Origin of the sequence: Streptomyces lunaelactis (genome assembly GCF_003054555.1) — a bacterium.
Taxonomy (GTDB): domain Bacteria; phylum Actinomycetota; class Actinomycetes; order Streptomycetales; family Streptomycetaceae; genus Streptomyces; species Streptomyces lunaelactis.
The window spans coordinates 4,837,243-4,949,992 of sequence record NZ_CP026304.1 but is presented as its reverse complement, the minus strand read 5'-3'; the positions used below and the strand labels follow the sequence as shown (position 1 = coordinate 4,949,992).

Genomic DNA, 112,750 nt, shown 5'->3' with positions numbered 1-112,750 from the left:
CGCCCGCGTTTGAGGCGCGGGGCCTGGGGCGGAGCCCCGCTTACGGGAAGGGGCGGGGTGGGGGAAACCCCCAACCCCGCCCCTTCCGAAACCCGCGCCCTACGTCGTCCGCCGCCGCCGTCCGCCAGGACGCCGCTCCGAAGGCCGCGTCACATGCTCGCCCGCCTCCACCGCCGCCTCGCGGCGCCTCGCGCCGAACTCCGCCAGCGCCTCCGCCAGCTTGTGCACCGACGGCTCCGGTGACAGCACGTCCACCCGCAGCCCGTGCTCCTCCGCGGTCTTCGCCGTAGCAGGGCCGATGCACGCGATCACGGTCACGTTGTGCGGCTTGCCGGCGATCCCCACCAGATTCCGCACCGTCGAGGACGACGTGAACAGCACGGCATCGAACCCGCCGCCCTTGATCGCCTCCCGCGTGTCCGCCGGCGGCGGCGACGCGCGCACCGTCCGGTACGCGGTCACGTCGTCGACCTCCCACCCGAGCTCGATCAGGCCCGCCACCAGCGTCTCGGTGGCGATGTCCGCCCGCGGCAGGAAAACCCGGTCGATCGGATCGAAGACCGGATCGTACGGCGGCCAGTCCTCCAGCAGACCCGCGGCCGACTGCTCACCGCTCGGCACGAGGTCCGGCTTCACACCGAAGTCCACCAGCGCGGCAGCGGTCTGCTCCCCCACCGCCGCGACCTTGATCCCCGCGAACGCACGGGCATCGAGCCCGTACTCCTCGAACTTCTCCCGCACCGCCTTCACCGCGTTGACCGACGTGAAGGCGATCCACTCATAGCGACCGGTCACGAGCCCCTTGACCGCCCGCTCCATCTGCTGCGGCGTACGCGGCGGCTCGACGGCGATCGTCGGCACCTCGTGCGGCACAGCACCGTAGCTGCGCAGCTGGTCGGAGAGCGAAGCCGCCTGCTCCTTGGTCCGCGGTACGAGCACCTTCCAGCCGAAGAGCGGCTTGGACTCGAACCACGAGAGCTGGTCGCGCTGGGCGGCGGAACTGCGCTCACCGACCACGGCTATGACGGGCCGGTGGCCCTCGGGCGAGGGAAGTACCTTCGCCTGCTTGAGGACCTGTGCGATCGTCCCGAGGGTCGCGGACCACGTCCGCTGCCTGGTCGTCGTACCGGCGACGGTGACGGTCAGCGGGGTGTCCGGCTTGCGGCCCGCGGCCACCAGCTCGCCCGCCGCCGCGGCGACCGTCTCCAGCGTCGCCGAGACGACGGCCGTGCCGTCGCTCGCGCCGACTTCGGTCCAGCACCGCTCACTCGCGCTGCGGGCGTCGATGAAACGTACGTCCGTGCCCTGCGCGTCGCGCAGCGGTACACCGGCGTACGCGGGTACGCCGACCGACGTGGCGACACCCGGCACGACCTCGAAGGGAATCCCCTCGGCGGCGCAGGCGAGCATCTCCTGACCTGCGTTTCCGTCGAGGCCCGGGTCACCGGTGACCGCACGGACGACCCGCTTGCCACCCCTCGCGGCCTCCATGACAAGATTGGCCGCATCCCTGAGGACGGGGATCCCGGCGGCTGTTGACGCGTCGTCAACAACCGTCAGTTCAGGCGTGCTTACGTTCGCCCGCGCATGGCTGCGTACAACGTCGAGCACTTCCGGCTCGGCGATCAGTACGTCGGCTCCCGCGAGCGCCTCGACAGCGCGCAGAGTCAGCAGTCCGGGGTCGCCGGGACCGGCGCCGAGGAAGGTGACGTGCCCGTGTGCCGAGAACACCGAGGATGCGTTGGCGGTGGGACGGGTGGGGCTCAAAGTGCTCGCTCCCCCATAAGACCGGCCGCACCCTTGGCAAGCATCTCGGACGCGAGTTCGCGACCGAGCGCGACAGCGTCGTCGTGCGACGTGGGTACGGGACCGGTGGTGGACAGCTGCACCAGCGTCGAGCCGTCGGTTGTGCCGACGACGCCGCGCAGGCGCATTTCAGTGACAACCTGTCCGTCGGCCAGCAGGTCGGCCAGCGCACCCACAGGTGCGGTGCAGCCGGCCTCCAGGGCGGCGAGCAGGGAACGCTCGGCGGTCACGGCGGCCCGGGTGAACGGGTCGTCGAGCTCGGCGAGTGCGGCGGTGAGGTCCGCGTTGACCGCGGCGCACTCTATCGCCAGTGCCCCCTGGCCGGGGGCGGGCAGGACGAAGTCGACCGACAGGAAGTCGGTGACCTCGTCGATCCTGCCCAGGCGGATGAGCCCGGCGGCGGCGAGAACCACCGCGTCCAGCTCCCCGCTGCGTACAAATCCGATCCGCGTATCGACATTGCCGCGGATCGGCACGGTCTCGACCGCCATGCCGTGGCTGCGCGCGTGCGCGTTGAGCTGCGCCATCCTGCGCGGCGAACCGGTCCCGATCCGGGCGCCGTTCGGCAGCCGGTCGAAGGTCAGCCCGTCGCGCGCCACCAGCACGTCCCGCGGGTCCTCGCGCAGCGGCACGGCCGCCAGTGCGAGGTCGTCGGGCTGCGCAGTGGGCAGGTCCTTCAGCGAGTGGACGGCGAAGTCCACCTCGCCGGCGACGACAGCTTCGCGCAGCGCGGTGACGAAGACCCCCGTACCGCCGATCTGTGCGAGATGCTCACGGGAGGTGTCCCCGTACGTGGTGATCTCGACGAGCTCCACGGCACGGCCGGTCAACTGGCGCACCGCCTGAGCCACGCGCCCGGACTGAGCCATGGCCAGCTTGCTACGCCTGGTCCCGAGCCTCAGTGCCCTCTCGGTCATACTCGCCCTCGATTCGGGTCATTCATGTCGGCCCGGCTGACGGAGGCGACCGTCTCCGGGTCGAGGTCGAAGAGTGTCCGCAGCGCGTCCGCGTACCCGGCACCGCCGGGCTCGCCGGCCAGCTGCTTGACCCGCACGGTGGGCGCGTGCAGGAGCTTGTCGACGACGCGGCGCACGGTCTGGCCGATCTCGGCGCGCTGCTTCTCGTCGAGGCCGGGGAGCCGGCCCTCGAGCCGCGCGACCTCACCGGCCACCACATCGGCGGCCATGGCGCGCAGGGCGACGACGGTCGGGGTGATGTGCGCGGCGCGCTGGGCGGCGCCGAAGGCGGCGACCTCGTCGGAGACTATGCCGCGCACCTGGTCCACGTCGGCGGCCATCGGCGCGTCGGCGGAGGCCTCGGCGAGGGACTCGATGTCGACGAGCCGTACGCCGGCGAGGCGGTGAACGGCGCCGTCGATGTCCCGGGGCATGGCGAGATCGAGCAGCGCGAGCCGTACGGGCCCGTTGGCCCGCGCCCGGGCACCGGAACCGGTCCGAACGCTCCGCGCCGCGCTGTCGACCCAGGCCCCGTGCTGCGCGAGGTCCTCGGCAGGCGGCGGCTCCAGCCCCACAGGACAGCCATCCGCCCCCGCGGGCACATCAAGCCCATCCAGCCCCGTCGGCGTTTGAGGCGCGGGGCTCGGGGCGGAGCCCCGACCTGCGCCCGCATCGTCATCGGAGAGCCCAGCCGCGGCCGAGCGATCGTGCACACGGCCGTCCCGCGCCGCCGTCGCCGCGAGCCGCGCCACCAGGCTGCCGTCCGGCGCCCGCAGATCCACAGCGGACACCGGCCCCGGAACCACGTGCTCCGCAAGCGCCGCCGCGACCGACTCCGCGGTCAGGACAAGACCCGTCGCACCGGTGCACGAGACAGCCACATCGGCACGTGTCAGCTCTTCGCCGACAGAAGCCATCGGTACCGCGTGCGCGGCCACTCCGTCCGGCTCCGCCAGCACCGCGGCCAGTCGCTCCGCGCGCTCCAGCGTCCGGTTGGCGATGACAAGTTCACGTACGCCCAGGCGCGCGAGCGTCGTCGCGGCGAGCGAGGACATCGAGCCGGCACCGATGACCAGCACCCGCTTGTCCGCCGCCCACTCCTCGACGTCGGCGCCGTCGGCCAGCTGCTGCAGACCGAAGGTGACGAGCGACTGCCCGGCCCGGTCGATCCCGGTCTCGCTGTGCGCGCGCTTGCCGACCCGGAGGGCCTGCTGGAACAGGTCGTTGATCAGCCGGCCGGCGGTGTGCAGCTCCTGCCCCAGCGCGAGGGCGTCCTTGATCTGCCCGAGGATCTGCCCCTCGCCGACGACCATGGAGTCCAGTCCGCAGGCCACCGAGAAGAGGTGGTGTACGGCCCGGTCCTCGTAGTGCACATAGAGATACGGAGTGAGCTCCTCGAGCCCCACCCCGCTGTGCTGCGCGAGCAGCATCGACAGCTCGGCGACACCGGCGTGGAACTTGTCCACGTCCGCGTACAGCTCGATGCGGTTGCACGTGGCCAGCACGGCCGCCTCGGTGGCGGGCTCCGCGGCCAGGGTGTCCTGGAGCAGCTTGATCTGAGAGTCGGAGGCGAGGGAGGCCCGCTCCAGCACGCTCACCGGCGCGCTGCGATGGCTGAGACCGACGACCAGGAGGCTCATGCCGGCATCACGGCGGGCATATCCCCGTCGGGTCCCTTCCGGCCTGCGGCCTCGGCCTCCTCGCCGGCCTTCCGCTGCTCGTGGAAGGCGAGGATCTGCAGCTCGATCGAGAGATCGACCTTGCGCACATCGACGCCGTCGGGCACGGAGAGGACGGTGGGGGCGAAGTTGAGGATGGAGGTGACACCGGCCGCGATCAGGCGCTCGCACACTTGCTGTGCGGCGCCGGCGGGCGTCGAGATGACGCCGATCGAGACACCGTTGTCGCTGATGATCTTCTCGAGTTCATCGGTGTGCTGGACGGGGATCCCGGCGACCGGCTTCCCCGCCATGGCCGGGTCGGCGTCGATCAGCGCGGCGACCCGGAAGCCGCGGGAGGCGAATCCGCCGTAGTTGGCGAGCGCGGCGCCGAGGTTGCCGATACCGACGATGACCACGGGCCAGTCCTGCGTCAGACCGAGCTCGCGCGAGATCTGGTAGACGAGGTACTCGACGTCGTAGCCCACTCCGCGCGTCCCGTAGGAGCCGAGGTAGGAGAAGTCCTTGCGCAGCTTCGCGGAGTTGACTCCGGCGGCGGCCGCGAGTTCCTCGGAGGAGACCGTGGGAACAGAACGCTCCGACAGCGCGGTCAGAGCGCGCAGGTACAGCGGAAGTCGGGCGACGGTGGCCTCGGGGATTCCTCGGCTACGGGTCGCCGGTCGGTGATTTCGGCCAGTTGCCACGGTGCTCCTGCGGGATGAGCGAGGCTGCAGGCGGCCGTAGGTCCCAGGACCGCCCCGTCGAATGCAGGCTATGTCTTTGTGAACGCGTGCACAAAGATGGTGTCCGTTTTGTCCACCCAAAGTGACCGGGGTCACGCAATCCGTACGCATGTTCCTGGAACCTCGGACCGCGTCGGCCCGTTTAAGACCCGAACGGGGCAAAACCGTACACACTCCTCACGAACGCGCCCCCGAGACCGCCTACTGTGCCGTGTCCGCATCGCGTCCCGATAGAGCCGGGCCCATATGCGGACCCGAGCAGAACGTCCCCGACGGTAGCGGCGCTTCCCTTTACGCCCCCAGTCCTTAGGCCCCGAGTTCGCGACGCAGCCGTCCGGCATCCACCCGCCAGAACGTGTGCTGCTCCCCGTCGACCAGGACGACCGGAATCTGCTCCCAGTACGCACGGTGCAGCGCCTCGTCCTGGGTGATGTCCTTCTCCTCCCAGGACGCACCCGTCTCGGTACACACCTCCTCGATCACGGCCCGCGCATCGTCACAGAGGTGACACCCCGGCTTCCCGATCAGCGTCACCACCCGCTCGGCGGCCTTCTTCTTCGCACGTCGCAACACAGGACTCATGTGCCCATTCTCCGCCCGCCCCGGGCGAATGCGGCCCGCATCCCCTACGTCCGGATCGCCCGTTTAACGAACCGGTCGCGGAGAGTTCACGCCATGGCATCCCGGCGTGTCGGGAAGTACCGAACAGACTGGCTATGCTCACGACATGGCCGCACTGGGATGGCTCACCCCCCGTAGGCGCTCCGCCACCGCGCGGAGCGTGCTCGCAGGCGAGGCAGCAGCCGAGGCAGCGCGCAAGTCGTCGCAGGAACTCGAGGCTCTCGAAGCACTGCACGGCACTGCCCCGGCCGCCGAACCGGACTTCCCCGTCGCCGGGGACGACCGGGCCGCAGCCTTCTTCGACCTCGACAACACCGTGATGCAGGGCGCCGCGATCTTCCACTTCGGCCGCGGCCTGTACAAGCGGAAGTTCTTCCAGCGCCGGGAACTGGCCCGGTTCGCCTGGCAGCAGGCGTGGTTCCGGCTGGCCGGCGTCGAGGATCCGGAGCATATGCAGGACGCCCGCGACAGCGCCCTGTCCATCGTCAAGGGCCATCGCGTGGCCGAGCTGATGAGCATCGGCGAGGAGATCTACGACGAGTACATGGCCGAGCGCATCTGGCCCGGCACCCGAGCCCTCGCCCAGGCGCACCTCGACGCCGGGCAGAAGGTCTGGCTGGTCACCGCCGCTCCCGTGGAGACCGCGACGATCATCGCCCGCCGCCTCGGCCTGACCGGCGCGCTGGGCACCGTCGCCGAGTCCGTCGACGGCGTGTACACGGGCAAACTCGTGGGCGAGCCGCTGCACGGACCCGCCAAGGCCGAGGCGGTACGCGCCCTGGCGCACGCCGAGGGCCTGGACCTGACCCGCTGCGCGGCGTACAGCGACTCGCACAACGACATCCCGATGCTGTCGCTGGTGGGGCATCCGTACGCCATCAACCCGGACGCCAAGCTGCGCAAGCACGCCCGCGCTCGCGAGTGGCGGCTGCGCGACTACCGGACGGGCCGCAAGGCCGCGAAGGTCGGCATCCCGGCAGCGGCCGGCGTGGGCGCCATCGCGGGCGGCACCGCGGCCGCGGTCGCCCTGCACCGCCGCCGCCGCTGACGCCGCCCGCTGACGACGGCACTGCGAACACAGCGACGAGGACGGGACGGTCCCGCGGGCAATCCCGTACCCTTGCCCGCCCGAGCCCCCTGCCAGGCCTGTTGCCGCGTGTCGGGCACAACCCACCGCACGACACGACAGATCACGAAGCAATTCGATCAACAAGTGCTCACGATCTGCGACTTGAAGCGTCGCAAAGTCGCAACAGAAGCGACGGAAACGACGATTTGAGCAACTGGGTGTAGCACTGCCTGTACGAAGCGTTATTCTCCTCAGACGCATGACGGACCCCACCAGTCCCCACGACGGGTGAACGGTCCCGCACTGCACGTGATGGAAGCTCTGCCTCTGGGAGTCCCGTGTACCCACACGTCGGGGTTGACGCCTCGGGCCTGGCTACGCTGCGCGCAACGGTCCTCGACCACTTGCGCGGCTTCGTCCCCACCGCGTACGCCGTCCCCGCATTCGCCATGCCCCGCCTTGCCGTCAGCGGCCCGGCCGGCCCCTGCTACGCCCTGGCCGACGGCCGCGCAGCCGTCGGCAGACGGGGCGGCCGGGGCACCACCGGCGCCTCGACCACCGCCCGCCGCCCCAGTGCCGACAGCGACAGTGCCCGCATGATGGATCTGGTCGAACGTGCCCAGGCGGGCGAGGCCGACGCTTTCGGCCGTCTCTACGACCAGTACAGCGACACCGTGTACCGCTACATCTACTACCGCGTGGGCGGAAAGGCGACGGCGGAGGACCTCACCAGCGAGACCTTCCTGCGCGCCCTGCGCCGCATCTCCACCTTCACCTGGCAGGGCCGCGACTTCGGCGCCTGGCTGGTCACGATCGCCCGCAATCTGGTCGCCGACCACTTCAAGTCCAGCCGCTTCCGGCTGGAAGTGACCACCGGCGAGATGCTCGACGCCAATGAGGTCGAGCGCAGCCCGGAGGACTCCGTCCTCGAGTCCCTCTCGAACGCCGCACTGCTGGAAGCGGTCCGCAAGCTCAACCCTCAGCAGCAGGAATGCGTGACCCTGCGCTTCCTGCAGGGCCTCTCGGTCGCCGAGACGGCCAGGGTCATGGGCAAGAACGAGGGCGCGATCAAGACCCTCCAGTACCGGGCGGTGCGCACACTGGCCCGGCTCCTCCCCGACGACGCCCGCTGACCGCCCCCAACTCACAATCGGTGACGCCTCGATGACGCACTGGTCCGATCATCCTTCGCGCGTAACCCAAGTGCCACGACGCTCGTTGTGCGGGATGCAGGCTCCCTGTGGTCACGCCATGCCCGCACCCACTCACTCGATCGAGTGGATGCACTCAAGGCGTGCAACCCTCCAGACCCCCAGGGGAGTCGATCGTCATGACGAGAGGAGGTGCCGCCAGTGATCGGACACGTTTCGGCGCACCGGGCGAACGCCTTCGCCCAGGCCTTGGAAGATCAGGCGGCCAAGCAGCCCGAAGAATCGGTCGAACCGACCGGGCACGGACGGCTGTTGGCTCTGGCGAACGGTCTCGGCGAATTGCCGAAACCGGAGATGGATCCCGAGGTCAAAGTGGTGCAGCGAGCACAGCTCGTGGCTGCCATGGAAGAGATGTTCGCTTCGGGAGGTGCGTCCGCGGGCCCTACGGTGCCCGAGCAGCGGACGCCCGGCCGCGGCGCCCATCGGGCCTCCCCGCTCCGGAAATTGCGACCGCGTTCCCGCTGGTCGAAGGGCATCGCGGTCGGCGGTCTCACCGTCGGTGTGGCCGCGGGAGCCTTCAGCGGAGTGGCCGCTGCCAGCTCCGACGCCCTGCCCGGTGATTCGCTGTACGGGCTGAAGCGTGGCATGGAGGATCTGAAGCTCGGCCTGGCGGACGACGACTCCGACCGCGGCGGGCTCTACCTCGACCACGCATCGACCCGGCTCAGCGAGGCTCGCCGCCTCATGGAGCGCGGCCGCGCGGGCGACATGGATCACGAATCGCTCGGCGAGGTCCGCCGCGCGCTCAACGGCATGAGACACGACGCCACCGAAGGCCACCGCCTGCTCCACGAGGCGTACGAGAGGGACGGCTCCCTCGGCCCGATGGCCAGGCTCAATTCGTTCTCCCGGTCCCATCGCGACGCCTGGAACGGGCTGCGCGACCGGCTGCCGGCCCAGCTGACCGACGTCGGCAATGAGGTGAACTCGGTCTTCGACGCCATAGACGAAGAAGTCGGCCCCCTGGAGTCGATGCTGCCACGGCCCCCGGAGAAGGGCCGCGGCTCCCAGGGCCCCGGCTCCACCCAGGACGCCACGAGCACTTCGGGCCCGGGACGTACGACACCCTCCTCACCGGCGTCCGGCGACGGTCGTACGGGAGACAGCGGCAAGCCGCGGCCGTCCGGTTCGGGCAGCACGGCGGACGACGGCCTGCTCGGCGGAAACACGGGCGGTCTGTTCGAGCCCCCGGTGAACGGCGTCTCGCCGTCACCGTCAGGCAAGAACACCACCCTGCCGGAGCCGGACGTCACGATCCCGCCGCTGCTGCCTGGGCTCCTGCCGGGGCTGGGCATCGACGGCGAGGACGCGCCGTAGGCCGTAGCAGTACGGGTGAGGGCGGGAGCTCCTGAGAAGGAGCGCCCGCCCTCACGCGTATGCCCTCGCACATATGCCCCGGCAGGACGTGTCAGAAGAAGACCGACCGCCGCTGCACCAACAGCTTGTAGAGCGTGTGCTGGATCTGCTCCCGTACCTGGTCCGTCAGGTTGAACATCAGCATCGGGTCCTCCGCCGCCTCCGGCGGGTACCCGTTGGTCTGGATCGGCTCGCCGAACTGGATCGTCCACTTCGTCGGCAGCGGCACCGCACCCAGCGGCCCCAGCCACGGGAACGTCGGCGTGATCGGGAAGTACGGGAACCCGAGCAGCCGCGCCAGCGTCTTCGCGTTGCCGATCATGGGGTATATCTCCTCGGCCCCGACGATCGAGCACGGCACGATCGGCGCCCCCGCCCGAAGCGCCGTCGAGACGAACCCGCCACGCCCGAAGCGCTGGAGCTTGTAGCGGTCGCTGAACGGCTTGCCGATGCCCTTGAAGCCCTCCGGCATCACACCGACGACCTCGCCGCGCTGCAGCAGCCGTTCCGCGTCCTCCGCGCACGCCAGGGTGTGACCGGCCTTGCGGGCCAGCTCGTTGACCACCGGCAGCATGAAGACCAGATCCGCGGCGAGCAGCCGCAGATGACGGTTGGCAGGGTGGTTGTCATGGACGGCGACCTGCATCATCAGCCCGTCCAGCGGCAGCGTCCCCGAGTGGTTGGCCACCACCAGCGCCCCGCCCTCGGACGGGATGTTCTCGATGCCCTTCACCTCGACCCGGAAGTACTTCTCGTACAACGGGCGGACCATGGACATCAGGACCTGGTCGGTGAGCTCCTTGTCGTAACCGAACTCGTCGACCTCGTAATCACCGGTGACCCGCCGCCGCAGAAACGCCAGACCGCCCGCGATCCGCCGCTCCCAGCCGCCCGTGCCCGCCGTCTCCTGAGCCGCCAGGGGCTCTCGGCCCGCGTCCGCCGCCCGTACCGCTCCCCGGCGCTCGCCGTCCTTGCTCTGCGCCGGCAGCGGGCTGACCGGAGCCTCGCGCACCACCGCGGGCTCGGCCTTCCGCCGGCCGCCCACCGCGGGGCGCCGCCGCGCCGGGCGCTGCGCGCTGCCGCGCGAACGGTCGTCGTCGAAGGGAATGACCTTGGCGTCCGCCATCGTTGGCTGCGCTCCTTATTCGGCGTCGCTCTGAGTCGTCTGCATGATCGTCCTACTCAGTCCTGCTCAGTCCTGCTCAGTCCTACTCAGTCCTGCTCAGTCCTGCTCGATGGTCCTGCTCGCGCCGGCCGCGCTGCCGGCACTGCCCGCGGCGCCCGTACCGCCCGTGAAGGGCAGCGCCGCCGCCAGCTGGTCCACCGCCCTGGCCATGGTCTCCGGCGGCAGCAGCCCCGGCCCGCGGCTGCGCGCGAAGTCCGCGAAGGTCTCCGCGGTCGTGTACTTCGGGGCGAAGCCCAGTGTCTCGCGCATCTGAGTGGTGCTCACCACCCGGCCGTGCGTGAGCAGCCGGATCTGCTCGGGCGAGAAGTCGGTGATGCCGACCGTACGCAGCGCGGAACCGACCCAGGTGACCGCCGGCAGCAGCACCGGCATCGTCGGCCGTCCCAGCCGCCGCGAGCACTGCGACAGCAGCAGCACACCGGCTCCCGCGACATTGAACGTGCCGCTGTTGAGCGTGCCCCGCCGCGGCTCGTGCAGAGCGATCCGCAGCACATCGATCACATCGTCCTCGTGGACGAACTGCAGCCGCGGATCGTAGCCGAAGACGGTCGGCATGACGGGCAGTGAGAAGAACTCGGCGAGCGGGGAGTCCGCGCACGGCCCGAGGATGTTCGCGAAGCGCAGCACGCACACGGCCACATCGGGCCGCCGCCGGGCGAATCCCCGTACGTACCCCTCGACCTCGACCGCGTCCTTCGCGAAGCCGCCGCTCGGCAGGGACTTGGGCGGGGTGGTCTCGGTGAAGACCGCCGGATCGCGGGGCGCGGAGCCGTACACACTCGTACTGGACTTGATCACCAGCCGCTTGACGGTCGGCGACTTCTGGCACGCCCCGAGCAGCTGCATGGTGCCGATGACGTTGGTTTCCTTGACCGTCGTACGGCCGCCGGCGCCCAGCGGCGTACCGGTGACATCCATGTGCACGACGGTGTCGACGCCATGCTCGGCCAGCACGCGCGCAATGGCCGGCTGGCGGATATCGGCACGGACGAATTCGGCTCCCCCGAGATGATGCCCGGGCCCCACCGCATCGACCCCGATCACCCGGTCCACCTCGGGATCCCGCTGGATACGCCGTACGAGACGGCCTCCGAGCTGCCGGGCCACTCCGGTGACGAGCACGACCTTCCCCAAGATCAGCGCCTTCCCTCACGTCCGCTTGGTCCGCCTGGATCCACCCTTGTGCGTCACCGTAGCGGCTACGTGTTGCCATGTGATGACCGCGGGGCGCACTTTCGCCGCTACCGCAACGCACTGCGACCCTCCCACCTGCTGGTGGGAGGGTCGCGGCGACACGTACAGCTGTCGCTTACTTCTTGTTACGACGCTGAACGCGGGTGCGCTTGAGCAGCTTGCGGTGCTTCTTCTTGGCCATCCGCTTACGCCGCTTCTTGATAACAGAGCCCACGACTACCCTCGCTCACTTCTCTTCACTCGGTGCGGGGCGTCTGGGCCCACACGACCTACGTCGGCCTAGCCTACCTGCCGCCGAGTGAGGGACGTAATCCGAGGGGAATCGTCCGGCTCCGGCTATGCGGATTCCACCCCCACGAAAGATTCGCGGAGGTACTCGTGAACCGCTTGCTCCGGAACCCGGAAGGACCTGCCCACCCGGATCGCCGGCAGATGACCACTGTGCACCAAGCGGTACACGGTCATCTTCGACACTCGCATCACCGAGGCGACTTCCGCCACGGTAAGAAACTTGACCTCATTGAGAGGCCTCTCGCTGCCAGCAGTCATGACCCACCTGTACCTTCCGCACACGACGCACACCGGCTTCCCCTCCGGTGACTCTTCGTCGCGGTGCGCTCACTCCCAGACTAGGGGCGGGTGATGCGAGTGGGGAAGAGGAGCAGCGATCGGGCGCCTACTGTGACAGACACGCTCGATTGAGTACATAGCGTGTAAGCGGTCGGTAGTAATCGGACCGCACAGCGTCATCAAGCGGAACGACTACGGACACCCGCCCCTCGGCCTCACCGACGAACAGGGCGGGGTCGTCCGTATCCGCCAGCCCGATGGCCTCAATCCCCAGCTGACCTGCCCCGCAGACCCAGCCGTGGTCCCCGACGATCAGTTCGGGAAGGGGACCGCCGCCCTGCGCGACACCCTCCAGCGCGGCCCTAACCGGCAGGGGTGAGTGGGTATGTGCGCCGGTCCCACTCCCGGCACCCTGCGCGCCGGGTTCCCGCACCAGCGCGACTCCTCGTACGTACTCAAGGTTGTACGTGCGTACGCCGAACCGGGTCGGTATGTCGACACATCGCCCCTGCGCGGGGGTGAGGACTTCGCACCCCGCTGCCGACAAAGCGTCTGCCAGCCCGGCGTAGAACCCGAGAAGCCGATGCGGATGCCCGGTCCCGAACAGCACGGGCGCCCGCCGCGCGGCCACCTCCCCGAGCCGCTCGGCAAACGCGGCGAGCGCGCTCAACGTCCGCTCCGGATCGATGACATCGGGCCCGGCGACGTGCCGGGGATCGTCGGAAACCCCGCATCTCTCGGCCATCAGCGCAATCACATCGCGCTCGCCCCAGGCCCATTCGGGATCGAGCCCCAGGGTCACGCGCGGATCTCTGACGGCGAAGAGCCGATAGCTGCGCAGGCTCTCCTCCCGCGACGTGGCCACGGTCCCGGCCAGCCGAGCGGCCAACAGATGTGCACGCAGCGCTCCGGTGCTCAACACCCTGCCGATGCTGCCGCACAGCTGCGGGTTCCGGGCCAAAAGCCTGGATAGCACCCACAGTTGGCGTAATGGCTGCGTAGCGACGGAGGCGCGGTGCTACGGGGTCGGAAGCCAAACCTCCTTCACGCCAGCAGTCCCCGCAACGGAAACACCGCCCGCCGCGTGGCCACCACCGCCTGGTCCAGCCGATCCGCCGGGTCGTAGCCCTCTTCCCACCCCCGCCATTCCGGCGTCCGCCCGTCCGTCATCCGCCCCGGTGCCAACTGCCGCGTCCGCGCGTACACCTCATCCCGCCACGACGACGGAATCACCGACTCCGGATCCACCGGCGCGTGCGCCGCAATCCCCACCAGGTGCGTCCACGACCGCGGTACGACGTCCACCACCGCGTAGCCTCCGCCCCCCAGGGCCACCCACCGGGCGCCCTCCACGTATTCGTGCGCCAACGAATGACACGCCTCCTGCACCGCCCGCTGCGCATCCAGCGACACCGCCAGATGCGCCAGGGGATCCTCGAAGTGCGTATCCGCCCCGTGCTGCGTCACCAGCACCTGCGGCCTGAAGTCCGCCAACAGCTCCGGCACCACCGCGTGGAACGCCCGCAGCCACCCCGCGTCCCCCGTCCCCGCCGGCAGCGCCACATTCACCGCACTGCCCTCACCCGCCCCGGCCGCGCCCGTCTCCTCCGGCCACCCGGTCTGCGGAAACAGCGTCCGCGGATGCTCGTGCAGCGAAACCGTCAGCACCCGCGGGTCCTCCCAGAACGCCGCCTGGACGCCGTCCCCGTGGTGAACGTCGACATCCACATACGCGACCCGCTCCGCCCCCAGCTCCAACAGCCGGGCGATCGCCAGCGACGCGTCGTTGTAGATGCAGAACCCCGAAGCGCTGCCCGGCATCGCATGATGCAGCCCACCCGCGAAGTTCACCGCGTGCTCGGCCTCACCCCGCCACACCGCCTCGGCCGCCCCCACCGACTGCCCGGCGATCAGCGCCGACGCCTCATGCATCCCGACGAAGGCCGGATCGTCCATCGTCCCGAGCCCGAAGGACTGATCCGCGGCCCGCGGATCGACGGACGCCGCCCGCACCGCCGCCACATAGTCCTCGTGATGTACGAGTCTGAGCGTCGAGTCCCCGGCCGGCTTCGCGGCGACCACATCCACCACACGATCCAGCCCGTACGCCCGCACCAACCCCATGGTCAGCGCAAGCCGCACCGGATCCATCGGATGGCCGGCACCGAAGTCATACTTCGTTACCGCCTCGTCCCACATCAACAACCCGCGGCCGCTCATGCCCGCCACCGTATCTGGCGGTTTCCGTCCCGAACGACAGGGCATACACCAACGTCACAAGCACCAACACCATCGGAACGATCATCGCGCCCCGATAGCTCCACACATCCCCGAGCGCCCCGACCAACGGCGACCCGATCAAGAACCCCACGTAATTGAAGACATTCAGGCGCGCCACCGCACCGTCGCTCGCCCCGGGGAACATCCGCCCCGCCGCCGCGAACGTCTGCGGCACGATCACACACAGCCCGAGCCCCAGCATGGTGAACCCCAGCATCCCCACCCGCGGCCCCGGCGCCACGGCCACCACCCCGAACCCGGCCGCCGCGAGAACCGACCCGCACCGCACGACCGCCACCGCCCCGAACCGCCGCACCCCAGATCCCCGACGGCCCGCCCCAGCAGCGTCGTGACCATATAGGCGTTGTACGGAAGGGTCGCGAGCTCCTCCGAGCTCCCCAGTACGTCCTGGAGATACTTCGCGCTCCAATTCGAGACCGTCGAGTCCCCGATGTACGCGAAGGTCATCACCAGACAGAGCGGCAGCAGCAGCTTGAACGCACCCGACTGCCGTTCCCCCGCCGCCCGTTCGGCTGCTTCCTCGCCCCGCTCGCCGTCCGCGTACCACCGGCTCGCGACGAGCGCCACCGGCAACAGCACCGCCACCACCGGCAGATACGACACCAGAAGCGACAGGTCCCAGTGCGCCCCGACCCAGGCGAGCGAGGCACCGGCGATCCCACCGAGGCTGTACGCGGCGTGGAAGCCGAGCATGATGCTGCGCCCGTACGCCCGTTGCAGGCTGACCCCGAGCATGTTCATGGACGCGTCCAGCGCGCCCACCGCCAGCCCGAACGCCCCCAGCGCGACAGCCACCTGCCACAGCCGGCTACCGGCCCCGACCCCGAGCAGCCCCAGGAGCACCACCGGCTGCGACCACCTGAGCACCACGCTCGGCGCGACCCGTTTCACGAGCCGCTCGGTGACGACGCTCCCCACACCGGCGAGGATCGGCACCGCCGCCAGAAAGGCGGGCAGCAGCCCGTCGGATATCCCGTACCGGTCCTGGATGGCCGGGATACGCGTCACGAGCAGAGCGAAGGCCACCCCCTGCGCGAAGAAGCTCAACGCCAAGGAGGCTCGCCCGTGCCGCAGCCGCGCATCTGTCATGGCCGCACAGCGTAGGCCGCGCGTCTACCCATGGGTAGATGGATCACGCGAGCAATGCGGGCAACTCCGCCATCGCTCCGAAGTACCCCTTGGCGCCTGTCAGCTTCACGGCAGCCGTCATCGCCGTGAATGCGTACACATCCATCCTCGCCGCCCTGGCGGCCGCCACCCCGAGGGGGCTGTCCTCCACGACGACGCACCGCTCCGGAGCCACCCCCATCCGCTCCGCGGCGTGGAGAAAGAGATCCGGCGCCGGCTTCCCCCGTCCCACATCCTCCGCGCTGAAGACCGCACGGTCCTCGAACCACCGGTCCAGCCCGGTCTTGCGGTGCCCGACCCTGATCCGCTCATGGCTCCCGGACGACGCCACGCAGTACGGCACCCCGTCCGCCACCAGCTTCTCCAGCACCTCGGTCACGCCATCGACAGCGGCCAACTCCCGCTCAAAGGCGGCAAAGACGCGAGCGTGCAGGGTGTCGTCGAAGTCCGCGGGCAACGCCTGCCCGGTCCGCTCCCGCACAAGATCGTGTACACGGTGCACAGCGGCCCCCATGTAGTCACGGAGAGACTCCTCGTACGAGGTGGGATGACCGAGCTCGGTGAGGTAGCCGGCCAGAATGGTGTTGGAGATCGGCTCGCTGTCGACGAGCACACCGTCGTTGTCAAAGATGACGAGGTCATAGCGCATACCTCGACCCTAAACGCCGAAAAGCCCCGCACCATAAGGTGCGGGGCTTTCCCACAATGATTGTTCGGCGGTGTCCTACTCTCCCACAGGGTCCCCCCTGCAGTACCATCGGCGCTGAAAGGCTTAGCTTCCGGGTTCGGAATGTAACCGGGCGTTTCCCTAACGCTATGACCACCGAAACTCTATGAAAATATCGATCCGGAACCCGGCCTCATGTGACCTATGAGGCGGTTCGACAGTTCGTTACTTCAGAACTGACACAGTGGACGCGAGCAACTGAGGACAAGCCCTCGGCCTATTAGTACCGGTCAACTCCACACCTTGCGGTGCTTCCATATCCGGCCTATCAACCCAGTCGTCTACTGGGAGCCTTACCCTCTCTAGGAGGTGGGAGTCCTCATCTCGAAGCAGGCTTCCCGCTTAGATGCTTTCAGCGGTTATCCTTTCCGAACGTAGCCAACCAGCCATGCCCTTGGCAGGACAACTGGCACACCAGAGGTTCGTCCGTCCCGGTCCTCTCGTACTAGGGACAGCCCTTCTCAAGACTCCTGCGCGCGCAGCGGATAGGGACCGAACTGTCTCACGACGTTCTAAACCCAGCTCGCGTACCGCTTTAATGGGCGAACAGCCCAACCCTTGGGACCGACTCCAGCCCCAGGATGCGACGAGCCGACATCGAGGTGCCAAACCATCCCGTCGATATGGACTCTTGGGGAAGATCAGCCTGTTATCCCGGGTACCTTTATCCGTTGAGCGACGGCGCTTCCACAAGCCACCGCCGGATCACTAGTCCCGACTTTCGTCCCTGCTCGACCCGTCGGTCTCACAGTCAAGCTCCCTTGTGCACTTACACTCAACACCTGATTGCCAACCAGGCTGAGGGAACCTTTGGGCGCCTCCGTTACTCTTTAGGAGGCAACCGCCCCAGTTAAACTACCCATCAGACACTGTCCCTGATCCGGATCACGGACCCAGGTTAGACATCCAGCACGACCAGAGTGGTATTTCAACGGCGACTCCACAACCACTGGCGTGGCCGCTTCAAAGTCTCCCACCTATCCTACACAAGCCGAACCGAACACCAATATCAAACTGTAGTAAAGGTCCCGGGGTCTTTCCGTCCTGCTGCGCGAAACGAGCATCTTTACTCGTAGTGCAATTTCACCGGGCCTATGGTTGAGACAGTCGAGAAGTCGTTACGCCATTCGTGCAGGTCGGAACTTACCCGACAAGGAATTTCGCTACCTTAGGATGGTTATAGTTACCACCGCCGTTTACTGGCGCTTAAGTTCTCAGCTTCGCACGCCCGAAAGCGCACTAACCGGTCCCCTTAACGTTCCAGCACCGGGCAGGCGTCAGTCCGTATACATCGCCTTACGGCTTCGCACGGACCTGTGTTTTTAGTAAACAGTCGCTTCTCGCTGGTCTCTGCGGCCACCCCCAGCTCAAGGAGCAAGTCCTCTCACCAGTGATGGCCCCCCTTCTCCCGAAGTTACGGGGGCATTTTGCCGAGTTCCTTAACCATAGTTCACCCGAACGCCTCGGTATTCTCTACCTGACCACCTGAGTCGGTTTAGGGTACGGGCCGCCATGAAACTCGCTAGAGGCTTTTCTCGACAGCATAGGATCATCCACTTCACCACAATCGGCTCGGCATCAGGTCTCAGCCTTAATGTGTGACGGATTTACCTGCCACACGGCCTACACCCTTACCCCGGGACAACCACCGCCCGGGCTGGACTACCTTCCTGCGTCACCCCATCGCTTACCTACTACCACCTTGGGCCGGCGGCTCCACCCTCAACTCCGAAGAGATCAGGGCGGCTTCACGGCCTTAGCATTAGAGGATTCAGTATTGGGCGTTTCAAAGCGGGTACCGGAATATCAACCGGTTGTCCATCGACTACGCCTGTCGGCCTCGCCTTAGGTCCCGACTTACCCTGGGCAGATCAGCTTGACCCAGGAACCCTTAGTCAATCGGCGCACACGTTTCTCACGTGTGTATCGCTACTCATGCCTGCATTCTCACTCGTGTACCGTCCACCACTGCCTTCCGGCGCGGCTTCACCCGGCACACGACGCTCCCCTACCCATCCCAGCGGGCGTTGGCCCTATATGCTGAAATGACACGACTTCGGCGGTACGCTTGAGCCCCGCTACATTGTCGGCGCGGAATCACTTGACCAGTGAGCTATTACGCACTCTTTCAAGGGTGGCTGCTTCTAAGCCAACCTCCTGGTTGTCTCTGCGACTCCACATCCTTTCCCACTTAGCGTACGCTTAGGGGCCTTAGTCGATGCTCTGGGCTGTTTCCCTCTCGACCATGGAGCTTATCCCCCACAGTCTCACTGCCGTGCTCTCACTTACCGGCATTCGGAGTTTGGCTAAGGTCAGTAACCCGGTAGGGCCCATCGCCTATCCAGTGCTCTACCTCCGGCAAGAAACACACGACGCTGCACCTAAATGCATTTCGGGGAGAACCAGCTATCACGGAGTTTGATTGGCCTTTCACCCCTAACCACAGGTCATCCCCCAGGTTTTCAACCCTGGTGGGTTCGGTCCTCCACGAAGTCTTACCTCCGCTTCAACCTGCCCATGGCTAGATCCTCGCTTCGGGTCTAGAGCGTGCAACTCAATCGCCCTGTTCGGACTCGCTTTCGCTACGGCTTCCCCACACGGGTTAACCTCGCTACACCGCTAACTCGCAGGCTCATTCTTCAAAAGGCACGCAGTCACGACCCATTGAGTAAACTCAATGAGCGACGCTCCCACGGCTTGTAGGCACACGGTTTCAGGTACTATTTCACTCCGCTCCCGCGGTACTTTTCACCATTCCCTCACGGTACTATCCGCTATCGGTCACCAGGGAATATTTAGGCTTAACGGGTGGTCCCGCCAGATTCACACGGGATTTCTCGGGCCCCGTGCTACTTGGGTGTCGCACAAGCAAGCCGTTGATGTTTCAGCTACGGGGGTCTTACCTCTACGCCGGACCTTTCGCATGTCCTTCGCCTACATCAACGGTTTCTGACTTGCCCAACAGCCGGCAGACTGTTGAAGTGCAATCCACAACCCGTATGCGCAACCCCTGCCGGGTATCACACGCATACGGTTTGGCCTCATCCGGTTTCGCTCGCCACTACTCCCGGAATCACGGTTGTTTCTCTTCCTGAGGGTACTGAGATGTTTCACTTCCCTCGTTCCTCCACACTGCCTATGTGTTCAGCAGCGGGTGACAGCCCATGACGACTGCCGGTTTCCCATTCGAAACCCCGGATCAAAGCCTGGTTGACGGCTCCCGGGACTATCGTGGCCTCCCACGTCCTTCATCGGTTCCTGGTGCCAAGGCATCCACCGTGCGCCCTTAAAAACTTGGCCACAGATGCTCGCGTCCACTGTGCAGTTCTCAAGCAACGACCAGCCACCCATCACCCCGCCCTCACAGGCGAGTTCACTGGGGCCGGCATCGCGAAGGTTCAGACTTTTCAGTCCGCACCCTCAGATACCCAACAGCGCGCCCGGCACGTCCAATCCAGATCCTGTGTTCCACGCCGAAGCAGTACTGACAGTCCCAAACCAAACGTGCCGAATAGTCAACGTTCCACCCATGAGCAACCAGCACCGGACATTCGCCGGTGTTCTGGCCTCTGACCGAGCAGGCTCGGTAAGAAGTGCTCCTTAGAAAGGAGGTGATCCAGCCGCACCTTCCGGTACGGCTACCTTGTTACGACTTCGTCCCAATCGCCAGTCCCACCTTCGACAGCTCCCTCCCACAAGGGGTTGGGCCACCGGCTTCGGGTGTTACCGACTTTCGTGACGTGACGGGCGGTGTGTACAAGGCCCGGGAACGTATTCACCGCAGCAATGCTGATCTGCGATTACTAGCAACTCCGACTTCATGGGGTCGAGTTGCAGACCCCAATCCGAACTGAGACCGGCTTTTTGAGATTCGCTCCGCCTCACGGCATCGCAGCTCATTGTACCGGCCATTGTAGCACGTGTGCAGCCCAAGACATAAGGGGCATGATGACTTGACGTCGTCCCCACCTTCCTCCGAGTTGACCCCGGCAGTCTCCTGTGAGTCCCCATCACCCCGAAGGGCATGCTGGCAACACAGAACAAGGGTTGCGCTCGTTGCGGGACTTAACCCAACATCTCACGACACGAGCTGACGACAGCCATGCACCACCTGTATACCGACCACAAGGGGGGCACCATCTCTGATGCTTTCCGGTATATGTCAAGCCTTGGTAAGGTTCTTCGCGTTGCGTCGAATTAAGCCACATGCTCCGCTGCTTGTGCGGGCCCCCGTCAATTCCTTTGAGTTTTAGCCTTGCGGCCGTACTCCCCAGGCGGGGAACTTAATGCGTTAGCTGCGGCACCGACGACGTGGAATGTCGCCAACACCTAGTTCCCAACGTTTACGGCGTGGACTACCAGGGTATCTAATCCTGTTCGCTCCCCACGCTTTCGCTCCTCAGCGTCAGTAATGGCCCAGAGATCCGCCTTCGCCACCGGTGTTCCTCCTGATATCTGCGCATTTCACCGCTACACCAGGAATTCCGATCTCCCCTACCACACTCTAGCTAGCCCGTATCGAATGCAGACCCGGGGTTAAGCCCCGGGCTTTCACATCCGACGTGACAAGCCGCCTACGAGCTCTTTACGCCCAATAATTCCGGACAACGCTTGCGCCCTACGTATTACCGCGGCTGCTGGCACGTAGTTAGCCGGCGCTTCTTCTGCAGGTACCGTCACTTTCGCTTCTTCCCTGCTGAAAGAGGTTTACAACCCGAAGGCCGTCATCCCTCACGCGGCGTCGCTGCATCAGGCTTTCGCCCATTGTGCAATATTCCCCACTGCTGCCTCCCGTAGGAGTCTGGGCCGTGTCTCAGTCCCAGTGTGGCCGGTCGCCCTCTCAGGCCGGCTACCGTCGTCGCCTTGGTGGGCCATCACCCCACCAACAAGCTGATAGGCCGCGGGCTCATCCTTCACCGCCGGAGCTTTCAACCTCTTCCCATGCGGGAAGAAGTATTATCCGGTATTAGACCCCGTTTCCAGGGCTTGTCCCAGAGTGAAGGGCAGATTGCCCACGTGTTACTCACCCGTTCGCCACTAATCCACCCCGAAGGGCTTCATCGTTCGACTTGCATGTGTTAAGCACGCCGCCAGCGTTCGTCCTGAGCCAGGATCAAACTCTCCATGAATTTTTCCCCGTAATCGGGATAAACCCCACTTAGAGCGAAACAGTCGACTCGAAAAAAGAGCGACTGTCCACAGCGCCCTCGTTGTGTCATTCCCTCCCCGCCACAAGGGCCAGTAGGACTTTCAAAGGAACCTCAACCCACCGAAGTGGGCCGGGGTTGTCAATCTGGCGTTGACTTTTGGCACGCTGTTGAGTTCTCAAGGAACGGACGCTTCCTTCGTACTCACCCTCTCGGGCTTTCCTCCGGGCGCTTCCCTTCGGTCTTGCGTTTCCGACTCTATCAGACTCTTTCGTGTCCGATTCCCCGTCGGAGCGGGGCTGCTTTCCGGCCTTTCGGCTTTCCGGCGATTCCGACTCTATCAGATCCTTTCGGGCCTGATTCCCGGTCGAACTCGGGTTGTCTTTCCGGCCGTTGAGCCGTTCCGACGAGTGAGACTTTAGCGGAATCCTGGCCCCCGACGCTAATCGGGGTTGCGCTCCTTCGAACGCGGATTCCTCATTTCGCAAAAGCGCACGATAAGCAGGGCGACAGAGTGTCGCTCGCTTGTAGTGGGTCTTGCGGAATGGCTGTCCGGGGACCGGCCGAAGTCGGTGCTCACGTCGGACAACTCGGAGAACACTACGGTCGCCCGAATCTGCTGTCAACCTGGGGCCGGGTGTCGTAGTCTCGGACGCGTGACAACGCGTACGTGCCCCCTCCAGTGGTGGGCCGCCTGACGGCGGCCGGCACCTACGTATGCACGCAACGGCCGCCGCTACGGCGGCCGTTCTCGTTTCTCCCTCCGGGAGTCCGGTCGCTGAAGGCGGCGGCTCCGATCAGGAGACGGAGAGCGGGATGACACGGATCTTCAGCGGGATCAAGCCGACGGGGCATCTGACCCTGGGCAACTACCTCGGGGCCCTGCGCAGGTGGGTCGAGGTCGATCAGTACCAGGCGGACGCGCTGTTCAGCGTCGTGGATCTGCATGCGCTGACCATGGAGCACGAACCGGCGCGGGTGCTCAGACTCAGTCGGCAGGCCGCGACGCTGATGATGGCGGCCGGACTGGATCCGGAGCAGTGCACCGTATTCGTACAGAGTCATGTGGACGAGCACGCGCGGCTGTCGTATCTGCTGGAGTGCACGGCCACGGACGGCGAACTGCGGCGCATGATCCAGTACAAGGAGAAGGGTGCGCGGGCGCAGGCCGCGGGGGCGAGCGTGCGGGTCTCACTGCTGACGTATCCGGTGCTGATGGCGGCGGACATCCTGGCGTACGGGACCGATGAGGTGCCGGTGGGTGATGACCAGACCCAGCATGTGGAGCTGACCCGGGATCTGGCCGTGCGGTTCAACCAGAGGTACGGGCATACCTTCACGGTGCCGAAGGCGACGCATCCGCCCGTGGCGGCGCGGGTCATGGATCTGCAGGACCCGACCTCGAAGATGGGGAAGTCCCAGGAGTCCGGTGCCGGGATCGTCTATCTGCTCGATGACGCGGACGTGGTCCGCAAGAAGATCATGCGGGCGGTCACGGACAGTGGGCGCGAGGTGGAGTACGACCGGGAGAGCAGACCGGGCATCGCGAATCTGCTCGACATGCTGGCGGCCTGTACGAGTGGGAACCCGAACGAGCTGGCCGGTGCATATGACTCGTACGGAGCGTTGAAGAAGGACACGGCCGAGGCGGTGGTGGAGCTGCTCAAGCCGGTCAGGGAGCGGCACGCCGGGCTGGCGGCGGATCCGGGTTACGTCGACGACGTACTGAGGAAAGGAGCCGAGCGGGCCAGGGGGTTGGCCCGGCCGCGCGTCGATGCCGCCTATCGGGCGATCGGGCTGCTGCCGGCGTAGCTCCCGCGACCTCGCATGCACCTCTATATAGGGGGCGGCTTCTCCCGTGCCGTGGCGCCGCGGCAACGGGAGGGGACGTCGTCAGCCGTTGCCGGAGGCGAGCTCGCGGCTGCGGTCGCGGGCCGCTTCGAGGGCGTTGATGAGGGCGGCGCGTACGCCGTGGTTCTCGAGTTCGCGGATGGCGCTGATCGTGGTGCCTGCGGGGGAGGTGACGGCTTCACGGAGCTTGACGGGGTGTTCGCCGCTGTCGCGGAGCATCACGGCGGCGCCGATGGCGGCCTGGACGATCAGGTCGTGGGCCTGGGCGCGGGGGAGGCCGAGGAGGATGCCTGCGTCGGTCATGGCCTCGACGAGGAAGTAGAAGTACGCCGGACCTGAGCCGGACAGGGCGGTGGCCGCGTCCTGCTGGGACTCGGGGACGCGGAGGGTCTTGCCGACGCCGCCGAAGATCTCCTCGGTGTGGGCGAGGTGTGCGGCGGTGGCGTGGCTGCCGGCCGAGATCACGGACATGCCTTCGTCGACGAGGACGGGGGTGTTGGGCATGACGCGGACGACGGGGGTGCCTGCGGCCAGGCGCTCCTCGATGAAGGAGGTGGGAATACCGGCCGCGGCGCTGATGACGAGACGGTCCGCGGTGATGTGGGGGGTGAGTTCGTCGAGGAGCTTGCCCATGTCCTGGGGCTTGACGGCCAGGATGAGGGTGTCGGCGCGCTTGGCGGCTTCGGCGTTGGTGACCGGCTCGACGCCGTAGCGGGTGCGGAGCTCTTCGGCGCGGTCGGCGCGGCGAGTGGTGACCAGCAGGTCTGCGGGGCGCCAGCCGGCGCGGATCATGCCGCTGAGCAGGGCTTCGCCGATCTTGCCCGTGCCGAGGACTGCGACTGTCTGGGTCATGGCTCTGTCACCTCGCCGGTGGGGATATGTGCGGCCATCCTCGCACCGCGGGCGTGGCTGCGCCGGGGCGTCCGAGGGGCGGTACGGGTGAGTTCCGGCCTGGGGCAGTGAGGTCCGGCGGCGCGGCGAGGCGCGGGGCCGCTGACAGTCACCAAGGCCGGGGTCGGGGACACGATCGTCCCGGATGTGGCCCGGTCCGGCCTGACCTAGGTCGTACGGCGGCGCAGTGTTGCCGCGCCCAGGGTCAGGACCAGGATCGCGCAGGCCCCGACGATCAGGACGTCGCGGGTGAAGTCGGCGGTGGCTTCGGGGTGGCCGAGGACCTGGGTCATGGCGTCGACGGCGTACGACATGGGCAGGACGTTCGAGATCGCCTCGAGCACGGGCTGCATCTTGTCGCGCGCGATGAACAGGCCGCAGAGCAGCAGCTGCGGGAAGATCACGGCCGGCATGAACTGGACCGCCTGGAACTCGGAGGCGGCGAAGGCGGAGACGAAGAGGCCCAGGGCCGTGCCGAGCAGGGCGTCAAGGAGTGCGACGAGCAGCAGCAGCCAGGGCGAGCCGACGACATCGAGGCCCAGCACCCACAGCGCGAGGCCGGTGGCGAGCAGGGACTGGACGACGGCGACGAGGCCGAAGGCCAGGGCATAGCCGGCGATCAGATCGCCCTTGCCGAGCGGCATGGCGAGCAGTCGTTCCAGGGTGCCCGAGGTGCGTTCGCGCAGGGTGGCGATGGATGTCACCAGGAACATCGTGATCAGCGGGAAGATGCCGAGCAGCGAGGCGCCGATGGAGTCGAAGGTGCGCGGGCTGCCGTCGAAGACGTAGCGCAGCAGGAAGAGCATCACGCACGGCACGAGGACCATCAGCGCGATGGAGCGCGGGTCGTGGCGCAGCTGGCGCAGGACGCGGGCGGCGGTGGCGAGGGTGCGGGCTGTGCTCATCGGGCGTTCTCCTGAAGGGCGTTGGCCTGACCGGGGCCGGCTTCGCCCGCGTCGGTTCCACGGGCGTGGGCTTCACGGGCGTTGGCCTCGTCGACCAGGTGGAGGAAGGCCTGTTCGACCGTCGCGGAGTGGGTGCGGGAGCGCAGGAAGTCCGGGCTGTCCTCGGCGAGGATCTCGCCCTCCCGCATCAGGAGCAGACGGTGGCAGCGCTCGGCCTCGTCCATCACGTGGGAGGAGACGAGGATCGTCGCGCCGCGTTCGTCGGCGAGGCGGTGGAAGAGGTCCCACAGATCGCGGCGCAGGACGGGGTCGAGGCCGACGGTCGGTTCGTCGAGGACGAGCAGTTCGGGGGTGCCGAGCAGGGCGACGGCGAGGGAGACGCGGGTGCGCTGGCCGCCCGAGAGCCGGCCGGCGAGGGAGTCCGCGTGCGAGGTGAGGTCGACGTCGGTGATGGCGCGGGTGACGTGATCGCGGCGGGCGTCGCGGTGGCGGCGGCCGGGCTGCAGGACGGCGGCGAAGTAGTCGAGATTCTGGCGGACCGTCAGATCGTCGTAGATGGAGGGGTCCTGGGTGACATAGCCGATACGGGAGCGGAGCGTGGCGTCGCCCGCGGGTTTGCCGAGGATCTCGAGGGTCCCGGTGACATTGGCCTGGGTGCCGACAATCGCGCGCATCAGGGTCGTCTTGCCGCAGCCGGACGGCCCGAGCAGGCCGGTGATCCGGCCGGGGGGCACGGTGAAGTCGAGGCCGCGCAGGACGGTGCGGTCTCCTCGTACGACGGTGAGGCCGCGGGCCAGGACGGCCAGGCCGGACGAATTCATCATATGATGAATAATGCGCCGAGAGCTTGGGCGCGTCAAGGGATGGGGGGTGTCCGGGAGATCGCCGCGGCGGGCGGCGGCGGGCGGTGCGGCTCGCGACCGGGGCGTTGAATTCCTCGCGGCTTGTCGGGGCGTGCGGGTGGGGGGTTCCCCAGCCCGCCCCTTCCCGGAACTGTGGGCTTCGCCCCCAGACCCCATGCCGGCCCGGGCAGAGGCCGCCCGGGCTGCTACTTGCGGCGGGGCCTGGGCCTGGGCTTGGGCTTGCGGGGGGGGCGGCGCTTTTCGTGGCGGGTGCGGGCCGTCTCGTACTCGTCGCGGTGCAGCTTCTCGCCCGGCGCCTCGGTCAGGGAGCGGAAGAAGTACGCGAGGAGCGTGCCGACGAAGCCGATTGCCTTCAGGCTGCGCAGGGAGTCCTCGCTTGCGGAGCCCGTGGGGCGGCGCGTGAAGCTCTCCCAGGTCTTGCGGAACGCGACCGCGCTGCAGATCGCGAATATCAAGACGACCAGCATGTTGACGAAGCCGCCCACGTCGGAGAGCGCCAGGCCCTGGTAGGCGAAGCGCAGGACGAGACAGCCGGCGACGGCAGCGGCGAGCGAACCGGCGGCGACGCCCGCACGGCGCAGGCCGTAGCCCCCGTCGTGGCCGACCCAGGTCGTGCCGAAGAAACGGATCGGCTCGGGCTGCGGGCCGCTGCCGTCGGCGCCGCCGCCACCGGTCGCGTCAGTGCTGGAGTTCTCGGTCTGCTCGGTCACGGGGTCGATTATCCCCGCGGAACGCCGACTCGGTCACGAACACCGAATGGTGACGTAGCCGTCGCTGCCCGTATTCACATACGCGTCGGCGATGAACTGACCGTTGGCGATGTTGTCCCACAGATTCGAGGTGCCGTACGGGCCGCTGACCCACTCCCCCGGCTTCTGGCAGTTGATCGGCACCCGGGATCCGTACGGCAGGACCTTGATGAGCCGGTAATTGGTGCCGGGGCCGCTGCGGACGTTCACGCGGTAGCCGGGCGCGACCGGGTAGCGCTGCGCCCCCAGCGAGTCAGCCGACTGGGACAACTCGGCCGACTCGGACAACCCGGCCGATACCGATACATCGCCGGATCCACTCTGTACTTCTTCAACAGCCATCGAACTCTCCCCCGTTGAAACGTGCTCCCTATACGCCGCGCAGGCTAGCAAGCAACCCCTGAATCGCAAGCGTCATCGACTAGGCTCCGTGCGTCGCGCATGCGCACGAACAACACGGGGGTGGACATGCCACCGCTGCGCACCACCGGGCAGTTCCCGGAAGCGGAGCATCCGGAATACGCCGGGCAGTACCACCTCGAGGCATGCCTCGGCAGAGGCGGCATGGGCGTCGTCCATCTGGCCACATCCGCCTCGGGGTTGCGCCTGGCCGTCAAGGTCATCCATGGCGAGCACGCTTCGGATCCGGAGTTCAGAGCCCGCTTCAAGCAGGAGGTCGCGGCCGCCCGCAGGGTCAGCGGCGCCTTCACCGCGCCCGTCGTCGATGCCGACCCGGAGGCCGAACGGCCCTGGATGGCCACGCTGTTCATCGAAGGTCCGACGCTTGCCGAGCGGGTGAAGCGGAACGGGCCGCTGGACGCGACGGAACTGCGTAAGGCCGGCGCCGGACTCGCCGAGGCGCTGCGCGACATCCATCGTGCCGGTGTGGTGCACCGCGATCTCAAGCCGAGCAATGTGCTCCTCGCGCCCGACGGACCGAAGGTCATCGACTTCGGCATCTCCCGCCCGACGGACAGCGATCTGCGTACGGAGACGGGCAAGCTGATCGGTACGCCGCCGTTCATGGCGCCCGAGCAGTTCCAGCGTCCGCGCGAGGTCGGGCCCGCCGCCGATGTGTTCGCGATGGGCGCCGTACTCGTACACGCGGCGACCGGACGCGGGCCCTTCGACTCGGACAGCCCGTACATCATCGCGTACCAAGTGGTGCACAACGAGCCGGACTTGGCGGGTGTGCCCGCGGATCTCGTACCGCTGTTCCGGCGTTGTCTGGCGAAGGATCCGCAGGACCGGCCGACGCCGTACGAGCTGATGATCGCGCTGCGTGCGTCCTCGCCCTCGGCCTCGTACGACACCCAGGCCTACATACCGGTCCAGCGGACGCCGGACCCCCGGGAGAACGCCCCCCGGGGTCTCGGCACGAAGCCCGGCTCACCGCGCTTCCGGCACAAAAAGAAACTCCGGTGGGCGGCCGCCGGGATCGCGGTGCTGGTCGCGGTCACGGCCGGGATCGTGGTCGTGCGAGCCGCGGCCGACGACGACAGCCCAGGGCCGACGGCCACCGCACCGCGCGCGGAGCGGGCCTTCCACCCGTGGAGCGTTCAATTGCGCGGCGGCGAGGGGGAGAACCGGACGCCGGTCTGCACGGTTGCGAGCGGACCGGCGCTGTACTGCACGGCGCCCGGGATCAAGGCTGCCCGGCTGAACCCGGGCGACGGCAGGACGCTCTGGTCGACGAAGGCCGCCGACAGCGATTCGCAGACCGACGAGGGCATGACGCCCGTCATCGCCGGCGGGCTGCTGCAGGTGGTGACGCCCGGCGGGGACCGGCTGGAGGCACTCGACCCGGAGTCGGGCGAGGTGCGCTGGGACCTGGACATCTCCTCGTACTCCACGGTCCGGCACGCCGCCGATGCGGTGCTGCTGGTGACGGACGGCGGTCTGGTGCGGGCCGTCGACGCCGCGACGGGCAAGGAGCGCTGGTCCCGGCAGCGCGCCGGACTGGGCACCCAGTGGGTCTCGTCCCCGGGCGGCGACGGGCCCGCCCTCGCCGCGGCTCCCGCCGCCAACGGGGCGTCCACGCTGGTCAGCGCGGTCGACCCGGCCGACGGCAAGCTGCTGTGGGAAAAGCGCGTCAAGGGGACGCTGAACCCGGTGCGGTTCGCGGGCGGCGCCCTGTATCTGCTCTCCGCCGACAAGGACGGCTTCACGGACGCCGTCGTACGACTCGACACCACCAGCGGCACGCGCGCTGTGCGCCGTATCCCGCTGTCCACCCCGCTCGACCAGGCGCAGGCGACGGTGACGGGGAATGTCGTATACCTCAGCGGGGCGGGCGGTTCTCTTCTCGCCCTCGACACCAGCGGGACGAAGTCCGCGCAGCTGTGGCGGCTGGAAACCTCGGTCACACATCTGTCCCGCCCGGCGGCGGATGCGCGGTCGGTGTACGTGACGGCCGGGGACGGGCGACTGCTGGCCGTGGACGCGGCGCGGGGGGTGCTGGTCGGGCAGACGAAACCCCGGATGGACGACGGGCGTTACACGTTCGCGTCCGTGCTGCCGGCGCCGGCCCAGGCGGGCGGGACGGTGTTCGGTACGGCGCCGGACGGGTCCGTCTTCGGGGTGGATGCGGGGGGTCCCGGGCGGTGGTAGCGGGCGGGGGCTTTCCCCTGCCCGCCCCTTCCCGCGACTGGGGCTCCGCCCGGGGCCCCGCGCCTCAAACGTCGGCGAGGCCGGATGGGCGTAGCTCCTCAGCCCAGTTTGGACACGTCCCGGACCGCGCCCTTGTCCGCGCTCGTCGCCATCGCCGCGTACGCGCGCAGCGCCGCCGAGACCTTGCGGTCGCGGGACCTGGGCGCGTAGGCGCCGCCCAGGGCCTCGCGGCGGGTGGCCAACTCGGCCTCGGAGACGAGGAGTTCGATCGTACGGTTCGGGATGTCGATGTGGATGCGGTCGCCGTCCTCGACGAGGGCGATCGTCCCGCCCGAGGCCGCCTCCGGTGAGGCGTGGCCGATCGACAGACCCGACGTACCGCCGGAGAAGCGGCCGTCCGTCACCAGTGCGCAGGCCTTGCCGAGCCCGCGGCCCTTGAGGAAGGACGTCGGGTAGAGCATCTCCTGCATACCGGGGCCGCCCCTGGGGCCCTCGTAACGGATGACGACGACATCGCCCTCCTTGATCTCCTTGCGGAGGATCTTGTCGACGGCGTCGTCCTGCGACTCGCAGACGACGGCCGGTCCCTCGAAGGTCCAGATCGACTCGTCCACGCCGGCCGTCTTCACGACACAGCCGTCGACGGCCAGGTTTCCCTTGAGGACGGCCAGTCCGCCGTCCTTCGAGTACGCGTGCTCCGCGTCGCGGATGCAGCCGCCGGCCGCGTCCGTGTCCAGGGTCTCCCAGCGCTCGGACTGCGAGAAGGCGGTCGCGGACCGGACACACCCGGGGGCCGCGTGCCACAGCTCGACGGACTCGTCGGAGGGTGAGCCGCCGCGCACGTCCCAGGTTCCCAGCCAGTCCTTGATACTCGGCGAGTGGACGGTGTGCACGTCCTCGTTGAGCAGACCCGCGCGGTAGAGCTCGCCGAGGATGGCGGGGATGCCGCCGGCGCGGTGCACGTCCTCCATGTAGTACGTGCCGCCGGGGGCGACGTTCGGGGCGACCTTGGCCAGGCACGGAACGCGGCGCGAGACCGCGTCGATGTCGTTGAGGTCGTAGTCGAGCCCGGCCTCCTGAGCGGCGGCGAGCAGGTGCAGGATCGTGTTGGTCGAGCCGCCCATGGCGATGTCGAGCGCCATGGCGTTGTCGAAGGCCGCGCGAGTCGCGATATTGCGCGGCAGGACCGACTCGTCGTCCTGCTCGTAGTAGCGCTTGGTGATCTCGACGACCGTGCGGCCGGCGTTCTCGTACAGCGCCTTGCGGGCGGTGTGCGTGGCCAGCACCGAGCCGTTGCCCGGCAGGGAGAGGCCCATGGCCTCGGTCAGGCAGTTCATGGAGTTGGCGGTGAACATGCCGGAACAGGACCCGCAGGTCGGGCAGGCGTTCTCCTCGATGCGCAGGACGTCCTCGTCCGAGACGTTCTCGTTGACCGCGTCGACGATGGCGTTGATCAGGTCGAGCTTGCGGACCGTGCCGTCGACGAGGGTGGCCTGGCCGGCCTCCATGGGCCCGCCGGAGACGAAGACGACCGGGATGTTGAGGCGCAGCGCGGCCATCAGCATGCCGGGGGTGATCTTGTCGCAGTTGGAGATGCAGATCAGCGCGTCCGCGCAGTGCGCCTCGACCATGTACTCGACGGAGTCGGCGATCAGGTCGCGGGAGGGAAGGCTGTAGAGCATGCCCGCGTGGCCCATCGCGATGCCGTCGTCGACGGCGATCGTGTTGAACTCGCGCGGCACCGCGCCCGCCGCCAGGATCGCGTCGGAGACGATCCGGCCGACCGGGGCGAGGTGGGTGTGGCCGGGCACGAACTCGGTGAAGGAGTTGGCGACCGCGATGATCGGCTTGCCGATGTCCGCGCTCGCTACGCCCGAGGCCCGCATAAGGGCGCGGGCACCTGCCATGTTCCGGCCGTGGGTGACAGTGCGGGACCTCAGCTCGGGCATCGTCGCTCGCTCCTTCAGACAGATAGGACTTCAATCGAGCGTACGCCGCGGCTCCAAGATCTGGACAGGGTGTCCGTTATGCGGGACGGGATGCTCGCCCTTCGGGCGGTGGGCCCTTCCTCGAACCGGGGCTCCGCCCCAGACCCCGCTCCTCAACCGCCGGAGGGGCTGGAAGTGCTGGATTCGCCGGGGTCCGTCAGATAGCGCTGGAGGGTGGGGGCCACCATCTTGATGATCTCCTCCGGGTCTGCCGAGGCCAGTGGCTCCACACGGATCACATACCGCAGGATCGCGATGCCGATCATGTGCGAGGCCGCCAGTTCCGCCCGGAACTTCGGATCCGGTACGTCCAGATCCGCGGCGATCCGCTCGAGCAGCCGCCGCAGCACAAAGCCGCGCAGCACCTTCGCCGCCGCCTCGTGGGTCAGTGCGGAACGGATGATCGCCAGCAGCGGGCCACGCGTCGTGGGGTTCTCCCACACGCCGATGAAGTAGCGGGCGAGCCGCTCGCCGATGCCGTCCGTGCCCTGTCCCAGGATCGCCGGGATGACCAGCGCCGGCTCGAAGGAGACCTCGATGGCGGCCGCGAAGACCTCGTCCTTCGTACCGAAGTAGTGGTGGACGAGAGCCGGGTCGACGCCCGCCGCCCTGGCGATACCGCGGACGGTGGTCTTGTCGTAGCCGCGCTCGGCGAACTCCGTACGGGCCGCCTCCAGGATCCGCTCCCGGGCGCCGGGCCCCTCGTCCGCCGCCGTACGGGCCGGCCGGCCGCGTCGCCGCGGAACCGCGCCGGTCATGATCGGCTGATCCCTGACGCGGCCGAGGCGAGATGCAGCCGGGTGAAGGCGAGGGCCTCCGCCAGATCGGCCTCGCGTTCGGCGGCGGACATCGCGCGCCGGGTGTTGACCTCGATGACGACATGGCCGTCGAAGCCGGTACGGGCCAGCTGCTCGAGCAGCTCGGCGCAGGGCTGGTTGCCGCGCCCCGGGACCAGGTGCTCGTCCTTCGCGGATCCCTTGCCGTCGGCGAGATGGACATGGCCCAGCCGGTCGCCCATCCGGTCCACCATCGCCATGGTGTCGGCGCGGGAGGTCGCGGTGTGCGAGAGGTCGATCGTGAAATGCCGGTAGTCCTCTTTGGTGACGTCCCAGTCGGGGGCATACGCCAGCATCTCGCGGTCCCGGTAGCGCCACGGGTACATGTTCTCGACGGCGAACCGGACATCCGTCTCGTGAGCCATCCGCCATATCCCGGTGACGAAGTCCCGGGCGTACTGCCGCTGCCAGCGGAAGGGCGGGTGGACCACGACGGTCGAGGCGCCCAGCTTCTCGGCGGCCGCCTGCGCGCGCTGGAGCTTCACCCAGGGGTCGGTGGACCAGACCCGCTGGGTGATCAGCAGACAGGGCGCGTGGACGGCGAGGATGGGCACCTGGTGATAGTCGGAGAGACGGCGCAGAGACTCGATGTCCTGGCTGACGGGATCGGTCCAGACCATGACCTCGACGCCGTCGTAGCCCAGGCGCGCGGCAATCTCGAAGGCTGTCGCCGTCGACTCCGGATAGACGGAAGCCGTCGACAGGACAACCTTCGCATCCGGGATACGCACCACTGGTTCTGCCACGGGAGACAGGGTACGGGCCCGCGCTACGAGGCCGTGAGACGGTTCTGGCGGGTCGGGAGGTGGTCGAGGCGCCGGAGAATGACGCCCTCGCGCAGCGCCCAGGGGCAGATTTCCAGCTCCTGGGCCCCGAACAGATCCATCGCACCCTCCGCGACCAGCGCTCCTGCCAGCAGCTGGCCGGCCCGGCCCTCGGAGACACCGGGGAGCGTGCCGCGCTGCTCGACCGTCATGGCGGAGAGCTTGGGCACCCACTCCTGCAGTGACTTACGACTCAGTTCCCGCTGCACGTACAGGCCCTCGGTGGAGCGCGCGGCGCCCGCGATACGGGCCAGCTGCTTGAAGGTCTTGGACGTCGCCACGATGTGGTCCGGCTTGCCGAACCGGCTGAACTCGCCGACCGTACGGGCGATTTCGGCCCGCACATGGCGGCGCAGCGACTTCACGTCCTGAGGGTCGGGCGGGTCGCCGGGCAGCAGCGCCGAGGTCAGCCGGCCCGCGCCGAGCGGCAGGGACACCGCGGCGTCCGGCTCCTCGTCGATCCCGTACGCGATCTCCAGTGAACCGCCGCCGATGTCCAGGACCAGCAGCTTTCCGGCGGACCAGCCGAACCAGCGGCGGGCGGCCAGGAAGGTGAGCCGGGCCTCCTCCTCGCCGGTCAGCACGGCCAGATCCACACCGGTCTCGTCCTTGACCCGGGCCAGCACCTGGTCGGCGTTGCTCGCCTCCCGTACCGCCGAGGTCGCGAACGACAGCACCTGCTCGCAGCCCTTGTCCTCGGCGGCCTGCAGCGCGTCTCTGATGGTGTCGATCAGCCGGTCGACACCCTCGGGCCCGATCGCCCCGTCCGCGTCGAGAAGTTCGGCGAGCCGGAGCTCCGCCTTGTGCGAGTGGGCGGGCAGCGGGCGTGCGCCGGGGTGCGCATCCACCACCAGCAGATGCACCGTGTTCGAACCCACATCAAGGACTCCGAGTCTCATGGACCGAACGCTACTGCGGTCGCGTGGACTGAACGTCACCGCGGTAGCGGCTTACGCTGGGCTCGTGGCAAAGACGAAAAAGGCGAAGCCGGGCAAAGCCAAGCCCCCGAAGAACCCCAAGAACGACGAGAAGGGTCTGGACTTCGCGCGCGCGTGGGTGGAATTCCCGGACCCCGCCGACGACGAACAGGTCTTCCGCTGCGATCTGACCTGGCTGACCTCGCGCTGGACCTGCATCTTCGGAAGCGGCTGCCAGGGCATCGAGGCGGGCCGCGCGGACGACGGCTGCTGCACGCTGGGCGCCCATTTCTCGGACGAGGACGACGAGAAGCGGGTGGCCGGGCATGTCGCCCGGCTCACTCCGGACCTGTGGCAGTTCCACGACGTGGGTACGGAGACGGGCTGGGTCCAGACCGACGACGACGGCGAACGCCAGACGCGCCGCTGGGAGGGCTCGTGCATCTTCCAGAACCGCCCGGGATTCAAGGGCGGGGCGGGCTGCTCGCTGCACATCCTGGCGCTGCGGGAGGGCAAGGAGCCGCTGGAGACCAAGCCGGACGTCTGCTGGCAGCTGCCGGTGCGGCGTACGTACGACTGGATCGAGCGCCCCGACGACACGAAGGTGCTGCAGGTCTCGATCGGTGAGTACGACCGGCGGGGCTGGGGGTCGGGCGGCCACGACCTGCACTGGTGGTGCACGTCGGCGACGTCGGCGCACGGGGCGGGGGAGCCGGTGTACGTGACGTACCGCCCGGAGCTGACGGAGCTGATGGGCAAGCAGGCGTACGACGTGCTGGTCGAGCTGTGCGAGACGCGGCTGTCCTCGCAGTTGCCGCTGGTGGCCCCGCACCCGGCGGACCCGAAGCGGTAGCCCCGCGCGGTTCTCAGTTCGAGGGCGGGGGTGTCGAGGCGGTCGAGGTGTCCGATCCGGTCGGCGCCGGATCCGACTCGGTCGGGGTCGGGTCCGATGGCGTCGGAGTCGGGTCCGATGGCGTCGGAGTCGGGTCCGACGGGTGGTGGGTCCGACGGCGTCGGGTGGGTCCGGGTCGGGTCCGAAGGGGTCGGTGTCGGGTCCGGGGTCGGTGTCGGGTCCGGGCTCGGGGGCGTCGCACCGTAGCCGTCGATCTCCAGCACCACGCCCGACGGGTCGACCCCGACGCGCGCGCTCCACGCGCCGGCCGGTTCCCGGTCGTGGTCCACGGTGATGTAGATCGTGATCGACTCGCCCGGGTGCAGCGTGCCCGAGGACTGGCTCACGTAGAGCCAGGGTGCGTCCGTCCAGGCCGACCAGGTCACCGGGGAGCCGCCGGACGCCGTGAGCGTGATGCGGGTGGTGTCGCCGGAGGGCTGCGCCTCGACCGTGAGGCGGCCGGGGACCGGCACGCCGGGCCGGGTGGGCGGCGCCGGTGTGCCCGCACTGATGACCTCGACCGAGACGTCCGGCGAGCGGCTGCCCACCATGAACCTGTTGTCCGGTTCCGCCTGGGCGTTGCCCGCGTTCTCGTAGTGGTCGTACGGATCGCCCTCGAGACCGCCTGGCCCGTCCGCCTCGCTCGCGGTGACCGAGGAGCCGTCGTGCCCCTCCCCCGTCAGCGGCGCGCCCCGGTACGCCGCCCACAGCGCGAGCACCGGAGCAGCCACGACCGCCGCCACGACCGTGGTCGTCACGGCCCGTGCCCGCAGCCGGTCGCGGCGGGCCGCGCGGTCCTTCGGGTCCAGCGGGAAGCCGCCGGCACCGAAGCGTGGCGCGGTCGCGCGGGCGCGCGGGACGTGCAGCATCGCGACGTACGCGGCGGCCCGCGGCGCGTCGATCAGGGGCAGCGTGGCCGGGGTGACGGCCGACCCCGGCCACGGCCCGCCCGCGCCGGCGCGCTCGGCGGCGCGGCGGCAGCGCGGGCAGTCGTCGACATGCCGTACGAGCTCCTGGCGGAGCGCGGCGGAGAGCAGCACCCGGTGGTCGCCGGTGAGCCGGGCGACGGCCGGGCAGTTCCCGGTCTCCACGACGGCGAGCGCGGCACGGGTGCGCTCCACCTCGCAGGCCGCGGCGGCGAGCAGCTCCCGGGCGGCCAGGGCACCGAGGCCGAGGACCGAGGCGACCTCGCGCGAGCCGAGCCCGTGGCGTACGGCCAGTTCGAGTGCCTCGCGCTGTTCGGGGGTCGTACCGGCCGCCTCGGGCCAGGCCAGCAGGGCCAGTTCGCCGCGGCGGCGCTCCGCGGTCTCTTCCGGGACGCGGGGTCCGGCCTCCTCGGAGACGTCGGGGCGCCCGGTGTGCGCCCCCTGCCGCTTGCGCCGCTGCTCGGTCAGCCGGCGCAGGCAGGCCCACCGCGCGAGCGCGTACAGCCACGCCTTCCGTTCGGTCTCGCCCGCGGGGCAACGCCCGTGCTGCCGCTCGGCGATGGCGAGTACGTCACCGAGGAGCCCGGTCGCCGCGTCGTGGTCGCAGAGCACGGAGAGGCAGTAGGTGAACAGGCCGTCGAGGTACGGCTCGTAACGCGCGGGCGGGCGCTGCGCGGGCGGGCGCTGTGCCGACGGACGGGGCGCGCGCCGGTACGCCCGGTGTGCGCCGGTGGTGTGCGTGGGTGGCTCCAGCCTGCTGCTCGTCACTCCGTGACCGTAGGCGTCGGAGCACACCCCCTTCGTACCCCTTGAACACTTTTACTCCTTACGGGTGAACAGATCGCTCGAAGGGGGACAGGAATCGTTAATTCCGCCCCTACCGGTCCACCGGTGCGCGCCGGAGCTACGCCGGGCGCCCTATGCGCCCCACGCATCCCGGTGGAATCCCGGCCGCATCCCGATGAATCCCGCGCCGCCGGGCAGTCAACCCGCTATGAGCAAAGTGATCTCAGGCATGTCGATGTCGCTGGACGGCTTCATCACCGCCCCTGACGACACCCGCGAGAATCCGCTGGGAGTGGGCGGCCGGCGGCTGCACCAGTGGCTGCTGGACATCAACGACACCGACGCGAAGGTCCTGGACGACATGAGGCAGAGCATCGGCGCCGTCGTGATGGGCCGGCACTCCTACGACGTGTGCGAAGGGGACGGCGGCTGGGGCGACGGCGGCCCCGTCGGCAAGACCCCTTGCTTCGTCCTCACCCACCGGCCGCCGGACCCGAAGGACGTCGTCGCGCCCGATGTGTTCACGTTTGTCACGGACGGCATCGAGTCGGCGATCGCGCGGGCGAAAGCGGCCGCCGGCGCCAAGGACGTCGGCGTGCACGGCGCGACAGCCGCCCAGCAGGCGCTGAACGCGGAGCTGCTGGACGGGATCCACATCATGCTCGTCCCGGTTCTGCTGGGCTCGGGCAAGCGGCTGTTCGACCATGTCGGCGGGCCCGTTGAACTGCGGCGGACCTGGACCGTGGCGTCGGAGGACATCACCCACCTGCGCTTCGACGTCGTGAAGCAGCCGTGAAGCAGCCGTGAAGCAGCCGCGGACCAGCGGCGGACCAGCGGCCGACAGCCGCGGACCAGCGACGGGAACGGCACTGGCGGCGGCACTGTCAGTGGACCCCGCTACGGTTCCCCCATGGCTGCCCGTACGAAATCCGCGAAGGACCGGCCGTCCTACCGCTGCACCGAATGCGGCTGGACGACCGCCAAGTGGCTCGGCCGCTGCCCCGAATGCCAGACCTGGGGCACCGTCGAGGAGTACGGCGCGCCCGCCGTGCGTACGACCGCGGCCGGCCGTGTCTCCACCGCCGCCGTCCCCATCGGCCAGGTCGACGGCCGGCAGGCGACCGCGCGCTCGACCGGCGTGACCGAGCTCGACCGGGTGCTCGGCGGCGGTCTGGTGCCCGGCGCCGTCGTGCTGCTCGCGGGTGAGCCCGGCGTCGGCAAGTCCACCCTGCTGCTCGACGTCGCCGCGAAGGCCGCGAGCGACGACCACCGCACGCTGTACGTCACGGGCGAGGAGTCCGCGAGCCAGGTCCGTCTGCGCGCCGACCGGATCAACGCCCTGCACGACCACCTCTACCTCGCCGCCGAGACCGATCTCTCCGCCGTCCTCGGCCACTTGGACGCGGTCAAGCCGTCCCTGCTGGTCCTCGACTCCGTACAGACCGTCGCATCCCCCGAGATCGACGGCGCGCCCGGCGGGATGGCGCAGGTCCGCGAGGTCGCGGGCGCGCTGATCCGCGCCTCCAAGGAGCGCGGGATGTCCACGATCCTGGTCGGCCATGTCACCAAGGACGGCGCGATCGCCGGACCGCGCCTGCTCGAGCATCTCGTGGACGTCGTGCTGTCCTTCGAGGGCGACCGGCACGCGCGCCTGCGTCTCGTACGGGGCGTCAAGAACCGCTACGGCGCGACGGACGAGGTCGGCTGCTTCGAGCTGCACGACGAGGGCATCACCGGCCTCGCCGACCCCTCGGGCCTCTTCCTCACCCGCCGCGCCGAGGCCGTCCCCGGCACCTGTCTGACGGTCACCCTCGAAGGCCGCCGTCCCCTCGTCGCCGAGGTGCAGGCGCTGACGGTCGACTCGCAGATCCCCTCGCCCCGGCGCACCACATCGGGCCTGGAGACCTCGCGGGTCTCGATGATGCTGGCCGTACTGGAGCAGCGCGGCCGTATCACCGCGCTCGGCAAGCGCGACATCTACAGCGCGACCGTCGGCGGCGTGAAGCTCTCCGAGCCGGCCGCGGACCTGGCGATCGCGCTCGCGCTGGCCTCGGCCGCCAGCGACACCCCGCTGCCCAAGAATCTGGTCGCGATCGGCGAAGTCGGCCTCGCGGGCGAGGTCAGACGGGTCACGGGCGTCCAGCGCCGGCTCGCCGAGGCCCACCGGCTCGGCTTCACGCACGCCCTCGTTCCGTCCGATCCCGGCAAGGTCCCGCCCGGTATGAAGGTCACGGAAGTCGCCGACATGGGGGACGCGCTGAGGGTGCTCCCGCGCGGTCGGCAGAGGCCTTCGGACGGCGCACCGAGGAAAGAGCGGACGGAGGCCCCACGGGAGGTCGACACGCGCCGGTAGACTTTGCCCTGGTCTCGCCCATCCGTACGAGCCGGAGGAGTGCAGTGGCAGCCAACGACCGGGCAGCAGCACCCGGAAAGTCCGGCGGAGGCTCCGGCAACGAAGCACTGATCCGCGCCGCCCTGAGCGCGGTCGCGCCCGGCCAGGCCTTGCGCGACGGCCTCGAGCGGATCCTCCGCGGCAACACCGGAGGCCTGATCGTCCTCGGCATGGACAAAACGGTCGAATCGATGTGCACCGGCGGTTTCGTGCTGGACGTCGAGTTCACCGCGACGCGGCTGCGCGAGCTGTGCAAGCTCGACGGCGCGCTCATCCTCGACAAGGACATCACCAAGATCCACCGGGCCGGTGTGCAGCTGGTCCCGGACGCGTCGATCCCCACCGAGGAGACCGGCACCCGCCACCGCACCGCGGACCGTGTCTCCCGGGCGTGCGGCTTCCCCGTCGTCTCCGTATCGCAGTCGATGCGGCTGATCGCCCTGTACGTGGGCGGAGAGCGCCGCGTCCTGGAGGAGTCGGCCGCGATCCTCTCCCGCGCCAACCAGGCGCTCGCGACCCTGGAGCGGTACAAGCTCCGCCTCGACGAGGTCGCGGGCACGCTCTCCGCGCTGGAGATCGAGGACCTGGTGACCGTCCGGGACGTCACGGCCGTGGCGCAGCGCCTGGAGATGGTGCGCCGGATCGCCACCGAGATCGCCGAGTACGTGGTGGAGTTGGGCACCGACGGCCGTCTTCTCTCGCTCCAGCTGGACGAGTTGATCGCGGGTGTGGAGCCGGAGCGCGAACTGGTCGTACGCGACTATGTGCCGGAGCCGACCGCGAAGCGGTCCCGTACGGTCGACGAGGCGCTCACCGAGCTGAATGACCTCACTCACGCCGAGCTGCTCGAACTGCCCATAGTGGCAAGGGCGTTGGGCTACAGCGGCTCTCCCGAGACGCTCGACTCCGCGGTCTCGCCGCGGGGCTACCGGCTCCTTGCGAAGGTGCCGCGGCTGCCCGGCGCGATCATCGAGCGGCTCGTGGAGCACTTCGGCGGACTGCAGAAGCTGCTCGCGGCCAGTGTCGACGATCTGCAGACGGTCGACGGCGTGGGCGAGGCGCGGGCGCGCAGCGTCCGCGAGGGCCTGTCGCGGCTCGCCGAGTCCTCGATCCTCGAGCGGTACGTCTGAAGTCGAGCCCGTCCGGCGTTTGAGGACGAACCCGCTGCCGGGCCGGCTCCGCGCTAGGGCGTGCTAGTCGTTCCCCAGGCGGAACGACGCCGGCAGCACCTTCACGCCCGGGAACTCCGCCTCCACCAGGTACGTGCCCGGCGCGACGGCCCCCGCGGGCGGCGTGGCGCACTGCGGTGCGCTCTGCTTGCGGTCCCACTGCACGGTGTGCGTGATGTTCGCGCCCGCCGGAACCCTCAGCAGCAGACTCCCCGCCGGGTTCGGGCAGTCCTTGGACGACCACACCTCGTCGTCCTTGTCGTCGGTCACCGACAGCACCGCCGCCTTGGGCCCGAAGTCCGCCTTGCAGGTCGTCGCCGACGAGTTGGAGGCGACGAGCTGGAACGTGGGCTTCTCTCCCGGCTCGTACGAGACTTTGACGCTGCGCAGGCTCAACTTCAGTGCGCCCGGGGCGCAGTCGGGCAGGCTCGATCCCGCCGGGACCTGCTGACCGCCGGCGCCGCCGCTGGCCGCGCCGCCCGCTCCGTTGTCGCCGTTCTTGCCCGGGTCGCCGCCCGAGCCCGCGTCCGTACCGCCGTCACCGCCGCTGCCTCCGCTGCCGCCGCTGCCGTCGGATTCGCCCGACTCGTCGCGCCCGCCCGGCTGTTCACTGATCGCGGGCCCGGACCCGGAGGGCCCGGGGGTGATGGAGGGCGCGGGACTGTCGCCGTTGGCCTTGCCGTCGTCCTTGCCGCCGTCGCCCCCACCGGAACTGACGGCCCATACGATCAGCAACGCGAGCAGCGCGATCAAGGACGTCGCGACTGCCCTCCGTCGCCAATAGATGGAGGACGGGAGCGGCCCGATCGGATTGCGCATAGATCCCACGACCCAAACTCTACGAGAGATCCGGGCCAACTCCGGTCCCACCCGCCGCCGGACTTCGCGAGTTCTACGGATCATCATCACGGGCGGCCCGGCTCACACCCGCCCGCACCCCCACGATTCGTCCGGGTCACGTCCGGTCGGTCGCTACGGGTGACCACCCGCATGCGTACGAGCACAGACCGGCAGGAGCAGCGTCCGGAGCGGATACACCGTCCACTCGCCCGGACGTGCCAGGATCGGTATGCCATGACTGACACCACCGCGGACACCGCCACCCCAGACATCGCCACGACCGACGCCGCCGCCTTCCACTCACCCGTCATCGACTGGTTCGACGAGCACGCCCGCGATCTGCCCTGGCGCCGCCCCGAGGCCGGCGCCTGGGGTGTGATGGTCAGCGAGTTCATGCTGCAGCAGACCCCGGTCAGCCGGGTGCTCCCGGTCTACGAGCAGTGGATGGCGCGCTGGCCGCGCCCCGCCGATCTCGCGGCCGACGCGCCCGGCGAGGCCGTCCGCGCCTGGGGCCGGCTCGGCTATCCGCGGCGCGCGCTGCGCCTGCACGGGGCCGCGCAGGCGATAGCGGAGCGGCACGGCGGCGATGTGCCGCGCGACCACGGGCAGTTGCTCTCGCTGCCCGGGATCGGCGAGTACACGGCGGCCGCGGTGGCCTCCTTCGCGTACGGGCAGCGGCATGCCGTTCTCGACACCAATGTCCGGCGGGTGTTCGCCCGCGCCGCGAGCGGCGTCCAGTACCCGCCGACCGCGACGACGGCCTCCGAGCGCAGGCTGGCCCGCACACTGCTCCCGGACGACGAGGCGACCGCGGCCCGCTGGGCAGCGGCCTCCATGGAGCTGGGCGCGCTGCTGTGCACCTCCAAGAACGAGGACTGCTCGCGCTGCCCGATCGCCTCGCGGTGCGCCTGGCGTCTCGCCGGGAAGCCCGCACACGAGGGTCCCGCGCGCCGCGGCCAGACCTACGCGGGCACCGACCGTCAGGTGCGCGGCAAGCTCCTCGCCGTACTGCGCGAGGCGGTGGCGCCGGTCGAACAGTCGGCGCTGGACGCCGTCTGGCACGAGCCGGTGCAGCGCGCGCGGGCGCTCGACGGACTGGTCGCGGACGGCCTCGTAGAGCCCCTGGGGAACGGCGTCTACCGCCTCCCTCTCAGCTGAGCCCATCTCCGTTTCCCACCCGAACCCCACCTGAAACATCCGCTGTTACACAACCGATGGACGGCCGTGCGCCCTCCGACGGCTGCTCCGCACAGTGCCGTGACAAGTCCTCCGTAGCTTCTTGCGACGTAAGGGAACGGCAGAGCTTGTCACGGGGACGGAGGCGGTTGGAATGGCGCACGGCGAGGTGCTCGAATTCGAAGAGTACGTACGCAACCGGCAGGAGGCTCTGCTGCGCAGCGCCCGGCGTCTCGTGCCCGACCCGATCGACGCGCAGGACCTGCTGCAGACCGCTCTGGTTCGTACATACGGCCGCTGGGACGGAATCGCGGACAAGTCGCTCGCCGACGCGTACCTTCGCCGCGTGATGATCAATACGCGTACGGAGTGGTGGCGCGCCCGCAAGCTCGAAGAGGTCCCCACCGAGCAGCTGCCCGACGCGAGCGTGGAGGACGGCAGTGAGCAGCGCGCCGACCGCGCCCTGCTGATGGACGTCCTCAAGGTGCTGGCCCCCAAGCAGCGCAGCGTCGTGGTGCTGCGACACTGGGAGCAGATGAGCACCGAGGAGACCGCGGCCGCGCTCGGTATGTCGGCCGGTACCGTGAAGAGCACGCTGCACCGGGCGCTGGCCCGGCTCCGCCAGGAGCTGGAGAGCCGGGATCTGGACGCCCGTGCCCTGGAGCGTGCCGAGGTACGGCGCGAGCGTGCGGGTGACGATCGGGGGCAGGAGCGTTGCGCGGCCTGAGCGGCGGTGGCGGTACAAGGACTCGGGCGGCGAGTGGCGCGGCGATGGCCGGGCTCGCCGCCGTCGGCCTGTTCAGCGTCGGCTGCTCCACGGGCGGCAGCGGGGCGCAGGACGAGGGCGCGGCCCACACCGACTCGGTGGCCAAGGCCACCCCGTCCCAGGCCACGCCCTCGAACAGCGCCGGGCGGAAGGCCGAGGCCGTCAACGCGGTGAAGCTGATCATGAGCGACCCGAAGGTCAGCGAGCGGGTCAAGGCGGACCTCAGGCCGTGCGCCCGGGACGCCTACCCGCTGGACACCTCGTACGGGAACCTCACCGGCGGTACCTCACCCGATGTCGTCATCAACGTGCTGACGTGCGGTGACGCGGTGGGCATGGGCACGTACGTGTACCGCGAGAACGGCGACTCGTACGAGAACGTCTTCGCGGTACAGGAGCCCGCGGTGTACTCCGCGATCGACCGGGGCGACCTGGTGGTGACCCAGCAGGTGTACGCCAAGGGCGACCCGGTGGCCGAGCCGTCCGGCGAGGAGATCACGACGTACCACTGGTCGAGCGGCAAGTTCGTGCAGCAGTACTGGGTGCGCAACGAATTCAGCAGAGGGGTCGGTGAGGGCGAGGTAGTCGCCACCGAACCGCCCCCGCCGAACGAGAACTGAGAGCAGCGGGTTGGCCGAGACACATGTCCTGTTCGTCGAGGACGACGACGTCATCCGCGAGGCGACCCAGCTCGCTCTGGAGCGGGACGGCTTCGTCGTCACCGCGATGCCGGACGGACTGCTGGGCCTCGAGGCCTTCCGCGCCAACCGGCCGGACATCGCGCTGCTCGATGTGATGGTGCCGGGGCTGGACGGGGTGAGCCTGTGCCGGCGCATCCGCGACGAGTCGACCGTGCCCGTGATCATGCTGTCGGCGCGTGCCGACTCGATCGATGTGGTGCTCGGCCTGGAGGCCGGCGCCGACGACTATGTGACGAAGCCCTTCGACGGGGCGGTGCTGGTCGCGCGCATTCGCGCGGTGCTGCGCCGCTTCGGGCACGCGGGCGGACCCGCGGGCGGCGAGTTCGGCCCGGCGGGGCAGCAGGAGCAGGGGGCGCTGTCCTTCGGCGATCTGGAGATCGACACGGAGGGCATGGAGGTGCGCAGGGCCGGTGAGCCGGTGGCGCTGACGCCGACCGAGATGCGGCTGCTGCTGGAGTTCTCGTCCGCACCGGGCACCGTGCTCTCGCGCGACAAGCTGCTGGAGCGAGTCTGGGACTACGGCTGGGGCGGCGACACCCGTGTCGTGGACGTCCATGTCCAGCGACTGCGCACCAAGATCGGGCAGGACAGGATCGAAACGGTCCGCGGCTTCGGCTACAAGCTCAAGGCATGAAGCGGCTCGTACTGCGCACCGGCGTCCGGTGGAAGATCAGCATCGCGATCGCGGCCGTCGGCGCGCTGATCGCGATGGCGCTGAGTCTCGTCGTGCACAACGCCGCCCGTGTCTCGATGCTGGACAACGCGCGCGATGTGCAGATGGACCGGGTGCTGCTCGCGCAGCGCTGGTACGAGACGTCCAAGAACAAGGACCCGCGCTTCAACACCAAGATCAATGACCCCGCGCTGCCCAGGGGCCTGCAGAAACTGATGCAGCAGAAGCGCCGCGGCAGCTACGTCGACGAGGGCCACGGCGGCACGCCCGACATCTGGGCGGCCGTGCCGCTGACCAACGGCGATGTGCTCTCCCTGCACACCCAGTTCGCCGGCCGCAGTGCCACCGTCATGAAGGACCTCGACCGGGCGCTGATCATCGGCTCGGTCTCGGTGGTCTTCGGCGGCTGCGCGCTCGGCGTGCTGATCGGCGGGCAGCTCTCGCGCCGGCTGCGCAAGGCCGCCGCGGCCGCCGGCCATGTCGCCCAGGGCAATACGGACGTACGCGTACGGGACGCGATCGGCGGAGTCGTACGCGACGAGACCGACGACCTGGCCCGCGCCGTCGACGCCCTGACCGACGCGCTGAACGAGCGCATCGAGGCGGAGCGCCGGGTCACCGCCGACATCGCGCACGAGCTGCGCACACCGGTGACCGGGCTGCTCACCGCGGCCGAGCTGCTGCCGCCCGGCCGCCCGACCGAGCTCGTACGGGACCGGGCGCAGGCCATGCGGACACTGGTCGAGGACGTCCTGGAGGTGGCCAGGCTCGACAGCGCGTCGGAGCGGGCCGAGCTCCAGGAGGTCGCGCTGGGAGAGTTCGTCAGCCGCCGGATCGCACTGCTGAACCCCGATGTGGTGGTCCGGGTCGTGCACGAGTCATGGGTCAGCACCGATCCGCGCCGGCTCGAGCGCATCCTCCTCAATCTGCTCACCAACGCCGCCAAGTACGGAAAGCCGCTGGTCGAGGTCACGGTCGAGGGCCGCGTGGTGCGGGTCCGCGACCACGGTCCCGGCTTTCCCGAGGCGCTGCTGCGCGAGGGCCCGAGCCGCTTCCGCACGGGCGCCAGCGACCGTGCGGGGACCGGCCACGGCCTGGGCCTGACGATCGCGGCGGGACAGGCACGCGTCCTCGGCGCACGGCTGACGTTCCGCAATGCGGCGCCGGAGGGGACCGAGACCCCTCTGGGCCAGTCCGGCGGCGCGATCGCGGTGCTCTGGCTGCCCGAGCACGCGCCGACGAACACCGGCAGCTTCCCGATGATGCCGCTGTCGGACTAAGCGGCTCAGGCGGTCAGGCAGTGGCAGGACGGCCGCACTGTCTCCGTCTCAGACCGTCTCCGTCACCTTTTCCGGGGTGCCGGAGGGCGCGTCCTCGGGCGCCGGGCCGGCCCCCCGCAGCGGCACCTCCTTGACGAAGAACGCCGCCACGAAGCCGATCACCGCGACCGCCGCCCCGAGCAGGAACGCCGCGTGCGTGCCGGACGCCACCGCGAATTCGTACGCCTCACGCACCTGGTCCGGCAGCTTCGCCAGGCTCGCCGCGTCCAGCTGCGCCGACCCCTGGGTGATCTGTGATCCGCCCCGGGCGGCCATCTCGTCCTGGACCCGGCCGGTGAAGAGCGCGCCCATGATCGCGACGCCGAAGGAGCTGCCGAGCGTACGGAAGAGGGTGGCGCCGGAGGAGGCGACGCCCATGTCCTTGAGCTCGACGCTGTTCTGCGCGACCAGCATGGTGATCTGCATCAGGAAGCCCATGCCGGCGCCGAGCACCGCCATGTAGAGCCCGGAGGTCAGCCGCGAGGTCCCGGTGTCCATCGTCGAGAGCAGGAACAGGCCGGCCATCATCAGCCCGCCTCCGATGATCGGGAAGATCCGGTACTTGCCGGTGCTGGTGGTGACCCGGCCCGCGATCATCGAGACGACGAGCATCGAGAGCAGCATCGGCAGCAGGAGCAGACCGGAGTTCGTCGCCGACGCACCCTGCACGGACTGCTGGTACAGCGGCAGGAAGAGCACCGCGCCGAACATCACGAAGCCGGCCAGGAAGCCGATCACCGACATGAGCGTGAAGTTGCGGCTGCGGAATATGTGCAGCGGCATGATCGGCTCGGGCACCCTGGTCTGCGAGAACACGAAGCCGGTGAGCGAGGCCACGCCGATCGCGATCAGTTCCATGATCACGGCCGAGTCCCAGGCGTACTCCGTACCGCCCCAGGTCGTGACCAGCACGATCGCGGTGATGCCGACCGTCAGCAGCACGGCGCCGAGATAGTCGATCCGCGCATCGGTCCGCTTCTTCGGCAGGTGGAGCACCGTGGTGACCATGGCGAGTGCGACGGCACCCAGCGGCAGGTTGATGTAGAAGCTCCAGCGCCAGCCGAGGTGGTCGGTGATGGTCCCGCCGACCAGGGGTCCGCCGATCATCGCGACGGCCATGACGGCGGCCATCATGCCCTGGTACTTGCCACGCTCCCGCGGCGGTACGAGGTCTCCGATGATCGCCATCACGCCGACCATCAGGCCGCCCGCGCCCAGTCCCTGGATCGCGCGGAAGCCGATCAGCTGCCCCATGTCCTGGGCCATGCCGCTCAGTACCGAGCCGATCAGGAAGATCACGATGGCGGTGAGGAAGGCGCCCTTCCGCCCGTACATGTCGCCGAGCTTGCCCCAGATCGGGGTGGAGGCGGCGGTGGCCAGGGTGTACGCGGTGACGACCCAGGACAGATGCTCGAGCCCGCCGAGCTCACCGACGATGGTCGGCATCGCGGTGCCGACGATCATGTTGTCGAGCATGGCCAGCAGCATCGCGATCATGAGCGCGAGGATCACGACCCGTACGCTGCGCGGCTCGGGCGCCGCCTCAGCACTCGGCTGCTTCTCGTCTTTCGCCATACCGGCCACCGTTCCCCACTCCCCGACACTTACTTGCCGCCCGGCTAGTTGAATACACTGGGGAACGTAGCCCCGTAACTAGCCGGGCGTCAAGTAAGTTTTCAGGAGAGCCCATGACCAGAGGCAACACCCGTCAGCGCATCCAGGACGTGGCCCTGGAGCTCTTCGCCGAGCAGGGTTACGAGAAGACGTCATTGCGCGAGATCGCCGAGAACCTCGAGGTCACGAAGGCAGCGCTGTACTACCACTTCAAGACCAAGGAAGACATCCTCATCAGCCTCTTCCAGGATCTGACCAGGCCGATGGACGAGCTGATCGAGTGGGCGCAGACGCAGCCGCACACCCTGGAGACGAAGCAGGAGATCCTGCGCCGCTACAGCGAGGCACTCGCCAGCGCGGCACCGCTCTTCCGCTTCATACAGGAGAACCAGGCGACGCTGCGCGATCTGAGCATCGGCGAGACCTTCAAGGACCGCATGCTGAGGATGCTCGACCTGATCAAGGAACCCGAGGCGGCACTGGCCGACCAGGTCCGCTGCCTCAGCGCGCTCCTCACGATGCACGCCGGAATGTTCCTGCTCAAGGACGTCGAAGGCGACCCGGAGGAGAAGCGCTTGGCCGTCCTCGAGGTCGCCTTCGATCTGGTGAGCCAGGCCCACCACGTCACACGTTGACGCCGGGGCGTCGGGTGCGGTGCGTCAGATAGTGACACCCACGGTACGCAGGAACGCCGTCGGGTTGAGCGCGGAGCCGTAGTTCGGGGTCGTACGGATCTCGAAGTGCAGGTGCGGGCCGGACGAGTTGCCGGTGTTGCCGGACAGAGCGATCTTCTGGTTGACCTTGACGCTCTGGCCGATGTGCACGTTGATCTTCGACAGGTGCGCGTACTGCGAGTACTTGCCGTTGGCGTGCTTGATCACGATGGCGTTGCCGTACGCGGGACCGTCACCGCCACCGTTCGGGCCGGCCTTGACGACGGTGCCGGAACCGGCGGCCTTGACCGCGGTGCCGACCGGGACGGCGAAGTCCTGGCCGGAGTGCTTGTGCGACCACATGGCGCCGCCCTGGTTGAAGCTGGCGGTCAGCGTGTAGTGCGTGACGGGCTTGACCCAGGCCACGGCCTTCTTCGCCGGAGCCTTCTTCTTGGCCACGGCCTTAGCGGCCACGGCCTTCGCGGCGACAGCCTGCTTGGCGGCGCCGGCGGCCTTGGCCTGCGCCTGCGCCTGGGCGGCTACGGCGCTCGAGGCGTTCACCACGGCCGGAGCCGCGGCCGCTGCCGTGCCGGTCCCTGCGGCGAAGGCGGCCCCTGCTCCGAGCACCATCGACGTCCCCAGACCGGCGGCCAGGACGGCGGCACGGGTACGGAGAACGGACGGGCGGGGATGGCGGGACGTAGCGCGCTTCGACATACGGGAAACCTCCGGGCAAATAAGTCACCCGGCGCTTCCGCACCGGGCTTGGCCATACCTTGGTAACCGATGCCCCCACTTCCCCCCAAACCACCCATCTACGACATCAGGTCGTAGCCGCTATGCCGGGAATTCGACTCTTGACGCCGTTCTTGCCCGCTTTCGCACCCTCCAGAAATCGGACAAACTATCCCAAGCGAAACGGGTTTAACCCCATGTGCCGGCCGATCGAATCCGACATCCAGCACGGATCCCCCGCCCTCGGCCACCTGAGGGCGGACGGTCCCGGCCGCCCGCGGCGCGAAGGTCCCGGATCGGGACCGGTCGGAACGACTATTCGGGCTAGTAGGCCCCGATCGGCCTGTGTGCCTTGTCACGGGCAGGCCCGACAACCGCCCCGTGGCGGACCCCGTAGAAGTGCTCCAGACCACACCTTCGGCGGGCCTCGGCGGGGTCTCGGCAGGGCGTCATCGGGACATTTCGGCGACCCTGACACGCCCCGCGTTCTTCCCGGGCGGACCCCCGTCCGGGATGCTCCTGTGCCATGAGTAGACCCGTGATTCGCTCGAACCGCCGCGGTCAGCGCCGCGGCTGGATCTGGCCCGTCGTCATCGGGCTCGCCTGCACACTCACCTGGAGCTCGCCCGCCGGGGCCGGCCCCTCCGGCACCGGCCTCAAGGGCGCCATCGACAAGATCCTCGCCGACGCCCGTATGGACGGCGCGGCCGCGAGCGTGGTGATCGCCGATGCCGCCACCGGGGAGCGGCTCTACCAGCGGGACGGCGCCGGCCGCCTGATGCCCGCCTCAAACACCAAGCTCGCCACCTCCGCCGCCGCCATGGCGCTGCTCGGCCCCGACTACCGCTACCGCACCGACGTCCTGTCCACCGGCCGCCGGCTCGGCTCCACCCTCCTCGGCGACCTCTATCTGCGCGGCAGCGGCGACCCGACCACGCTCGCCAAGGACTACGGCCGGCTCGCCGCCGACCTGGCCGCCTCCGGCGTCACGCGCGTCACCGGCCGCCTCGTCGCGGACGACACCCGCTTCGACACCCAGCGCCTCGGCCGCTCCTGGGCCGCGGACGACGAGTCCTCGTACTACTCCGCGCAGATCTCCCCGCTCACCGTCGCGCCCGACACCGACTACGACTCCGGCAGTGTCGTCGTAGAGGCGCTCCCCGGCGCCGCGCCGGGCGACAAGCCGCGGGTGAAGGTCACCCCGCCCACCGACTACGTAAGCCTCGACATCAGCGGCACCACCGTCCCCTCCGGGCAGCCCGACACCCTCGCGGTCGAGCGGCAGCACGGCACCAACACGATCAGCGTCAGCGGGAGCATTCCGGTCGGCGCGAGCGCCACCAAGGAGTGGGTGACCGTCTGGGAACCCACCGGCTACGCCGCCGCGGTCTTCTCCGACGCACTCGCCGCCCATGGCGTACGCATCGCCGGCAGCCCCCGCCTCGGCCGCCCCACCCCGCCCGGCGCGAAGCTCCTCGCCTCGCACAGCTCCATGCCGCTGCGGGAGTTGATGCTCCCGTTCATGAAGCTGTCCAACAACATGCACGCCGAGGCGCTCACCAAGACGATCGGTTACGAGAGCGCCGGACGCGGCACCTGGGCCGCGGGCCTGGCGGCCATCGAGGGCTATATGAAGCAGGAGGGCGTGCGGACCTCCACGATCCGCCAGTTCGACGGCTCGGGCCTGACCCGGATGAACCTCTTCCCGGCCGAACAGCTCGCCACGCTGCTGCTGTCGGTACGGGACGCCCCCTGGTACCCCGACTGGTACGCGTCGCTCCCGCAGGCCTGCAACCCGGACCGCGCCATCGGCGGCACGCTCCGCTCCCGCATGTGCGCCACCCCGGCGGCACTCAACGCCCGCGGCAAGACAGGCTCGTTGACAGGAGCGTCCGCGCTCTCCGGATACGTGACGGACACCGGCGGCCGCGAGCTGGTCTACAGCGTCGTCCTCAACAACTACCTGGCCTCCTCGGTGAAAAGCATCGAGGACGCGATCGTGGTCACGCTCGCGTCGTCAAGGACGGGGGAGGACGCGATCACGGCCGTACCGCCACGGGCTCCGCGCAGCGCCGAACCGGCGACCGATCTCGAGTGCTCCTGGCGCAAGCCGCTGGCCTGCTGAGGCTCCCTCAGCCGTCAAAAATGGGGCTGCCCCGGACCGTACGAAACGGTCCGGGGCAGCCCCTTCAGTCGCTCAGGTCAGCGCGCGAGCGTCACGCGTCCTTCGACAGGTTCGGACCGGCGCCGCCGGCCGCCTGCTCGATCGGCGGAACGTCCGGCAGAGCCGACTTCTCCTCGCCGCGGAAGGTGAACTTCTTCTCCTCACCCTCGCCCTCGGTGTCCACGACCACGATGTGACCGGGGCGCAGCTCGCCGAAGAGGATCTTCTCGGAGAGCACGTCCTCGATCTCGCGCTGGATCGTCCGGCGCAGCGGCCGGGCGCCCATGACCGGGTCGTAGCCCTTCTTGGCGAGGAGCGCCTTGGCCGTGGGGCTGAGCTCGAGGCCCATGTCACGGTCCTTCAGACGCTCGTCCACCTTGGCGACCATGAGGTCGACGATCTGGATGATGTCTTCCTCGGTGAGCTGGTGGAAGACGACCGTGTCGTCGACACGGTTGAGGAACTCCGGCCGGAAGTGCTGCTTGAGCTCTTCGTTGACCTTGTTCTTCATCCGCTCGTAGTTCGACTTGGTGTCGCCCTGGGCGGCGAAGCCCAGGTTGAAGCCCTTCGAGATGTCCCGGGTCCCGAGGTTGGTCGTCATGATGATGACCGTGTTCTTGAAGTCCACGACGCGGCCCTGGGAGTCGGTCAGCCGACCGTCCTCCAGGATCTGCAGAAGGGAATTGAAGATATCGGGGTGGGCCTTCTCGACCTCGTCGAAGAGGACGACCGAGAACGGCTTCCGGCGCACCTTCTCGGTGAGCTGGCCGCCCTCTTCGTAACCCACATATCCGGGCGGGGAACCGAAGAGACGGGAAACCGTGTGCTTCTCGCTGAACTCCGACATGTCGAGGGAGATCAGCGCGTCCTCGTCGCCGAAGAGGAATTCGGCGAGCGTCTTGGAGAGCTCGGTCTTACCGACACCGGACGGGCCGGCGAAGATGAACGAGCCTCCGGGGCGCTTCGGGTCCTTCAGACCGGCTCGCGTACGGCGAATAGCCTGCGAGAGGGCCTTGATGGCGTCCTTCTGCCCGATGACGCGCTTGTGGAGCTCGTCCTCCATGCGCAGCAGACGCGAGGACTCCTCCTCGGTCAGCTTGAAGACCGGAATGCCCGTGGCCGTGGCGAGGACCTCGGCGATGAGCTCGCCGTCGACCTCGGCGACGACGTCCATGTCGCCGGCCTTCCACTCCTTCTCGCGCTTGGCCTTCGCCGCCAGCAGCTGCTTCTCCTTGTCGCGGAGAGACGCCGCCTTCTCGAAGTCCTGGGAGTCGATCGCCGACTCCTTGTCGCGGCGGACGCCCGCGATCTTCTCGTCGAACTCGCGGAGATCCGGCGGCGCGGTCATCCGGCGGATGCGCATCCGGGAGCCGGCCTCGTCGATCAGGTCGATCGCCTTGTCCGGCAGGAAGCGGTCCGAGATGTACCTGTCCGCCAGCGTGGCGGCCTGGACCAGCGCCTCGTCCGTGATGGAGACCCGGTGGTGGGCCTCGTAACGGTCGCGCAGACCCTTGAGGATCTCGATGGTGTGCGGCAGTGACGGCTCCGCGACCTGGATGGGCTGGAAGCGGCGCTCGAGGGCCGCGTCCTTCTCCAGGTGCTTGCGGTACTCGTCCAGCGTGGTGGCGCCGATGGTCTGCAGCTCGCCCCGCGCCAGCATCGGCTTGAGGATCGAGGCAGCGTCGATCGCGCCCTCGGCGGCGCCCGCACCCACCAGGGTGTGGAGCTCGTCGATGAACAGGATGATGTCGCCGCGGGTGCGGATCTCCTTGAGGACCTTCTTCAGGCGCTCCTCGAAGTCACCGCGGTAGCGGGAGCCGGCGACCAGCGCGCCGAGGTCCAGGGTGTAGAGGTGCTTGTCCTTGAGGGTCTCGGGCACCTCGCCCTTGACGATGGCCTGCGCCAGGCCCTCGACGACCGCCGTCTTGCCGACGCCGGGCTCGCCGATGAGAACCGGGTTGTTCTTGGTACGGCGGGACAGCACCTGCATGACCCGCTCGATCTCCTTCTCGCGCCCGATGACCGGGTCGAGCTTGGACTCACGAGCGGCCTGGGTGAGATTCCGGCCGAACTGGTCCAGGACGAGCGAGGTCGAGGGCGTGCCCTCGGCCGGGCCGCCTGCAGTGGCGGCTTCCTTGCCCTGGTAGCCGGAGAGCAGCTGGATGACCTGCTGCCGCACCCGGTTGAGATCGGCGCCCAGCTTCACCAGGACCTGGGCGGCGACGCCCTCGCCCTCGCGGATCAGGCCGAGCAGGATGTGCTCCGTGCCGATGTAGTTGTGGCCCAGCTGAAGAGCCTCGCGGAGCGACAGCTCCAGGACCTTCTTGGCACGGGGGGTGAAGGGGATGTGCCCGGACGGGGCCTGCTGCCCCTGCCCGATGATCTCCTCCACCTGCTGGCGGACCGCCTCGAGCGAAATCCCGAGGCTCTCCAGGGCCTTAGCGGCGACACCCTCACCCTCGTGGATAAGGCCCAGGAGGATGTGCTCGGTGCCGATGTAGTTGTGGTTGAGCATCCGGGCTTCTTCCTGAGCCAGGACGACAACCCGCCGCGCGCGGTCGGTGAACCTCTCGAACATCGTTAATCGCTCCTCAGAGCGGTCAGGCAGTAAGGGGTCGGTCCCCTCCCTGTCCTTCCGCAGCTTAGTCCCGCAAGCGGGGACCGCTCATTCCAACTGCCGACACCCGTCTGTGGCCTCCTGACCGCAAAACGCCGACAACTGCTCCAACTCGATGGTGGAAGACGATGTTCCCGCAGGCCAGGCAGTCACCCCCGTCATCGCTACGCCGATGGCGAACGTGAGACGGCCGAGCACGCGTGTCGCCCCTTCCCACTAGGAATGTCTTACCCGTAAGCACTGACAGTCCATGCGGCGCGCACCGGTTCCCTCAGCTACGGGCGAACAACATTGCGCTCTCGAATGCGCTCGTACGCCCCCAACCCGGGCACCCCGAGCAATCACCCCTCGACTCTGCGTAACTCCCGGGGCTCATCGGGAGTTCCCGGAGTATGGCCTTCACCGTCCCGCTCCCCCGCGCGCCCTTCGACGGCGGCACCCTGCAGTGGTACGAGAACGAGCTCGGCTGGGCCGCGGCGGACAGCGTCCCGGTCCAGCTGCTCACCGGGCTGCGCTTCGACGTCCTGGAGCTGCCTGTCGACGCCGGGGCGGCCGTACTGAGCCGGATGGACCTGGACAGTCCGGTCGCCCTCATGGGGCTGCGTATGCGGCTACTGGTGGCCGCGGGGAGCGCCGACGAGCTGCCGGGGCTGCTCGACTGGCTCGAGTGGGGCGGGATCGCGCTCGATCTGACCGCCATCGGCGCGGGCGGACGCATGACCGCCCCGCCGCCACCCGGATGGCCTGGCTCGCGGGGGGCCGCCGCATGGCTGCGACCCCCCGTGCCGGGGCGCGAGGTGGAGCCGACGTTGCCGGCCCTTGCCCCGTTCGGGCACAGCGCCGGTTCCGGTGGGGGAAACAGCCCCGATCTCGTACGGCTCGTGGACGCGGCGGCGACCGAGTGCCACCGGGCCCGTTTGCTGCGTACGAATACGCCGCATGCGAATACTCAGCCGTTGGCCTTCTCGTAAGCGTCGCGAACCGTGGCCGGGACGCGGCCGCGGTCGTTGACCTCGTAGCCGTTCGACTTGGCCCATGCGCGGATTGCGGCGGTGTCCTTGTTGCCACCCGCGGCGGCGCGACCCTTGCCACGGCCGACCGCAGCGCGGCCACCGGTGCGTCGGCCGCTCTTGACGTACGCCTCCAGCAGGCCACGGAGCTTGTCCGCATTGGCGGTGGTGAGGTCGATCTCGTAGGTCTTGCCGTCCAGAGCGAACGTCACGGTCTCGTCCGCCTCAACGCCGTCGAGGTCATCGACAAGAAGGACCTGAACCTTCTGTGCCACCGGATTTCCTTTCATCGAAAATGCAGTACGCGGAAAGGAAACCGCTTTTCCTTGGAAAACACAAACCCTTGGCAGAGGTTCAGAACCTCAAGAACGCGGGAAACATGCGCGATTCGGACAAAGGGTTCCGCTTCTTGCGGTGATCACAGGTGCAGAAGCATCCGGCTGTTGCCCAAGGTGTTCGGCTTCACTCGTTCGAGGCCGAGGAACTCGGCGACGCCCTCGTCATAGGAACGCAGCAGCTCGCTGTAGACATCTCCGTCGACCGGTGTCTCACCGATCTCCACGAAGCCGTGCTTCCCGAAGAAGTCGCGTTCGAAGGTGAGGCAGAAAACCCGGCGTACACCGAGCCATCGGGCCGTCCGCAGCAGTGTGTCCAGCACCTGATGCCCCACGCCGGTGCCCTTGCACGCGGGATCGACCGCGAGAGTACGTACTTCGGCGAGGTCTTCCCACATGACGTGGAGTGCACCGCAGCCGACCACCGTGGCGTCGTCGTCGCGTTCCGCGACCCAGAACTCCTGGATGGCTTCGTAAAGCGTGACGGTCGCTTTGTCGAGCAGGATGCCTTCCCTCACGTACGGGTCCACGAGTCGGCGGACCGAGGGCACATCGCTGGTCCTGGCACGCCGGACGGTGATGGCATTTGCTGCGGCATAAGGCATGGGGCGACGCTATCGCCCCGGTGCGGCCCCGCCATCGGCGGCCTCGTCGCCCTGAACGATGCGGACGGCGGCAAGGAGAGCTTCGCGCTGCTCGGGCGACATCATGCCGAAGAAGGCGACAAGCGCGGCCGCGGGGTTGTCGCTCTTGGACCAGGCTTCGTTCATGAGTGCGGCGGAGTAGGCGGCGCGGGTGGAGACCGCCGTATATCGATAGGCGCGGCCGTCGACTTCCCTCCGTACCCAGCCCTTCTGATGGAGATTGTCCATTACCGTCATGACGGTGGTGTAGGCGATGGACCGTTCCTGCTGAAGGTCTTCAAGGACTTCCCGGACCGTGACAGGCCGGTTCCATTGCCAGACGCGAGTCATGACGGCGTCTTCCAGCTCTCCCAATTGGCGGGGCACAGCAGCCACCATAGTGCGAGATGTCGGAATGACTGGCTATTGGCGTAACAAAAAGGACGTACAGCTGGAAATCTGCCGTACGTCCTCGATGCGGAGGGGTGCGCCCGCCTCCGTGCGCCTGCTGCCTTCGGGCGGCGTCAGTCGCGGCGGTCGGCCTGCCGGGTGGCCTCCGCGCGGGCGAGCGCGGCGTCCACGATCGCGTCCTCCTTGGCCTTGTTCGGGCCACCCTGACTCTTGACGATCGTCACGACCAGGGCGGTGAAGAAGGCGGCCATCACCACGGGGGGCAGGAGCGCGGATACGTAGTCCATGGCTCCCAGAGTAGCTATCCGGCGGCCAGCTGTTCCGGTGGGGGCACGGGCCGGCGGCGGGGCGGGAAGACCTCGGAGGGCTTCGGCACCGGGCGCTCGATGGGCTCGGGCGGCTTGGGCTGCGGCTTCTTCGGCTCGTCGGCGGCGCGGCCGCCGGGGAGCGCGTGGAGCCGGGTGCGGGGGGCGGGCGCGGTGGGGGATGCCGCGGCCTTGGGGGTACGGCCCGCCAGCAGGGCTCGCAGGGACTGCTCCGCGAGCGCCTGGCAGCGGCGCAGCACGGCGGCGCCGACCGGTGTGCCGCGCAGGGTGCGCAGCGCGGCCAGATCCGCGGGGCGGGGGTCGTAGCCGGCGGCCAGGGCGTCCTGGAGGAGCTCCAGATAGCCGGTGGCGGTGCCGGGGAGCGCGTCGCGGTAGCGGGCGAGGTCGGCGTGGAGGAACGAACGCAGCCGACCGGCCTCGCGGACCGTCTCGTCCACGGAATCGGCCAGACGCAGGCAGTCCTGGATGTCCTCGTCGGCGAGAGGGACAGGATGGAGGGCGATGGCGAGGGCGCGTCGGAGCACACGCAGCTCGTCTGCGCTGAAGGCCATTCCGCCGCGGGATCCGTAAGGCGTGGGCATGGGCCGACGATACGTGCGACTTGGACAAAATCGGGTTAATCGACCAACCCCGGGCGCGGCGGACCCCAGTCCTCGATCGTCGGAGGGGCTCATTCTGAGCCCGTCCGGCGATTGAGGACTGGGGCGGTTGAGGACTGGGGGTCTGAGGACTGAAGGGTCTGAGGGCGAAGCCCCCAGTTACATCCGGGAGACGTTCCGCTCGTAGACCAGGCGCAGGCCGATCAGCGTCAGCCAGGGCTCGTGCTCGTCGATCGCCGAGGATTCGCCGAGCACCATCGGGGCCAGGCCGCCCGTCGCGATCACGGTGACCTCGTCGGGGTCGTCGGCCAGCTCGACCTTCATCCGTGCCACGACGCCGTCGACCTGGCCCGCGAAGCCGTACACGATGCCCGACTGCATGGCCTCGACGGTGTTCTTGCCGATCACGCTGCGCGGGCGGGCCAGTTCGATCTTGCGGAGTTGCGCGCCCTTGACGCCGAGTGCCTCGACGGAGATCTCGATGCCGGGGGCGATCACACCGCCCGCGTACTCACCGCGCGCGCTGACCGCGTCGAACGTCGTCGCCGTACCGAAGTCGACGACGATCGCCGGGCCGCCGTAGAGATCGACAGCGGCGACCGCGTTGATGATGCGGTCCGCGCCGACCTCCTTGGGGTTGTCCATCAGGATCGGGACACCGGTCTTGATGCCGGGCTCGACCAGGACCGCCGGGACGTCGCCGTAGTAGCGGCGGGTCACCTCGCGCAGTTCGTGCAGCACGGAGGGGACGGTGGAGCAGATCGCGATGCCCTCGATGCCGTCGCCCAGCTCGTCGCCGAGCAGCGGGTGCATGCCCATCAGGCCCTGGAGCAGGACGGCGAGTTCGTCGGCCGTGCGGCGGGCGTCGGTGGAGATCCGCCAGTGCTCGACGATCTCCTCACCGTCGAACAGGCCAAGGACGGTATGGGTGTTGCCGACGTCGATCGTGAGCAGCATCAGACGCCTGCCTCGCGCAGGTCGAGGCCGATGTCGAGGATCGGGGAGGAGTGCGTGAGCGCGCCCACCGCGAGGTAGTCGACGCCCGTCTCGGCGTACGCACGAGCGGTCTCGAGGGTGAGGCGGCCCGAGGACTCCAGGGCGGCGCGGTTCGCGACGAGGGCGACGGCCTCCTTGGTCTCGGCGGGGGTGAAGTTGTCCAGCAGGATCAGGTCGGCGCCCGCGTCGAGGACCTCGCGGACCTGGTCCATGGTGTCCACCTCGACCTCGATCGCGAGTTGGGGGAACCGCTCCCGTACGGCCTTGAAGGCCTGTGCGACACCGCCCGCCGCCACCACGTGGTTGTCCTTGACCAGCGCTGCGTCGGACAGCGACATGCGGTGGTTGACGCCGCCGCCGCAGCGCACCGCGTACTTCTCCAGGGCGCGCAGGCCCGGCGTGGTCTTGCGGGTGTCGCGGACCCTCGCCCTGGTGCCTTCGAGGAGGTCCGCCCACGCGCGCGTGGCGGTCGCGATGCCCGAGAGGCGGCACAGCAGATTGAGCGCGCTGCGCTCGCCGGTGAGCAGGTCACGGGTGTTGGTGGTGACGGACAGCAGCTTCTGGCCGGCCTTGACGCGGTCGCCGTCCTGGACGTGCCGCTCCACCTCGAACTCGTCCGTGCAGACGATGGACAGGATGGCCTCGGCGACCTGCAGGCCCGCGACCGTACCGGCCTCGCGGGCGGTGAAGTCGCCCGTGGCGACGGCGTCCTGGGGGACGGTCGCCACGGTCGTCACATCCGCACCGCCGTCGAGGTCCTCGCCGATGGCGAGATGGGCGATGTCCTCGACCTGCACGGGGTCGAGGCCCGCGTCGATCAGCAGCCGGGCGAGGCCGGGGTCGAGCCCGCACTCCAGCTCGTCGTACCCCTCGTCGCCGCCGGAGCAGCCACAGGCGTCCCCACAGCCACCCGCGGCGGCCGGAGCGGGTGCGCCGATCTGGATCAGCGGTACGTCCACGGGACGCGGACGTTCTTCGGGCGTGCTCACGGTTACGGCTCCCTGGGGGCGTCGGGGACGGTAGGGGCGAATGCGGTGTTCTCGGTGCGGCGGACGAGAAGGCTGCGGTCCGGCGCGAGGCGTACGACGAGATGGCGGCGCCACTCGGCGTCGTCGCGGTCGGGGCGGTCCTCGCGCCAGTGGCAGCCGCGGGTCTCCTCGCGCTCCAGCGCGGCGGCGGTCAGGACGCGGGCGACGCAGAGGAGGTTGGACGTCTCCCAGGACTCGACGCCGGGCTCGGCGGTCTTGGCGGCGCCTCGGCCATCGGGCGCGGCGTCGTTGACCGCGTTCCGGTGTACGGCCGCGAGCGCCTCGGCGGCGACCGTCAGACTCTCGGCCGAGCGGAGCACGCCCGCGCCCTCGGACATGATCCGCTGGATCTCCGCGCGGGCCTCGGGGGCGATGAGCGGCAGTACGGAGGGGGTCGCGGGCACGACCGGCCGCCCGGCCTCGCGCGGGGCCCGGGAGGCAATGTCGGCAGCGATGCGCTCGGCGAAGACCAGGCCCTCGAGGAGGGAGTTGGAGGCGAGGCGGTTCGCGCCGTGGACGCCCGTGCAGGCCACCTCACCGCACGCGTACAGGCCCGGGACCGTCGTGCGGCCGTGCAGGTCCGTGCGTACACCGCCGGAGGCGTAGTGGGCGGCCGGGGCGACCGGGATCGGCTCGGTGACCGGGTCTATGCCGTGAGCACGGCAGGCCGCCAGGATCGTGGGGAAGCGCTGCTCCCACATCTCGGCGCCGAAGTGGCGGGCGTCGAGGTACATGTGCGCGGCGCCCTGTTCCTGCATGCGGCGCATGATGCCCTTGGCGACGATGTCGCGGGGGGCGAGCTCGGCCAGCTCGTGCTGTCCGACCATGAAGCGGATGCCGGAGGCGTCGACGAGATGGGCGCCCTCTCCCCGTACCGCCTCGGAGACCAGCGGCTGCTGCCCCTCGGAGTCCGTACCCAGGAAGAGCACCGTCGGGTGGAACTGCACGAATTCGAGGTCGGAGACCTCGGCTCCGGCGCGCAGAGCGAGCGCGACACCGTCGCCGGTGGAGACAGCGGGGTTGGTGGTGGCGGAGAAGACCTGGCCCATGCCGCCGGTGGCCAGGACGACGGTCGGGCATCGGACCGCGCCGACGCCGTCGTGCTGGCCCTCGCCCATGACATGGAGGGTGATACCGGCCGTACGGCCTTCGGCGTCCGTCAACAGGTCCAGAACCAGGGCGTTCTCGATGGTGCGGAGCTTGCTCGCGTGCACGGCCTCGACCAGCGCGCGGGAGATCTCGGCGCCCGTCGCGTCGCCGCCCGCGTGCGCGATACGGCGGCGGTGGTGGCCGCCCTCGCGGGTGAGCTCGATCTCGCCGGCGTCGGAGGTGTCGAAGTGCGCGCCGGTGGCGATCAGCCGGCGTACGGCGTCGGGGCCTTCGGTGACCAGCGTGCGTACCGCCTCCTCGTCGCACAGGCCGGCGCCCGCGACGAGGGTGTCGTCCAGATGCTGCTCGGGGGTGTCGCCGTCGCCGAGGGCCGCGGCGATGCCGCCCTGCGCCCAGCGCGTGGAGCCGTCGTCCAGGCGGGCCTTGGTGACCACGACCGTGCTCAGCCCGGCGGCGGCGCAGCGCAGCGCGGTGGTGAGGCCCGCGACGCCGGAGCCGACCACGACGACATCGGCCTCGATGGCCCAGCCGGGAGCGGGGGCGTGCAGCTGTATGCCTGCCAGGGGTCCGGGGGTTGCCCCCCGGGAAGACACAGCGGTCACTGGGGGGCTCCGAAGGTCAGGGGAAGGTTGTCGATCAGGCGGGTCGCGCCGACGCGCGCGGCGACGGCGAGGATCGCGTCGCCGGTGTGGTCGTCGGGGACCTCGGTGAAGGTGGCCGGGTCGACGAGGGCCAGATAGTCGAGAACGAGGGGCGGTTGGGCTCGCGCGCCCTCGTCCAGTACGGCTCGGGCCGCGGCGCGTACGGCGTCGGCGCCGCCAGGCCCTGCCTTGGCGACCGCGTGCGCGTCGGCCGCGGCACGGGCCTCGCCGATCGCGGACAGCGCGGCGGCGCGGGCGGGCGTGCCGGGGATGGCCTCCGCGCGTGCGTGCAGGGCGTGTTGGGCGGCGAGACGGTCGTGGGCCGCGAACAGGGACCGGGACAGGGTCAGTGCGGTACGGCGCTCGGCGGCCGACAGGAATCGGTTGCGGCTGGAGAGCGCGAGGCCGTCGCCCTCGCGGACGGTCGGTACGCCGACGATCTCGACCGGGAAGTTCAGATCGCGGACCATGCGGCGGATCAGCGCGAGCTGCTGCGCGTCCTTCTGCCCGAAGAACGCGACATCGGGGCGGGTGAGGTGGAGGAGCTTCGCGACGACCGTGAGCATGCCGTCGAAGTGGCCGGGGCGCGACGCTCCCTCCAGTCGCTCGCCCATGGGGCCCGCGGTGATTCTGACCTGCGGTGCGCCGCCCGGGTAGACCTCGTCGACGGAGGGGGCGAACACGACGTCCGCGCCTGCCTGTTCGGCCGTCTTGAGATCGGCTTCGAGGGTACGGGGGTAACGGTCGAGGTCCTCGCCGGCGCCGAACTGGAGGGGGTTGACGAAGACCGTGACGGTCACGAAGCCGTTGGGGCCGACGTGCTCGCGGGCGGTGCGGACGAGGGTGGCGTGACCATCGTGGAGGGCGCCCATGGTCATGACGACGGCGGTGCGGCCGTGGGACCGCGCCAGTGCGTGTTCGAGGGCTTCGCGGGTGGGGACAAGCTCGAAGCCGCGGCCGGCCGGGCTTTGCGGGTTGGTCGGGCTTTGCGGGTTCGTCGGGCTCTGCGGGTTCGTCGGGCTCTGCGGGTTCGTCGGGCTCATCGCACTCGTCGGGGTGGTCGGACCGGTCGGGCTCATCGGGGGTCCCCGTTCTCCGCGAGGACGCCGAGCAGATCCTCCGCCAGCTCCGGCTTCAGCATGCCGTGGGCCAGTGCCCGGTCGGCGGTCGTACGGGCCATGGCGAGGTATCCGGCGACGGTCTGCGGCGCGTGCTTGCGCAGCTCTGCGACGTGCGCCGCGACGGTGCCGGCATCGCCGCGGGCCACCGGGCCGGTGAGCGCGGCGTCGCCCGAGCGCAGGGCGTTGTCGAGTGCGGCGCCGAGCAGCGGGCCGAGCATCCGGTCCGGGGCGCCGACTCCGGCCTTGCGCAGCAGCTCCATCGACTGGGCGACCAGGGTGACCAGGTGGTTCGCGCCGAGGGCGAGCGCCGCGTGGTAGAGCGGGCGGGACTCCTCCTCGATCCACTCGGGCTCGCCGCCCATCTCGATGACCAGCGCCTCGGCGGCCAGCCGCAGCTCCTCGGGGGCGGTCACCCCGAAGGAGCAGCCGGCCAGCCGCTGGACGTCGACGCTGGTCCCGGTGAACGTCATCGCGGGGTGCAGGGCGAGCGGCAGCGCGCCGGCGCGCATGGCGGGGTCGAGGACCTTCGCGCCGTACCGGCCGGAGGTGTGCACGAGCAGCTGCCCGGGGCGTACGGCGCCCGTCTCGACGAGCCCGTCGACCAGGCCGGGCAGCGCGTCGTCGGGGACGGTCAGCAGCACCAGATCGGCGCGGGAGAGGACGTCGGCGGGGGTCACCAGCGGTACGTCGGGGAGCAGTGCGGCAGCCCGTCGTACGGACGCGTCGGAGACTCCGGAGGCGGCCACCGGGCGGTGTCCGGCGAGCTGGAGCGCCGCGGCGAGAGCCGGGCCGACGCGGCCCGCTCCGACGACGCCGACGGACAGCCTGGCGGGGCGGTTCCGCGGGTCGAGCGGATCCTGTGGTGCTGAGGCATTCACGCGGTGGGGCCTTCCGTTCCAGTCCGCGGGCGGTACCGGACGATTTCTCGTCATGCTACGCCAGCGGTTCCCGGCGTCTTCGAGTTGTCCACAGGCTCCAGGTTGTCCACAGGCTGTGGGCGCTGATCGGCGACCGGTGGATGATCGGAGCATGGCTGACAAGAGCGAGCGGGACGAGCGGCGGCGCAGGCTCGAAGCGTGGCGGGCCTCCGACCGGGTGCTGTGGCGGGCCTCGGCGGACCAGCGCGTGGGGGAACGGCTCGCGGCGCTGGCGGCGGACGCGGGAGGGGTTTACGACCTGGACGAGTGGACGGACATCTACGGCGGCGGGGTCGTCGCGGAGGTGGAGCGGCGGGCGGCGGATCTGCTCGGGTTCCCGGCCGCGGCGTTCTTCCCGACGGGGACGATGGCACAGCAGGTGGCGCTGCGGTGCTGGGCGGGGCGTACGGGGAATCCGACGGTGGCGCTGCATCCGGTGTCGCATCCGGAGCTGCACGAGCGGGGCGCGTTCGGGGCGGTGAGCGGGCTGCGGACGGTCCACCCGACGGACGAGCCGCGGCCGGCGACGGCGCAGGAGGTACGGGACTTCGACGAGCCGTTCGGCGCGCTGATGCTGGAACTGCCGCTGCGGGACGCGGGTTTCGTACTCCCGTCGTGGGACGAGTTGGTGGAGGTCGTTGACGCGGCGAGGGAACGCGATGCGGTGGTGCATTTCGACGGCGCGCGCCTGTGGGAGTGCACGACGCACTTCGGCCGCCCGCTGGACGAGATCGCGCCCCTCGCTGACAGCGTGTACGTGTCCTTCTACAAGTCCCTGGACGCGCTGTCGGGGGCTGTGCTGGCGGGCCCGGAGGACCTGGTGGACGAGGCGCGGACCTGGCGGCACCGGTACGGGGGCCAGGTCTTCCAGCAGTACCCGGCGGCACTGTCGGCGCTGCTGGGGCTGGAGCGGGAGCTGCCGCGGCTGCCGTCGTACGTGTCCCACGCGAAGGTGGTCGCGGCGGCGCTGCGGGAGGGCTTCCTGGAGGCGGGCGTCCCCTGGTCCCGGGTCCACCCGGAGGAACCGCACACGCACCAGTTCCAGGTCTGGCTGCCGTACGGGGCGGACGCCCTGAACGATGCGGCGCTGCGCCAGTCGGAGGAGACGGGCGTGACGCTGTTCCGCAGGTGGTTCACGGACAGGTGCCCGCCGGGGGTGTCGGTGACGGAGGTGACGGTGGCGTCGGAGGGGCTGGAGTGGACGGGGGAGGATGTGAGGAGGGCGGTCGGGGCGTTTGTGGAGCGGGTGGGGTAGTACCGCTCCACCCCGGTCCTTCCCAGTCACCGGCCCACCCCCTCCCGAAACGTGGGGCCCCCTCAGTGGCAGCCCGTCGTCCCCGGGCGGCGGGGGTGCAGCAGGCGGGTGAGCGCCGCGCGGAGGCGGCCGTGGACCGGGTGGCCCGCGAGCACCGCTTGGACGTGGCGGTAGTCGCGGAGCTCGCGCATCACCTGCCAGTCGTGCAGGCCCGGCTGCGGCGGGAGCCGCCCGCCCCACTGCGCCGCGCGGTAATTGTCGAGCATGTACTGATGCATGGGGTTCATGCCTTTACGCTGCGCCCGCCCCGCCCCGCCCGTCGCGCCGATTGACGAGGCCCGTCAAATGGTGCGGGACCCGGCCCGCGTACCCGCACCATGGAAGCGTGAGCGTGACCATCGAGATCGCGGGGCTGCCCCCCGAGCGCATCGTCTTCGAGATTTCTCCCCTCGCCGAGCTGGGCGTGGCGCTGCACGCGCTCGCCGAGCCCGCACATCACCCAGGGCTGCACGGCTGGGCCACCGCGACCTCCGCCGGGCTCAAGCCCGATCTCGCCGACCGGCTGCACGAGGCCGACTTCCTCTGGCGGTCCACCTTCTCGGACGTCTTCATGCCGTTCGCCGGCCTGCCTGCGGCCCTCAACGGGGCGAACGGCAGGACCGGCGCCACCCTCGCCGAAGAGCTGGACCAGCTCGACCGGCTCGACGACGAGCGCTTCGTCTCCGCGGCCCTGGAGTTCACCTGCGCCAGTACGTACGGAATCGGCGGCCCGTCCGCCCTTGGTGACCCCGCCCGCCGCGAGCGCGCACTCGAACTCGCCGCCACCCGCGGCCCCAAGCAACTGGACTTCACCCGGCGGCTGCTGGACGACCCAGCCTCGGTACGTGCCTGGGCGCGGCGTCTGTTCGAGGACTGCGACCGGGCCTTCTTCGCCGACACCTGGCGACGCGTGAGCACCCAGCTCGCGGCCGACGCCCGGCACAAGACCGAGCTGCTGCGCCGCAAGGGCCTCGCTGAGGCGCTGCACGCCGTCTCTCCCGCACTCGCAGTCGACGAGGACCGCACCCGTATCAGCGCCGACAAACTCGCGGACGGGCGGACCACCGCCGTCGACCCCGCCGTCGGCGCCGGGCTCACCCTCGTCCCGTCCAGCTTCGGCTGGCCGCATCTGATGGTGCTGCACGCGCCGGGCTGGCGGCCGGTGATCCACTACCCAGTCGGCTCACCCGAACTGCCCGGCCCCGCCCCCGTCGAGCTGTTGAAGCTGCGGATGGAGGCGCTGGCCCACCCCATGCGCATGCGGCTGTGCCGCAACCTCGCCCGCGCCCCGTACACGACCAGCGAGCTGGCGGACGCGTACGGGATCACCGCGCCCGAGGTCTCCCGCCATCTCGCCGTACTGAAGAAAGCCGGGCTGATCTCGACCAGGCGGCGCGGCCGGTACGTACTGCACCAGCTGGACGTGACCGCCGTCGCCCGGCTCGGCAGCGACTTCCTGGAGACGGTGCTCCGCTAAGCGGCCCCGGGGACACCGCTCAGGCCGTGTCCGGGCTCCGGCGCCGGCGTCTCGACCAGCCGCAGCGCCTCGGGGCCGCCGTACTCCGTGACCTGGATCGCGCGCCTGCCGAACCGTCGCGGCAGATCTCAGGACACGCTGCCCCCGCCGGCCCGCACCAGCCCCGACTCGTACGCCAGCACCACCACCTGCACCCGGTCCCGCAGGCCCAGCTTGGTGAGAATGCGGCCCACATGCGTCTTGACCGTGGCCTCGGAGAGCACGAGCCGCGCCGCGATCTCGCCGTTCGACAGGCCCTGCGCGACCAGCAGCATCACCTCGCGTTCGCGCTCGGTCAGCCGCTCCAGCTGCTTGTTCCGCGGCTCGTTGCCGCTGCTCGGCAGCAGCGGCGAGAAGCGGTCGAGCAGCCGCCGCGTCGTAGACGGCGCGACGACCGCGTCGCCGCTGTGCACCGAGCGGATCGCGCCGAGCAGTTCCGCGGGCGGCACATCCTTGAGCATGAAGCCGCTGGCGCCCGCCTTCAGCCCGGAGAACGCGTACTCGTCCAGGTCGAAGGTGGTCAGGATCAGCACCTTGGGGGCGTCCGGCTCGGCGCAGATGCGCCGCGTCGCCTCGACGCCGTCCAGCCGCGGCATGCGTACGTCCATCAGCACCACGTCCACGGCGGTGGAGCGGAGATTCTCGATCGCCTCCGCGCCGTCGCCCGCCTCGGCGACGACCTCCATGTCCGGCTGGGCGGCGAGGACCATCCGGAATCCGGTGCGCAGCAGCACCTGGTCGTCGACGAGCATCACGCGGATGGACATGTCAGGGGGTCCTCGATCTCTAGTGGGCGGGCTTGAGGGGAAGCAGTGCGCTGATCCGGAAGCCGCCGCCGGGCCGAGGCCCCGCGTCCAGCGTGCCGCCGACCATACCGATGCGCTCGCGCATACCGATGAGCCCGTGGCCGCGCCCGTCCGCGCCGCCGTCCTCGTACAGCTCGTGCGCCGAGCCCCGGCCGTCGTCCTCCACCAGCAGCCCGAGCCCGTCGTCGAAGTAGACCAGGCGCACGCTGGCACCGGCCTCCGGGCCGCCGTGCTTGCGCGTGTTCGTCAGCGCCTCCTGGACGATGCGGTACGCGGTGAGCTCGACGCCGCTGGGCAGCGGGCGCGGCGTTCCCTCGATCTTGAAGTCCACGGTCAGACCCGCGCTGCGCACCTGCTCGACCAAGTCCTCTATCTGCTGCACATCGGGCTGCGGGACGTACTCACCGCTCTCGGGGGCATCGCCGGTGCGCAGTACGCCGAGGAGTCTGCGCATCTCCGCGAGCGCCTGGCGGCCGGTGCTCGAGATGGTCTCCAGCGCCTGCTTGGCCTGGTCGGGGGCGGCGTCCAGGACGTAGGCGGCGCCGTCCGCCTGCACCACCATCACCGAGACGTTGTGAGCGACGACATCGTGCAGCTCGCGCGCGATCCGTGCCCGCTCCGCCGCGACCGCGACCTTCGACTGCGCCTCACGCTCCTTCTCCAGCCGGGTGGCGCGCTCCTCGAGCTGGGCGAAGTACGCGCGCCGGGTGCGTATCGAGTCGCCGAGCACCCAGGCGAGCGCGAACGGCACGGTCATGAAGATCGTGAAGAGGATCCTGCCGCCGACGCCGGTGGTCTCCTCCGGCCAGCGCACCTGCGCCAGCGTGGCCGCGGACAGCCCGCCGACGAGCGCCAGCCGGGATGTCCAGCGCGACCCGTCGTGGGCGGCGACGGTGTAGATGATGACCAGCATCGCGAAGTCGGCCGGGTTGACCTCGATGTCCAGCGCGAGCTGGGCGAGGCCCAGGACCGCGGCGAGGATCAGCATCTTCTCCGGCATACGGCGGCGCAGCGCCACGACCAGACTCAGCAGCAGAACGATCAGGGCCGCCGAGATACGGGGCCCGATCCCGACCGGAACCTGGATTACCCACAGCATGGAGAACCCGAAGAGCATCACAGCCCAGAAGCTGTCGACGCCCGTCGGGTGTCTGCGGATGAAGTCATAGAGGCGCTGCACGTAACCCAGCGTAGGGAAAGGAGGTAGGTGCAGGGGTCAACCGGAGGAGCGATCCGGGCGGCGGAGGCGTACTCCGCAAGGTGGAGACTTGTGCGCGTGATGGATGAGTCGTGTCAGTGGCGAGGCTGGCGGGAAGCGGCGGAAGCGGCGCTGTACGGGCCGGGCGGCTTCTATCTGCGGCCCGAGGGACCGGCCGGCCACTTCCGTACGTCGGTGCACGCGTCGCCGCTGTTCGCCTCCGCGGTGGCCCGGCTGCTGACGTCCCTCGAGCTTGACGAGCCGGCCCTCGTCGACATCGGCGCGGGCCGCGGCGAGCTGCTCACCGGCGTACTCGCCGCGCTGCCGTCCGGTTTCCCGGTACGGGCGTACGCCGTCGAGCGGGCGGACCGGCCGGCCGGCCTGGACCCCCGCATCGAGTGGACGGCCGAGCCCCCGGCCGGCGTGAGCGGACTGCTCTTCGCCAACGAGTGGCTGGACAACGTCCCGGTGGACGTCGCCGAGGCGGACCCGGACGGGGTGGCGCGGTACGTCCTCGTACGCCCGGACGGTGCCGAGCGGCTCGGCGAACCGGTGTCGGGGGCGGACGCGGAGTGGCTGGCGCGCTGGTGGCCGCTGACGGAGCCCGGCACGCGGGCGGAGATCGGCCGCCCGCGGGACGAGGCGTGGGCGCGGGCGGTGGGCACGCTGCGGGCGGGCCTGGCGGTCGCGGTCGACTACGCGCACACGGCGGCGTCCCGCCCGCCGTTCGGCACGCTGACGGGCTTCCGCTCGGGCCGCGAGGTCCGCCCGGTCCCGGACGGCAGCTGCGACATCACGGCCCATGTGGCTCTGGACGCGTGCGCGCTGCCGGGCGCGGAACTCCTCACGCAGCGGGAGGCGCTGCGCGAGGAGGGCGTCACGGGCGACCGCCCGCCGCTGTCGCTGGCGACGTCCGACCCGGCGGCGTACATCCGCGCGCTGTCGACGGCGGGCGAGGCGGCGGAACTGACGTCGCGCGGCGGCCTGGGCGACTTCGGCTGGCTGCGCCAGCGGGTCCGACCGTGCGGGCCCACGACCTGAGCGGCTTGCGCGACCTTCGGCCGCGTTTTGTCCGGGGTGGAGCCCCGGGTGCTGACCGCACAGGGAATACTGGACCCATGACGGAGACCACGGTCGGCATCGGCGGCGCGGCGGAGAGCACCGACATGGTGCTCAACATCGGCCCCCAGCACCCCTCCACCCACGGCGTCCTCCGCCTCCGTCTCGTCCTCGACGGAGAGCGCATCCAGCACGCCGAGCCCGTCATCGGCTATATGCACCGCGGCGCCGAGAAGCTCTTCGAGGCGCGCGACTACCGCCAGATCGTGATGCTCGCCAACCGCCACGACTGGCTCTCCGCCTTCTCCAACGAGCTCGGCGTCGTCATGGCCGTCGAGCGGATGCTCGGCATGGAGGTCCCGCAGCGCGCGGTCTGGACCCGCACTCTGCTCGCCGAGCTCAACCGGGTCCTCAACCACCTCATGTTCCTCGGGTCGTACCCCCTCGAACTGGGCGGCATCACCCCGATCTTCCACGCCTTCCGCGAGCGGGAGGACCTCCAGCACGTCATGGAGGAGGTCTCCGGCGGCCGGATGCACTACATGTTCAACCGGGTCGGCGGCCTCAAGGAGGACCTCCCCGCGGGCTGGCTCGGGCGCGCGCGGCACTCGGTGGCGGAGCTCCGCTCCCGGATGGACATCTACGACCGGCTGGTCCTCGGCAACGAGATCTTCCGCGGCCGTACGCGCGGCGTCGGCGTCCTCTCCCCCGAGGCGGTCCACGCGTACGGAGTCAGCGGCCCCATCGCCCGCGGGTCCGGCGTCGACTTCGATCTGCGCCGCGACGAGCCGTATCTCGCGTACGGGGAGCTCCAGGACACGCTCAAGGTCGTCACCCGCACCGAGGGCGACTGCCTGGCCCGCTTCGAGATCCTGCTGGACCAGACCCACAACGCGCTGGACCTCGCCGACGCCTGCCTCGACCGGATCGCGGACCTGCCGCCCGGGCCGATCAACCAGCGGCTGCCGAAGGTGCTCAAGGCCCCCGAGGGCCACACCTACGCCTGGACCGAGAACCCGCTCGGCATCAACGGCTACTACCTGGTGTCCAAGGGCGAGAAGACCCCGTACCGGCTGAAGCTGCGCTCGGCTTCGTTCAACAACATCCAGGCGCTGACGGAGCTGCTGCCCGGGACGCTGGTCTCGGACATGGTGGCGATCCTGGGCTCGCTCTTCTTCGTCGTCGGCGACATCGACAAGTAGCGCGTCCCGCAAGCAACGCGGCTCCGCAGGCAACGGGGCCCGGGAGACGGGAAACCCGGCCGCCGTCTACGAAATCGCGCTGCGCAGCTCCACGACGTCCAGCTGCTCCGTCTCGTCGTGCGCGGTCAGGTCGATCACCTTGCCGACCACGCGGCCGTCCGTCCTGAGCTGCGCGGCCAGGGCCTCCTCGCCCACCACATCCGCGAGGTCCTCGTTCTGCGCGGCCTCGATGGCCTTCTGCGCTCCCGGACCGGCAGCCGTACCGAAGAAGTCGAAGCCGCCTTCGGGACGGCGGGCGGGGCGGCGCTGCGGTCCGTACGGAACGATCGCTGTCGCCGCCGGGACGGGACGCCTGGCGGGGACGGCGGACGTCGGGCGGCTGTGCTGCTCTGCCCCGGCGGCCGCCGCGTGCTTCCCCTGCGGTTCGTCCGCCTCCCGGGCCCGCTCGGCCAGATCACGGGCGCGGGCTTCCTCGACGGTGCGCTTCGCCTCCTGCGACGCGGCGTTGCGCGACAGGTCGTCCAGCGCCTTGTTGGCGCGCAGATACGTCGCCGGGGTGGGCGTGGTCCCGGCCGGGGGCAAGGCCTTGGCGGGCGACGCCGCTTCGAGCGCGAGCTGCCTGCGGCCCTCGAGCGCGGTGGCACGCTCGGTCTCCGCGGTCGCGTACCGCCGCAGCAGCGCGGCGTGCTCACTGCGCAGCCCGGCGAGCTCGACCCGCTTGGCACGCAGCCTCGCGTCCAGCTTGGTGCGCAGCTCGCGGGATTCCTCGAGGTCCGTCTCGAGTTCCGCCAGGCGTTCTTCGGTCTTCCACTCGTCGCTCGCGCGGGCGCGCGTGAGCTCCGCGACCCGGCGACCGGCGCTCCGGTCCCAAGCGCGCATGAGGACCGCGCCGGTCACGGCCGCGGCCGCGGCCGCGCCGACCAGGGATCTGAGCATGACCGGCTCCGCCAGAAACCACGCGCCGGCGGCGCACAGAACCGACGCTCCGGCTACCGCTGAAGGCGGCAGCAGCCTGTGCAGGGGCGGGGAATGACGGTGGCGTCCACGTGGCATGGCCCGAAATTTACCGTGCGTAGACGCCGAATGGGGTGTCGGCCCGGCAAATCTCTTGATGAAGAACGCCGGGCCGACCGATGACTACTTCTTGAGCAGCCCCTTGGACTCGAGATATGCCTTCGCCGCGTCCTGGGGCTTCGCGCGCTCGGCGTCCACCTTGCGGTTCAACTCGGCAAGATCCTCGGTCGTCAGCACCTTGGTCAGCTTGTCGAGCGCGTCGGCTATCTCCTTGGCGCCCGCGTCCTTGGCATTGACCACCGGGAGGACGTTGTCGGCGTTCTGGAGCTTCTTGTCGTCCTCCAGGAAGACCAGTCCGTCCAGCACCGCGTCGGTGGTGGTGGTCAGCACCAGCTGGTCGTCACCGTCCTTGACCGCCTGCTTGGCCTGCGGGGTGCCGACACCCTTGGGGTCGATGCCCGCTACGTCGATGCCGTAGACCTTCTTCAGACCCGGCGCGCAGAACGGCCGCACCTCGCACTCGTCGCCCGCCGCGATCTTCACCTTCAGCTTCGACTTTCCAAGATCGGACAGGGTCTTGAGCTTGTTCTTCTCAGCGAATTCCCTGCTCACCGCGAAGGCGTTCTGATCGACGGCCGCACCGGCGGGAAGCACCTTCAGCCCGCGCGGCCCGGCGAGCCCGGTGAGGGCGGCGACCGTGGCGTTGACATCACCGGAGGCCACCGGCTTCTCGTCGGGCGCCTTCGGCCCGTTCACCTTGGCATTGAGGAATTCGGCGATCGTCGCGGCGTATTCCGGTACGACGTCGATCTCGCCCTTCTCCAGGGAGGGTTCGTACAGCTCACGGTTCTTCACCGTGGTGACGGACGTCTTGTATCCGGCGTCGCTCAGGATCTGGGCATACAGCTCGGCGAGCACCTTGGACTCCGTGAAGGCCGCCGCACCGACGACGAGCGTGCCCTTCCCGCCCGCCGCGCCGGCCGAGTCGGAGCCGCCCTTCTCCTTCTCCAGGCTGTCGCCACCGCATGCGGCGAGAGAACCCGTCAGGGCGACCGCACCGAGTATTGCGCCCGCGATGCGCGAGATCTTGCTCATCAGGTTCTCCGTCCACAGCAAATGGGTTGAGTGCGTCGTCACACGGATTTCACGGACGACAGGGATTTCACGGACGCCGCGGACGACACTGACCGCGCGGTCTTCCGGCGGGGGTCGAGCAGCCGGTCGGCCGCCACCAGCGCCCCTTCCACCAGCAGCGCGAGCAGCGCCGCCAGCAGCGCCCCCGCCACGACCTGCGGAGTGTTGTACGTGTTGAAGCCCGCGGTGATGATCCGGCCCAGACCGCCCTGGCCCACCATCGAGGCGATGGTGGCCGTGGCCACCACCTGCACGGCGGCCGTCCTGAGCCCGGTCATGAGCAGCGGGTGGGCGAGGGGAAGTTCGACCCGCAGGAAGAGCTGGCCGCCCGACATCCCCATTCCGCGCGCGGCCTCCACCACCGCCCGGTCCACTTCCCGCATGCCGACATAGGCGTTGGTGAGCAGCGGCGGTACGGCGAACAGCACCAGCGCGATGATCGTCGGCAGATAGCCGGCGCTGCGCAGCGGTGTGAGCATGAAGAGGGCGAGGACCGCGAAGACCGGGATCGCCCGGCCGGCGTTGGAGATGTTGACCGCGAGCGCGCCCCCCTTGCCGAGGTGCCCCAGCCACAGCGCGATCGGCAGCGCGATCGCGCAGGCCAGCAGGAGCGCCACCCCGCTGACGTACACATGCTCGCCCAGCCGGTGCCAGGCACCGCTCTCCCCCGACCAGTTGGAGCCGGTGCTGAGCCAGGTCCACGCGTCGGCCACTACCCCCATCAGCCCGTCCCCTTCGCCGTACGTATGCGGGTCCAGGGCGTCAGCAGGCGCTGCGCACCGAGCAGCAGCAGATCGGCGACGGCCGCCAGCAGCACACAGAGCACGGACGCGGCCAGCACCTGCGCCTTGAAGGTGGTCTGCACGCCGTCGTCGATGAGATTGCCCAGACCGCCCTTGCCGACCAGCGCGCCGACCGTCGTCAGCGCGATCGTCGAGACCGTCGCTATCCGCAGCCCGGCCATCAACGTGGGCAGCGCGAGGGGCAGTTCGACCTCCCAGAGCAGCCGTCCCGAGCCGTACCCCATCCCGCGCGCGGCCTCCCTCGCCTCTTCGGGCACCGCGTCCAGACCGGCCATGATGTTCCGTACGAGAATGGTGAGCGAATACAGCACAAGGCCGGTCACCACCAGCGCCGCCGAAAGCCCGAAGACCGGCAGCAGCAGCGAGAACATCGCCAGCGACGGAATCGTGTAGAGCAGGGTCGTCAGACCCAGCACCGGACCCGCGAACTTCGGCTTGGCGCGGGCGAGCAGCGCCAGCGGAAATGCCACCGCAAGGCCGATCAGGACCGACACCACCGTGATCCAGATGTGCTGGACGGTGGCATCGGTCAATTCCTGGCTGCGGGTGCGGAGGTACTCCCCGCAGATCCAGTCATTCGCCGCCAGACAGCTCTGCGCGGCCTGCTCCGTACTCATCCACCCCCACCTCCCCAGGCACTGCGAACGTATGTCCGGCGACCATATCCCTGAGCACTGACAATCGCCGAGAGCCGCCACAGTGCAGCAACATGGCCTTCACACAACACCCGTCACAATGGGGAACCATGATCCGTTTCGAGCACGTCACCAAGCGGTACCCGGACGGCACCACGGCCGTCGACGACCTGTCCTTCGAGGTCGCCGAGGGCGAACTGGTCACGCTCGTCGGACCGTCCGGCTGTGGAAAGACGACGACCATGAAGATGGTCAACCGTCTGATCGAACCGAGCGAAGGCCGGATATTCCTGGACGGGGACGACATATCCGCCATCGACCCGGTCCAGCTGCGGCGCCGTATCGGCTATGTGATCCAGCAGGTCGGCCTCTTCCCGCACAGAACCGTCCTGGAGAACACCGCGACCGTCCCCCATCTCCTGGGCTGGAAGCGCGGCAAGGGCCGTGAGCGCGCCGCCGAGCTGCTCGATCTCGTCGGCCTCGACCCGTCTGTCTACGGCGACCGTTACCCCGAGCAGCTCTCCGGCGGTCAGCGCCAGCGCGTCGGCGTGGCGCGCGCGCTGGCGGCCGATCCGCCCGTGCTGCTGATGGACGAGCCGTTCGGCGCGGTCGACCCGGTGGTGCGCGAGCATCTGCAGAACGAGTTCCTGAGACTCCAGTCCCAGGTCCGCAAGACCGTGCTCTTCGTCACCCACGACATCGAGGAAGCCGTCCGCCTGGGCGACCGTATCGCCGTCTACGGGCACGGCCGGATCGAGCAGTTCGACGCGCCGGCCGCCGTGCTCGGCACCCCGGCCACCCCGTATGTCGCGGACTTCGTCGGCGCGGACCGCGGCCTCAAGCGCCTCTCGGTCACCCCCATCGAGGACGGCGATCTGGAGCAGCCGCCGGTCGTCCATCTCGACGACCCCCTGCCCCGGGAGCTCGGCTCCCGCTGGGCCGTCGTCCTGGACAGCAAGGACAATCTGCACGGCTGGATCTCCGCCGAGCAGGCGGGACAGCGCGGTTCCGTGCGCGAGTACGCCCGCCGGATGGAGGCCTGGCTGCCCGTCGGCGCCTCCCTCAAGCAGGCGTTCTCCACGATGCTCCAGCACGACGCGGGCTGGATCGCGGTCATCGACAAGGAGGAGACCGGGCGCTTCCTCGGTGTCCTCACACCGGCCCGGCTGCACGAGGCGCTGCGGCGCTCGATCGACGCGGACGCGCAGGACATCCCGCGTACCGAGGTCGCGCTGGAGACGATCGAGACGCTGACGAAGCGCTGAGCCCGCTGCCGCCGAGCGCCGAGTCGGCAACTATGAAGCGCTGATCCTGCCGCTGATCCACACCAGGGCCGGCGGGATCTCGCGCCGCCAGGTGTTGAAGTTGTGCCCGCCGCTGTCGAGCGTGATCGACGAGACACGCGCGGGCGACTTCACCTTGTCGATGAACTGCAGGGTGCTCTTGAGGTTTCCCTCGCCCTCCTTCGACGTGGTGACCAGGAAGGACGACTTGCCCTGCGGCAAGTGGTCCAGGCTCCACAGCAGATTGGCCCGGCTCTTCTCCTTCTTGTTGCCGTGGAAGAGATCACCGGTCGTCGGGTCGTCGGCGGCCTTGTAGTACGGGGACAGGCCCGCGGCCGCCCCGAACTGCTCCGGGTGGTGCAGCGCGATCTTCAGGGCGCAGTAGCCACCCGTGGAGTTCCCCATGAAGCCCCAGTTCCGCGGCTTGGTCCCGACGCGGTACGTCTCCGAGATCGCCTTCGGCACATCCTTGGCGAAGAAGGTCTCGGTCTTCGGCCCGCCGGGTACGTCCACGCACTCGGTGTCCCGCGGCGGCGCGACGGTCGGCCGCATCATCACCAGGATCATCGGCTGCATCTTGCCGTCCCTGGCCTGCATGAAGGCCGTCCTGGGGTACTTCAGCCCCTTGAGCAGGTTCTCCGCGGTCCCCGGATATCCGGTCAGTACCAGAGATGCCGGAAATGTACTCTTCTTGTATTTCGGCTGGAAATACTCCGGCGGCAGATAGACATACGCGGGGCTGTCAATCTTCGACTTCTCGCCCGCGATGACGACCTTCTGTATCTGACCGCCCGTCGAGGGCCGCGAGCCGCCCGGCACATCCAGCTTCTGCGTGCCGACGACCTTGATGCGCTTCCCGTCGGCCGAGTGGTCCACGACCACACCCAGATCCTGCTGCTGTCCGAAGAGGTCGGCCCAAGACCCGTAGAACAGGAAGGAATTGTTGGCGGCGAGACCGACCGCGGCGAAGAGCGCGAACTGGGTCGCCAGCAGCAGACCGATCCTCCCGGTCACGGCACGCCAGCCGCTGCGTGACAGCCGCGGCCAGAGCCAGATCGTGGCCGCGAACAGCAGCACGGCGGCGATGACCGCCAAGGCCAGAACTTTGTTACTGGTCAGACCCATGAGTCGCGTGAGCTTTCTTCCTTGAGAATTTCCTGAGAATGAGTGAACCCACCCCCCGGAAGTCCCGTCCTAGAGAACGCAAATCGTCCGGAGCCCGACACGCGGCCCACGGACAAAGGATCTCTCGCGGAACCACGGGAAGCGATGTCTGCAACGGTAGATGGGGACAAATCTGGATTGGTTCCGGATCGGGTACGTCGCGTGCTGCGCGGCCCCCGGCCGGAGTCGGTCCCTGCGCTGGTCGGCACGGCGGCCACGCTCGTCGGCCTGATCGACATTGCCGCCGGGGTCTTCCCCCGATTCCGGCACAGTCGGATGCACTCGCTGGCCGAAGTGCTGCCGGGGGCCACCGGCCCGTTCGCCGCGGCGCTCTCGCTCAGCGTCGGCGTACTGCTGCTGCTGCTCGCCCACGGGCTCAAGCGCCACAAGCGCCGCGCCTGGCGGGCGGCGGCGGTTCTGCTGCCCGTCGGGGCCGTCGGTCAGTTCGTCTACCGGCACTCGGTCATCGGCGCACTGGTGTCGCTGGCGCTGCTCGCGCTGCTCCTGCGCCACCGGAGTGAGTTCGCCGCGCTGCCCGACCCGCGCAGCCGCTGGAAGGCGCTCGCCAACTTCATTCTCATGGGCGCCGGTTCCCTCGGCCTCGGCCTGGTCATCGTCAGCGCGCACCCTGGCAAGGTCGTCGGCAGCCCCAGTCTCACCGACCGCCTCGAGCACGTCCTGTACGGCCTGTTCGGCTTCGAGGGCCCCGTCGACTACGTCGGCCGGGTGTCCTGGACCGTCGGCTACTCGCTCGGCGCGCTCGGCCTGCTGACCGCCGTCACCACCATCTATCTGGCCTTCCGCCCCGAGCACCCGGCCGCGCGCCTCACCGAGGACGACGAGGGCCGACTGCGCGACCTGCTGACCCGGCACGGCGGCCGGGACTCGCTCGGGCACTTCGCGCTCCGCCGCGACAAGGCCGTGGTCTTCTCACCGAGCGGCAAGGCCGCCGTCACCTACCGCGTGGTCTCCGGCGTGATGCTCGCCAGTGGCGACCCGATCGGCGACGTCGAGGCCTGGCCGGGCGCCATCGAGCGCTTCATGGACGAGGCCAAGGCGCACTCCTGGACCCCCGCGGTGATGGGCTGCTCGGAGACCGGCGGCGAGGTCTGGACCCGGGAGACCGGTCTGGACGCGCTGGAGCTGGGTGACGAGGCGGTGGTGGACGTCGCGGATTTCTCCCTGACCGGGCGCGCGATGCGGAACGTACGCCAGATGGTGAAGCGCATCGAGCGCAATGGCTACGAAACCCGGGTACGGCGCGCCCGTGATCTCTCCGACCTGGAGCTGGAGCAGATCCGGCGGGCCGCTGCCGACTGGCGCGGCACCGACACCGAGCGCGGGTTCTCCATGGCGCTCGGCCGGATCGGCGACCCGTCCGACGGCGACGCGGTGATCGCCACCGCGCACAAGGCGGACGAGGGCTCGGAGACCGGCCCGTACGGCGATGTGAAGGCGATCATCCACTTCGTCCCGTGGGGTACGGACGGCATGTCCCTGGAGCTGATGCGCCGCGACCGTGCCGCCGACCCCGGCATGAACGAACTGCTGATCGTCGCGGCGCTGCAGGCCTCCCCCGGCCTGAAGATCGAGCGGGTCTCCCTCAACTTCGCGATGTTCCGCTCGGCGCTCGCCCGCGGAGAGAAGATCGGCGCGGGACCGGTGCTGCGGATGTGGCGCGGGCTGCTCGTCTTCCTCTCCCGGTGGTTCCAGATCGAGTCGCTGTACAAGTTCAACGCCAAGTTCCAGCCGCGCTGGGAGCCTCGCTTCGTGGTCTTCCGCAAGACGCGGGACCTGCCGCGGATAGGTCTCGCCGCGATGCAGGCGGAGGGCTTTGTGAACGTCGCCCTCCCCCGCCTCTTCCCCCGCCGGCGCCCGGCCCGCCAGCAGCGCCCCTGCGCCCACATGACGATCCACACGGCGGAGCACGAGATCCGCGCGGCCTGAGGGCAGCCGGTCGGGGGCCGGTCGGGGCTCCCGGCTCCCGGTCGTGACCGCGGTGCGGTCCCACGGGCCCTGGGCCGTGTCTGACACATGGCGCACCCCGCCCTGCGGGCGGACGGCGCCATTTGTCAGACACGGCCTAGGCTGGGCGTATGAGTACGTTGCGGGGCACGGCCAGCGGCCTGCCGGAGTGGGATCGCTGTGCGGTCATGGGGGTCGTCAATGTGACGCCCGATTCCTTCTCCGACGGCGGCCGCTGGTTCAACACCACGGCCGCGGTCAAGCGCGGCCTCGAGCTCGTCACCGAGGGCGCCGACCTCGTCGACGTCGGCGGCGAGTCCACCAGGCCGGGCGCCAGCCGGGTCGACGAGGACGAGGAGCTGCGGCGGGTCGTTCCCGTCGTACGCGGCCTGGCGGCCGAAGGCGTCACCGTCTCCGTGGACACCATGCGCGCCTCCGTCGCCGAGCACGCCGTCGGGGCCGGCGCGGTGCTCGTCAACGACGTCAGCGGCGGCCTCGCCGATCCCCGCATGGTCCCGGCCGTCGCCGCGGCCGGTGTCCCCTTCGTCGTCATGCACTGGCGCGGTTTCAGCCAGGACATGAACAGCCGCGCCGTGTACGCGGACGTGGTCCGCGAAGTCGTCGCCGAGCTGCGTGAGCGCATCGACGCCGTCGTCGCGGGCGGCATCGCGCCCGAGAGCCTCGTCATCGACCCCGGCCTCGGCTTCGCCAAGCAGGCCGAGCACGACCTCGCCCTCGTCGCCCACCTCCGCGAACTCCGCGCGCTGGGCCGCCCCGTGCTGGTCGCCGCATCCCGGAAGCGGTTCCTCGGCCACGTCCTTGCGAAGGAGGGCGCACCGCCGCCCGCCCGGGAGCGGGACGCCGCCACCGCCGCGGTCTCCGCGATCGCGGCGCACGAGGGTGCGTGGGCGGTACGGGTCCACGAAGTACGGGCGACGGCCGACGCCGTACGGGTCGCGCGGGCCGTCGAGGCCGCCCGGTGAGCCGTACCGACGTAGAACTGGTCGAAGAGGCCAACACCACGTTCTACGAGACCATGGAGCGCGGTGACTTCGAGGAGCTCTCCGCCCTCTGGCTCGAGGACGAGATCTCCTGCATCCACCCGGGCTGGCCTGTGCTCTCGGGGCGCGGCGAGGTGCTCCGCTCGTACGCCCTGATCATGGCGAACACCGAGTACATTCAGTTCTTCCTCACCGATGTGAGGGTGAGCCTCGCCGACGACACCGCCGTGGTGACCTGCACCGAGAACATCCTCAGCGGCGGCCCGGCCGAGGAGAGCGGCGGGCTGGGGCCGCTCGTCGGGCAGCTCGTCGTGGCCACCAATGTGTTTCGCCGCACATCGGACGGATGGAAGATCTGGTCACATCACGGATCACCCGTCCTGGCGGAAGACGACGACGAAGAGGACGACGAGAGCCCCTCGTAAGTGGGTAGGCGGGCCTTGAGGGGTTCGGAATCCGGGCCCCCGGGTAGGGGCGGCTACCAGCCTCGCCGGGCTCCTGTCCATAGCCCCCGTGGGCGAGCACTGTCGGTGCCCGCAGGTAGATTCGATGGTGGACAGCGAGCCGCCCGCACGCGGCTGTGTGCCCGCAAGACCTACAACAGCAGGAGTGATTCGCGTGGATCGTGTCGCGCTGCGCGGCCTCAAGGCCCGCGGGCACCATGGCGTCTTCCCCAGGGAGCGCGAGGAGGGCCAGACCTTCATCGTCGACCTGGTGCTGAGCCTCGACACCCGCCCCGCGGCGGCCAGCGATGACCTGGCGAAGACCGTGCACTACGGCATTGTGGCGGAGGAGGTCGTCGCGGTCGTCGAGGGCGAGCCCGTCGACCTGATCGAGACGCTGGCGGAGCGGATCGCCCAGCAGTGCCTCAAGCACGACGGCGTGGAGGAGGTCGAGGTGGTCGTCCACAAGCCCGACGCCCCGATCACCGTGCCCTTCGACGACGTGACCATCACGATCACCCGGAGCCGAGTATGACCGTGTTCTCCAACGGGACGCAGAGCGACCCGACCGTGCAGCCGGTGCCCGCCTCCGTGATGGAGCAGGTCGACGCGGCAGATGTCACCCTCTCCAATCCGAAACGGGCCGTGATCGCCCTCGGCTCCAACCTGGGCAACCGCCTGGAGACGCTCCAGGGCGCCATCGACGCCCTGGAGGACACCCCGGGCCTGCGGGTCAAGGCCGTCTCCCCGGTGTACGAGACGGAGCCGTGGGGCGTCGAGCCCGGCAGCCAGCCCTCGTACTACAACGCGGTGGTCGTGATCAAGACCACCCTGCCCCCGTCCTCCCTGCTGGAGCGCGGCCAGGCCATCGAAGAGGCCTTCGACCGGGTCCGCGAAGAGCGCTGGGGCCCGCGCACCATCGACGTCGACATCGTGGCGTACGCGGATGTCGTCTCCGACGATCCGGCGCTCACCCTCCCCCACCCCCGCGCCCACCAGCGCGCGTTCGTCCTCGCCCCGTGGCACGACGTGGAGCCGGAGGCCCAGTTGCCGGGCCTCGGCCCGGTCGCGCAGCTGCTGGCCGGAGTCGGCCAGGACGGCGTGCTTCCCCGCGCCGACCTGGAACTCCGGCTGCCCGAGTAGTCGTTAGGCTCATCGGGTCCGTACGGCACAACAGGTAAGGGGCGCTGGGTGAAACAGCTTCGGCTCGGGGTACTGGCCGGTCTCTTCGCCGTGGCCGGGATACTCAGCTGGGGCGGCGCGCGCCTCTGGGAGTCGTTCGGCACCCTGCCGAGCGTGCCGCTGGCCGCGCCCATCGTGCTGGCGGTGATCGCCGTCGTCCTCACCGCGACCGCGCTCTCACTGCGCTCCCGGCTGCGGGCGCAGCGCGAGCGGCGCCCCGGTGCGAAGGGCGTCGAGCCGCTGATGGCGGCGCGCGCGGTGGTCTTCGGCCAGGCGAGCGCGCTGGTGGCGGCGCTGGTGTCCGGGATGTACGGCGGTACGGGCGTGTTTCTGCTGGGCTCCCTGGACATTCCGGCGCGCAGGGACCAGGCGATCTATGCGGGCCTCTCGGTGGCCGCGGGCATCGGGGTGATCGCGGCGGCGTTCTTCCTGGAGCGGGTCTGCAAACTCCCCGAGGACGAAGACGAGAACGCCACGCCGGCCTGATCCGCGGGAAACCACCGGCCCCCGCCGACGCCGCGCGCGAAGACGCGAAGAATCGACGGTAACCGGGATGACGTACGCGACCCGGCGGGGACGGGTCAGCGCGCCATGATCAGGCTCATCGCCTCAGCCCGCGTCGCCGGGTCCCGCAGCTGTCCCCGTACCGCCGAGGTGATCGTCTTGGCGCCGGGCTTGCGCACCCCGCGCATGGTCATGCACATGTGCTCGCACTCGACGACCACGATCACGCCGCGCGGCTCCAGTATCTGCATCAGCGAGTCGGCGATCTGCGTCGTCAGCCGCTCCTGCACCTGCGGCCGCCTGGCGAAGACGTCGACGAGGCGGGCCAGCTTCGAAAGGCCGGTGATCTTGCCGTCGGCCGACGGGATGTAGCCGACGTGCGCGACCCCGTGGAACGGGACGAGGTGGTGCTCGCACGAGCTCATCACCTCGATGTCCTTCACCAGGACCATCTCGTCGTGACCGAGGTCGAACGTCGTCGTCAGGACGTCCTCGGGCTGCTGCCACAGGCCCGCGAATATCTCCCTGTACGCACGCGCCACACGACTCGGCGTCTCCCGAAGGCCCTCGCGGTCCGGGTCCTCTCCGACCGCGATGAGGAGTTCGCGTACGGCGTTCTCGGCCCGCTTCTCGTCGAATATGCCGATCGTGCCTTCGCCGTCCAGCGTCACCGGGTCGGTCATCTGTGCCTCGTTCCTGTGCTCTCGCCTGCGTGCATACGAGAATGCCGCGTCCCCCAGGCTAAAACCTGGGGGACGCGGCATCCATTCCGGGCCCCTGTGTGACCAGAGCTCCGGCAGTGATCAGCTCTCCGGGCGCTCCTCCGGGACCGCCTCTATGGCGGGAGCCGGGGCAGCATCCGTCGGCAGCGCACCGTTGGTGTTACTGGCGCCGTTGGTCAGCGCCAGCTCCCTCGGTGAGAGCACCGGCGGCCGCGTGGAGGGTGTACGCCGTGAGGAGCCGGTCCACGCCGGGCGGGCCGGGCGCTTCACGATCGTCGAGAAGACCTCGGCGATCTGCTCCTTGTTCAGCGTCTCCTTCTCGAGCAGCTGGAGGACCAGGTTGTCGAGAACGTCGCGGTTCTCGACGAGGATCTCCCAGGCCTCGTTGTGCGCGGTCTCGATGAGCTTCTTGACCTCTTCGTCGACCAGCGCGGCAACCTCTTCCGAGTAGTCGCGCGGGTGGCCCATCTCACGGCCGAGGAACGGCTCGCTGTTGTCGCCGCCGAACTTGATCGCGCCGAGCCGCTCGGTCATGCCGTACTGCGTGACCATCGCGCGGGCCGTGGCCGTGGCCTTCTCGATGTCGTTGGCAGCACCGGTGGTCGGGTCGTGGAAGACGAGCTCCTCCGCCGCGCGCCCGCCCAGCATGTAAGCCAGCTGGTCGAGCATTTCATTGCGCGTGGTGGAGTACCTGTCCTCGTCCGGCAGGACCATGGTGTAACCGAGCGCCCGTCCACGGGACAGGATCGTGATCTTGTGGACCGGGTCGGAGTTCGGTGAAGCCGCCGCGACCAGGGCGTGACCGCCCTCGTGGTACGCGGTGATCTTCTTTTCCTTCTCCGACATGATCCGGGTCCGCTTCTGCGGGCCCGCCACGACACGGTCGATCGCCTCGTCCAGAGAGTGGTTGTCGACCAGCTTCTTGTTGCTGCGCGCGGTGAGCAGCGCGGCTTCGTTCAGCACGTTCGACAGGTCCGCACCCGTGAAGCCCGGCGTACGCCGGGCGACGGCACCCAGGTCGACGTCCGGAGCGACCGGCTTGCCCTTCTGGTGGACCTTGAGGATCTCCAGACGGCCCTGCATGTCCGGACGGTCGACCGCGATCTGCCGGTCGAACCGGCCCGGGCGCAGCAGCGCCGGGTCGAGGATGTCCGGCCGGTTGGTGGCGGCGATCAGGATGACGCCGCCCTTCACGTCGAAGCCGTCCATCTCGACGAGCAGCTGGTTCAGCGTCTGCTCGCGCTCGTCGTGACCGCCGCCCATACCGGCGCCGCGGTGCCGGCCGACGGCGTCGATCTCGTCGACGAAGACGATCGCCGGCGCGTTCGCCTTGGCCTGCTCGAAGAGGTCACGCACTCGGGAGGCACCGACACCGACGAACATCTCGACGAAGTCGGAACCGGAGATGGAGTAGAACGGAACGCCCGCCTCGCCCGCGACAGCGCGAGCGAGCAGCGTCTTGCCCGTACCGGGCGGGCCGTACAGCAGCACACCCTTCGGGATCTTGGCGCCGACAGCCTGGAACTTGGCCGGCTCCTGCAGGAACTCCTTGATCTCGTAGAGCTCCTCGACGGCCTCGTCGGCACCGGCCACATCGGCGAAGGTCGTCTTCGGGGTGTCCTTGGTGAGCAGTTTGGCCTTGGACTTCCCGAACTGCATGACTCGGGAGCCGCCGCCCTGCATCTGATTCATCAGGAAGAGGAAGACCACGACGATCAGAACGAAGGGCAGCAGTGAGAGCAGGATCGACACGAAGGGGGACTGCTTCGACGGCGAGACCGTGTAGCCCTCCTTGATGTCGCCGCTCTCGAACTTCGTCTGCAGCTTCTCGGCCAGGTCGGCACCCTGGGTGCCGATGTAGCTGGCCTGGATCTTGTCGCTGCCCTTGACCTTCTGGCCGTCCTTGAGGTCGACCTTGATGATCTGTTCGTCGCCTGTGGTCAGCTTGACCTGGTCGACCTGGTTCTTGTCGATCGCCTGGACGACCTCGCCGGTGTCCACCGTCTTGTAGCCGCCGGACGAGCCGACGACCTGCATCAACACGACCACGGCGAGGACGGCCAGCACGATCCACATGACCGGCCCACGGAAGTATCGCTTCACGTCCATCCATACGGGGCGGAAATCGCCCCGTCCCTCCTGCCCGTAGGTAAATGCTGCTGTGTGAGAAAAGACTGTTCTTCGGACGGTACCTCAGCATCGTCACCGCGACCGCACGGTACGGCTGACAAACCCGCCCTCCGCATGCTCCAACGGCGGGACGGGGTCTGGGGTTCCCGGTGGGGTCAGCCGCCGTACACGTGCGGCGCGAGCGTGCCGACGAAAGGCAGGTTGCGGTACTTCTCCGCGTAGTCCAGCCCATAGCCGACGACGAACTCATTCGGGATGTCGAAGCCGATCCACTTCACGTCGATCGCGACCTTTGCGGCATCCGGCTTACGCAGCAGGGTGCAGACCTCGAGGGAGGCCGGCTCGCGCGAACCGAGGTTCGACAGCAGCCAGGAGAGCGTCAGGCCGGAGTCGATGATGTCCTCGACGATCAGGACGTGCTTGCCCTTGATGTCGGTGTCCAGGTCCTTGAGGATCCGGACCACGCCCGAGGACTGGGTGCCCGCGCCGTAGGACGACACCGCCATCCAGTCCATCGTGACGGGGGTGGCCAGCGAGCGCGCAAGGTCCGCCATCACCATGACCGCGCCCTTGAGGACACCGACGAGGAGGAGGTCCTTGCCCGCGTACTCCGCGTCGATCTTCGCGGCCAGATCAACCAGCTTCGCGTCGATCTCTTCCTTGGTGATGAGCACCGACTGGAGGTCGGCGCCCATGTCCTTCTCGTTCACCCGCGTCGCTTTCTGTTTAGCCGGGGGTCCGGGGGTCGTCCCCCGGATAGACACAGCCGTTCGCATTCGCTGCGGCTGCGTCAGCCTTGCCGGATGACCAGTCTGCCACCCTGCCGCCGCGCCTCGACCCGGCCGGGCAGATTGATGGTTCCCTGACCGCGCCAGCCCGTGATCAGCCGGTCGACTTCCTCGACATGCCGGGCGAAGAGCGAACCTGCGGGTGCACCGGCCTCGATGACGGCCCGGCGCAGCACCCGGCGGCGGACGGCGGGCGGCAGTGAGTACAGCTTCGCGCACTCCAGCTGCCCGGCGTCGTCGCGCACGGAGGGGTCCACGTCAGCGGCCCAGGTGTCCAGGGCGTCGGCATCGTCACGGGAGAGCTGTGCGGTACGCGCCAGGGCCTCGACGACGCCCTTGCCGAGTGCCTTCTCAAGGGCGGGCAGCCCCTCGTGGCGCAGCCGCGAGCGGGTGTAGGCCGGGTCGGCGTTGTGCGGGTCGTCCCAGACGGGCAGCGACTGGACCATGCAGGCCTTGCGGGCGGTCTGCCGGTCGATCTGGAGGAAGGGGCGGCGGTAACGGCCGGCCGCCCCCGAGACGGCCGCCATTCCGGAGAGCGAGCGGATGCCGGAGCCGCGGGCAAGACCGAGCAGGACGGTTTCCGCTTGGTCGTCGCGGGTGTGGCCGAGCAGGACGGCCACGGCGCCGTGGCGCTCGGCGGCCTCGTCGAGGGCGGCGTAGCGGGCATCGCGGGCCGCGGCCTCGGGGCCGCCCTCGCGGCCGACCCGCACGGCGAAGGCTTCGACGGGGTCGAGCTGCATCGCGGTGAGGCGGGCGACGACTTCGCCGGCGCGGAGGTCGGAGCCGGGCTGGAGGCCGTGGTCGACGGTGATGCCGCCGGCGCGGACGGAGAGTTTGCGCGCCTCGAAGGCGAGGGCGGAGGCAAGGGCCATCGAGTCGGCGCCGCCGGAGCACGCCACGAGGACGAGCGGCTGCTCGCCTGCTGAGGCGGGATGGAACGGGTGGGTCGCGGAGGAGGAGCGCGCGGAGGACGCGGCAGACGCGGAGGAGGAGGCCGCGCCCACGGAGCGCGCGACACGGTCGGAGTGTTCGGTGAGTACGTCGTGGAGTACGCGGCGGACCGCCAGGCGTATCGCCGCGACCGCAGGATGGGGACCCATGTCCGGTGCCCTTCGTGGAAAGTTGGGGGGTGCCTCGGCCGGAGTCGTACGGGAGGTTCAGTCACTCAGAGTGCGTCGATGGTGACAGAACCGGGCCGATACCCGAGCATTGCACGCCTACCCATTGCCTACGGTCCCTCGGATGGGTGATTAGAGGGGCGTCCATCTGCCGTCGGACGCCTCCCGCTCACGACTCTGCTTTACGGTGCACCCGCGCGATCCAGTCCGCCGGTTTGGCGATCTCCGCCTTGGTGGGCAGCGTGTTCGGAGATGTCCAGACCCGATTGAATCCATCCATACCGACCCCCTCGACCACCGACCGCACAAAGCGCTCGCCGTCGCGGTACTGGCGCAGCTTGGCGTCGAGCCCCAGGAGCTTGCGCAGCGCCTGGTCGAGGCGGCTCGCGCCACGTGCCCTGCGCTGCTGGAATTTCTCCCGGATCTCGGCGACGGACGGCACGACATCGGGTCCGACGCCGTCCATCACGTAGTCGGCATGGCCTTCGAGCAGTGACATCACGGCCGTCAGCCGGCTGAGGATCTCGCGCTGGGCGGGGGTCTGCACCAGCTCGACGATGGAGCGGCCGCTCTCGTTCTCCTCGCCCTCGGGGCGGGCGCCGGACAGCGACTGGGCAGCCTCCCGGAACCGTTCGAGAACGGTCATGGGGTCCACCTCGGTCTCACCGAGAAATGACTGGATCTCGCCCTCGAGATGGTCCCGCAGCCACGGCACACCGGTGAACTGGGTGCGGTGGGTCTCCTCGTGCAGACAGACCCAGAGCCTGAAGTCGTGCGGGTCGACTTCGAGTTCACGCTCGACATGGACGATGTTCGGGGCGACGAGCAGCAGCCGTCCGCCGCCGTGCCCGCCCGCGGGCAGCTCGCGGGTGGCGGGCGCGAAGGTCTCGTACTGCCCGAGGACCCGCGAGGCCAGGAACGACAGCAGCATGCCGAGCTCGACGCCGGTCACCTTGCCGCCGACCGCGCCGACCAGCGCGCCGCCGGGGCTGCCCGAGCGGCGCTCCTGCATCTTGTCCAGCAGTGGCTTGAGCAGCTCGCGGAAACCCGCGACGTTCGCCCTGACCCAGCCCGCCCGGTCCACGACGAGGACGGGGGTGTCCTGTGGCTGGGATCCTTCCGGGATCATCCGGGTGAACGCGCGCACATGCTCCTCGGAGGCCTTGGCATGCCGCCGCAGCTCGGCGACGACGGCACGCGCCTCGTCCCGGCTCACGTCGGGGCCCGGCCGCACGAAGCGGGTCGCGGTCGCCACAGCGAGGTTCCAGTCGACCATCTCGGCACCACCGATGCTCGTCATGCGTCAACCGTACGTTGTCGGCTCCGGCAGCGGTGAGGTGTTGGAACCCGCCGGTTGGCCGGGCGCCTCACGAAGCGAGGGCCGCTGCCAGCCGGTCGAGTGCGGGTTCGGCGGCAGTCGCCGAGGGGGTGTTCCCGGCCAGGAAAGCGAAGGCGAGGAGGCGTCCGTCCGGGGCAACGACCGTGCCGGCGAGGGCGTTGACGCCGGTGAGGGTGCCCGTCTTGGCGCGGACCAGGCCGGTGCCGGGCGAGGTGCCGCCGTACCGGCCGTGCAGGGTGCCGCTGAAGCCGGCGACCGGAAGGCCTGTCAGGACCGGGCGCAGTTCGGGGTGGGCGGGGTCGGCGGCGAGGGCCAGCAGGGCGGTCAGCAGGCCCGCGGAAAGCTTGTCCGCGCGGTTCAGTCCGCTGCCGTCGGCGAAGCGCGCGCCCGTCAACGGGAGCTTCAGCTTGGCGAGTTGCTTGGTGACGGCGCGCTCGGCGCCCCGGAAGCTCGCCTCCTCGCCCGTCGCGAGCGCGGTCTGGCGGGCGAGGGCCTCGGCGATGTCGTTGTCGCTGTTGGTCAGCGCCTGCTCGACGAGGGCCGAGAGCGGGGCGGAGAGGACCTTGGCGAGAGGCTTGGACCCGGCGGCGGGCCGGCCGGGGGAGGGGGTGGCCGAGGTGTCGACGCCGCGCTCGGACAGCAGCCGCTCGAAGGTGCGGGCGGCGTCGCCCGCCGGGTCGCCGGTGCGTGTGGCGTAGCCGGTGGCCGTCTGGTTGATCCGCCCCTGGCCGACCATCAGCGCGCTGACCGGGGCGAGGTTTCCGTTGGGGCCGATGGGGTGGCGACTGGTGCCCGAGTAGAGCGAGGTGTCGTACGTCAGGCGGACGGTGCCGGTCCCGCGGTCGCGCAGGGCGCGCACCGTACGGTCGGCGAGCGTGCCCAGAGCGGCCCTGCCGAGGGTGGGGTCGCCGCCGCCGACGAGGGTGAGCTCCTCGCCGTCCTTGGAGACGACGACCGTGGTGGGGATGCGGTGGTCGGGGCCGAGCGCCGAGAGGGCCGCGGCCGAGGTGGCGATCTTGATGGTGGAGGCCGGCGTCATCGGGTCCGCGGCCCCGTGCTCGTACAGCCGCCTGCCCGTCGCGACCTCGACGACCGACGCCGTACGGACCGGTCCGAGCCCGGGGTCGCCGAGGAGCGGGGCGAGCACCTCGGCGAGATCGCCCGGGACGCTCGCCGAGGCCGGGGCCGGCGCCGGCGCGGTGGCCGGGGCGCCGAGTGCGGTGAGGACTCCGGGGGCGCTCGGCGCTGGCGCTGGACGCTTCGGCCCGGGGACCTGGTGATGTGCACCACCCGAAGGGCTCTGGGCAGCCGCCCACTCCCTCTCGGCCTTACGCTGGCCGGAGTCCCAGGGACCCGCCGCGGCGACCGCCCCGGCAGCGAGGGCGAGGCCGACCACGGCGGCGCCCGCGGCGAGCTGCCACGTCCTGACCTCTGGCACCTCGCACCAACCCCTTTCGCGATCACACATCTGCGTGAGGGACACTTAACCACCAGACGTATGTGTTGATCATGGAGGAGCCACCCGTGGAGTTCGACGTCACCATCGAGATCCCGAAGGGTTCGCGGAACAAGTACGAGGTGGACCACGAGACCGGTCGGATCCGCCTGGACCGTCGACTCTTCACCTCGACCAGCTACCCGGCCGACTACGGCTTCGTCGAGAACACCCTCGGCGAGGACGGCGACCCGCTGGACGCGCTGGTCATCCTTGACGAGCCCACCTTCCCCGGCTGCCTCATCAAGTGCCGCGCCATCGGCATGTTCCGGATGACGGACGAGGCGGGCGGCGACGACAAGCTTCTCTGCGTGCCTGCCTCCGACCCGCGTGTGGAGCACCTGCGCGACATCCACCACGTGTCCGAGTTCGACCGCCTGGAGATCCAGCACTTCTTCGAGGTCTACAAGGACCTGGAGCCCGGCAAGTCCGTCGAGGGCGCGAACTGGGTAGGCCGCACCGAGGCCGAGGCGGAGATCGAGGCCTCCTACAAGCGCCTCGAGGCACAGGGCGGCGCACATTGAGCTCGCGCTGAGCGCGTAGTACCTGATGCGAGGCGGGCGGGGCACCATGGGGGGCCCCGCCCGCCTCGTGTGTGCCCGGACATCCATGCCCATACTGAGCTGACGCGGCGACACGAGAGGGAGCGAGGACAGGCACGTGGTGGCGGAGCCCGAGGGTCCGGAGGACCGGAAGCCTCAGTCCGACGAGGCGCACAGCGCCTTCACCCCGCCGGAAGGGGTGGGAGCGCCGGAGGCCCCCGAGGAGGACCATCCGTCCTCGGAGTTCGCCGTTCCGGCCGGGATGGCCACCGACGCGGCGGCCGAGCCGGAAGGATCCGCGTTCGCCCCGCCCCGCACCTACAGCGCCAGGACCTCGCCGCCCGCCTTCACCCCCGCACACGGCATTCCCGTCGTCCGGCTCACCAAGGACGCGCCCTGGCAGGACCGGATGCGGGCGATGCTGCGGATGCCGGTGGGCGAGCGGCCGGTTCCCGAGGCCGTGCAGAAGCAGGACGAAGCCGGTCCCGCGGTGCCGCGCGTGCTGGACCTGACGCTGCGTATCGGCGAGCTGCTGCTCGCGGGCGGTGAGGGCGCCGAGGACGTCGAGGCGGCCATGTTCGCCGTCTCGCGCTCGTACGGCCTCGACCGCTGCGAGCCGACCGTCACCTTCACCCTGCTGTCGATCACGTACCAGCCGTCGCTGGTCGACGACCCGGTCACGGCGAACCGGACGGTACGGCGCCGGGCCACCGACTACACCCGGCTGGCTGCCGTCTACCGCCTGGTCCACGACATCAGCTCCGAGGAGACGGAGATCTCGCTGGAGGAGGCCTACCGGCGGCTCGCGGAGATGCGGCGCAACCGGCACCCGTACCCCGGCTGGGCGCTGACCTCGGCCGGCGGTCTGCTGGCCGGAGCGGCGTCCGTGCTGGTCGGCGGCGATGTGCTGGTGTTCCTGGCGGCGGCGATCAGCGCGATGCTCGGCGACCGGCTGGCCTGGCTGTGCGCGGGGCGCGGACTGCCGGAGTTCTACCAGTTCGTCGCGGCGGCCATGCCGCCGGCCGCGATGGGCGTCGCGCTGACTCTGTCGCCCCTGGACGTACGCGCCTCCGCGGTGATCACCGGTGGGCTGTTCGCGCTGATCCCGGGGCGGGCGCTGGTCGCCGGTGTGCAGGACGGTCTGACGGGCTTCTACATCACCGCGGCCGCCCGGCTGCTCGAGGTCGGCTACCTCATCGTCGGCATCGTCGTCGGCGTGCTGACGGTGCTGTACCTGGGCATCGCGCTGGACGCGGGCCTCAACCCGGAGACCGCCATCCACAGCGTGGAGCGGCCGGTGATCCAGACGCTGGCGGCGATGGCGCTGTCGCTCTGTTTCGCCGTACTGCTGCAGCAGGAGCGCAACACCGTGTGGCTGGTGACCTTCATGGGCGGGGTCGCCTGGGTGGTGTACGCGGCGCTCGCGGACACCGCGAATGTTCCGCCGGTCGCCGCGACGGCCGTGGCCGCCGGCCTGGTGGGCCTGTTCGGACAGATGCTCTCGCGCTACCGGTTCGCGTCCGCCCTGCCGTACGTCACCGCGGCGATCGGGCCACTGCTGCCCGGTAGCGCGACGTACTTCGGGCTGCTGGAGATCGCCAGGGGGAATCTGAACACCGGCCTCGCCTCACTGAGCAAGGCGGCCGCTCTGGCGCTGGCCATCGCGATCGGCGTGAACCTGGGCGGGGAGATCTCCCGGCTGTTCCTCAGGGTGCGCGCCGCCGAGGGTGCGGGCGGCCGCCGCGCGGCCAAGCGGACGCGCGGCTTCTAGGGCGTGTTTGAGAAGTAGCGCCGTCCGCCCGGAGGGCGGGCCCTGCGGCGTCTGGTGCGTGCAATCGCAAGGCGGAGGATCGCCCTCGTACTGGACGTACTTGGGCGACTCCGACAACATCGCGAGTGCGCGTGCCAGGCGCCGCGGGGCAGGCGGGACTTCTCAAACGCGCCCTAGGACAGGGCCCAGTAGCCCGGCGGGGCGTCGACGGTCAGCGCTTGGCGTGCCGGCCGCGCTGGGACGGGGGCACATCGTCGGCCGGTCCGGCGGCCGCCTTCCTGTTCTTGGAGCGGGCCCGCAGGAACTCGATCGCGATCGGGACGACCGAGATCAGCACGATCAGGATCAGGATCGCCTCGATGTTGTGGCGGACGAACTCGATCTTGCCGAGCCCGGCGCCGAGCAGCGTGACGCCCGCGCCCCAGAGCGTGCCGCCGATGACGTTGAAGGTGATGAACGAGCGGTAGTTCATCCGGCTCACACCGGCGATGATCGGCGTGAACGTACGGACGATGGGCACGAAGCGGGCCAGGACCAGCGACTTGGGGCCGTACTTCTCGAAGAAGTCGTGCGCCTTCTCGACGTTCTCCTGCTTGAAGAGCCTGGAGTCGGGGCGCTTGAACAGCGAGGGGCCGACCTTGCGGCCGAAGAGATAGCCGACCTGGTCGCCGACGATGGCCGCGAGCACGATCAGCGCGCACACCGCCCACAGCGGGAGCTCGTTCAGCGTCCCGGTCGTCACCAGCAGACCGGTGGTGAACAGCAGCGAGTCACCCGGCAGGAAGAAGCCGATGAGCAGGCCGGACTCGGCGAAGACAATGACCAGGACCCCGATGAGGCCGAACGTCGTGATCAGGTAGTCCGGGTCCAGCCAGCTCGGTCCGAGCGCAAGGGTAGTCACGAGGTCCGGGCTCCTGAGTCGATAGTCGGTCGATCGTCGATTCGGCCGTCGATCCGGCGTGGTCGGCCACCCAAAGCTATCAACGGATCGCGGCCACTCCACGTTCCACCGGCCCGCCCGGGATGCACTGTGCTCAGTCTGGGACAAAGCTGTGTGTTCACAGCCGTACGGAAGGTGGACACAGATGGGCATCGAGGATTACGGCGGCGGGCAGGGGCCGCAGTCCGACGTACTGGTGGTCACCACGAACGACGTACCCGGATTCCAGGTGCAGGAGGTCATCGGCGAGGTCTTCGGCCTCACGGTGCGCTCGCGCCATCTGGGCAGCCAGATCGGCGCCGGCCTCAAGTCGATGGTCGGCGGTGAGCTGAAGGGGCTGACCAAGACCCTGGTCGAGACCCGTAACCAGGCGATGCAACGGCTGGTGGAGCAGGCGCGGTCGCGTGGCGCGAACGCGGTGCTCATGTTCCGCTTCGATGTGACGGAAGCGGCGGATGTGGGCACGGAGGTCTGTGCGTACGGCACGGCCGTCGTGATCGCCCGCGTCTGACGCACTCCCACCCCCTTCCCACCTGTCGAGGAACGCGGAGAGACTGATGGCACTCCACAAGGGTCAAACGGGCGCCGAGGGCTCGGCCGACGAACAGGAGCTGCGCAGACTCTCCGTCAATCCCTTCTACGGGGCGACCAACCCGGTCAGCGGAATGGCCTCGGCCCCGCCGAAGCACCGGCTTCCCGACGGCCCGGTGACGCCCGAGACCGCGTACCGGCTGGTCCATGACGAGCTCATGCTCGACGGCAACTCCCGGCTCAACCTCGCCACCTTCGTCACCACCTGGATGGAGCCGCAGGCCGGGTTGCTGATGGCGGAGTGCCGGGACAAGAACATGATCGACAAGGACGAGTATCCGCGCACCGCCGAGCTGGAGCGGCGCTGTGTGGCCATGCTCGCCGACCTCTGGAACGCCCCGGACCCCGCCACCGTGGTCGGCTGCTCGACCACCGGCTCGAGCGAGGCCTGCATGCTCGCCGGGATGGCGCTCAAGCGCCGCTGGGCGCAGCGCAACAGCGACCGCTACCCCGCCACCGCACGGCCGAATCTGGTGATGGGCATCAACGTCCAGGTCTGCTGGGAGAAGTTCTGCAACTTCTGGGAGGTCGAGGCACGGCTCGTCCCCATGGAGGGCGACCGCTTCCATCTCGATCCGCAGGCCGCCGCCGATCTCTGCGACGAGAACACCATCGGCGTCGTGCCCGTGCTCGGCTCCACCTTCGACGGGTCCTACGAGCCCGTCGCCGAGGTCTGCGCGGCCCTGGACGCCCTCCAGGAGCGCACCGGACTGGACATCCCCGTCCATGTCGACGGCGCGTCCGGCGCGATGGTCGCGCCGTTCATCGACGAGGAGCTGGTCTGGGACTTCCGGCTGCCGCGGGTCTCCTCGATCAACACCTCGGGACACAAGTACGGCCTGGTCTATCCCGGGGTGGGCTGGGCGCTGTGGCGCTCGCCCGCCGAGCTGCCCGAGGAACTGGTCTTCCGGGTCAACTATCTGGGCGGTGACATGCCCACCTTCGCCCTCAACTTCTCGCGTCCCGGCGCGCAGGTCGTCGCTCAGTACTACACCTTCCTGCGGCTGGGGCGGGAGGGCTACCGGGCCGTCCAGCAGACCTCCCGGGACATCGCCTGCGGGCTCGCGGAACGGATCGACGCCCTGGACGACTTCCAACTCCTCACCCGTGGCGACGAGTTGCCCGTGTTCGCCTTCACCACCGCCCCCGGCGTACGGAACTTCGATGTCTTCGACGTCTCACGGCGGCTGCGCGAACACGGCTGGCTGGTGCCCGCGTACACCTTCCCGAAGAACCGCGAGGATCTCTCCGTGCTGCGCATGGTCTGCCGCAACGGCTTCTCGGCCGACCTCGCCGAGCTGCTGCTGGAGGACCTGAACAAGCTGATGCCGGAACTGCGCGGCCAGCCGCACCCCATGACGGACACGCACGCGGCGACGTCCTTCCACCACTGACGGCCCGACCGCCATGAGTGGGCGGCCGCCATGAGTCGGTGACCGCCCGACCGCCGGCGCGTGCTCAGCTCCTGATGTCAGTGACTGAGACGCCTGAACCGCCCGACCGCCAGCGGGAAGAACACCGCGACCAGCACCAACGGCCACGCCACCGCCATCAACTGCGCGTGCTCCGCCGTCCACGAGCCGTCCACCGCGATGCCCGACAGATCACGTACAGCCGTGGCTGTCGCCGACAGCGGGTTCCACTCGACCGCCGCGCCCAGCCAGCCCGGCATCGACGACGGCGCCGCGAAGGCGTTGGAGAGGAAGCCGATCGGCCAGACCAGGATCTGCACCGCCTGAACCATCTCGGGCTTGCCCGCCACCATCGCCAGACAGATCCCGATCCACAGCATCGCGAAGCGCAGCAGAAGCAGCAGCCCCACGGCCCCCAGCAGCGCCCCGAACGATCCGTGCCAGCGCCAGCCGATCGCGTATCCGACCCCGATCATCACGACCACGCTGACCGCCGACTGGAGCATGTCCGCAACGCTCCGCCCGACCAGCACCGCGGACGACGCCATCGGCATCGAGCGGAACCGGTCGATGACCCCCTTGCCCAGGTCCTGGGTGACCGCCAGCATCGTCGACTCCAGGCCGAAGGCCATGGTCAGCGCCAGCATGCCGGGCACCAGGAAGCCGACGTACTCGCCCTCGACGCCCCGTCCGCCGCCGATGAGATAGCCGAACATCAGCAGCAGCATCACCGGGAAGACCAGACCGACGACGACCTGCACCGGCTGCCGCGCCCAGTGCGCGAGTTCGCGCCGGGTCATGGTCCAGGAATCCGTGACCGCCCAGCTCAGCGTCGTACTCATGCCACGCCCTCCTTCGTGAGATGCAGAAAGGCTTCGTCGAGAGTGGGGCGGCGCAGCACGATGTCCTCCGCCTCGACCCCGGCCGTCTCCAGCGCCCGTACGGTCTCGGTGAGCGCGGCCATGCGGTCACTGACGGGTGCGCTGATCAGCCGCCGGTCCTCGTCGACCGTCGCCCCGCCCGGCAACAGCGTCGCGACGAGGCCCAGCCCCGCCGCGTCGCGCAGGACGACGTCGATCCGGTCGCCCCCGACCTTGGCCTTCAGCTCGTCGGCCGTGCCGCCCGCGACGACCCGCCCGGAGTCGATCACCGAGATACGGTCGGCCAGTTGGTCGGCCTCCTCCAGATACTGCGTGGTCAGCAGCACGGTCGTGCCGCCGCCGACCAGCGAGCGCACCGCGCTCCAGACCTCCGCCCGCCCGCGCGGGTCGAGACCCGTCGTCGGCTCGTCCAGGAACAGCACCTCGGGCTCGGTGATCAGCGAGGCCGCCAGATCGAGCCGCCTGCGCATCCCGCCGCTGTACTGTTCGACCGCCTTGCGTCCGGTGTCCGCGAGCCCGAACCGCTCGAGCAGCTCGTCCGCCCGGACGCCCGCCCGCCGCGCGCCCAGGTGGTAGAGCCGCCCGAACATCTCCAGGTTCTGCCGGCCGCTGAGCTTCTCGTCGACCGCGGCGTGCTGCCCGAGCAGCCCGATCCGCCGCCGCACCTCGGCCGCCTCGGTCCGTACATCGCGGCCGGCCACCCGCACCACGCCCTCGTCGTGCCGCAGCAGCGTGGCCATGATGCGTACGGCGGTGGTCTTCCCCGCCCCGTTGGGCCCGAGCACCCCGTGCACCGTGCCGCGCTCCACCACCAGATCCAGCCCGTCCAGGGCCTGCTTCTCCCCGTACCGCTTCCGCGCACCCTCTATGACGATCGCGTCCGTCATACGTCTCCTCCGCACGCTCACCGCACCCATGAAACGAGTAGTCAAACTTGACTACGCACTCGAAGGTAACCCAGGATCCATGATTAGTCAAACTTGATTAGAGTCGATCTCCCGCGTGCGGCTCACCCGTCGCGTACGGGTTCTCCTCGCCCTCCGCGAGGACGCCGACAAAGGGATCGCCCTCCCCCGCGAAGGTGTACGCCCCGGCCTCGATCCGCCGGATCAGGCCCTGCGTCCATTCCGCGCCCGAGTCGGCGGAGGAGACCCACAGGTTCATGATCTCGCCGATGTGCCCGATCGACTCGGGCCCGTCCTCGGGCGTGTAGTAGTCGGTCACCGACGACCGCCACTCCCGCAGGCCGCGCACCCGCTCCTTCAGCAGCGCCACGGCCTCCTCCCGCTCCAGATCGACGATGAAGCCGATCCCCGCCGAGAGCACGTCCATCTTCTGGTCGTAGGTCGTCAGGGACTCCCGCAGCAGCCCGAAGTACTCCTCGGTCCCCTTCTCGGTGATCTCGTACTCGGTACGCGGCGGCCCGCCGGCCGTGGAGGGCGCGATCTCGTGGGCGTGCAGCAGTCCTTGCTTCGCCATCTGCTTCAGCGCGTGATAGATCGAGCCGGGCTTGGCGTTGGACCACTCGTGGGCGCCCCAGTACTCCAGGTCGTTGCGCACCTGATAGCCGTGGGCCCGCCCGTGCATGCGGACGGCACCGAGCACGAGCAAACGGATCGCTGACATGCGGTCCAGGTTAGGCCGTGTCTTTCAGACACGGCCCAGGTGTCCTTCGGATCCTGCCGGGCGCACGTGCGGGCCTGATCCACACGACAGGCCCTCGGACGTCATCCCCGCTCGAGAGCGATCAGGTCGAAGGCACCCTTGCCGTCCAGCGATTCGCGGATGATGTCCGCGTGGCCCGCGTGCCGGCCGATCTCCTCGACCAGGTGCAGCAGCAGCCAGCGCATCGACACCGCGCCGTCCTTGGGGAACCAGGGTGCGGGAGGCAACGGGAAGGTGTCATTCAGGCTGGGCACCGAGTGGATGAAGTCCTCGGTCTCCTTGGCCACCGAGTCCCAGAAGGCAAGCATCCCCGGGACCGTCTCGTCCCCGACGAGACGGAAGCTGTCGCCCCAGGTCTCCCGGGTGCGCGCCTTCTCGTTCGGCTTCTGCTGCGCCATCCGCAGCCAGTTCAGCTCCGTCTCCGCGACATGCTTGAGCAGCCCGGAGAGCGAGAGCTCGCTGGCGCTCGGGCGGCTCGCCGCCTGCTCCTCGGTCAGGCCCAGCACCGAGCGGCGGATCGCACCGCGCTGCGCCTCGACGAAGGAGAGGAGCGCGCCACGCTCGTCGCCCTGAGCCTCTGCGGGAACGTGAGTGACCATGGTGTCCGCCCTTCCGGAGCTTGGCTGTGCCGTCCTGACAACAGCCAACCTACGGAGACTTGCGGACACCTTCTGTCCGCAACGCGGAAAGTCAGAACGGGAACTGCGAGCGGCCGTGCTGCACCGAGATCCACTTCTGGGTGGTGAAGGCCTCGATCATCGACTCGCCGTTCAGCCGTCCGCTGCCGGAGTGCTTCTCGCCGCCGAAGGGGACGATCGGCTCGTCGTGGACCGTGCTGTCGTTGATGTGGATCATGCCCGTGTTGATCCGCTGGGCGATCCGTACACCGCGCTCGACATCACCGGTGTGTACGGCGCCGCTCAGGCCGTACGGAGTTTCGTTGGCGATCCTGACCGCCTCGTCCTCCCCGTCGAACGGCACCAAGAGCGCCACCGGGCCGAAGATCTCCTGCGACAGGATCGGCGAGTCGTCCGCCAGGCCGGTCAGCACGGACGGGCCCACCAGATTGCCCTCGGCGCTGCCGCGCAGCAGCGCGGTCGCGCCGCCCTCGACGGTCGCCTCGACCAGCGAGGTGACCGCGTCGGCCTGCGTGGAGTTGATGAGCGGGCCGATGTGGGTCGTCGGGTCCGCCGGGTCGCCGACCTTCAGGGTCCTGACCTTGGCGACGAACTTCTCGGTGAACTCCTTCTCCACCGACCGGTCCACCAGGATGCGGTTGGCGGCCATGCAGACCTGGCCCTGGTGCACGAAGCGGCTGAAGACCGCCGCGTCCACCGCGTAGTCGACATCGGCGTCGTCCAGCACGATCAGGGCGCTGTTGCCGCCCAGTTCGAGGATGGCGCGCTTGAAGTTCGCCGCGCAGACGGTGGCGACGTGCTGCCCCACCTTGTCCGAGCCGGTGAAGGAGATCGCCTTCGGCACCGGGTGCTCGATCAGCGCGTCGCCAATCTCGGCTATGTCGGTGATGACGACGTTCAGCAGTCCGGCGGGCAGGCCCGCGTCCTCGAAGACCTTGGCCACCAGGGATCCGCCGCAGATCGGCGTGTTCTGGTGCGGCTTGAGCACCACGGCGTTGCCGAGCGCCAGGGCCGGCGCGACCGACTTGACCGACAGCAGGAAGGGGAAGTTGAAGGGGCTGATGACACCCACGACGCCGACCGGCAGGCGGTAGACGCGGTTCTCCTTGCCGTCGATCGGCGAGGGCAGGATCCGGCCCTCGGGCCGCAGCGCCAGCTGCACCGCCTCGCGCAGGAACTCCTTGACGAGGTGCAGCTCGAAGGCCGCCTTCAGATGCGTGCCGCCGAGCTCCGCGATGATCGCCTCGGTGATCTCCTGCTCGCGGTCCTCGATGATGCGCAGGGCACGCTCGAAGACCAGTCGGCGGCTGTACGGATTGGTGGCGGCCCAGCCGACCTGCGCACGCTCGGCGGCGCGGTACGCCTGGTCCACCTCCGCCACGGTGGCCACCTGGATCGAGGCCAGCTTCTCCCCGTCGTACGGGTTGAAATCGATGATGTCCCAGGAGCCGCTGCCGGGCCTCCACTCGCCATCGATGTACTGGTGGGCCAGCTCGGTGAAGAAGGACATGTGATCCGATTCCTTACTGCAGAAGCAGATGCCTGATGTCATGTCATCGTACTTGCGTTTCAGGTGAGTTGGAGTAGACCACGGAGAAGGTCACGACTCTCGGCCGGATCCGGGCTGTCCTCGTGGAGCCGCGTCATCACCCGTTCGTACAGGGCGACCTCTTCGCGCTTGTCCAGATACAGCGCGCTGGTGAGCTGCTCCAGATAGACGATGTCTGAGAGATCGGACTCCGGGAAGCGCAGCATGGTGAAGGCGCCGCTCTCGCCGGCGTGCCCGCCGAAGCTGAACGGCATCACCTGCAGCGTGACGTTCGGCTGCTCGGAGACCTCGATCAGATGCCTCAGCTGGCCCTGCATCACGGCACGGTCACCATAGGGGCGGCGCAGCGCGGCCTCGTCGAGCACGGCGTGCAAGCGTGGCGCGCGCTCGGAGACGAGGACCTTCTGGCGCTCGAGCCGGAGCGCGACCCGGCGGTCGATCTCGGCGCGGGGGGCGTCGGGGATACCGCGGGTGACGACGGCGTGGGCGTACGCCTCGGTCTGCAGCAGGCCGTGCACGAACTGCACTTCATAGATACGGATGAGCGAGGCGGCGCCTTCCAGCCCCACATATGTCTGAAACCAGCCGGGCAGCACATCGCCGTAGCTGTGCCACCACCCCGCGACATTGGCCTCCTTGGCGAGGCCCAGCAGTGACCCGCGTTCCGCTTCGTCGGCGACTCCGTAGAGCGTCAGCAGATCCTCGACGTCCCGCGCCTTGAAGCTCACCCGTCCCAACTCCATGCGGCTGATCTTGGATTCGGATGCGCGGATCGAGTACCCGGCCGCCTCACGAGTGATGCCTCGCGATTCCCGCAGCCGCCTCAGCTGCGAGCCCAACAGGATGCGCCGCACCACGGAACCGCTCGACTCGCCTGCGGTCACGACTCCCGCCCTCCACATCGCTCCGACTGTCTGACTCCCGGGGGACCCCCGAACCCCGAGACCCGGGATTCTGCCATCAAAACGCTTCAGCGCGTACTCGTTCGATTACGGAAACGAGAAGCCCTTGGGGAGGGCGCGAAAGAGATTGAGGGAAGAAATGAGCAAGAACCGGCACGGGGGCGGACAGGTCCGGCGCGTGCACGTGCATCTGCCCTTGCATCTGCTCTACGCATTCGGAACCATGGTCCTCGCGCACCTGCGTGCTCGTTCGTGTTGTAGCGTCACAGCCGCGATTCCTGGGAGTGCCTCGCATGGGGACGAATGGATCGACCATGCTCGAGCCGTTACGGCAGGGGCTTCCCCCCATCGATCCCGCAGCGGTCTCCAGCTCCGCCTCGTGCGCTCTGCCTGCCCGCTTCGAAGCGGTGCGCGGAGCACGGCAGTTCACCAAGGCGACGCTCGGCCAGTGGGATCTGAGCGACCGTTTCGACGATGTCGCGCTGGTCGTCTCCGAACTCGTCACCAACGCGCTGCGGCACGCGCTGCCCGCGGACACTCCACGGGAGAGTCAGGAACCGCCCGTCCGGCTGCACTTGATGCGCTGGACGAGCCGGCTGGTGTGCGCGGTGCGCGATCCCAGCCATGCCGGCCCCGGGGCCGGGGCCGGCGAGAGCGACGACGCCCCTTTTCCCGACCCCTGTGGCGCGGCCGAGTCGGGCCGCGGACTGTTCCTGGTGGATTCCTTCAGCGACAGCTGGGGCTGGCACCCGCTCGCCGGGACGCTGCACGGCAAGGTGGTCTGGGCGCTGTTCCGCCTGGGCTAGGGCGTGTTTTGGAAGTCCCGCCTGCCCCGCGACGCCTGGCACGCGCACTCGCGGTGTTGTCGGAGTCGCCCAAGTACGTCCAGTACGAGGGCGATCCTCCGCCTTGCGATTGCACGCACCAGACGCCGCGGGGCCCGCCCTGCGGGCGGACGGCGCTACTTCCAAAACACGCCCTAGGGCCTGTCCCCGCCCGGGGACAGCTGGCGGGGCTAGCTCCCCGCGATCAGATGGTCGAACTCCCCGTCCTTGACGCCCAGAAGCAACGCTTCTATCTCCGCAGGCGTATATACGAGTGCGGGGCCGTCGGGGTGCCGCGAGTTGCGCATCGCCACGTCACCACCGGGCAGCTTGGCGAACTCCACGCACGATCCCTGGGAGTTGCTGTGCCTGCTCTTCTGCCAGACGACCCCGTGAAGCTCCGTGGCCGCCATGCCGTTGTACGCGTGGTGCACGAGTCGCTCCCGGGGTACAAGCTGTATGTATCAACTTTCCCGGATCATAGCTGTGTTCATATGCCAATGCATGAGCAGATGCACGTGCACGCGGGGTGGCCCTTCGGTTACAGCTCCGGCGGCAGCTTCTCCAGCGTCTCCCGCAGCGCCCGCAGTACGTACGACCGCCGGCCGCCGCCCATGATCTTGTGGGCCATCATCTGCGCCGGGTCGTCCGGATCGAAGCCTTCGTACACAAGGAAGAGACGTGTGCCGCGCCCTTCCGGCTCCCATGTCCGTCATGAAGCCCGCAACAGGCAGGAGATTCCCTACGAGTCGAGCGTAGGGAATCTCCTGCTCGTCACTTCCCGGAGGAGTACGGCAGCAGCGCCATCTCGCGGGCGTTCTTGACGGCCCGCGCCAACTGCCGCTGCTGGGCGCTCACCCGGGTCACCCGGCGGCTGCGGATCTTGCCGCGGTCCGAGATGAACCTGCGGAGCAGGTCCGTGTCCTTGTAGTCGACGTAGGTGATCCTGGCCTGGTCCAGCGGATTCGGGCGGGACTTGACCGGCTTGCGCGGGTCGGTGCGGCGGGGGGACATCAGACCTCCAGGAGGGAGTCGAAGGCGGGCGGCAGCCGCTTCCAGGCCTCGCGGCCCGCGGCGTACTCGGCATCGGTCAACAGGCAGGATTCGAGGAGCTGTTCCAGACCGTCGCGGTCCAGACCGGGCGAGGTGAAGACCAGGTGCTGACAGCAGTCCCCGTGCTCGGGGTGCCAGTCCAGCGCGGCGGCCGCCCTGCGGACCGGCGGGACCATCTCCCAGGCGGCGTCGGGCAGCGAGGCGAGCCAGGGGCCCGCGTTCTCCACACAGAGCGCGCCGCCCGCCGCGTCCCAGGCCAGCAGGGTGTCCGGGCGGTCGGCGAGCCAGAACCGGCCGCGGCTGCGGGCCGCCGCGCAGGTCAGATCCTCCAGCGCCCGGTAGAGCCGCTCCGGGTGGAAGGGGCGGCTGCGGTGCCAGACGTACGTACCGACTCCGCAGTCGTCCGCGTCCTGCGGCAGCAGCGCACAGGCCGGGTGCTGGGCGGCCGCGGCCGCCTCGACGTCGAAGCCGGCGAGCGCGGCGGCGCCCAACTCGGGTCCCTCCACGGCGATCCGGCGGGCGGTCGGATGCAGCTGGGCCAGCAGCGCGCGGTCCTCGTCGTCGGCCTCCTCGCTCTCGACGACGGCGAGCACGGGCGCGTACTCCAGCTGGCGCGCCCAGGTGTCGGCGACCGTGCGCTGGTCGGAGGCGGCGGCCGCGAGGCCCGCGTCCAACAGGTCGTCGCTGTTGCCGAGATACGGCAGCAGCAGCGCCGGGTCGACGGCGGTCATCACCGCGGTCACGGTGAGCCGTTCGCCGCCGTGCGCCGCGACGACCTCGGCCATCGCCTCGGGTTCGACGGAGTCCCAGAGCTCGACGACCGCGAGGCGGGTGACCCCGTCGTCCGCGAGCCGCTCCAGCTCGGGCACCAGATCCTCGCGCAGCGCGCAGCAGGCACAGTCGTTGACCAGCGGCGTCTCGCCGGTGGCGCGTACGCCGAGCGCGTCGCGGACCGTGCGAACGACCGTGCCCCGCACGGCGGTCGAGAGGTCGTGGTGGAGCGCGACGCTGCCGGGCACGGTGGCCAGCAGCCGCTCCACCGCTGCCTTGCGGGCATCCGAGTGCAGTCCGCCGACGAGCGCGACGGAGAGGACTGGACTGCTCACCCCCGGCCTCCCCGGCCTCCGTAGCGGCGCTCGAAGCGCTCCACCCGGCCCGCCGTGTCCATCACGCGCGCCGTCCCCGTGTAGAAGGGGTGGCTCGCCGAGGAGATCTCGACGTCGATCACGGGATAGGTGTTGCCGTCCTCCCACTCGACGGTCTTCTCACTGGTGGCGGTCGAGCGGGTGAGGATGGCGAAGTCGGCCACCTTGTCGCGGAAGACGACGGGGCCGTACGTGGGGTGTATTCCGGGCTTCATGGCGCTGCTCAGCGCTCCTCTCGGAAGTCGACGTGCTTGCCGACCATCGGGTCGTACTTGCGCAGCGTCAGGCGGTCGGGGTCGTTACGGCGGTTCTTGCGGGTCACATACGTGTAGCCGGTGCCCGCCGTGGAGCGGAGCTTGATGATCGGGCGGAGTTCGTTGCGGGCCATGGGGGCTAGTATATGGAAATGGTTTCCATTACCAAATGGGATCCCGTCAACGAGAGGTGAATCACCCGTGTCCGCGCACTGCCAGCTGACCGGCGCCCAGCCGGGCTTCGGCAACAACATCTCCCACTCGCACCGGCGCACATCGCGCCGCTTCGACCCCAACATCCAGCGCAAGCGCTACTGGCTCGCGAGCGAGGGCCGCCATGTCCGGCTCACGCTCAGCGCCCGCGCGATCAAGGCCATCGACACGATCGGGATCGAGGCCGCCGTGGCCCGTATCCGTGCCCGCGGGGTGAAGGTCTGATGGCCAAGAAGAGCAAGATCGTCCGCAATGAGCGGCGCAAGGTGGTCGTGGACCGGTACGCGGCGCGGCGGGCGGAGTTGAAGGAGATCATCCGCAGGCCCGGCACGGGCGAGGACGAACGGCTCGCCGCGCAGGCCGAGTTGCGACGCCAGCCGCGCGACGCGAGCGCCACGCGGGTGCGGAACCGGGACAGCGTGGACGGCCGGCCGCGCGGGCATCTGCGGAAGTTCGGCCTCTCCCGGGTGCGGCTGCGTGAGCAGGCACACGCCGGATTCCTCCCTGGGGTGCGCAAGTCCTCCTGGTAGCTTGGCGCGGTCTTGGAACCGACCAGGGGGACCGAAAAAGTGCACAAGCTCGTACGTACTTCACTCGCCGCGGCGGGACTTGTCGCCACTCTCGCGCTGACCGGCTGCGGCAGCGACGACGGTGACGACGCCGGCAAGGACTCCGCGTCCACCGCGCCCACCGAAGCCGGCAGCGGCGGCGACGCCGCCAAGGGCGGCAGCATCGAGGGCGCCTGGTCCGGGAAGACCGACGGCAAGACGGTCGACCTGGCCGTCACCGGCACGAAGGCGGTGCTCCTCGCCGACGGGCACGCCTGCACCGGCGACGTGGCGGACATGGGCAAGCCGATGCTGACGCTGAAGTGCGCGGACGGGAACACCGACCGCACGATGGGCTCGATCGAGTCCAACGACGGCAAGACGCTCGTCATCTCGTGGGACGCCGGCGCGAAGGACACGCTGACCAAGTCGGCGACGGGCACACTGCCGACGGGGCTGCCGACGGGCCTCCCGACTCCCTGACGTACGGCATCGGTTACGGGCCTCGGACCTTCACGGGTCCGAGGCCCGTCGTCGTCACATTCAGCGCCTGCGCGACTTCGCGCACTCCCCGCCGTTACGCCGGCGAGAGCGGCTTGGACACCGTGATGAGAGCCGGGTGAGTGGTGCCGGTCCCGCGCAGCGCGTCGATGAAGATTTCGGTGACCCAGGCGGCCATGTCCAGTGACCATTCGCGGGTGACGCAGCGGAATGCCTGACCGCACCGGAGGTGGGTCGTCTCGAGTTCCCCGGCCAGCGGCAGGCCCAGTCCTGCCTCGGCAGGGCTCGCCGGAAGGCCCGGCGGAGAGCTCAGCGGTGCTGCCTCGATTCCGAGTTGCCCATGGGCGCGTTCCAGGGCGGCGGCGAGGATGTCGGGGGCATGACCCGGGAGGTCGGCAGCCTTGGTGCTGGCGACCGAGAGGGTGAACTCCGCCGAGGCGGCGGGGTCCGCGAGGGCGAACCACTCGGCAGCGTAGGCGAGGTCGGCCCGGCTGTCCGGGGCCTCGTACAGGGGAGCCACGGTGTGCAGGCCGGTGAAACGGAAGCGCCCGATGCGGTTGAGGGAGTCCCCGAGCACCGTGGCCGCCGGAAGAACGGGCAACCGCTGTCCCCGCGGGGCGTCGGCGACGTCGACCTGGAGCCAGGCGAGCTGGCGTACGCGCTGGTCCTGCTCCCAGTCGCCGTCCGCCTCGTTGTGGCCCCAGCGCACCCCGTCCGGTCCTGAGGCGTGGAAGGAACTCCAGCCGTAGGAGACCGTCCGCCTGACCACGAGACCGAAGACGTCCTCGTGCTCCGGGCTCACCCAGGGGTTCAGGGTGAGCACGCCATGGACGCCCATGATCATGGGTGCGGGCAGGTTCGCTTCCGACACGTGCGATCTCCTCGTGCTCCGGCAGACCGGTGCCCCGACCCCGGCCGGGGTCGGGGCACCTTCGTCGTTCAGTTCAGTACGCTACTGAACAGCGTTACGGAACGGGCCTCAGAAGGCGCCGCACCACAGGGACTGGGTCTTGGTGATGGCCTTCTCCGGAGAGTCGTTGACCCCGATGATGTCGACGTCGATACGGCTGCGCCACTGCACCTTCTGCACACGGTTCGTGCAGGTCTTGCGGGCGTGGGCGCGGTTCGCGCTCCCGGTGCCGGAGTACACGTTCTTGCTGCCGGTCGCGACGGTCTTCCACTTGTTGTCGCGGTGGTCCAGTGCCTGCAGCTCGATGGTGACCTTGGCCTTGGTGCCGGGACCGCTGATCTTGACCCACCAGCCGTGGCCCGACGCGGAGGCCGGCGCCGTGCTGGAGATGTGGACGTTGTCGCCGTTGGTGTAGAACACGCCCGCGCTGGGCGCTCCGAGCGGCTGCTGGGACGGACCCTCGGCCGGGCTGTCCGTGCCGGCCGAGGCCTTCTCATCCCACGCCTGCGAAGTCGCGGGCGCGGCCACTTCGGTCGTACCGGGCGCGTCGACCCCGTCGAGGCCGTCGGCCGCGCCGGCGGGCGCGGCCGAGGCGAGGCCGAGAACGATCGCGGACGAAACCGCCGCAACAGCAACGTACTTGCGCATGCTGTGAATCCCCCTGTTTGCAAAAGCTAGGTCTGCCCAGATCAGTTCGATCTTGACGCCCGCCACCGTACGACCGGAACAGGCTGGGGAAACAAGGGAATTAGTACCTACTGGATCACACTTGCGGGGCGTGATAGTTGTCTTCGCAAATGGAGTCCACCCATCCGCAACTACCGTCGCCTGGCAGCGATTTCACTATCAACTACAACTTTGCCCGCTCTTGGTGTGACTGGGGAGGCTGCTGGGACAGCCTCGCACGCAAGGCGGTGAGCGCGGATGTGTGCGGGGATGCCTCAACCCTTGTACGGAGTCGCCCAGTTCACCGGCCCCCCCAATGCACAACCTGAAAGGCACCAAGATGAAGATGAACCGCGCCATACGGCACGGCGGCCGGTTACTGGCCCTGACGGTGGCAGCCTGCGGAATCGCGGCGGCGACCGCCCTGCCCGCATCCGCCGATGAGCAGCCGACACGGCAGCAACTGACTGCGGACTGCGCGTCGGGCGAGGGCAAGTGCACCTTCAACTCGCCCCAGCTGGGCGAGGCGTACCTGGGTCAGTTCCGCCAGGTCTCCGACTCGCTCTTCAACTGCAGTACGTCGGACGCCACTCAGTCCATGACCTGGAACGACACCGTGGGCTCGACCGACTCGGCCGGCGTCTCGGTCACCGCGGGCGGCAAGATCGCCGGCATCATCGACCTGAGTGTGACGGCGACCTACAGCCACACCTGGTCGAGCACGCACTCGGAAAGCAGCTCCCTGGGAATGACGGTCAAGCCCGGTGAAGTGGGCTGGATCTCCCGCGCCCAGGTGATGCAGAAGGTCTCCGGCACCTGGCAGACCCACTACGACAGCCCCAAGTGGGACCACTACTACTGGTTCTTCGAGGACACCATCACCGGCCCGGCCAAGAACGGCACGGACGGCACGAGCAACGCGGTGGTCGTCAAGAGCCGCAAGATGACCGCTGCGGAGAAGAAGTCCTGCTCCGCCGACGCCGCCCACGACGGCCGGGCGTTCGTCCAGCAGCGCTGATCCACGGACCCCTGCCCTGGCCCAGGGCAGGGGTCCGCCGCTGAACTACGCGTCCCCCAGCTCGCACCACACGGTCTTGCTGTCCGCGCCCCACACCACACCCCAGCGCACGGAGACCGCGTCCAGGAGCGCGAGGCCGCGTCCCGATTCGTCGCCGTCGGCCGCCCGGACGCTTCATCGCGGGTCTCAAGGCCGACCTTCCTCAGGGCGTGATGCGCGGGTGCGTCTTCGAGACCTGTGCGCTGTCCGCCGCCGCTCTGCCGTGCGTCCAGCCCGCCTCGTCGTTCACCCCGCGCACCCTTGTGGTCGTCGTCTCCGGGAACATCCGCTCCGCCCGGTCCGTGACCGCCACGTCCCGCGCGGCCAGGACAGGCAGCAGGTCCCGGCCCCCGTCGGCCGTCACCGCGTCCGTCACCGCGTCCGTCACCGCGTCCGTCGCCACGGCCAGGCGCTCGCCGAGACGGCTTGCGTACGCCATCAGGAACGACTGACGGAACGCCTTCGTCCGCTTGCGGCCGCCGGCGCGCTGCGTCGCCTCCGCGCGGGTCATCGCCGACGTCCCCTGCACCAGCAGCGAGGTGTACAGCAGCTCGACCCCCTCCAGATCGGCCTCGAAGCCGACGACCGTCGAGAAGCCGAAGCCGCTGTTCCACACCGCGCGGCAGCGGTTCGCCGAGGCGACCGCGTCCAGCAGAATCGCCTTGGCCGTCTCGTACGGAGCGTCCACCCCGATCCGGCAGGCCGCGGGCACATCGGGCCGGTGCGTCTGCGCGGCGAGCACCGCCTCGTCGACGCTGTGCCGCGCCATCAGCTCCTGCGCCTTGGCCGTGAGCGCCTCCGCCTCCTGCGGAAAGCCCGTCGCCTCCGCCTTGGCCAGCAGCGCGCGGATGCGGGTGAGCATGCGCGGCTCGTGCGGCGAGGGCTCCGCGGTGAAGGGCGCGCCGGGGACCGGGCCGACCGGCTCGATCGCGGGCAGCCGGACCAGCAGGCGGTACAGCTCCAGCACGGCGGTCGCGTACGAGAAGCGGTCGGCGGTGTACGGGGTCTGCTTCAGCTCGTCGAGCTGGGCCCGCCAGCGCGGGGCGAGGTGCGCGTACCGCCCGCTCTCCCCCGTGATCAGCTCCGCGACCAGTCGCTCGTGCGGCTCGTCGAGGTCGCGCCGGACGATCCGTACGACATCGGCGGGCTGCCAGCCGCGCTCCCAGGCCCGGCGTACGAACTCCTCGCCCCGCAGCTGCAGTTCGGCGTCGGCGGCCGGGTCGGCGGCGAGCAGTGAGGCGCCGGTGTCGAGGCCTTGGTCGCCGTCCGCGTACAACGCGGCGGCGAGGGCCTTCTCGACCGTACCGACCGTGCTCACCGACTGCCTCCTCAGGAACGTGTTTCGTACTGATGATCCCAGGCGGGCAGGGCAGGCCCCGCACACTCCCCTTCGCCTGCGCTTGTGGTACGCGATCGCCACCGCCGCTGGCAGCGGTGGCCGGGCGGGGCGCCACCCCGCCCTCAGCTGTCCCCGCCCTCGTCGATCAGCCGCCGCACCTCGCGGTCGATCAGCCCCAGGCGGGCCTCCGCCACCAGCGGCACCGAACGCCGCTGCCGGCGCGCCTCGTGGACGTCGATGTCGACGGTGACCAGACCGGGCTCCCACTTGGGCGCCTGGGCCACCACCGCGCCCCGCGGGTCCACCACGCGCGAACCGCCCCAGAACGACGCGCCGTTCTCGTTCCCCACCCGGTTCACGAAGACGACCCAGCACTGGAGCATCCGCGCCGTGTAGGACAGCAGGCTGTCCCAGTACAGGCCGGTGTCCATCGCCTCCGGGTCCAGGCTCGCCGCACTGTTCGCCGGTACGAGCAGGACCTCCGCGCCGTCCTGCACGGCGAGCCAGGGCAGCACCGGCTGCCAGGCGTCGTTGCAGACGAGGGTCGCCGCCCGGCCCCGGCCGCGCGGCAGGTCGTAGGCGCGCAGCAACTGGCCGGGGCTGACATGCTTTCGCTCCTCCCAGGCCAGATAGTTGGGGAGGTACAACTTCCGGTGCGCGTACAGCAGTTCACCGTCGTTGTAGTACGCACAGGTGTTGTACGCCCGCAGCCGCGTGTGCTCGTGGAACCCGGCCATCACATCCACGCCGAACGTTCCCAGCTCCAGCAGCCGCGGATCGCGCGCCTCCACCGAGGTGTCCCGCTCCAGCGCGCCCAGGTGGTAGCCGTGCAGGCTCAGCTCGGGGAAGACGACGAGGTCCGCGCCCTGGGCGACGGCCTGCTCGATCTGCTCCCGGGCCGTCACGAGATTCTGGTCCACCTCGCCCAGTACGCAGTCGGTCTGTGCCAGTGCCACTCGCATGGACCGAGCCTGTCAGGGACCGGGTGATCGGGCACCTCGGGCGGGCCCGTACGGACACGGGCCCGCCCGGTGGAACGACCGGCGGGACGCCCGGGTGGCCTGCGCGCCGGGACGGCCCCGTCAGGCCTTGCGCACGCTCTGCTTCGCCAGCTCGTAGGCCGGGAGCATCCCCTCGTGCTCCTCGGAGTCCATTCCTCCCAGGTGCAGGACGAGCAGCCCGCGCGGGGTCGAGACGGCGAACGCGCGCTCCTTCTTGGGCGCGTCCAGGAACTCATTGGTGTTGAGGTACGTGACCTCGGTGGCGGGGAACTCGCCCGCCTTGGTCTCGCTGAACGTGACCTTCTCCCGGCTCTTCGCCTCGTCCGTGACGAAGGCTTCGAGCGCCTTGCGCGGATCGTCGCCGCTGCGGCCGCCGGTCCATACGCGCATGAAGCCGATGTTCCCGGCAGGCTTCGCGTCGATCTCGCAGACGAGTGTCACCGGACCCTGTGTGACCGGCCCGAACTGGTCGTCGTTCGTGACGGCCTTCGGCTTCCAGTCGGCCGCGAGGTCGAACGAGACGGGCAGCACGCACGGCGAACCGGCGCCCCCGACCGTGCCGCCCTTCGCCGCGGTCCCGGCCCCGGTCCCGTCACCTGGGGAGCCCTTCGCCGCGCCCTTCGCACTCGCCTTTCCCGCGGGCTTCTCCGCCGTCGCCTCCGCCGAACAGCCGGTGAGCACCCCCACCACCCCCACCACCAGCGCCGCCGGGACCAGCCCCACCGCCACGCCACGCATCAGACCTCGCACCACAGATCCCCACCCCTGGTTCAGTTCGAACAAACATGATCGATCCTAGAGAGGTCGACCACCGTGGAGGGACGCCGGATGGGCGAGAACACCGTCGTCGGCGCGGGGTCGGTGGTCACCAAGGACCTCCCGGCCGGGGTGCTGGCCGTCGGCAACCCGGCCCGTGTCATCCGCACGCTCACGCCTGCGGCGGAGTGATCACCAGCTTCCCCCGGCCGCGTCCACGTCCGCGATGGTGATGATGCGCTCGGCCGTGCCGCCGCGCAGCTCGATGGAGGCAGGCAGCGCCCCCTTGCCCGCCGCGTCGAACACGGCGTCCACACCCTGGGGAGCCGCCGCGCGCACTCGCTCGCCCGGTCGCGGGCCTCGGCCGGGGAGCGGGCCAGGGTGATCGCGGAGCTGACCGAGACGCACGCGACGGCGCTGTCCGGGCTGCTGGGCGTGTTGCGCAGCCGGAATCTGGACGACGCCGCCGCCCGCGTCACCGCGGTCGAGCTGGCCGTCACCGCGCTGGTCGAGCTGCGCGCCGAGACGGAACGGGACCAGGCCGTCGCAGAGGAGCCCGCCGGGCAGGCCTTCCCCCGGCTCGCGGACTCACTGCGGCCGCTGGTGCGCTACAGCCCGGTCCGCCTGGAGCTGGGCGCGCCCGACTCCGGCCGGCCGCTGGCCGCCGATGTGGCACACGGGGCGCGCGCGGTCGTACGGGCGGTGCTGCTGACCGTCCTCGAACAGGACGCGGTGGGCCGTGTCCATGTCGGCTGGAGCGTCAGCGAGGGCGAACTGCGCGCGACGGTACGGGACGACGGTCCCGGCGAGATCTCCGCCTGCACGCTCGGCCCGCAGCGGGTCGACGAGCGGCTGGCGGCGCTGGGCGGGCGGCTGGACGTGGACGCGGTGCCGGGCTGGGGTACGACGGTCACGGCGAAGATCCCGCTGGGGGCGCCGGAGATCGCACCGACCGAGCCGCTCGGCTCGCTGGGGGCCCGGGAGCTGGAGGTGCTCAGGCATCTGGCGCGCGGGCACCGCAACCGCGTGATCGCGCAGGAGCTGCACATCAGCGAGTCGACGGTGAAGTTCCATGCCGCGAACATCCTGACCAAGCTGGGGGTCGCGTCGAGGGCCGAGGCGTCGGCACTCTTCCACGCGGTCGCGTAGGAGACGCGGTCGCCTACGACAACGCGGTCGCTCAGGTCCTGTCCGGGGACAATTCGGTCCGTTGTCAGTGCGGGCTGCCACACTCGCTCCCATGAGCGAACGATGGGCTCTGGCGGCGGCGGAGGGCGACGGGGCGCGGCTCGTCCCCCTCGGCCCCGACGGCCTGCCCGCCGGGCCCGTCCAGGAGGAGCGCGATCTGGCCGAGGCCGTCCGCTCCCGCGCGGAGGTCGGCAGATGGGTCTGGCGCTCGACGGCCGAGATCTATCCCCGGCTGCTGGCGGCCGGGGTCCGGGTCGAGCGGTGTTACGACATCGAGGACGCGGAGCTGCTGCTGCTCGGCCACGAGGGGCGGCTCGGCGAGCCCCGGTCGGCGGCGGCAGCCTGGGCCCGGCTGCACAACGCGCCCGTACCGCCCGATCCGCCGCAGCGCGCGGCCGAACCGGGATCACAGTCCTCACTCTTCGAGCCGCAGCCCGTCTCCGTACCACTGGAGGCCCTGCTCGAGGTCTACGCCGACCAGCAGCGAAGACACGATGCCGCCGGACACCCGGGGCGGATGCGGCTGCTGACCGCCGCCGAATCGGCGGGAATGCTGGTGGCGGCGGAGATGAACCGGTCCGGGCTGCCGTGGCGGGCGGACGTCCACCGGGATCTGCTGCACGAGCTGCTGGGCGAGCGGTACGCGGGCGGCGGTGAGCCGCGCCGGCTGGCGGAGCTGGCGGACGAGGTGTCGGCGGCGTTCGGGCGTCGCGTGCGCCCCGATCTGCCCGCGGATGTGGTGAAGGCGTTCGCGCAGGCCGGGATCAGGCTGAAGTCCACCCGGCGCTGGGAGTTGGAGGAGCTCGACCACCCGGCCGTGAAGCCGCTGATCGAGTACAAGAAGCTGTACCGGATCTGGACGGCGCACGGCTGGGGCTGGCTCCAGGACTGGGTACGGGACGGCCGGTTCCGGCCCGAGTATCTGCCCGGAGGCACCGTCTCGGGCCGCTGGACGACCAACGGGGGCGGGGCACTTCAGATCCCCAAGGTCATCCGGCGGGCGGTGGTCGCGGACGAGGGCTGGCGGCTGGTGGTCGCGGACGCCGACCAGATGGAGCCGCGGGTGCTGGCGGCGATCTCCCGCGACCCCGGCCTGATGGATGTCGCGGGCCACGACGGTGATCTGTACTCGGCACTGTCGGACCGGGCGTTCTCCGGCGACCGCGACCACGCCAAGATCGCGCTGCTGGGCGCGATCTACGGCCAGACCTCGGGCGACGGCCTGAAGAACCTGGCCATGCTGAGGCGCAGATTCCCGCTCGCCGTGGCGTATGTGGACGACGCGGCGAAGGCGGGCGAGGAGGGCCGGCTCGTACGGACCTGGCTGGGGCGTACGAGCCCACGGGCGGCCGGGTCGGGGGACGACGACGAGGCGGGCATACCGCAGGAGAGCGAGGAACCGCCGTCCACGGATGGCGAGTTCACACCGGGCTACGCCTCGACGAACGCCCGGGCCCGGGGCCGCTTCACCCGCAACTTCGTGGTCCAGGGCAGCGCGGCGGACTGGGCGCTGCTGATGCTGGCGGCACTGAGGCAGTCGACGGCGGGCCTGCGCGCAGAGCTGGTGTTCTTCCAGCACGACGAGGTGATCGTGCACTGCCCGGCACAGGAGGCACAGGAGGTCGCGAAGGCGATCCGCGCGGCCGGGGAGCTGGCCGGGCGGATCGCCTTCGGGGACACGCCGGTGCGGTTTCCGTTCACGACGGCGGTGGTGGAGTGCTACGCCGACGCGAAGTGACCGCGCCCGGGGCTACATGAAGTTGTGCCACTTGTCGCTGGTGGCGATGGCGGACAGTTGCGCGAGGGTGAGCGCGGGCTCGGGGCGGACGGCCGCCTGGTTCGGATACTGCGAGTTGAAGGCGGTCACGGTGACTCGCATCCCTTGTGGCGTGACGGTCTCGGCCGACCACTCCAGGGAGCCCGGCTGCTTGCCCGCCTTCTGCTGTGTGCGCACCATGCCGC

The 112,750-nt window shown here is 69.6% G+C and carries 106 protein-coding genes, 3 rRNA genes and 6 pseudogenes (1 of these 115 cut by a window edge); 40 read left to right on the top strand and 75 right to left on the bottom strand.

Features of this window, described 5'->3' with window-relative positions; translation table 11 throughout:
- Positions 1 to 99: 99 nt before the first annotated feature.
- The 5 genes from SLUN_RS22830 to SLUN_RS22810 form a co-directional block, all read right to left on the bottom strand.
- Entirely contained in the window at positions 100 to 1,767 is a 1,668-nt protein-coding gene (locus SLUN_RS22830) for a bifunctional uroporphyrinogen-III C-methyltransferase/uroporphyrinogen-III synthase (RefSeq protein WP_108151155.1), read from the bottom strand.
- The gene (gene hemC / locus SLUN_RS22825) at positions 1,764 to 2,723 is read right to left on the bottom strand and encodes a hydroxymethylbilane synthase (RefSeq protein ID WP_108151153.1); all 960 of its coding nucleotides are present in this window, start codon (positions 2,721 to 2,723) and stop codon (positions 1,764 to 1,766) included. The genes SLUN_RS22830 and hemC overlap by 4 nt, the downstream gene beginning before the upstream one ends.
- Positions 2,720 to 4,402, bottom strand: a complete 1,683-nt coding sequence (locus SLUN_RS22820; protein WP_108151151.1) for a glutamyl-tRNA reductase — start codon at positions 4,400 to 4,402, stop codon at positions 2,720 to 2,722. Before SLUN_RS22820 ends, hemC begins: the two co-directional genes overlap by 4 nt.
- Positions 4,399 to 5,124 (bottom strand): redox-sensing transcriptional repressor Rex, encoded by a 726-nt coding sequence (locus SLUN_RS22815; RefSeq protein ID WP_108151149.1) that lies wholly within the window; start codon positions 5,122 to 5,124, stop codon positions 4,399 to 4,401. The genes SLUN_RS22820 and SLUN_RS22815 overlap by 4 nt, the downstream gene beginning before the upstream one ends.
- Before the next feature lie 345 nt (positions 5,125 to 5,469).
- On the bottom strand, positions 5,470 to 5,745 hold the full coding sequence (locus SLUN_RS22810; protein WP_108151147.1) for a glutaredoxin family protein: 276 nt from the start codon (positions 5,743 to 5,745) through the stop codon (positions 5,470 to 5,472).
- 145 nt (positions 5,746 to 5,890) lie between these two features.
- Between SLUN_RS22810 and SLUN_RS22805 the strand changes: the two genes are divergently transcribed.
- The 3 genes from SLUN_RS22805 (at position 5,891) to SLUN_RS22795 (ending at position 9,381) form a co-directional block, all read left to right on the top strand.
- Positions 5,891 to 6,832: an HAD family hydrolase gene (locus tag SLUN_RS22805; RefSeq protein WP_108151145.1), complete on the top strand. Its 942-nt coding sequence runs from the start codon at positions 5,891 to 5,893 to the stop codon at positions 6,830 to 6,832.
- A gap of 359 nt (positions 6,833 to 7,191) precedes the next feature.
- Complete coding sequence (locus tag SLUN_RS22800; protein WP_108151143.1) at positions 7,192 to 7,986, top strand: ECF subfamily RNA polymerase sigma factor, BldN family; 795 nt, start codon at positions 7,192 to 7,194, stop codon at positions 7,984 to 7,986.
- 219 nt (positions 7,987 to 8,205) lie between these two features.
- A complete protein-coding gene (locus tag SLUN_RS22795) occupies positions 8,206 to 9,381 on the top strand; it encodes a DUF5667 domain-containing protein (protein ID WP_108151141.1) in 1,176 nt (391 codons plus the stop codon).
- A gap of 91 nt (positions 9,382 to 9,472) precedes the next feature.
- On the opposite strand, the gene SLUN_RS22790 is transcribed toward SLUN_RS22795, so the two are convergent.
- The 11 genes and pseudogenes from SLUN_RS22790 to SLUN_RS22740 form a co-directional block, all read right to left on the bottom strand.
- Entirely contained in the window at positions 9,473 to 10,546 is a 1,074-nt protein-coding gene (locus tag SLUN_RS22790) for a lysophospholipid acyltransferase family protein (protein ID WP_108151139.1), read from the bottom strand.
- A 96-nt stretch (positions 10,547 to 10,642) separates the two neighbouring features.
- On the bottom strand, positions 10,643 to 11,740 hold the full coding sequence (locus SLUN_RS22785) for an NAD-dependent epimerase/dehydratase family protein (RefSeq protein ID WP_108151137.1): 1,098 nt from the start codon (positions 11,738 to 11,740) through the stop codon (positions 10,643 to 10,645).
- A gap of 175 nt (positions 11,741 to 11,915) precedes the next feature.
- Positions 11,916 to 12,014 (bottom strand): 30S ribosomal protein bS22, encoded by a 99-nt coding sequence (locus SLUN_RS22780; protein WP_003948845.1) that lies wholly within the window; start codon positions 12,012 to 12,014, stop codon positions 11,916 to 11,918.
- A gap of 122 nt (positions 12,015 to 12,136) precedes the next feature.
- Positions 12,137 to 12,349: a helix-turn-helix domain-containing protein gene (locus SLUN_RS22775; RefSeq protein WP_159100305.1), complete on the bottom strand. Its 213-nt coding sequence runs from the start codon at positions 12,347 to 12,349 to the stop codon at positions 12,137 to 12,139.
- 127 nt (positions 12,350 to 12,476) lie between these two features.
- Positions 12,477 to 13,292 carry a phosphatase gene (locus SLUN_RS22770; RefSeq protein WP_108151133.1) on the bottom strand — a complete coding sequence of 272 codons (816 nt, stop codon included), beginning with the start codon at positions 13,290 to 13,292 and terminating at the stop codon, positions 12,477 to 12,479.
- A 122-nt stretch (positions 13,293 to 13,414) separates the two neighbouring features.
- Positions 13,415 to 14,590 (bottom strand): acetoin utilization protein AcuC, encoded by a 1,176-nt coding sequence (locus SLUN_RS22765; RefSeq protein ID WP_108151131.1) that lies wholly within the window; start codon positions 14,588 to 14,590, stop codon positions 13,415 to 13,417.
- Positions 14,541 to 15,760: pseudogene (locus SLUN_RS22760) on the bottom strand (MFS transporter). The gene SLUN_RS22765 and the pseudogene SLUN_RS22760 overlap by 50 nt, the downstream one beginning before the upstream one ends.
- A 43-nt stretch (positions 15,761 to 15,803) precedes the next feature.
- Complete coding sequence (locus tag SLUN_RS22755; RefSeq protein WP_108151129.1) at positions 15,804 to 16,448, bottom strand: HAD family hydrolase; 645 nt, start codon at positions 16,446 to 16,448, stop codon at positions 15,804 to 15,806.
- Positions 16,449 to 16,510: 62 nt separating this feature from the next.
- Positions 16,511 to 16,627, bottom strand: a 5S ribosomal RNA gene (gene rrf, locus SLUN_RS22750).
- A gap of 99 nt (positions 16,628 to 16,726) precedes the next feature.
- Positions 16,727 to 19,826, bottom strand: a 23S ribosomal RNA gene (locus SLUN_RS22745).
- 304 nt (positions 19,827 to 20,130) lie between these two features.
- A 16S ribosomal RNA gene (locus SLUN_RS22740) occupies positions 20,131 to 21,655 on the bottom strand.
- The 16S, 23S and 5S rRNA genes sit together here, the layout of an rRNA operon.
- Before the next feature lie 834 nt (positions 21,656 to 22,489).
- Between SLUN_RS22740 and trpS the strand changes: the two genes are divergently transcribed.
- A complete protein-coding gene (trpS, locus tag SLUN_RS22730) occupies positions 22,490 to 23,485 on the top strand; it encodes a tryptophan--tRNA ligase (RefSeq protein ID WP_108151127.1) in 996 nt (331 codons plus the stop codon).
- Between the two features lie 81 nt (positions 23,486 to 23,566).
- Here trpS and proC read toward each other — a convergent pair whose 3' ends face one another.
- From proC to SLUN_RS22705, 5 genes are all read right to left on the bottom strand, one after another.
- Positions 23,567 to 24,376: a pyrroline-5-carboxylate reductase gene (gene proC, locus SLUN_RS22725; protein ID WP_108151125.1), complete on the bottom strand. Its 810-nt coding sequence runs from the start codon at positions 24,374 to 24,376 to the stop codon at positions 23,567 to 23,569.
- Positions 24,377 to 24,582: 206 nt separating this feature from the next.
- Complete coding sequence (locus SLUN_RS22720) at positions 24,583 to 25,320, bottom strand: ABC transporter permease (RefSeq protein WP_108151124.1); 738 nt, start codon at positions 25,318 to 25,320, stop codon at positions 24,583 to 24,585.
- Positions 25,317 to 26,144, bottom strand: a complete 828-nt coding sequence (locus SLUN_RS22715) for an ABC transporter ATP-binding protein (RefSeq protein ID WP_108151122.1) — start codon at positions 26,142 to 26,144, stop codon at positions 25,317 to 25,319. Before SLUN_RS22715 ends, SLUN_RS22720 begins: the two co-directional genes overlap by 4 nt.
- Before the next feature lie 224 nt (positions 26,145 to 26,368).
- Entirely contained in the window at positions 26,369 to 26,893 is a 525-nt protein-coding gene (locus SLUN_RS22710) for a hypothetical protein (RefSeq protein ID WP_108151120.1), read from the bottom strand.
- A gap of 33 nt (positions 26,894 to 26,926) precedes the next feature.
- The gene (locus tag SLUN_RS22705; protein ID WP_108151118.1) at positions 26,927 to 27,274 is read right to left on the bottom strand and encodes a peptidase; all 348 of its coding nucleotides are present in this window, start codon (positions 27,272 to 27,274) and stop codon (positions 26,927 to 26,929) included.
- A 126-nt stretch (positions 27,275 to 27,400) separates the two neighbouring features.
- On the opposite strand from SLUN_RS22705, the gene SLUN_RS22700 reads away from it, so the two are divergent.
- Positions 27,401 to 29,542, top strand: coding sequence for a serine/threonine-protein kinase (locus SLUN_RS22700; protein WP_108154887.1), 2,142 nt, complete (start codon positions 27,401 to 27,403; stop codon positions 29,540 to 29,542).
- Positions 29,543 to 29,640: 98 nt separating this feature from the next.
- On the opposite strand, the gene ilvD is transcribed toward SLUN_RS22700, so the two are convergent.
- The 4 genes from ilvD to SLUN_RS22680 all read right to left on the bottom strand — a co-directional run bounded on the left by ilvD (position 29,641) and on the right by SLUN_RS22680 (position 34,089).
- On the bottom strand, positions 29,641 to 31,491 hold the full coding sequence (gene ilvD, locus SLUN_RS22695) for a dihydroxy-acid dehydratase (protein ID WP_108151116.1): 1,851 nt from the start codon (positions 31,489 to 31,491) through the stop codon (positions 29,641 to 29,643).
- A 152-nt stretch (positions 31,492 to 31,643) separates the two neighbouring features.
- Positions 31,644 to 32,288, bottom strand: coding sequence for a TetR/AcrR family transcriptional regulator (locus SLUN_RS22690; protein WP_108151113.1), 645 nt, complete (start codon positions 32,286 to 32,288; stop codon positions 31,644 to 31,646).
- Positions 32,285 to 33,112 (bottom strand): sugar phosphate isomerase/epimerase family protein, encoded by an 828-nt coding sequence (locus SLUN_RS22685; protein WP_108151111.1) that lies wholly within the window; start codon positions 33,110 to 33,112, stop codon positions 32,285 to 32,287. Before SLUN_RS22685 ends, SLUN_RS22690 begins: the two co-directional genes overlap by 4 nt.
- A gap of 23 nt (positions 33,113 to 33,135) precedes the next feature.
- Positions 33,136 to 34,089 carry a Ppx/GppA family phosphatase gene (locus SLUN_RS22680; RefSeq protein ID WP_108151109.1) on the bottom strand — a complete coding sequence of 318 codons (954 nt, stop codon included), beginning with the start codon at positions 34,087 to 34,089 and terminating at the stop codon, positions 33,136 to 33,138.
- A gap of 64 nt (positions 34,090 to 34,153) precedes the next feature.
- On the opposite strand from SLUN_RS22680, the gene SLUN_RS22675 reads away from it, so the two are divergent.
- Complete coding sequence (locus tag SLUN_RS22675; protein ID WP_108154886.1) at positions 34,154 to 34,960, top strand: DUF3109 family protein; 807 nt, start codon at positions 34,154 to 34,156, stop codon at positions 34,958 to 34,960.
- Positions 34,961 to 34,973: 13 nt separating this feature from the next.
- Here the strand turns inward: SLUN_RS22675 and SLUN_RS22670 are convergent.
- Positions 34,974 to 36,693, bottom strand: a pseudogene (locus SLUN_RS22670) (BACON domain-containing protein).
- A 226-nt stretch (positions 36,694 to 36,919) separates the two neighbouring features.
- Here SLUN_RS22670 and SLUN_RS22665 point away from each other — a divergent pair.
- The 3 genes from SLUN_RS22665 to disA all read left to right on the top strand — a co-directional run bounded on the left by SLUN_RS22665 (position 36,920) and on the right by disA (position 40,233).
- Positions 36,920 to 37,507, top strand: a complete 588-nt coding sequence (locus SLUN_RS22665) for a dihydrofolate reductase family protein (protein WP_108151107.1) — start codon at positions 36,920 to 36,922, stop codon at positions 37,505 to 37,507.
- 114 nt (positions 37,508 to 37,621) lie between these two features.
- Positions 37,622 to 39,064 carry a DNA repair protein RadA gene (radA, locus tag SLUN_RS22660; protein WP_108151105.1) on the top strand — a complete coding sequence of 481 codons (1,443 nt, stop codon included), beginning with the start codon at positions 37,622 to 37,624 and terminating at the stop codon, positions 39,062 to 39,064.
- Positions 39,065 to 39,108: 44 nt separating this feature from the next.
- Positions 39,109 to 40,233 (top strand): DNA integrity scanning diadenylate cyclase DisA, encoded by a 1,125-nt coding sequence (gene disA / locus SLUN_RS22655; protein ID WP_108151103.1) that lies wholly within the window; start codon positions 39,109 to 39,111, stop codon positions 40,231 to 40,233.
- A gap of 63 nt (positions 40,234 to 40,296) precedes the next feature.
- Here the strand turns inward: disA and SLUN_RS22650 are convergent, their stop codons facing one another.
- Positions 40,297 to 41,100, bottom strand: a complete 804-nt coding sequence (locus tag SLUN_RS22650) for a hypothetical protein (RefSeq protein WP_108151101.1) — start codon at positions 41,098 to 41,100, stop codon at positions 40,297 to 40,299.
- A 246-nt stretch (positions 41,101 to 41,346) separates the two neighbouring features.
- Here SLUN_RS22650 and SLUN_RS22645 point away from each other — a divergent pair, with 246 nt between their 5' ends.
- The 5 genes from SLUN_RS22645 (at position 41,347) to cseC (ending at position 45,708) form a co-directional block, all read left to right on the top strand.
- Complete coding sequence (locus SLUN_RS22645; protein WP_108151099.1) at positions 41,347 to 42,270, top strand: HhH-GPD family protein; 924 nt, start codon at positions 41,347 to 41,349, stop codon at positions 42,268 to 42,270.
- A 172-nt stretch (positions 42,271 to 42,442) separates the two neighbouring features.
- Complete coding sequence (locus SLUN_RS22640) at positions 42,443 to 43,015, top strand: SigE family RNA polymerase sigma factor (protein ID WP_108151097.1); 573 nt, start codon at positions 42,443 to 42,445, stop codon at positions 43,013 to 43,015.
- A 44-nt stretch (positions 43,016 to 43,059) separates the two neighbouring features.
- Positions 43,060 to 43,674: a hypothetical protein gene (locus SLUN_RS22635; protein ID WP_254710174.1), complete on the top strand. Its 615-nt coding sequence runs from the start codon at positions 43,060 to 43,062 to the stop codon at positions 43,672 to 43,674.
- Positions 43,675 to 43,684: 10 nt separating this feature from the next.
- Complete coding sequence (cseB, locus tag SLUN_RS22630; RefSeq protein ID WP_108151093.1) at positions 43,685 to 44,389, top strand: two-component system response regulator CseB; 705 nt, start codon at positions 43,685 to 43,687, stop codon at positions 44,387 to 44,389.
- Positions 44,386 to 45,708: a two-component system sensor histidine kinase CseC gene (gene cseC, locus SLUN_RS22625; protein WP_108151091.1), complete on the top strand. Its 1,323-nt coding sequence runs from the start codon at positions 44,386 to 44,388 to the stop codon at positions 45,706 to 45,708. The genes cseB and cseC overlap by 4 nt, the downstream gene beginning before the upstream one ends.
- A 48-nt stretch (positions 45,709 to 45,756) precedes the next feature.
- Here the strand turns inward: cseC and SLUN_RS22620 are convergent, their stop codons facing one another.
- Positions 45,757 to 47,322: an MDR family MFS transporter gene (locus tag SLUN_RS22620; RefSeq protein WP_108151089.1), complete on the bottom strand. Its 1,566-nt coding sequence runs from the start codon at positions 47,320 to 47,322 to the stop codon at positions 45,757 to 45,759.
- 113 nt (positions 47,323 to 47,435) lie between these two features.
- Between SLUN_RS22620 and SLUN_RS22615 the strand changes: the two genes are divergently transcribed.
- Positions 47,436 to 47,996, top strand: a complete 561-nt coding sequence (locus SLUN_RS22615) for a TetR/AcrR family transcriptional regulator (protein WP_108151087.1) — start codon at positions 47,436 to 47,438, stop codon at positions 47,994 to 47,996.
- Between the two features lie 24 nt (positions 47,997 to 48,020).
- Here SLUN_RS22615 and SLUN_RS22610 read toward each other — a convergent pair whose 3' ends face one another.
- Positions 48,021 to 48,731, bottom strand: a complete 711-nt coding sequence (locus SLUN_RS22610; protein ID WP_108151085.1) for a M23 family metallopeptidase — start codon at positions 48,729 to 48,731, stop codon at positions 48,021 to 48,023.
- 544 nt (positions 48,732 to 49,275) lie between these two features.
- Here SLUN_RS22610 and dacB (SLUN_RS22605) point away from each other — a divergent pair.
- Positions 49,276 to 50,874, top strand: a complete 1,599-nt coding sequence (dacB, locus tag SLUN_RS22605) for a D-alanyl-D-alanine carboxypeptidase/D-alanyl-D-alanine endopeptidase (protein WP_108151083.1) — start codon at positions 49,276 to 49,278, stop codon at positions 50,872 to 50,874.
- A gap of 91 nt (positions 50,875 to 50,965) precedes the next feature.
- On the opposite strand, the gene SLUN_RS22600 is transcribed toward dacB (SLUN_RS22605), so the two are convergent.
- Positions 50,966 to 53,491, bottom strand: a complete 2,526-nt coding sequence (locus SLUN_RS22600; RefSeq protein ID WP_108151081.1) for an ATP-dependent Clp protease ATP-binding subunit — start codon at positions 53,489 to 53,491, stop codon at positions 50,966 to 50,968.
- 431 nt (positions 53,492 to 53,922) lie between these two features.
- On the opposite strand from SLUN_RS22600, the gene SLUN_RS22590 reads away from it, so the two are divergent.
- Complete coding sequence (locus tag SLUN_RS22590; protein WP_108151079.1) at positions 53,923 to 54,501, top strand: SCO3374 family protein; 579 nt, start codon at positions 53,923 to 53,925, stop codon at positions 54,499 to 54,501.
- Here the strand turns inward: SLUN_RS22590 and SLUN_RS22585 are convergent.
- From SLUN_RS22585 to SLUN_RS22545, 10 genes are all read right to left on the bottom strand, one after another.
- Entirely contained in the window at positions 54,480 to 54,815 is a 336-nt protein-coding gene (locus SLUN_RS22585; RefSeq protein ID WP_108151077.1) for a histone-like nucleoid-structuring protein Lsr2, read from the bottom strand. The genes SLUN_RS22590 and SLUN_RS22585 overlap by 22 nt on opposite strands.
- A 143-nt stretch (positions 54,816 to 54,958) precedes the next feature.
- Positions 54,959 to 55,480: an amino-acid N-acetyltransferase gene (locus SLUN_RS22580; protein WP_108151075.1), complete on the bottom strand. Its 522-nt coding sequence runs from the start codon at positions 55,478 to 55,480 to the stop codon at positions 54,959 to 54,961.
- A gap of 9 nt (positions 55,481 to 55,489) precedes the next feature.
- A complete protein-coding gene (locus SLUN_RS22575) occupies positions 55,490 to 55,885 on the bottom strand; it encodes a BlaI/MecI/CopY family transcriptional regulator (RefSeq protein ID WP_108151073.1) in 396 nt (131 codons plus the stop codon).
- 137 nt (positions 55,886 to 56,022) lie between these two features.
- Positions 56,023 to 56,196 (bottom strand): hypothetical protein, encoded by a 174-nt coding sequence (locus SLUN_RS40065; RefSeq protein WP_170146598.1) that lies wholly within the window; start codon positions 56,194 to 56,196, stop codon positions 56,023 to 56,025.
- 14 nt (positions 56,197 to 56,210) lie between these two features.
- The gene (locus SLUN_RS22570) at positions 56,211 to 56,786 is read right to left on the bottom strand and encodes a hypothetical protein (RefSeq protein ID WP_108151071.1); all 576 of its coding nucleotides are present in this window, start codon (positions 56,784 to 56,786) and stop codon (positions 56,211 to 56,213) included.
- A gap of 207 nt (positions 56,787 to 56,993) precedes the next feature.
- Complete coding sequence (locus tag SLUN_RS22565; RefSeq protein ID WP_108151068.1) at positions 56,994 to 57,791, bottom strand: type III pantothenate kinase; 798 nt, start codon at positions 57,789 to 57,791, stop codon at positions 56,994 to 56,996.
- Positions 57,791 to 58,819, bottom strand: coding sequence for a carboxylating nicotinate-nucleotide diphosphorylase (nadC, locus tag SLUN_RS22560; RefSeq protein ID WP_108151063.1), 1,029 nt, complete (start codon positions 58,817 to 58,819; stop codon positions 57,791 to 57,793). Before nadC ends, SLUN_RS22565 begins: the two co-directional genes overlap by 1 nt.
- A gap of 2 nt (positions 58,820 to 58,821) precedes the next feature.
- Entirely contained in the window at positions 58,822 to 60,531 is a 1,710-nt protein-coding gene (locus SLUN_RS22555) for an L-aspartate oxidase (protein WP_108154885.1), read from the bottom strand.
- A gap of 35 nt (positions 60,532 to 60,566) precedes the next feature.
- On the bottom strand, positions 60,567 to 61,688 hold the full coding sequence (gene panC / locus SLUN_RS22550; RefSeq protein WP_257153782.1) for a pantoate--beta-alanine ligase: 1,122 nt from the start codon (positions 61,686 to 61,688) through the stop codon (positions 60,567 to 60,569).
- Complete coding sequence (locus SLUN_RS22545; protein WP_108151058.1) at positions 61,685 to 62,608, bottom strand: Rossmann-like and DUF2520 domain-containing protein; 924 nt, start codon at positions 62,606 to 62,608, stop codon at positions 61,685 to 61,687. The genes panC and SLUN_RS22545 overlap by 4 nt, the downstream gene beginning before the upstream one ends.
- A gap of 151 nt (positions 62,609 to 62,759) precedes the next feature.
- Here SLUN_RS22545 and SLUN_RS22540 point away from each other — a divergent pair, with 151 nt between their 5' ends.
- A complete protein-coding gene (locus SLUN_RS22540; RefSeq protein ID WP_108151056.1) occupies positions 62,760 to 63,902 on the top strand; it encodes a threonine aldolase family protein in 1,143 nt (380 codons plus the stop codon).
- Between the two features lie 62 nt (positions 63,903 to 63,964).
- Here the strand turns inward: SLUN_RS22540 and SLUN_RS22535 are convergent, their stop codons facing one another.
- Complete coding sequence (locus SLUN_RS22535) at positions 63,965 to 64,189, bottom strand: hypothetical protein (RefSeq protein ID WP_108151054.1); 225 nt, start codon at positions 64,187 to 64,189, stop codon at positions 63,965 to 63,967.
- Positions 64,190 to 64,293: 104 nt separating this feature from the next.
- Between SLUN_RS22535 and SLUN_RS22530 the strand changes: the two genes are divergently transcribed.
- Positions 64,294 to 65,418 carry a DUF5937 family protein gene (locus SLUN_RS22530; protein ID WP_108151053.1) on the top strand — a complete coding sequence of 375 codons (1,125 nt, stop codon included), beginning with the start codon at positions 64,294 to 64,296 and terminating at the stop codon, positions 65,416 to 65,418.
- Positions 65,419 to 65,546: 128 nt separating this feature from the next.
- Here the strand turns inward: SLUN_RS22530 and SLUN_RS22525 are convergent, their stop codons facing one another.
- Complete coding sequence (locus SLUN_RS22525; RefSeq protein ID WP_108151051.1) at positions 65,547 to 66,224, bottom strand: response regulator; 678 nt, start codon at positions 66,222 to 66,224, stop codon at positions 65,547 to 65,549.
- A 19-nt stretch (positions 66,225 to 66,243) separates the two neighbouring features.
- Positions 66,244 to 67,443, bottom strand: a complete 1,200-nt coding sequence (locus SLUN_RS22520; RefSeq protein ID WP_108151049.1) for a sensor histidine kinase — start codon at positions 67,441 to 67,443, stop codon at positions 66,244 to 66,246.
- Positions 67,444 to 67,542: 99 nt separating this feature from the next.
- Here SLUN_RS22520 and SLUN_RS22515 point away from each other — a divergent pair, with 99 nt between their 5' ends.
- Positions 67,543 to 68,502 (top strand): SAM-dependent methyltransferase, encoded by a 960-nt coding sequence (locus tag SLUN_RS22515; RefSeq protein ID WP_108154884.1) that lies wholly within the window; start codon positions 67,543 to 67,545, stop codon positions 68,500 to 68,502.
- A 77-nt stretch (positions 68,503 to 68,579) separates the two neighbouring features.
- Positions 68,580 to 69,722, top strand: coding sequence for an NADH-quinone oxidoreductase subunit D (locus SLUN_RS22510; protein ID WP_108151047.1), 1,143 nt, complete (start codon positions 68,580 to 68,582; stop codon positions 69,720 to 69,722).
- 66 nt (positions 69,723 to 69,788) lie between these two features.
- On the opposite strand, the gene SLUN_RS22505 is transcribed toward SLUN_RS22510, so the two are convergent.
- From SLUN_RS22505 to SLUN_RS22490, 4 genes are all read right to left on the bottom strand, one after another.
- A complete protein-coding gene (locus SLUN_RS22505; RefSeq protein ID WP_175314143.1) occupies positions 69,789 to 70,775 on the bottom strand; it encodes a hypothetical protein in 987 nt (328 codons plus the stop codon).
- A gap of 84 nt (positions 70,776 to 70,859) precedes the next feature.
- The gene (locus SLUN_RS22500) at positions 70,860 to 71,831 is read right to left on the bottom strand and encodes an ABC transporter substrate-binding protein (RefSeq protein WP_108151042.1); all 972 of its coding nucleotides are present in this window, start codon (positions 71,829 to 71,831) and stop codon (positions 70,860 to 70,862) included.
- 38 nt (positions 71,832 to 71,869) lie between these two features.
- Positions 71,870 to 72,592, bottom strand: coding sequence for an ABC transporter permease (locus SLUN_RS22495; RefSeq protein ID WP_108151040.1), 723 nt, complete (start codon positions 72,590 to 72,592; stop codon positions 71,870 to 71,872).
- Positions 72,592 to 73,290 (bottom strand): ABC transporter permease, encoded by a 699-nt coding sequence (locus SLUN_RS22490; protein WP_108151038.1) that lies wholly within the window; start codon positions 73,288 to 73,290, stop codon positions 72,592 to 72,594. Before SLUN_RS22490 ends, SLUN_RS22495 begins: the two co-directional genes overlap by 1 nt.
- A gap of 128 nt (positions 73,291 to 73,418) precedes the next feature.
- Between SLUN_RS22490 and SLUN_RS22485 the strand changes: the two genes are divergently transcribed.
- Complete coding sequence (locus SLUN_RS22485) at positions 73,419 to 74,573, top strand: ABC transporter ATP-binding protein (RefSeq protein ID WP_108151036.1); 1,155 nt, start codon at positions 73,419 to 73,421, stop codon at positions 74,571 to 74,573.
- Between the two features lie 30 nt (positions 74,574 to 74,603).
- On the opposite strand, the gene SLUN_RS22480 is transcribed toward SLUN_RS22485, so the two are convergent.
- Positions 74,604 to 75,716 carry an alpha/beta hydrolase gene (locus SLUN_RS22480; RefSeq protein ID WP_108151034.1) on the bottom strand — a complete coding sequence of 371 codons (1,113 nt, stop codon included), beginning with the start codon at positions 75,714 to 75,716 and terminating at the stop codon, positions 74,604 to 74,606.
- 144 nt (positions 75,717 to 75,860) lie between these two features.
- Between SLUN_RS22480 and SLUN_RS22475 the strand changes: the two genes are divergently transcribed.
- The 6 genes from SLUN_RS22475 to SLUN_RS22450 all read left to right on the top strand — a co-directional run bounded on the left by SLUN_RS22475 (position 75,861) and on the right by SLUN_RS22450 (position 80,832).
- Entirely contained in the window at positions 75,861 to 77,702 is a 1,842-nt protein-coding gene (locus SLUN_RS22475) for a phosphatidylglycerol lysyltransferase domain-containing protein (RefSeq protein ID WP_175264042.1), read from the top strand.
- Between the two features lie 149 nt (positions 77,703 to 77,851).
- Complete coding sequence (folP, locus tag SLUN_RS22470) at positions 77,852 to 78,703, top strand: dihydropteroate synthase (protein ID WP_108151030.1); 852 nt, start codon at positions 77,852 to 77,854, stop codon at positions 78,701 to 78,703.
- Entirely contained in the window at positions 78,700 to 79,146 is a 447-nt protein-coding gene (locus tag SLUN_RS22465) for a nuclear transport factor 2 family protein (RefSeq protein ID WP_108151028.1), read from the top strand. The genes folP and SLUN_RS22465 overlap by 4 nt, the downstream gene beginning before the upstream one ends.
- A gap of 193 nt (positions 79,147 to 79,339) precedes the next feature.
- Entirely contained in the window at positions 79,340 to 79,699 is a 360-nt protein-coding gene (gene folB / locus SLUN_RS22460) for a dihydroneopterin aldolase (RefSeq protein WP_108151026.1), read from the top strand.
- On the top strand, positions 79,696 to 80,307 hold the full coding sequence (folK, locus tag SLUN_RS22455; protein WP_108151025.1) for a 2-amino-4-hydroxy-6-hydroxymethyldihydropteridine diphosphokinase: 612 nt from the start codon (positions 79,696 to 79,698) through the stop codon (positions 80,305 to 80,307). The genes folB and folK overlap by 4 nt, the downstream gene beginning before the upstream one ends.
- Before the next feature lie 48 nt (positions 80,308 to 80,355).
- Positions 80,356 to 80,832 (top strand): DUF3180 domain-containing protein, encoded by a 477-nt coding sequence (locus SLUN_RS22450; protein ID WP_108151023.1) that lies wholly within the window; start codon positions 80,356 to 80,358, stop codon positions 80,830 to 80,832.
- A 95-nt stretch (positions 80,833 to 80,927) separates the two neighbouring features.
- Here SLUN_RS22450 and folE read toward each other — a convergent pair whose 3' ends face one another.
- From folE to dacB (SLUN_RS22420), 6 genes are all read right to left on the bottom strand, one after another.
- A complete protein-coding gene (gene folE, locus SLUN_RS22445; RefSeq protein WP_108151021.1) occupies positions 80,928 to 81,533 on the bottom strand; it encodes a GTP cyclohydrolase I FolE in 606 nt (201 codons plus the stop codon).
- Positions 81,534 to 81,653: 120 nt separating this feature from the next.
- Positions 81,654 to 83,681 (bottom strand): ATP-dependent zinc metalloprotease FtsH, encoded by a 2,028-nt coding sequence (gene ftsH, locus SLUN_RS22440; protein ID WP_108151019.1) that lies wholly within the window; start codon positions 83,679 to 83,681, stop codon positions 81,654 to 81,656.
- 176 nt (positions 83,682 to 83,857) lie between these two features.
- Positions 83,858 to 84,397 carry a hypoxanthine phosphoribosyltransferase gene (gene hpt / locus SLUN_RS22435; RefSeq protein ID WP_108154883.1) on the bottom strand — a complete coding sequence of 180 codons (540 nt, stop codon included), beginning with the start codon at positions 84,395 to 84,397 and terminating at the stop codon, positions 83,858 to 83,860.
- Between the two features lie 95 nt (positions 84,398 to 84,492).
- The gene (gene tilS, locus SLUN_RS22430) at positions 84,493 to 85,590 is read right to left on the bottom strand and encodes a tRNA lysidine(34) synthetase TilS (RefSeq protein WP_108151017.1); all 1,098 of its coding nucleotides are present in this window, start codon (positions 85,588 to 85,590) and stop codon (positions 84,493 to 84,495) included.
- Between the two features lie 187 nt (positions 85,591 to 85,777).
- Positions 85,778 to 86,908 carry an Rv3626c family coenzyme F420 biosynthesis-associated protein gene (locus SLUN_RS22425; RefSeq protein ID WP_108151014.1) on the bottom strand — a complete coding sequence of 377 codons (1,131 nt, stop codon included), beginning with the start codon at positions 86,906 to 86,908 and terminating at the stop codon, positions 85,778 to 85,780.
- Between the two features lie 67 nt (positions 86,909 to 86,975).
- Positions 86,976 to 88,385, bottom strand: a complete 1,410-nt coding sequence (gene dacB, locus SLUN_RS22420) for a D-alanyl-D-alanine carboxypeptidase/D-alanyl-D-alanine endopeptidase (protein WP_108151012.1) — start codon at positions 88,383 to 88,385, stop codon at positions 86,976 to 86,978.
- 86 nt (positions 88,386 to 88,471) lie between these two features.
- Here dacB (SLUN_RS22420) and SLUN_RS22415 point away from each other — a divergent pair, with 86 nt between their 5' ends.
- On the top strand, positions 88,472 to 88,966 hold the full coding sequence (locus SLUN_RS22415) for an inorganic diphosphatase (RefSeq protein WP_108151010.1): 495 nt from the start codon (positions 88,472 to 88,474) through the stop codon (positions 88,964 to 88,966).
- A gap of 136 nt (positions 88,967 to 89,102) precedes the next feature.
- Entirely contained in the window at positions 89,103 to 90,755 is a 1,653-nt protein-coding gene (locus SLUN_RS22410; RefSeq protein ID WP_108151008.1) for a threonine/serine exporter family protein, read from the top strand.
- Positions 90,756 to 90,966: 211 nt separating this feature from the next.
- On the opposite strand, the gene SLUN_RS22405 is transcribed toward SLUN_RS22410, so the two are convergent.
- Positions 90,967 to 91,656, bottom strand: coding sequence for a DedA family protein (locus SLUN_RS22405; protein ID WP_108151006.1), 690 nt, complete (start codon positions 91,654 to 91,656; stop codon positions 90,967 to 90,969).
- A 184-nt stretch (positions 91,657 to 91,840) separates the two neighbouring features.
- Here SLUN_RS22405 and SLUN_RS22400 point away from each other — a divergent pair, with 184 nt between their 5' ends.
- Together SLUN_RS22400 and gad are read left to right on the top strand one after the other, a co-directional pair.
- Complete coding sequence (locus SLUN_RS22400) at positions 91,841 to 92,206, top strand: YbjQ family protein (RefSeq protein WP_108151004.1); 366 nt, start codon at positions 91,841 to 91,843, stop codon at positions 92,204 to 92,206.
- Between the two features lie 46 nt (positions 92,207 to 92,252).
- Positions 92,253 to 93,680, top strand: coding sequence for a glutamate decarboxylase (gene gad, locus SLUN_RS22395; RefSeq protein ID WP_108151002.1), 1,428 nt, complete (start codon positions 92,253 to 92,255; stop codon positions 93,678 to 93,680).
- A gap of 77 nt (positions 93,681 to 93,757) precedes the next feature.
- Here the strand turns inward: gad and SLUN_RS22390 are convergent, their stop codons facing one another.
- From SLUN_RS22390 to SLUN_RS22365, 6 genes are all read right to left on the bottom strand, one after another.
- Positions 93,758 to 94,540 (bottom strand): ABC transporter permease, encoded by a 783-nt coding sequence (locus SLUN_RS22390; RefSeq protein WP_108151000.1) that lies wholly within the window; start codon positions 94,538 to 94,540, stop codon positions 93,758 to 93,760.
- Positions 94,537 to 95,466, bottom strand: a complete 930-nt coding sequence (locus tag SLUN_RS22385; protein WP_108150999.1) for an ATP-binding cassette domain-containing protein — start codon at positions 95,464 to 95,466, stop codon at positions 94,537 to 94,539. Before SLUN_RS22385 ends, SLUN_RS22390 begins: the two co-directional genes overlap by 4 nt.
- Before the next feature lie 97 nt (positions 95,467 to 95,563).
- Positions 95,564 to 96,205 carry a PadR family transcriptional regulator gene (locus SLUN_RS22380; protein ID WP_108150997.1) on the bottom strand — a complete coding sequence of 214 codons (642 nt, stop codon included), beginning with the start codon at positions 96,203 to 96,205 and terminating at the stop codon, positions 95,564 to 95,566.
- 101 nt (positions 96,206 to 96,306) lie between these two features.
- A complete protein-coding gene (locus tag SLUN_RS22375; protein WP_108150995.1) occupies positions 96,307 to 96,843 on the bottom strand; it encodes a DinB family protein in 537 nt (178 codons plus the stop codon).
- A 91-nt stretch (positions 96,844 to 96,934) separates the two neighbouring features.
- A complete protein-coding gene (locus SLUN_RS22370; protein WP_108150993.1) occupies positions 96,935 to 98,392 on the bottom strand; it encodes an aldehyde dehydrogenase family protein in 1,458 nt (485 codons plus the stop codon).
- Positions 98,393 to 98,451: 59 nt separating this feature from the next.
- A complete protein-coding gene (locus SLUN_RS22365) occupies positions 98,452 to 99,315 on the bottom strand; it encodes a Sco1979 family transcriptional regulator (protein WP_175313383.1) in 864 nt (287 codons plus the stop codon).
- Between the two features lie 311 nt (positions 99,316 to 99,626).
- On the opposite strand from SLUN_RS22365, the gene SLUN_RS22360 reads away from it, so the two are divergent.
- Positions 99,627 to 100,139: an ATP-binding protein gene (locus SLUN_RS22360; RefSeq protein WP_108150989.1), complete on the top strand. Its 513-nt coding sequence runs from the start codon at positions 99,627 to 99,629 to the stop codon at positions 100,137 to 100,139.
- A gap of 209 nt (positions 100,140 to 100,348) precedes the next feature.
- Here the strand turns inward: SLUN_RS22360 and SLUN_RS22355 are convergent, their stop codons facing one another.
- The 6 genes and pseudogenes from SLUN_RS22355 to rpmG form a co-directional block, all read right to left on the bottom strand.
- Positions 100,349 to 100,591, bottom strand: coding sequence for a DUF397 domain-containing protein (locus SLUN_RS22355; RefSeq protein ID WP_108150987.1), 243 nt, complete (start codon positions 100,589 to 100,591; stop codon positions 100,349 to 100,351).
- A 107-nt stretch (positions 100,592 to 100,698) separates the two neighbouring features.
- A pseudogene (locus tag SLUN_RS22350) lies at positions 100,699 to 100,866 on the bottom strand (SRPBCC family protein); the annotation flags it as partial.
- A gap of 65 nt (positions 100,867 to 100,931) precedes the next feature.
- Positions 100,932 to 101,171, bottom strand: coding sequence for a 30S ribosomal protein S18 (gene rpsR / locus SLUN_RS22345; protein WP_108150985.1), 240 nt, complete (start codon positions 101,169 to 101,171; stop codon positions 100,932 to 100,934).
- Positions 101,171 to 102,316 (bottom strand): CobW family GTP-binding protein, encoded by a 1,146-nt coding sequence (locus SLUN_RS22340; RefSeq protein ID WP_108150983.1) that lies wholly within the window; start codon positions 102,314 to 102,316, stop codon positions 101,171 to 101,173. Before SLUN_RS22340 ends, rpsR begins: the two co-directional genes overlap by 1 nt.
- Complete coding sequence (locus SLUN_RS22335; protein WP_108150981.1) at positions 102,313 to 102,570, bottom strand: type B 50S ribosomal protein L31; 258 nt, start codon at positions 102,568 to 102,570, stop codon at positions 102,313 to 102,315. Before SLUN_RS22335 ends, SLUN_RS22340 begins: the two co-directional genes overlap by 4 nt.
- Positions 102,571 to 102,578: 8 nt before the next feature.
- A complete protein-coding gene (gene rpmG / locus SLUN_RS22330) occupies positions 102,579 to 102,743 on the bottom strand; it encodes a 50S ribosomal protein L33 (protein ID WP_108150979.1) in 165 nt (54 codons plus the stop codon).
- Between the two features lie 67 nt (positions 102,744 to 102,810).
- Here rpmG and rpmB point away from each other — a divergent pair, with 67 nt between their 5' ends.
- Genes rpmB through SLUN_RS22315 form a run of 3 tightly spaced genes read left to right on the top strand, consistent with a single transcriptional unit; the run spans position 102,811 to position 103,853 of the window.
- Complete coding sequence (gene rpmB, locus SLUN_RS22325; protein ID WP_108150977.1) at positions 102,811 to 103,047, top strand: 50S ribosomal protein L28; 237 nt, start codon at positions 102,811 to 102,813, stop codon at positions 103,045 to 103,047.
- Positions 103,047 to 103,352, top strand: a complete 306-nt coding sequence (rpsN, locus tag SLUN_RS22320; RefSeq protein ID WP_108150975.1) for a 30S ribosomal protein S14 — start codon at positions 103,047 to 103,049, stop codon at positions 103,350 to 103,352. The genes rpmB and rpsN overlap by 1 nt, the downstream gene beginning before the upstream one ends.
- 39 nt (positions 103,353 to 103,391) lie before the next feature.
- Positions 103,392 to 103,853 carry a hypothetical protein gene (locus SLUN_RS22315; RefSeq protein WP_108150974.1) on the top strand — a complete coding sequence of 154 codons (462 nt, stop codon included), beginning with the start codon at positions 103,392 to 103,394 and terminating at the stop codon, positions 103,851 to 103,853.
- Positions 103,854 to 103,947: 94 nt separating this feature from the next.
- Here the strand turns inward: SLUN_RS22315 and SLUN_RS22310 are convergent, their stop codons facing one another.
- Positions 103,948 to 104,742 carry a hypothetical protein gene (locus SLUN_RS22310; protein ID WP_108150972.1) on the bottom strand — a complete coding sequence of 265 codons (795 nt, stop codon included), beginning with the start codon at positions 104,740 to 104,742 and terminating at the stop codon, positions 103,948 to 103,950.
- A 108-nt stretch (positions 104,743 to 104,850) separates the two neighbouring features.
- The gene (locus tag SLUN_RS22305; protein WP_108150970.1) at positions 104,851 to 105,429 is read right to left on the bottom strand and encodes a hypothetical protein; all 579 of its coding nucleotides are present in this window, start codon (positions 105,427 to 105,429) and stop codon (positions 104,851 to 104,853) included.
- A gap of 364 nt (positions 105,430 to 105,793) precedes the next feature.
- Here SLUN_RS22305 and SLUN_RS22300 point away from each other — a divergent pair, with 364 nt between their 5' ends.
- Positions 105,794 to 106,465, top strand: a complete 672-nt coding sequence (locus tag SLUN_RS22300; protein WP_254708628.1) for a hypothetical protein — start codon at positions 105,794 to 105,796, stop codon at positions 106,463 to 106,465.
- A gap of 45 nt (positions 106,466 to 106,510) precedes the next feature.
- On the opposite strand, the pseudogene SLUN_RS41450 reads toward SLUN_RS22300, so the two are convergent.
- The 4 genes and pseudogenes from SLUN_RS41450 to SLUN_RS22280 all read right to left on the bottom strand — a co-directional run.
- Positions 106,511 to 106,633: pseudogene (locus SLUN_RS41450) on the bottom strand (ATP-binding protein); the annotation flags it as partial.
- 34 nt (positions 106,634 to 106,667) lie between these two features.
- Positions 106,668 to 107,822, bottom strand: coding sequence for a DUF2786 domain-containing protein (locus SLUN_RS22290; RefSeq protein WP_108150967.1), 1,155 nt, complete (start codon positions 107,820 to 107,822; stop codon positions 106,668 to 106,670).
- 143 nt (positions 107,823 to 107,965) lie between these two features.
- Positions 107,966 to 108,805 carry a nitrilase-related carbon-nitrogen hydrolase gene (locus SLUN_RS22285; protein ID WP_108150966.1) on the bottom strand — a complete coding sequence of 280 codons (840 nt, stop codon included), beginning with the start codon at positions 108,803 to 108,805 and terminating at the stop codon, positions 107,966 to 107,968.
- Positions 108,806 to 108,925: 120 nt separating this feature from the next.
- Entirely contained in the window at positions 108,926 to 109,582 is a 657-nt protein-coding gene (locus SLUN_RS22280) for a lipoprotein (RefSeq protein ID WP_108150964.1), read from the bottom strand.
- An 81-nt stretch (positions 109,583 to 109,663) separates the two neighbouring features.
- On the opposite strand from SLUN_RS22280, the pseudogene SLUN_RS22275 reads away from it, so the two are divergent.
- Positions 109,664 to 109,792 (top strand): annotated as a pseudogene (locus SLUN_RS22275) (sugar O-acetyltransferase); the annotation flags it as partial.
- Positions 109,793 to 109,807: 15 nt separating this feature from the next.
- Here SLUN_RS22275 and SLUN_RS22270 read toward each other — a convergent pair.
- Positions 109,808 to 109,945: pseudogene (locus tag SLUN_RS22270) on the bottom strand (NADP-dependent oxidoreductase); the annotation flags it as partial.
- Between the two features lie 36 nt (positions 109,946 to 109,981).
- Between SLUN_RS22270 and SLUN_RS22265 the strand changes: the two are divergent.
- Positions 109,982 to 110,749 (top strand): helix-turn-helix transcriptional regulator, encoded by a 768-nt coding sequence (locus SLUN_RS22265; RefSeq protein WP_257153781.1) that lies wholly within the window; start codon positions 109,982 to 109,984, stop codon positions 110,747 to 110,749.
- Positions 110,750 to 110,840: 91 nt separating this feature from the next.
- Positions 110,841 to 112,526 carry a bifunctional 3'-5' exonuclease/DNA polymerase gene (locus SLUN_RS22260; RefSeq protein WP_108150961.1) on the top strand — a complete coding sequence of 562 codons (1,686 nt, stop codon included), beginning with the start codon at positions 110,841 to 110,843 and terminating at the stop codon, positions 112,524 to 112,526.
- Positions 112,527 to 112,538: 12 nt separating this feature from the next.
- On the opposite strand, the gene SLUN_RS22255 is transcribed toward SLUN_RS22260, so the two are convergent.
- On the bottom strand, positions 112,539 to 112,750 hold the 3' portion of the coding sequence (locus SLUN_RS22255; RefSeq protein WP_108150959.1) for a hypothetical protein. 28 nt of this gene lie beyond the right edge of the window; only the last 212 of its 240 coding nucleotides appear in the window; its start codon lies off the right edge, out of view; the stop codon is at positions 112,539 to 112,541.

Coding starts and splice junctions, on each gene's coding strand:
- SLUN_RS22540 (WP_108151056.1), top strand. CDS start 62,760: ATGGCTGACAAGAGCGAGCGGGACGAGCGGCGGCGCAGGCTCGAAGCG.
- proC (WP_108151125.1), bottom strand. CDS start 24,376: ATGACCCAGACAGTCGCAGTCCTCGGCACGGGCAAGATCGGCGAAGCC.
- SLUN_RS22535 (WP_108151054.1), bottom strand. CDS start 64,189: ATGAACCCCATGCATCAGTACATGCTCGACAATTACCGCGCGGCGCAG.
- folK (WP_108151025.1), top strand. CDS start 79,696: ATGACCGTGTTCTCCAACGGGACGCAGAGCGACCCGACCGTGCAGCCG.
- SLUN_RS22390 (WP_108151000.1), bottom strand. CDS start 94,540: ATGAGTACGACGCTGAGCTGGGCGGTCACGGATTCCTGGACCATGACC.
- hemC (WP_108151153.1), bottom strand. CDS start 2,723: ATGACCGAGAGGGCACTGAGGCTCGGGACCAGGCGTAGCAAGCTGGCC.
- SLUN_RS22375 (WP_108150995.1), bottom strand. CDS start 96,843: ATGGTCACTCACGTTCCCGCAGAGGCTCAGGGCGACGAGCGTGGCGCG.
- SLUN_RS22600 (WP_108151081.1), bottom strand. CDS start 53,491: ATGTTCGAGAGGTTCACCGACCGCGCGCGGCGGGTTGTCGTCCTGGCT.
- SLUN_RS22805 (WP_108151145.1), top strand. CDS start 5,891: ATGGCCGCACTGGGATGGCTCACCCCCCGTAGGCGCTCCGCCACCGCG.
- SLUN_RS22475 (WP_175264042.1), top strand. CDS start 75,861: ATGTCTGCAACGGTAGATGGGGACAAATCTGGATTGGTTCCGGATCGG.
- SLUN_RS22580 (WP_108151075.1), bottom strand. CDS start 55,480: ATGCCTTATGCCGCAGCAAATGCCATCACCGTCCGGCGTGCCAGGACC.
- rpmG (WP_108150979.1), bottom strand. CDS start 102,743: ATGGCCCGCAACGAACTCCGCCCGATCATCAAGCTCCGCTCCACGGCG.
- cseC (WP_108151091.1), top strand. CDS start 44,386: ATGAAGCGGCTCGTACTGCGCACCGGCGTCCGGTGGAAGATCAGCATC.
- SLUN_RS22635 (WP_254710174.1), top strand. CDS start 43,060: ATGGCCGGGCTCGCCGCCGTCGGCCTGTTCAGCGTCGGCTGCTCCACG.
- SLUN_RS22820 (WP_108151151.1), bottom strand. CDS start 4,402: ATGAGCCTCCTGGTCGTCGGTCTCAGCCATCGCAGCGCGCCGGTGAGC.
- SLUN_RS22525 (WP_108151051.1), bottom strand. CDS start 66,224: ATGTCCATCCGCGTGATGCTCGTCGACGACCAGGTGCTGCTGCGCACC.
- SLUN_RS22765 (WP_108151131.1), bottom strand. CDS start 14,590: ATGAGCGGCCGCGGGTTGTTGATGTGGGACGAGGCGGTAACGAAGTAT.
- gad (WP_108151002.1), top strand. CDS start 92,253: ATGGCACTCCACAAGGGTCAAACGGGCGCCGAGGGCTCGGCCGACGAA.
- SLUN_RS22615 (WP_108151087.1), top strand. CDS start 47,436: ATGACCAGAGGCAACACCCGTCAGCGCATCCAGGACGTGGCCCTGGAG.
- SLUN_RS22720 (WP_108151124.1), bottom strand. CDS start 25,320: ATGAGCACAGCCCGCACCCTCGCCACCGCCGCCCGCGTCCTGCGCCAG.
- SLUN_RS22590 (WP_108151079.1), top strand. CDS start 53,923: ATGGCCTTCACCGTCCCGCTCCCCCGCGCGCCCTTCGACGGCGGCACC.
- SLUN_RS22500 (WP_108151042.1), bottom strand. CDS start 71,831: ATGAGCAAGATCTCGCGCATCGCGGGCGCAATACTCGGTGCGGTCGCC.
- SLUN_RS22380 (WP_108150997.1), bottom strand. CDS start 96,205: ATGTCAGCGATCCGTTTGCTCGTGCTCGGTGCCGTCCGCATGCACGGG.
- SLUN_RS40065 (WP_170146598.1), bottom strand. CDS start 56,196: ATGGACTACGTATCCGCGCTCCTGCCCCCCGTGGTGATGGCCGCCTTC.
- SLUN_RS22620 (WP_108151089.1), bottom strand. CDS start 47,322: ATGGCGAAAGACGAGAAGCAGCCGAGTGCTGAGGCGGCGCCCGAGCCG.
- SLUN_RS22715 (WP_108151122.1), bottom strand. CDS start 26,144: ATGATGAATTCGTCCGGCCTGGCCGTCCTGGCCCGCGGCCTCACCGTC.
- SLUN_RS22690 (WP_108151113.1), bottom strand. CDS start 32,288: ATGACCGGCGCGGTTCCGCGGCGACGCGGCCGGCCGGCCCGTACGGCG.
- SLUN_RS22305 (WP_108150970.1), bottom strand. CDS start 105,429: ATGCGCAAGTACGTTGCTGTTGCGGCGGTTTCGTCCGCGATCGTTCTC.
- SLUN_RS22260 (WP_108150961.1), top strand. CDS start 110,841: ATGAGCGAACGATGGGCTCTGGCGGCGGCGGAGGGCGACGGGGCGCGG.
- panC (WP_257153782.1), bottom strand. CDS start 61,688: ATGAGCCCGACCGGTCCGACCACCCCGACGAGTGCGATGAGCCCGACG.
- ftsH (WP_108151019.1), bottom strand. CDS start 83,681: ATGGACGTGAAGCGATACTTCCGTGGGCCGGTCATGTGGATCGTGCTG.
- radA (WP_108151105.1), top strand. CDS start 37,622: ATGGCTGCCCGTACGAAATCCGCGAAGGACCGGCCGTCCTACCGCTGC.
- SLUN_RS22285 (WP_108150966.1), bottom strand. CDS start 108,805: ATGCGAGTGGCACTGGCACAGACCGACTGCGTACTGGGCGAGGTGGAC.
- SLUN_RS22495 (WP_108151040.1), bottom strand. CDS start 72,592: ATGGGGGTAGTGGCCGACGCGTGGACCTGGCTCAGCACCGGCTCCAAC.
- SLUN_RS22425 (WP_108151014.1), bottom strand. CDS start 86,908: ATGACGAGCATCGGTGGTGCCGAGATGGTCGACTGGAACCTCGCTGTG.
- SLUN_RS22775 (WP_159100305.1), bottom strand. CDS start 12,349: ATGACTGCTGGCAGCGAGAGGCCTCTCAATGAGGTCAAGTTTCTTACC.
- SLUN_RS22640 (WP_108151097.1), top strand. CDS start 42,443: ATGGCGCACGGCGAGGTGCTCGAATTCGAAGAGTACGTACGCAACCGG.
- SLUN_RS22565 (WP_108151068.1), bottom strand. CDS start 57,791: ATGCTGCTCACGATCGACGTCGGCAACACCCATACCGTCCTTGGCCTG.
- SLUN_RS22370 (WP_108150993.1), bottom strand. CDS start 98,392: ATGTCCTTCTTCACCGAGCTGGCCCACCAGTACATCGATGGCGAGTGG.
- SLUN_RS22385 (WP_108150999.1), bottom strand. CDS start 95,466: ATGACGGACGCGATCGTCATAGAGGGTGCGCGGAAGCGGTACGGGGAG.
- SLUN_RS22510 (WP_108151047.1), top strand. CDS start 68,580: ATGACGGAGACCACGGTCGGCATCGGCGGCGCGGCGGAGAGCACCGAC.
- SLUN_RS22680 (WP_108151109.1), bottom strand. CDS start 34,089: ATGAGACTCGGAGTCCTTGATGTGGGTTCGAACACGGTGCATCTGCTG.
- rpsR (WP_108150985.1), bottom strand. CDS start 101,171: ATGTCCCCCCGCCGCACCGACCCGCGCAAGCCGGTCAAGTCCCGCCCG.
- SLUN_RS22790 (WP_108151139.1), bottom strand. CDS start 10,546: ATGGCGGACGCCAAGGTCATTCCCTTCGACGACGACCGTTCGCGCGGC.
- SLUN_RS22810 (WP_108151147.1), bottom strand. CDS start 5,745: ATGAGTCCTGTGTTGCGACGTGCGAAGAAGAAGGCCGCCGAGCGGGTG.
- dacB (WP_108151083.1), top strand. CDS start 49,276: ATGAGTAGACCCGTGATTCGCTCGAACCGCCGCGGTCAGCGCCGCGGC.
- SLUN_RS22700 (WP_108154887.1), top strand. CDS start 27,401: ATGCCACCGCTGCGCACCACCGGGCAGTTCCCGGAAGCGGAGCATCCG.
- SLUN_RS22400 (WP_108151004.1), top strand. CDS start 91,841: ATGGGCATCGAGGATTACGGCGGCGGGCAGGGGCCGCAGTCCGACGTA.
- SLUN_RS22665 (WP_108151107.1), top strand. CDS start 36,920: ATGAGCAAAGTGATCTCAGGCATGTCGATGTCGCTGGACGGCTTCATC.
- SLUN_RS22485 (WP_108151036.1), top strand. CDS start 73,419: ATGATCCGTTTCGAGCACGTCACCAAGCGGTACCCGGACGGCACCACG.
- hpt (WP_108154883.1), bottom strand. CDS start 84,397: ATGGGCGCCGACCTCCAGTCGGTGCTCATCACCAAGGAAGAGATCGAC.
- SLUN_RS22360 (WP_108150989.1), top strand. CDS start 99,627: ATGGGGACGAATGGATCGACCATGCTCGAGCCGTTACGGCAGGGGCTT.
- SLUN_RS22335 (WP_108150981.1), bottom strand. CDS start 102,570: ATGAAGCCCGGAATACACCCCACGTACGGCCCCGTCGTCTTCCGCGAC.
- SLUN_RS22505 (WP_175314143.1), bottom strand. CDS start 70,775: ATGCCACGTGGACGCCACCGTCATTCCCCGCCCCTGCACAGGCTGCTG.
- SLUN_RS22515 (WP_108154884.1), top strand. CDS start 67,543: ATGGATGAGTCGTGTCAGTGGCGAGGCTGGCGGGAAGCGGCGGAAGCG.
- SLUN_RS22645 (WP_108151099.1), top strand. CDS start 41,347: ATGACTGACACCACCGCGGACACCGCCACCCCAGACATCGCCACGACC.
- SLUN_RS22705 (WP_108151118.1), bottom strand. CDS start 27,274: ATGGCTGTTGAAGAAGTACAGAGTGGATCCGGCGATGTATCGGTATCG.
- folP (WP_108151030.1), top strand. CDS start 77,852: ATGAGTACGTTGCGGGGCACGGCCAGCGGCCTGCCGGAGTGGGATCGC.
- SLUN_RS22610 (WP_108151085.1), bottom strand. CDS start 48,731: ATGTCGAAGCGCGCTACGTCCCGCCATCCCCGCCCGTCCGTTCTCCGT.
- trpS (WP_108151127.1), top strand. CDS start 22,490: ATGACACGGATCTTCAGCGGGATCAAGCCGACGGGGCATCTGACCCTG.
- SLUN_RS22755 (WP_108151129.1), bottom strand. CDS start 16,448: ATGCGCTATGACCTCGTCATCTTTGACAACGACGGTGTGCTCGTCGAC.
- SLUN_RS22280 (WP_108150964.1), bottom strand. CDS start 109,582: ATGCGTGGCGTGGCGGTGGGGCTGGTCCCGGCGGCGCTGGTGGTGGGG.
- tilS (WP_108151017.1), bottom strand. CDS start 85,590: ATGGGTCCCCATCCTGCGGTCGCGGCGATACGCCTGGCGGTCCGCCGC.
- folE (WP_108151021.1), bottom strand. CDS start 81,533: ATGACCGACCCGGTGACGCTGGACGGCGAAGGCACGATCGGCATATTC.
- ilvD (WP_108151116.1), bottom strand. CDS start 31,491: ATGCCCGAGCTGAGGTCCCGCACTGTCACCCACGGCCGGAACATGGCA.
- SLUN_RS22570 (WP_108151071.1), bottom strand. CDS start 56,786: ATGGCCTTCAGCGCAGACGAGCTGCGTGTGCTCCGACGCGCCCTCGCC.
- SLUN_RS22490 (WP_108151038.1), bottom strand. CDS start 73,290: ATGAGTACGGAGCAGGCCGCGCAGAGCTGTCTGGCGGCGAATGACTGG.
- SLUN_RS22300 (WP_254708628.1), top strand. CDS start 105,794: ATGAACCGCGCCATACGGCACGGCGGCCGGTTACTGGCCCTGACGGTG.
- SLUN_RS22480 (WP_108151034.1), bottom strand. CDS start 75,716: ATGGGTCTGACCAGTAACAAAGTTCTGGCCTTGGCGGTCATCGCCGCC.
- rpsN (WP_108150975.1), top strand. CDS start 103,047: ATGGCCAAGAAGAGCAAGATCGTCCGCAATGAGCGGCGCAAGGTGGTC.